General features: G+C 74.2%; 105 protein-coding genes, 5 pseudogenes and 1 riboswitch (2 of these 111 cut by a window edge). Of the genes and pseudogenes, 66 read left to right on the top strand and 44 right to left on the bottom strand.

The genetic code is table 11. The features are described from left to right. On the top strand, nt 1-489 hold the 3' end of the coding sequence (locus tag CXR04_RS01470) for a sensor histidine kinase (RefSeq protein ID WP_101420094.1). 999 nt of this gene lie to the left of the window's left edge; only the last 489 of its 1488 coding nucleotides appear in the window; its start codon lies off the left edge, out of view; its stop codon occupies nt 487-489. A 126-nt stretch (nt 490-615) separates the two neighbouring features. On the opposite strand, the gene CXR04_RS01465 is transcribed toward CXR04_RS01470, so the two are convergent. From CXR04_RS01465 to CXR04_RS01450, 4 genes and pseudogenes are all read right to left on the bottom strand, one after another. Then, entirely contained in the window at nt 616-1785 is a 1170-nt protein-coding gene (locus CXR04_RS01465) for an NAD-dependent formate dehydrogenase (protein ID WP_101420093.1), read from the bottom strand. A gap of 108 nt (nt 1786-1893) precedes the next feature. Continuing rightward, a complete protein-coding gene (locus CXR04_RS01460) occupies nt 1894-2817 on the bottom strand; it encodes a LysR family transcriptional regulator (protein WP_234379980.1) in 924 nt (307 codons plus the stop codon). 108 nt (nt 2818-2925) lie between these two features. After that, a pseudogene (locus CXR04_RS01455) lies at nt 2926-3092 on the bottom strand (VOC family protein); the annotation flags it as partial. Between the two features lie 66 nt (nt 3093-3158). After that, the gene (locus tag CXR04_RS01450; protein WP_159072243.1) at nt 3159-3596 is read right to left on the bottom strand and encodes a hypothetical protein; all 438 of its coding nucleotides are present in this window, start codon (nt 3594-3596) and stop codon (nt 3159-3161) included. A gap of 33 nt (nt 3597-3629) precedes the next feature. Here CXR04_RS01450 and CXR04_RS34695 point away from each other — a divergent pair, with 33 nt between their 5' ends. From CXR04_RS34695 to CXR04_RS01420, 7 genes are all read left to right on the top strand, one after another. Beyond that, the gene (locus CXR04_RS34695) at nt 3630-3788 is read left to right on the top strand and encodes a hypothetical protein (protein ID WP_159072242.1); all 159 of its coding nucleotides are present in this window, start codon (nt 3630-3632) and stop codon (nt 3786-3788) included. A 193-nt stretch (nt 3789-3981) separates the two neighbouring features. Then, the gene (locus CXR04_RS01445; protein ID WP_101420091.1) at nt 3982-5805 is read left to right on the top strand and encodes a serine/threonine-protein kinase; all 1824 of its coding nucleotides are present in this window, start codon (nt 3982-3984) and stop codon (nt 5803-5805) included. 269 nt (nt 5806-6074) lie between these two features. After that, complete coding sequence (locus tag CXR04_RS01440) at nt 6075-7664, top strand: AMP-binding protein (protein WP_101420090.1); 1590 nt, start codon at nt 6075-6077, stop codon at nt 7662-7664. Then, a complete protein-coding gene (locus CXR04_RS01435; protein ID WP_101420089.1) occupies nt 7661-8914 on the top strand; it encodes an acyl-CoA dehydrogenase family protein in 1254 nt (417 codons plus the stop codon). The genes CXR04_RS01440 and CXR04_RS01435 overlap by 4 nt, the downstream gene beginning before the upstream one ends. Nucleotides 8915-8936: 22 nt before the next feature. Continuing rightward, on the top strand, nt 8937-9680 hold the full coding sequence (locus tag CXR04_RS01430; protein ID WP_101420088.1) for an enoyl-CoA hydratase/isomerase family protein: 744 nt from the start codon (nt 8937-8939) through the stop codon (nt 9678-9680). A gap of 41 nt (nt 9681-9721) precedes the next feature. Further along, on the top strand, nt 9722-10657 hold the full coding sequence (locus CXR04_RS01425; protein ID WP_101420087.1) for a VOC family protein: 936 nt from the start codon (nt 9722-9724) through the stop codon (nt 10655-10657). Continuing rightward, entirely contained in the window at nt 10657-11745 is a 1089-nt protein-coding gene (locus CXR04_RS01420; RefSeq protein WP_101420086.1) for an acyl-CoA dehydrogenase family protein, read from the top strand. Before CXR04_RS01425 ends, CXR04_RS01420 begins: the two co-directional genes overlap by 1 nt. A gap of 72 nt (nt 11746-11817) precedes the next feature. Here the strand turns inward: CXR04_RS01420 and CXR04_RS01415 are convergent, their stop codons facing one another. After that, nucleotides 11818-12309 carry an NAD(P)/FAD-dependent oxidoreductase gene (locus CXR04_RS01415; RefSeq protein WP_101420085.1) on the bottom strand — a complete coding sequence of 164 codons (492 nt, stop codon included), beginning with the start codon at nt 12307-12309 and terminating at the stop codon, nt 11818-11820. On the opposite strand from CXR04_RS01415, the pseudogene CXR04_RS36810 reads away from it, so the two are divergent. Next, a pseudogene (locus CXR04_RS36810) lies at nt 12287-12430 on the top strand (helix-turn-helix domain-containing protein); the annotation flags it as partial. The gene CXR04_RS01415 and the pseudogene CXR04_RS36810 sit on opposite strands and share 23 nt — an antisense overlap. 345 nt (nt 12431-12775) lie before the next feature. After that, nucleotides 12776-12958 (top strand): endo alpha-1,4 polygalactosaminidase, encoded by a 183-nt coding sequence (locus tag CXR04_RS36805; RefSeq protein ID WP_107497120.1) that lies wholly within the window; start codon nt 12776-12778, stop codon nt 12956-12958. A gap of 233 nt (nt 12959-13191) precedes the next feature. Here CXR04_RS36805 and CXR04_RS01405 read toward each other — a convergent pair whose 3' ends face one another. The 7 genes from CXR04_RS01405 to CXR04_RS01370 all read right to left on the bottom strand — a co-directional run bounded on the left by CXR04_RS01405 (nt 13192) and on the right by CXR04_RS01370 (nt 18270). Further along, nucleotides 13192-13581, bottom strand: a complete 390-nt coding sequence (locus CXR04_RS01405) for a VOC family protein (protein WP_101420084.1) — start codon at nt 13579-13581, stop codon at nt 13192-13194. 11 nt (nt 13582-13592) lie between these two features. Next, nucleotides 13593-13985: a VOC family protein gene (locus tag CXR04_RS01400; RefSeq protein ID WP_101420083.1), complete on the bottom strand. Its 393-nt coding sequence runs from the start codon at nt 13983-13985 to the stop codon at nt 13593-13595. After that, nucleotides 13982-14275 (bottom strand): ArsR/SmtB family transcription factor, encoded by a 294-nt coding sequence (locus CXR04_RS01395; protein WP_101420082.1) that lies wholly within the window; start codon nt 14273-14275, stop codon nt 13982-13984. The genes CXR04_RS01400 and CXR04_RS01395 overlap by 4 nt, the downstream gene beginning before the upstream one ends. Nucleotides 14276-14639: 364 nt before the next feature. Then, nucleotides 14640-14861, bottom strand: coding sequence for a winged helix-turn-helix transcriptional regulator (locus tag CXR04_RS01390; RefSeq protein WP_234379979.1), 222 nt, complete (start codon nt 14859-14861; stop codon nt 14640-14642). 193 nt (nt 14862-15054) lie between these two features. Further along, nucleotides 15055-16068 carry an IPT/TIG domain-containing protein gene (locus CXR04_RS01380; protein WP_101420080.1) on the bottom strand — a complete coding sequence of 338 codons (1014 nt, stop codon included), beginning with the start codon at nt 16066-16068 and terminating at the stop codon, nt 15055-15057. 151 nt (nt 16069-16219) lie between these two features. After that, on the bottom strand, nt 16220-16966 hold the full coding sequence (locus tag CXR04_RS01375) for an IPT/TIG domain-containing protein (protein WP_101420079.1): 747 nt from the start codon (nt 16964-16966) through the stop codon (nt 16220-16222). 791 nt (nt 16967-17757) lie between these two features. Further along, nucleotides 17758-18270 (bottom strand): ABC transporter permease, encoded by a 513-nt coding sequence (locus CXR04_RS01370; protein WP_442802442.1) that lies wholly within the window; start codon nt 18268-18270, stop codon nt 17758-17760. Between the two features lie 20 nt (nt 18271-18290). On the opposite strand from CXR04_RS01370, the pseudogene CXR04_RS35455 reads away from it, so the two are divergent. The 7 genes and pseudogenes from CXR04_RS35455 to CXR04_RS35050 all read left to right on the top strand — a co-directional run. Continuing rightward, nucleotides 18291-18652 (top strand): annotated as a pseudogene (locus CXR04_RS35455) (IS3-like element ISAar24 family transposase); the annotation flags it as partial. A gap of 474 nt (nt 18653-19126) precedes the next feature. Continuing rightward, nucleotides 19127-19780, top strand: a complete 654-nt coding sequence (locus CXR04_RS01360) for a class I SAM-dependent methyltransferase (protein ID WP_101420078.1) — start codon at nt 19127-19129, stop codon at nt 19778-19780. 232 nt (nt 19781-20012) lie between these two features. Continuing rightward, nucleotides 20013-20207 (top strand): hypothetical protein, encoded by a 195-nt coding sequence (locus CXR04_RS01355; RefSeq protein ID WP_101420077.1) that lies wholly within the window; start codon nt 20013-20015, stop codon nt 20205-20207. A 63-nt stretch (nt 20208-20270) separates the two neighbouring features. After that, the gene (locus tag CXR04_RS01350; protein WP_234379978.1) at nt 20271-21032 is read left to right on the top strand and encodes a hypothetical protein; all 762 of its coding nucleotides are present in this window, start codon (nt 20271-20273) and stop codon (nt 21030-21032) included. Continuing rightward, entirely contained in the window at nt 21029-21949 is a 921-nt protein-coding gene (locus tag CXR04_RS01345; protein WP_101420075.1) for a DUF6895 family protein, read from the top strand. The genes CXR04_RS01350 and CXR04_RS01345 overlap by 4 nt, the downstream gene beginning before the upstream one ends. Before the next feature lie 15 nt (nt 21950-21964). Next, nucleotides 21965-23008 carry a serine hydrolase domain-containing protein gene (locus tag CXR04_RS01340; protein WP_101420074.1) on the top strand — a complete coding sequence of 348 codons (1044 nt, stop codon included), beginning with the start codon at nt 21965-21967 and terminating at the stop codon, nt 23006-23008. A gap of 42 nt (nt 23009-23050) precedes the next feature. After that, nucleotides 23051-23215: a hypothetical protein gene (locus CXR04_RS35050; protein ID WP_199850363.1), complete on the top strand. Its 165-nt coding sequence runs from the start codon at nt 23051-23053 to the stop codon at nt 23213-23215. A 6-nt stretch (nt 23216-23221) separates the two neighbouring features. On the opposite strand, the gene CXR04_RS01335 is transcribed toward CXR04_RS35050, so the two are convergent. Continuing rightward, nucleotides 23222-24169, bottom strand: a complete 948-nt coding sequence (locus CXR04_RS01335; RefSeq protein WP_101420073.1) for a helix-turn-helix transcriptional regulator — start codon at nt 24167-24169, stop codon at nt 23222-23224. A 100-nt stretch (nt 24170-24269) separates the two neighbouring features. Between CXR04_RS01335 and CXR04_RS01330 the strand changes: the two genes are divergently transcribed. Next, nucleotides 24270-25529, top strand: a complete 1260-nt coding sequence (locus CXR04_RS01330) for an ATP-grasp domain-containing protein (protein ID WP_101420072.1) — start codon at nt 24270-24272, stop codon at nt 25527-25529. Nucleotides 25530-25736: 207 nt separating this feature from the next. Further along, the gene (locus CXR04_RS01325) at nt 25737-26288 is read left to right on the top strand and encodes an MFS transporter (RefSeq protein ID WP_234379977.1); all 552 of its coding nucleotides are present in this window, start codon (nt 25737-25739) and stop codon (nt 26286-26288) included. Here CXR04_RS01325 and CXR04_RS01320 read toward each other — a convergent pair. Beyond that, a complete protein-coding gene (locus CXR04_RS01320) occupies nt 26269-27726 on the bottom strand; it encodes an FG-GAP repeat domain-containing protein (RefSeq protein WP_101420071.1) in 1458 nt (485 codons plus the stop codon). The genes CXR04_RS01325 and CXR04_RS01320 overlap by 20 nt on opposite strands. Nucleotides 27727-27824: 98 nt before the next feature. Then, on the bottom strand, nt 27825-28313 hold the full coding sequence (locus CXR04_RS01315; protein ID WP_101420070.1) for a glutathione peroxidase: 489 nt from the start codon (nt 28311-28313) through the stop codon (nt 27825-27827). 143 nt (nt 28314-28456) lie between these two features. On the opposite strand from CXR04_RS01315, the pseudogene CXR04_RS36800 reads away from it, so the two are divergent. The 4 genes and pseudogenes from CXR04_RS36800 to CXR04_RS01305 form a co-directional block, all read left to right on the top strand. Further along, a pseudogene (locus CXR04_RS36800) lies at nt 28457-29257 on the top strand (serine/threonine-protein kinase); the annotation flags it as partial. A gap of 563 nt (nt 29258-29820) precedes the next feature. Further along, on the top strand, nt 29821-30684 hold the full coding sequence (locus CXR04_RS36795) for an outer membrane protein assembly factor BamB family protein (RefSeq protein WP_442802441.1): 864 nt from the start codon (nt 29821-29823) through the stop codon (nt 30682-30684). Continuing rightward, nucleotides 30671-32035 (top strand): serine/threonine-protein kinase, encoded by a 1365-nt coding sequence (locus tag CXR04_RS36790; protein ID WP_442802440.1) that lies wholly within the window; start codon nt 30671-30673, stop codon nt 32033-32035. The genes CXR04_RS36795 and CXR04_RS36790 overlap by 14 nt, the downstream gene beginning before the upstream one ends. A gap of 120 nt (nt 32036-32155) precedes the next feature. Next, the gene (locus CXR04_RS01305; protein ID WP_101420068.1) at nt 32156-32944 is read left to right on the top strand and encodes a hypothetical protein; all 789 of its coding nucleotides are present in this window, start codon (nt 32156-32158) and stop codon (nt 32942-32944) included. A 22-nt stretch (nt 32945-32966) separates the two neighbouring features. Here the strand turns inward: CXR04_RS01305 and CXR04_RS01300 are convergent, their stop codons facing one another. The 3 genes from CXR04_RS01300 to CXR04_RS01290 all read right to left on the bottom strand — a co-directional run bounded on the left by CXR04_RS01300 (nt 32967) and on the right by CXR04_RS01290 (nt 36778). Further along, nucleotides 32967-33746 (bottom strand): NPP1 family protein, encoded by a 780-nt coding sequence (locus tag CXR04_RS01300; RefSeq protein WP_101420067.1) that lies wholly within the window; start codon nt 33744-33746, stop codon nt 32967-32969. 226 nt (nt 33747-33972) lie between these two features. Continuing rightward, nucleotides 33973-34374 carry a GNAT family N-acetyltransferase gene (locus CXR04_RS01295; protein ID WP_101420066.1) on the bottom strand — a complete coding sequence of 134 codons (402 nt, stop codon included), beginning with the start codon at nt 34372-34374 and terminating at the stop codon, nt 33973-33975. Nucleotides 34375-34477: 103 nt separating this feature from the next. Next, nucleotides 34478-36778: an ATP-binding protein gene (locus CXR04_RS01290; protein WP_101420065.1), complete on the bottom strand. Its 2301-nt coding sequence runs from the start codon at nt 36776-36778 to the stop codon at nt 34478-34480. A gap of 187 nt (nt 36779-36965) precedes the next feature. Between CXR04_RS01290 and murA the strand changes: the two genes are divergently transcribed. Both murA and CXR04_RS01280 read left to right on the top strand, forming a co-directional pair. Next, nucleotides 36966-38273, top strand: a complete 1308-nt coding sequence (murA, locus tag CXR04_RS01285; protein WP_101420064.1) for a UDP-N-acetylglucosamine 1-carboxyvinyltransferase — start codon at nt 36966-36968, stop codon at nt 38271-38273. Between the two features lie 117 nt (nt 38274-38390). Further along, on the top strand, nt 38391-38642 hold the full coding sequence (locus tag CXR04_RS01280) for a hypothetical protein (protein ID WP_234379976.1): 252 nt from the start codon (nt 38391-38393) through the stop codon (nt 38640-38642). On the opposite strand, the gene CXR04_RS01275 is transcribed toward CXR04_RS01280, so the two are convergent. After that, nucleotides 38617-39903, bottom strand: a complete 1287-nt coding sequence (locus CXR04_RS01275; protein ID WP_101420063.1) for a low temperature requirement protein A — start codon at nt 39901-39903, stop codon at nt 38617-38619. The two genes, CXR04_RS01280 and CXR04_RS01275, sit on opposite strands and share 26 nt — an antisense overlap. Nucleotides 39904-40157: 254 nt before the next feature. Between CXR04_RS01275 and CXR04_RS01270 the strand changes: the two genes are divergently transcribed. After that, on the top strand, nt 40158-41621 hold the full coding sequence (locus CXR04_RS01270) for a glycoside hydrolase family 47 protein (protein WP_101420062.1): 1464 nt from the start codon (nt 40158-40160) through the stop codon (nt 41619-41621). A gap of 55 nt (nt 41622-41676) precedes the next feature. Here CXR04_RS01270 and CXR04_RS01265 read toward each other — a convergent pair whose 3' ends face one another. Both CXR04_RS01265 and CXR04_RS01260 read right to left on the bottom strand, forming a co-directional pair. Further along, complete coding sequence (locus tag CXR04_RS01265; protein ID WP_101420061.1) at nt 41677-42432, bottom strand: C39 family peptidase; 756 nt, start codon at nt 42430-42432, stop codon at nt 41677-41679. 69 nt (nt 42433-42501) lie between these two features. Beyond that, nucleotides 42502-43494: an alpha/beta hydrolase gene (locus tag CXR04_RS01260; RefSeq protein WP_101420060.1), complete on the bottom strand. Its 993-nt coding sequence runs from the start codon at nt 43492-43494 to the stop codon at nt 42502-42504. A 178-nt stretch (nt 43495-43672) separates the two neighbouring features. Here CXR04_RS01260 and CXR04_RS01255 point away from each other — a divergent pair, with 178 nt between their 5' ends. Then, the gene (locus CXR04_RS01255; protein ID WP_101420059.1) at nt 43673-44656 is read left to right on the top strand and encodes an ArsR/SmtB family transcription factor; all 984 of its coding nucleotides are present in this window, start codon (nt 43673-43675) and stop codon (nt 44654-44656) included. A 4-nt stretch (nt 44657-44660) separates the two neighbouring features. Here CXR04_RS01255 and CXR04_RS01250 read toward each other — a convergent pair whose 3' ends face one another. From CXR04_RS01250 to CXR04_RS01235, 4 genes are read right to left on the bottom strand one after another with little or no spacing between them, the layout of a single operon-like run. Then, nucleotides 44661-45881 carry a type III PLP-dependent enzyme gene (locus CXR04_RS01250; protein ID WP_101420058.1) on the bottom strand — a complete coding sequence of 407 codons (1221 nt, stop codon included), beginning with the start codon at nt 45879-45881 and terminating at the stop codon, nt 44661-44663. Further along, entirely contained in the window at nt 45878-47623 is a 1746-nt protein-coding gene (locus tag CXR04_RS01245) for an IucA/IucC family protein (RefSeq protein WP_101420057.1), read from the bottom strand. Before CXR04_RS01245 ends, CXR04_RS01250 begins: the two co-directional genes overlap by 4 nt. Then, nucleotides 47623-49488, bottom strand: a complete 1866-nt coding sequence (locus CXR04_RS01240) for an IucA/IucC family protein (protein ID WP_101420056.1) — start codon at nt 49486-49488, stop codon at nt 47623-47625. The genes CXR04_RS01245 and CXR04_RS01240 overlap by 1 nt, the downstream gene beginning before the upstream one ends. Next, nucleotides 49485-50666: an ATP-grasp domain-containing protein gene (locus CXR04_RS01235; protein WP_101420055.1), complete on the bottom strand. Its 1182-nt coding sequence runs from the start codon at nt 50664-50666 to the stop codon at nt 49485-49487. Before CXR04_RS01235 ends, CXR04_RS01240 begins: the two co-directional genes overlap by 4 nt. 302 nt (nt 50667-50968) lie before the next feature. On the opposite strand from CXR04_RS01235, the gene CXR04_RS01230 reads away from it, so the two are divergent. Beyond that, nucleotides 50969-52249 (top strand): MFS transporter, encoded by a 1281-nt coding sequence (locus tag CXR04_RS01230; RefSeq protein ID WP_199850362.1) that lies wholly within the window; start codon nt 50969-50971, stop codon nt 52247-52249. Nucleotides 52250-52273: 24 nt separating this feature from the next. Here the strand turns inward: CXR04_RS01230 and CXR04_RS01225 are convergent, their stop codons facing one another. From CXR04_RS01225 to CXR04_RS01215, 3 genes are all read right to left on the bottom strand, one after another. Further along, nucleotides 52274-53308, bottom strand: a complete 1035-nt coding sequence (locus CXR04_RS01225; RefSeq protein WP_101426129.1) for a P1 family peptidase — start codon at nt 53306-53308, stop codon at nt 52274-52276. An 11-nt stretch (nt 53309-53319) separates the two neighbouring features. Further along, the gene (locus tag CXR04_RS01220; RefSeq protein ID WP_234379975.1) at nt 53320-53763 is read right to left on the bottom strand and encodes a WD40 repeat domain-containing protein; all 444 of its coding nucleotides are present in this window, start codon (nt 53761-53763) and stop codon (nt 53320-53322) included. Between the two features lie 398 nt (nt 53764-54161). After that, entirely contained in the window at nt 54162-54779 is a 618-nt protein-coding gene (locus CXR04_RS01215) for a hypothetical protein (protein WP_101420054.1), read from the bottom strand. Nucleotides 54780-54991: 212 nt separating this feature from the next. On the opposite strand from CXR04_RS01215, the gene CXR04_RS01210 reads away from it, so the two are divergent. Beyond that, the gene (locus tag CXR04_RS01210; RefSeq protein WP_101420053.1) at nt 54992-56194 is read left to right on the top strand and encodes an IS110 family transposase; all 1203 of its coding nucleotides are present in this window, start codon (nt 54992-54994) and stop codon (nt 56192-56194) included. Nucleotides 56195-56239: 45 nt separating this feature from the next. Here CXR04_RS01210 and CXR04_RS01205 read toward each other — a convergent pair whose 3' ends face one another. Next, the gene (locus CXR04_RS01205) at nt 56240-56671 is read right to left on the bottom strand and encodes a hypothetical protein (protein WP_199850361.1); all 432 of its coding nucleotides are present in this window, start codon (nt 56669-56671) and stop codon (nt 56240-56242) included. A gap of 120 nt (nt 56672-56791) precedes the next feature. Between CXR04_RS01205 and CXR04_RS01200 the strand changes: the two genes are divergently transcribed. From CXR04_RS01200 to CXR04_RS01190, 3 genes are all read left to right on the top strand, one after another. After that, on the top strand, nt 56792-58087 hold the full coding sequence (locus CXR04_RS01200) for a sensor histidine kinase (protein ID WP_234379974.1): 1296 nt from the start codon (nt 56792-56794) through the stop codon (nt 58085-58087). After that, nucleotides 58084-58686 carry a response regulator transcription factor gene (locus CXR04_RS01195; RefSeq protein WP_101420051.1) on the top strand — a complete coding sequence of 201 codons (603 nt, stop codon included), beginning with the start codon at nt 58084-58086 and terminating at the stop codon, nt 58684-58686. Before CXR04_RS01200 ends, CXR04_RS01195 begins: the two co-directional genes overlap by 4 nt. A gap of 283 nt (nt 58687-58969) precedes the next feature. Next, nucleotides 58970-61285 carry a glycosyl hydrolase family 18 protein gene (locus tag CXR04_RS01190; RefSeq protein WP_101420050.1) on the top strand — a complete coding sequence of 772 codons (2316 nt, stop codon included), beginning with the start codon at nt 58970-58972 and terminating at the stop codon, nt 61283-61285. A 177-nt stretch (nt 61286-61462) separates the two neighbouring features. Here the strand turns inward: CXR04_RS01190 and CXR04_RS01185 are convergent, their stop codons facing one another. Both CXR04_RS01185 and CXR04_RS01180 read right to left on the bottom strand, forming a co-directional pair. Beyond that, nucleotides 61463-62167 (bottom strand): permease prefix domain 1-containing protein, encoded by a 705-nt coding sequence (locus CXR04_RS01185; RefSeq protein WP_101420049.1) that lies wholly within the window; start codon nt 62165-62167, stop codon nt 61463-61465. Further along, nucleotides 62164-62505 carry a PadR family transcriptional regulator gene (locus CXR04_RS01180; protein WP_027742643.1) on the bottom strand — a complete coding sequence of 114 codons (342 nt, stop codon included), beginning with the start codon at nt 62503-62505 and terminating at the stop codon, nt 62164-62166. Before CXR04_RS01180 ends, CXR04_RS01185 begins: the two co-directional genes overlap by 4 nt. 74 nt (nt 62506-62579) lie before the next feature. Between CXR04_RS01180 and CXR04_RS01175 the strand changes: the two genes are divergently transcribed. After that, nucleotides 62580-63056, top strand: a complete 477-nt coding sequence (locus CXR04_RS01175; protein ID WP_101420048.1) for a DUF2269 family protein — start codon at nt 62580-62582, stop codon at nt 63054-63056. 3 nt (nt 63057-63059) lie between these two features. Continuing rightward, nucleotides 63060-63332, top strand: a complete 273-nt coding sequence (locus CXR04_RS01170) for a hypothetical protein (RefSeq protein ID WP_101420047.1) — start codon at nt 63060-63062, stop codon at nt 63330-63332. Here the strand turns inward: CXR04_RS01170 and CXR04_RS01165 are convergent. Next, entirely contained in the window at nt 63325-64398 is a 1074-nt protein-coding gene (locus CXR04_RS01165) for a DUF4037 domain-containing protein (RefSeq protein WP_101420046.1), read from the bottom strand. The two genes, CXR04_RS01170 and CXR04_RS01165, sit on opposite strands and share 8 nt — an antisense overlap. Nucleotides 64399-64584: 186 nt before the next feature. On the opposite strand from CXR04_RS01165, the gene CXR04_RS01160 reads away from it, so the two are divergent. From CXR04_RS01160 to CXR04_RS01145, 4 genes are all read left to right on the top strand, one after another. Continuing rightward, the gene (locus CXR04_RS01160; RefSeq protein WP_101420045.1) at nt 64585-65538 is read left to right on the top strand and encodes an IS481 family transposase; all 954 of its coding nucleotides are present in this window, start codon (nt 64585-64587) and stop codon (nt 65536-65538) included. A 9-nt stretch (nt 65539-65547) separates the two neighbouring features. Next, nucleotides 65548-66366, top strand: coding sequence for a GNAT family N-acetyltransferase (locus tag CXR04_RS01155; protein WP_101420044.1), 819 nt, complete (start codon nt 65548-65550; stop codon nt 66364-66366). 110 nt (nt 66367-66476) lie between these two features. Further along, complete coding sequence (locus tag CXR04_RS01150) at nt 66477-67511, top strand: glutathione S-transferase family protein (RefSeq protein ID WP_101420043.1); 1035 nt, start codon at nt 66477-66479, stop codon at nt 67509-67511. 24 nt (nt 67512-67535) lie between these two features. After that, a complete protein-coding gene (locus tag CXR04_RS01145; protein ID WP_234379973.1) occupies nt 67536-68399 on the top strand; it encodes a hypothetical protein in 864 nt (287 codons plus the stop codon). Nucleotides 68400-68435: 36 nt separating this feature from the next. On the opposite strand, the gene CXR04_RS01140 is transcribed toward CXR04_RS01145, so the two are convergent. The 4 genes from CXR04_RS01140 to CXR04_RS01125 all read right to left on the bottom strand — a co-directional run bounded on the left by CXR04_RS01140 (nt 68436) and on the right by CXR04_RS01125 (nt 73135). Continuing rightward, the gene (locus CXR04_RS01140; RefSeq protein ID WP_173534908.1) at nt 68436-68975 is read right to left on the bottom strand and encodes an NUDIX hydrolase family protein; all 540 of its coding nucleotides are present in this window, start codon (nt 68973-68975) and stop codon (nt 68436-68438) included. 22 nt (nt 68976-68997) lie between these two features. Next, the gene (locus tag CXR04_RS01135) at nt 68998-71061 is read right to left on the bottom strand and encodes a discoidin domain-containing protein (RefSeq protein WP_101420042.1); all 2064 of its coding nucleotides are present in this window, start codon (nt 71059-71061) and stop codon (nt 68998-69000) included. A 227-nt stretch (nt 71062-71288) separates the two neighbouring features. Further along, the gene (locus tag CXR04_RS01130) at nt 71289-72131 is read right to left on the bottom strand and encodes a dioxygenase family protein (RefSeq protein ID WP_101420041.1); all 843 of its coding nucleotides are present in this window, start codon (nt 72129-72131) and stop codon (nt 71289-71291) included. Between the two features lie 92 nt (nt 72132-72223). Beyond that, complete coding sequence (locus CXR04_RS01125) at nt 72224-73135, bottom strand: helix-turn-helix domain-containing protein (RefSeq protein ID WP_101420040.1); 912 nt, start codon at nt 73133-73135, stop codon at nt 72224-72226. A gap of 96 nt (nt 73136-73231) precedes the next feature. On the opposite strand from CXR04_RS01125, the gene CXR04_RS01120 reads away from it, so the two are divergent. The 3 genes from CXR04_RS01120 to CXR04_RS01110 all read left to right on the top strand — a co-directional run bounded on the left by CXR04_RS01120 (nt 73232) and on the right by CXR04_RS01110 (nt 77514). Continuing rightward, nucleotides 73232-74206 (top strand): LysR family transcriptional regulator, encoded by a 975-nt coding sequence (locus tag CXR04_RS01120; protein WP_101420039.1) that lies wholly within the window; start codon nt 73232-73234, stop codon nt 74204-74206. A gap of 137 nt (nt 74207-74343) precedes the next feature. Beyond that, on the top strand, nt 74344-75690 hold the full coding sequence (locus CXR04_RS01115) for a carbohydrate-binding protein (RefSeq protein WP_101420038.1): 1347 nt from the start codon (nt 74344-74346) through the stop codon (nt 75688-75690). A gap of 282 nt (nt 75691-75972) precedes the next feature. Further along, nucleotides 75973-77514, top strand: coding sequence for an outer membrane protein assembly factor BamB family protein (locus CXR04_RS01110; protein WP_234379972.1), 1542 nt, complete (start codon nt 75973-75975; stop codon nt 77512-77514). A 7-nt stretch (nt 77515-77521) separates the two neighbouring features. Here the strand turns inward: CXR04_RS01110 and CXR04_RS01105 are convergent, their stop codons facing one another. The 5 genes from CXR04_RS01105 to CXR04_RS01085 all read right to left on the bottom strand — a co-directional run bounded on the left by CXR04_RS01105 (nt 77522) and on the right by CXR04_RS01085 (nt 82182). Then, entirely contained in the window at nt 77522-77698 is a 177-nt protein-coding gene (locus CXR04_RS01105; protein WP_234379971.1) for a discoidin domain-containing protein, read from the bottom strand. Continuing rightward, complete coding sequence (locus CXR04_RS01100; protein ID WP_234379970.1) at nt 77626-78321, bottom strand: alkaline phosphatase D family protein; 696 nt, start codon at nt 78319-78321, stop codon at nt 77626-77628. Before CXR04_RS01100 ends, CXR04_RS01105 begins: the two co-directional genes overlap by 73 nt. Nucleotides 78322-78627: 306 nt before the next feature. Continuing rightward, a complete protein-coding gene (locus tag CXR04_RS01095; RefSeq protein ID WP_101420036.1) occupies nt 78628-79965 on the bottom strand; it encodes an amidohydrolase/deacetylase family metallohydrolase in 1338 nt (445 codons plus the stop codon). Nucleotides 79966-80022: 57 nt separating this feature from the next. Continuing rightward, nucleotides 80023-80523: a RidA family protein gene (locus tag CXR04_RS01090; protein ID WP_101420035.1), complete on the bottom strand. Its 501-nt coding sequence runs from the start codon at nt 80521-80523 to the stop codon at nt 80023-80025. A gap of 93 nt (nt 80524-80616) precedes the next feature. Further along, nucleotides 80617-82182 carry an aminotransferase class V-fold PLP-dependent enzyme gene (locus CXR04_RS01085; RefSeq protein ID WP_101420034.1) on the bottom strand — a complete coding sequence of 522 codons (1566 nt, stop codon included), beginning with the start codon at nt 82180-82182 and terminating at the stop codon, nt 80617-80619. Nucleotides 82183-82543: 361 nt separating this feature from the next. On the opposite strand from CXR04_RS01085, the gene CXR04_RS01080 reads away from it, so the two are divergent. The 11 genes and pseudogenes from CXR04_RS01080 (at nt 82544) to CXR04_RS01030 (ending at nt 95411) form a co-directional block, all read left to right on the top strand. Further along, entirely contained in the window at nt 82544-83608 is a 1065-nt protein-coding gene (locus tag CXR04_RS01080) for a LacI family DNA-binding transcriptional regulator (protein ID WP_101420033.1), read from the top strand. Further along, a complete protein-coding gene (locus tag CXR04_RS01075) occupies nt 83605-84561 on the top strand; it encodes a carbohydrate ABC transporter permease (RefSeq protein WP_101420032.1) in 957 nt (318 codons plus the stop codon). The genes CXR04_RS01080 and CXR04_RS01075 overlap by 4 nt, the downstream gene beginning before the upstream one ends. Further along, on the top strand, nt 84561-85415 hold the full coding sequence (locus CXR04_RS01070) for a carbohydrate ABC transporter permease (protein WP_101420031.1): 855 nt from the start codon (nt 84561-84563) through the stop codon (nt 85413-85415). Before CXR04_RS01075 ends, CXR04_RS01070 begins: the two co-directional genes overlap by 1 nt. Then, nucleotides 85412-86755, top strand: a complete 1344-nt coding sequence (locus CXR04_RS01065) for an ABC transporter substrate-binding protein (RefSeq protein WP_101420030.1) — start codon at nt 85412-85414, stop codon at nt 86753-86755. Before CXR04_RS01070 ends, CXR04_RS01065 begins: the two co-directional genes overlap by 4 nt. A 94-nt stretch (nt 86756-86849) precedes the next feature. After that, the gene (locus tag CXR04_RS01060; RefSeq protein WP_101420029.1) at nt 86850-87950 is read left to right on the top strand and encodes an ADP-ribosylglycohydrolase family protein; all 1101 of its coding nucleotides are present in this window, start codon (nt 86850-86852) and stop codon (nt 87948-87950) included. Further along, nucleotides 87947-89350, top strand: a complete 1404-nt coding sequence (locus CXR04_RS01055) for an ADP-ribosylglycohydrolase family protein (RefSeq protein WP_101420028.1) — start codon at nt 87947-87949, stop codon at nt 89348-89350. The genes CXR04_RS01060 and CXR04_RS01055 overlap by 4 nt, the downstream gene beginning before the upstream one ends. Next, on the top strand, nt 89347-90552 hold the full coding sequence (locus tag CXR04_RS01050; protein WP_101420027.1) for an ADP-ribosylglycohydrolase family protein: 1206 nt from the start codon (nt 89347-89349) through the stop codon (nt 90550-90552). Before CXR04_RS01055 ends, CXR04_RS01050 begins: the two co-directional genes overlap by 4 nt. After that, nucleotides 90549-91958, top strand: a pseudogene (locus CXR04_RS01045) (ADP-ribosylglycohydrolase family protein); the annotation flags it as partial. The gene CXR04_RS01050 and the pseudogene CXR04_RS01045, both read left to right, overlap by 4 nt. A gap of 87 nt (nt 91959-92045) precedes the next feature. Further along, nucleotides 92046-92960, top strand: coding sequence for a ribokinase (locus CXR04_RS01040; RefSeq protein ID WP_101420026.1), 915 nt, complete (start codon nt 92046-92048; stop codon nt 92958-92960). 88 nt (nt 92961-93048) lie between these two features. Then, a complete protein-coding gene (locus tag CXR04_RS01035) occupies nt 93049-94302 on the top strand; it encodes a CaiB/BaiF CoA transferase family protein (protein ID WP_101420025.1) in 1254 nt (417 codons plus the stop codon). Further along, nucleotides 94299-95411: an HpcH/HpaI aldolase/citrate lyase family protein gene (locus tag CXR04_RS01030; RefSeq protein WP_101420024.1), complete on the top strand. Its 1113-nt coding sequence runs from the start codon at nt 94299-94301 to the stop codon at nt 95409-95411. The genes CXR04_RS01035 and CXR04_RS01030 overlap by 4 nt, the downstream gene beginning before the upstream one ends. An 86-nt stretch (nt 95412-95497) precedes the next feature. On the opposite strand, the gene CXR04_RS01025 is transcribed toward CXR04_RS01030, so the two are convergent. Further along, a complete protein-coding gene (locus CXR04_RS01025) occupies nt 95498-97723 on the bottom strand; it encodes an NADP-dependent isocitrate dehydrogenase (protein ID WP_101420023.1) in 2226 nt (741 codons plus the stop codon). Between the two features lie 193 nt (nt 97724-97916). Between CXR04_RS01025 and CXR04_RS01020 the strand changes: the two genes are divergently transcribed. Continuing rightward, nucleotides 97917-98621 carry an LmeA family phospholipid-binding protein gene (locus CXR04_RS01020; protein WP_101420022.1) on the top strand — a complete coding sequence of 235 codons (705 nt, stop codon included), beginning with the start codon at nt 97917-97919 and terminating at the stop codon, nt 98619-98621. A gap of 20 nt (nt 98622-98641) precedes the next feature. Here CXR04_RS01020 and CXR04_RS01015 read toward each other — a convergent pair whose 3' ends face one another. After that, the gene (locus tag CXR04_RS01015; protein ID WP_234379969.1) at nt 98642-99019 is read right to left on the bottom strand and encodes a hypothetical protein; all 378 of its coding nucleotides are present in this window, start codon (nt 99017-99019) and stop codon (nt 98642-98644) included. A gap of 702 nt (nt 99020-99721) precedes the next feature. Here CXR04_RS01015 and CXR04_RS01010 point away from each other — a divergent pair. From CXR04_RS01010 to CXR04_RS00995, 4 genes are all read left to right on the top strand, one after another. Beyond that, nucleotides 99722-101161, top strand: a complete 1440-nt coding sequence (locus CXR04_RS01010; RefSeq protein WP_101420020.1) for a GuaB1 family IMP dehydrogenase-related protein — start codon at nt 99722-99724, stop codon at nt 101159-101161. A 71-nt stretch (nt 101162-101232) separates the two neighbouring features. Then, a complete protein-coding gene (locus CXR04_RS01005) occupies nt 101233-101688 on the top strand; it encodes an Lrp/AsnC family transcriptional regulator (protein WP_101420019.1) in 456 nt (151 codons plus the stop codon). A gap of 154 nt (nt 101689-101842) precedes the next feature. Then, nucleotides 101843-102631: a carbon-nitrogen hydrolase family protein gene (locus CXR04_RS01000; protein WP_101420018.1), complete on the top strand. Its 789-nt coding sequence runs from the start codon at nt 101843-101845 to the stop codon at nt 102629-102631. Nucleotides 102632-102757: 126 nt separating this feature from the next. Further along, nucleotides 102758-104476, top strand: coding sequence for a flavin monoamine oxidase family protein (locus CXR04_RS00995; protein ID WP_101420017.1), 1719 nt, complete (start codon nt 102758-102760; stop codon nt 104474-104476). A 71-nt stretch (nt 104477-104547) separates the two neighbouring features. Here CXR04_RS00995 and CXR04_RS00990 read toward each other — a convergent pair whose 3' ends face one another. Next, nucleotides 104548-105252 carry a DUF5995 family protein gene (locus CXR04_RS00990; protein ID WP_234379968.1) on the bottom strand — a complete coding sequence of 235 codons (705 nt, stop codon included), beginning with the start codon at nt 105250-105252 and terminating at the stop codon, nt 104548-104550. A 192-nt stretch (nt 105253-105444) separates the two neighbouring features. Beyond that, a riboswitch (FMN riboswitch) is annotated at nt 105445-105575 on the top strand. 173 nt (nt 105576-105748) lie between these two features. Between CXR04_RS00990 and ribD the strand changes: the two genes are divergently transcribed. The 9 genes from ribD to CXR04_RS00945 all read left to right on the top strand — a co-directional run. Then, a complete protein-coding gene (gene ribD / locus CXR04_RS00985; RefSeq protein ID WP_101420016.1) occupies nt 105749-106891 on the top strand; it encodes a bifunctional diaminohydroxyphosphoribosylaminopyrimidine deaminase/5-amino-6-(5-phosphoribosylamino)uracil reductase RibD in 1143 nt (380 codons plus the stop codon). 2 nt (nt 106892-106893) lie between these two features. Next, entirely contained in the window at nt 106894-107511 is a 618-nt protein-coding gene (locus tag CXR04_RS00980; protein ID WP_101420015.1) for a riboflavin synthase, read from the top strand. Next, nucleotides 107508-108173, top strand: a complete 666-nt coding sequence (locus tag CXR04_RS00975; RefSeq protein ID WP_101420014.1) for a nicotinamide mononucleotide transporter family protein — start codon at nt 107508-107510, stop codon at nt 108171-108173. The genes CXR04_RS00980 and CXR04_RS00975 overlap by 4 nt, the downstream gene beginning before the upstream one ends. Continuing rightward, a complete protein-coding gene (locus tag CXR04_RS00970; RefSeq protein ID WP_101420013.1) occupies nt 108170-109537 on the top strand; it encodes a bifunctional 3,4-dihydroxy-2-butanone-4-phosphate synthase/GTP cyclohydrolase II in 1368 nt (455 codons plus the stop codon). Before CXR04_RS00975 ends, CXR04_RS00970 begins: the two co-directional genes overlap by 4 nt. 64 nt (nt 109538-109601) lie before the next feature. Continuing rightward, on the top strand, nt 109602-110087 hold the full coding sequence (gene ribH / locus CXR04_RS00965; RefSeq protein ID WP_101420012.1) for a 6,7-dimethyl-8-ribityllumazine synthase: 486 nt from the start codon (nt 109602-109604) through the stop codon (nt 110085-110087). A 34-nt stretch (nt 110088-110121) separates the two neighbouring features. Then, entirely contained in the window at nt 110122-110394 is a 273-nt protein-coding gene (locus CXR04_RS00960; RefSeq protein ID WP_101420011.1) for a phosphoribosyl-ATP diphosphatase, read from the top strand. A gap of 51 nt (nt 110395-110445) precedes the next feature. Next, a complete protein-coding gene (hisG, locus tag CXR04_RS00955; protein WP_101420010.1) occupies nt 110446-111294 on the top strand; it encodes an ATP phosphoribosyltransferase in 849 nt (282 codons plus the stop codon). Continuing rightward, nucleotides 111291-111725: a PH domain-containing protein gene (locus CXR04_RS00950; RefSeq protein ID WP_101420009.1), complete on the top strand. Its 435-nt coding sequence runs from the start codon at nt 111291-111293 to the stop codon at nt 111723-111725. The genes hisG and CXR04_RS00950 overlap by 4 nt, the downstream gene beginning before the upstream one ends. 168 nt (nt 111726-111893) lie before the next feature. Next, a protein-coding gene (locus CXR04_RS00945) for a hemolysin family protein (protein WP_101420008.1) crosses the window boundary here: on the top strand, nt 111894-112612 show its 5' portion. It continues 652 nt past the right edge of the window; only the first 719 of its 1371 coding nucleotides appear in the window; it begins with the start codon at nt 111894-111896; the stop codon falls past the right edge of the window.

Below are 112612 nucleotides of genomic sequence, written 5' to 3'. Positions count from 1 at the left end.
CCCCGCGAGCCCGTCAACCTCACCGACCTCGCCCACGACCTGGTCGAGGAGCACCGCCATCTGCGCCGTTCCCACCCGCTGGAGATCCGCCTCGGCGCGTCCGGGCCGCCGGCGTGGGTGACGGGCAGCGGCATCCAACTGGAGCGCATGCTGCGGAACGTGCTGAGCAACGCCTGCCGCTACGCCGGCAAGGAGATCGAGGTGGCCGTCGGCACCGAGCGGCACGAGGGCGCCGAGACGGTACGGATCGACGTACGCGACGACGGCCCCGGGATACCGGCCGCCGACCGGGAGCGGGTCTTCGAGCGGTTCAGCCGGCTGGAGGACGCGCGGGCCCGCAAGTCCGGCGGAGCCGGCCTCGGGCTGGCCATCGCCAGGGAGATCGCGGACCACCACGGCGGCACCCTGCACTTCGCCGACGCGCCGCGGGGCGCGCACGCCGTAGGGCGGCTCCCCGCCGCCGGGCCGGGGACGGCCGCGGGGCGCTGAACGGGGCTGCGGCACACCGGCGGTGACGTGCCGTACGGCCGGGGGAGGGGACGTACGGCGCGGCCGGCCCGGGACCTCGTCGTCCGGGCCGGCCCACGCGCGGTGACTGCCGGGGAGGCAGGAGGCTCAGACCGTGGTCTCGTTGACCGCGTACGAGTGGGCGCCGGCCCCGGCGAGGGCGCCGCCGGAGACGATGAGGTACTCGTCACGGATGGGCTTGCCGTCGAGCCAGCATTCGAGGATCTCGCGGGTGCCGGCGGCGTAGCGGGCCTGGGCGGACAGGGACGAGCCGGAGATGTGCGGGGTCATGCCGTGGTGGGGCATGGTCCGCCACGGGTGGTCCGCCGGCGCCGGCTGCGGGTACCAGACGTCGCCCGCGTAGCCCGCCAGCCGGCCGCTCTCCAGGGCCTCCCGGACGGCGTCGCGGTCGGCGATGCGGGCGCGGGCCGTGTTGATGAGGTACGCCCCGCGCCGCATCGTGGACAGCAGCTCGGCGTCGAACAGGCCCTCGGTCTCGGGGTGCAGGGGCGCGTTGATGGTGACGACGTCGCAGTGCGGCACCATGGCCGCGGTCGACTCGTGGAAGACCAGCCCCAGTTCCTCCTCGACGTCCGACGGCAGGCGGTGCCGGTCGGTGTAGTGGAGCCTGACGTCGAAGGGCGCCAGCCGGCGGAGCACGGCCAGCCCGATGCGGCCCGCGGCGACCGTGCCGACGTGCATCCCTTCCAGGTCGTACGAGCGCTCGACGCAGTCCGCGATGTTCCAGCCGCCCTCGCCGGCCACCCGGTTCGACGGCAGGTAGTTGCGGACCAGCGCCAGGATCGACATCACGACGTGCTCGGCGACGCTGATGCTGTTCGAGAAGGTGACCTCGGCGACGGCCACGTCGTGGGCGATGGCGGCGTCCAGGTCGACATGGTCGGAGCCGATGCCCGCGGTGATGGCGAGCTGGAGGTTCCGGGCGGCGGCGATGCGCTCGGCCGTGAGGTAGGCGGGCCAGAACGGCTGGGAGATGACCACGTCGGCGTCGGGCAGCTCGCGGTCGAAGACGCTCGCGTCACCGTCCTTGTCGGAGGTGACGACCAGGGTGTGGCCGCGGCTCTCCAGGAAGGCGCGCAGGCCCAGTTCGCCGGAGACGCTGCCGAGCAGGTGACCGGGGGTGAAGTCGGTGCCCTGGGGCGTGGGCGCCGACTGGCCGTCCGGGTAGGACTCGATGGGGGGCAGGTCGTCGCGGGCGTAGCCGGCCGGGTATCCGCCGGTGGGGTCGTCGTAGAGCACGCACAGGACCTTGGCCATGGCCGGACTCCTCGATCGGGTGAGGCGAGTTGTGCGGGATGGCCTTCACGGTGGCGGCGGGGAGTCCGCGTGGTCAAAGCGAAGTGTTCTATGGGCGTGAGGAGTCGGCTATGAGCGCAGGTGGCGGTGGAGGAGGGCGTCCAGGGACCCGCGTACGCCCGCTTCACGTGCCACCGCCAGCAGGGCCCGGACCATGGGCGGCTGGGGCCGCTGTTCGGCGACGACCAGACCGACGCGGGCGCCGTGGGCCGGGCCGCTCAGACGTACGACGTGTTTGCCCTCGGGGACGCCGAACATGTGCAGCCAGGCGTGCGAGACGACGCTGGACCACGGGCCGGCGGCAAGGTGCGCGTACAGGCCGGCGACCGTGTCGGACTCGACGGCGGGGGAGGCGGTGGCACCTTCCGCGGCGAAGTTCTCGTCGAGGATGCGGCGGTTGCGCATGCGCGGGCCGAGCAGGCACAGCGGCAGGGCGGCGGCCTGCGCCCAGCTCGCCTCGGCGGCGCCGGCCAGCGGGCCGTCGGCCGGGGTCAGCAGCACGTACCGCTCCTCGTACAGCGGAATGCGCTGGACGTCGCGCAGCGTGGGGTCGTCGAGGTAGGTCAGCGCGGCGTCGATCTCCAGGCCGGTGAGGCGGCGGGTGATGTCCCTGGAGGACAGCGACTCCAGGCTGACCTTCGCGCCCGGGTGCCGGGCGCAGAAGGGGGTGGTGATCAGGGAGGCGACGGTGAGTGCGGTGGGGATGGCGCCCAGCCGCAGGGTGCCGGTCAGCTCGCCCTGCAGCGAGGCGAGTTCCTGGCGCAGGGCGGTGTGCTCGGCGAGCATGCGGTGCGCCCAGGTCAGCACGTGCTCGCCCTCGGGCGTCAGCCCCTCGTAGCGGGCGCCGCGGCGGATGAGGGGAACGCCGAGGTCGCTTTCGAGCTTGCGGATGCCGGCGGAGAGCGAGGGCTGGGAGACGAAGCACGCGGCGGCGGCCCGGCCGAAGTGCTGCTCCCGGGCGAGGGCGACCAGGTACTCCAACTGCCGCAGCACGCATCCCCCCAGAAACGACGGTCACGAGGCGTGGCTGCACTCTACTTGTGCACGGGCGACGATCCCGCCCGTGCGTCTCCCAGCCCCTCGGACCCGCGAGCGGCTGGTTCAGCCCTGGTACGGGGCCGCGGCGTCCAGGACCCAGGTGACGCCGAAGCGGTCGGTGAGCATGCCGAACAGCGGCGCCCACGGCGCGGGTGCCAGCGGGCGCCGTACGACCGACCTTCGGCGAGCCCGGCCCACAGGGCGCCGATCTCCTCGGCGTCGTCGCCGCGCGCCGCGGGCACCTGACCCGGCACGCGCGGGAGACCCGCCGCAACGACTCCGGCCGCCGCCGGGGTTCAGCTCCGGCGCCTGCGCGCCTGCCGTACCAGCAGAATGCTCCGCACCAGCGCCCAGACGAGCGTCGCGAACAGCGTCGGCACCCCGAAGAGCATCACGGCCCCGGCGCCGATGTTGGCGCCGATGCCGCCGGCGGTGAGGATCCGCCAGCCGTACCCGGTGCCGATCCCCGCGAGGACCAGCGGCCCGATCACCTGCCACCACCGGAGGTCGAACCACTCCAGCCAGGTGCCGACCACCAGCACCACCGCGCATACGACGGCGACGGCCATCCCGCTGATCCCGAGCGCGGGCTCCAGCCCCGGGGGCAGCTCCGGCGGCCGCATGTAGTAGTCCAGGTCGTCGAAGTCCGCGTCCAACTGACCGACTGCCCACCACACCCAGACCGGGCAGGCCAGCACGAGACCCACGGCCGCGACGGCTGAGAGCTGTCTCATGGAGCCATGGTCCGCCGCGCGCGGGATACGGGCATGAGTACGCGTACTCATCCCGGCAGACCGGCAAGCAGGTCCGCCGCCGTGGCCGTGCCCGACCTCGACCCCGAGGGCGACGGGCCGCGGCCCACGGGACAGGACGCGCAGACGCAGCCCATGCCGGCCCGCGAACCGGAGCCGACGGCCAGCCACTGACGAACCCCGGCCCGGCCCCCCCGGGGGCCGGGTGCGGGGGTCCGCGATGCCCTCCTCGGGGACCTTCGTGGGTCCGGACGGAATCTGTTGTTGCAGGGTTGTTGCCCTACGTGGTGAGGACAGCGAAGGAAAGTCGGTACGCTCCCCGTTGACTTCGGGGTGTCGGCAGGAGTTCGACTGCCGTGAACAGGGGATGATCACCATGACCAGTGGACCTTCGGCGAACCTTTTCCGGCCGCTTGAGCAGAGCGATCCGGCCGTCGTCGGCGGTTACCGGCTCGCCGCCGTGCTCGGCACGGGCGGGATGGGCAAGGTGTACCTCTCCTACACACCCGGCGGCAGGCCCATCGCGATCAAGGTGATCCGGCCCGAGTTCAGCGAGGATCCCGAGTTCCGGCGGCGCTTCCAGCGGGAGGTCCAGGCCGCGCAGCGGGTGCAGGGCCTGTACACCGCGCCGGTCATCGACTCCGACACCGAGGGTCCCCAGCCCTGGCTGGCCACGGCGTACGTACCGGGTCCGTCGCTCGCGCACGCCGTGGCGCAGCACGGCGCGCTGCCGCTGCGCAGCGTGCTGCTGCTGTCCGTCGGCGTCGCCGAGGCGCTGCACGTCATCCACGGCGCCGGCATCGTGCACCGCGATCTCAAGCCCGCCAACGTGCTGCTCGCCTCCGACGGCCCGCGCGTGATCGACTTCGGCATCGCGCGCGCCGCGGAGACCACCGCGCTGACCGGCACCGGGGTCAGCGTGGGCACCCCGTCGTTCATGGCGCCGGAGCAGGCGGCGGCGGGGACGATCAGCAACGCGACCGACGTCTTCGCCCTCGGCCAGATCGCGGCCTACGCGGCCATCGGATCACCCGCGTACGGTGAGGGGCCCTCGCACGCGGTGCTCTACCGGATCGTGCACGAGGACCCCGACCTCAGCCGGGTGCCCGCGGAGCTGCTGCCCCTGGTGACCCGCTGTCTGACGCGGGACCCGGACGAGCGGCCGAGCCTGACGGAGATCATCGAGCAGTGCCACGAGATCTCGCCGGAGCCGCTGCGCCAGGGCGAGGACTGGCTGCCCCAGTCGGTCGTCGGCTCGATCACCGAGCGGCTGCAGTTGCCGGAACCGGCGAAGACCCCGCCGCCCCAGCCGACCGTCGCGCCGCCCCCCACCCAGGCCGCGCCGCAGCACCCGCCGACCCAGTTCGCACCGCAGCACCCGGCGCCGGGCCAGATGCACCCGCAGGCCGCGTTCTCGCCGACCGCCGCCGCGCCGACGCAGAGCGCCCCGGGGGTTCCCGGCGCGCCGCCGCCGCCCGGGCACCCGATGCAGCCGCCGCCCGGCGGCTACCGCACGCCCCCTCCCGGCTACCGCACCCCGCCGCCGGGCGCCCGCCCGCCCTACGCGGCTCCTCAGCCGCCCAAGAAGAAGCGGACCGGGCTGATCGTCGCTGCGTCGGTGGTGGGGTCGCTCGTGGTCCTCGGGGTCATCGGCTCGCTGCTGCCGGACGACTCCGACAAGGGCAACGAGAGCAAGGCGCCCGCGAGCAACAGCACCGGCGGCGGCTCGCACAGTTCGGGTGAGGGAGCGGACTCGGGTACGGAGAAGAAGCCGGTCGACCCGAAGCCGGTCACGTACGAGGGCGTCGACGTGACGCAGAACTACGCCCTGAACCTCGCCGACAACCCTCCGCGGCCGGAGGAAGGGGACGTGGCCTACGGCGGTCAGGACTTGTACTACTACGTCGACACCCTCTTCTCGGACTCCTGGATCGGCAGCGACAACGGGAAGTTCATCCTGCTGAACAACTCGGAGAAGGGCTCCCTGGAGACCTGCCGGACGGAGACCCGCTACACCGAGAAGATCACCCTCGACCAGGTCGGCGACGGCTCGCAGTTCTGCGTGCTCAGCGACGCGGGCCATATCGCCGTGGCGACGTACCGCGGCAAGCGGGAGTCGGGTGACGCGTCGTACGTCACCTTCGACCTCACGATCTGGCGCAACGCGGAGGAGCCCAAGGCGGACGACTAGCACGCAGTCCGCCGCCAGCGGCGCCCGGCGCATACCCCGCGCCGGGCGCCGCTGTCTGCCGCAAGGAGCCGACACCCGGCAACGGCCCCAACACACCGCGCTACAGCCCGAGTTGGCCACCGGGCCGGTCCGGGCGGCGGCGGAGCGGCGCCAAGCACCCTTGCGAGGCGCATTCTTTCGTGGTCCGATATCAACGACCTTGGTAGTCAATATCAGTTCGACCGTCGCAAGCGAATCAGTGCCGCCCAAAAGCGAAGCAAGAGGTTCGAATGCGGAACGAAGCGCTGGCGAGCCTGGTTCTCGGTGACGTACTCCGAGAACGGGCCGAAACCCATCGGACAGAGACCTTCCTCAAATTCCGCGAGGGCGAGGTCACCTACGGCGAGGTCGACTCGATGGCCGACCGCGTGGCGCAGGGGCTGGCCACCGCGGGCATCGACCGGGGCGACCACGTCGGCGTGATGCTCCCCAACTGCGCCGACTTCATCCACGTGATCTTCGCGCTGGCCCGGCTGGGGGCCGTCGCCGTGCCGATCAACGTCGGCTACCGCGGCGAACTGCTCCGGCACGTCCTGCACTCCTCCGACGCCTCGGCGCTGATCATCGACGCGCCGTACGCCGACAGACTCCCGGAGGTGGCCCGGCACCTGCCCGACCTTGGCCGCCTCATCGTACGGACGGAAGGCGCGTCCGGCGTCCGGCTCGGCGCGCTCGGCAAGCCCGCCGCGACGCTGTCCAGCCTGCTGTCCAACGGCGTGGAGGCACCCCGCGTCGACGTCGGCTTCGGCGACCTCCAGGCGATCATGTACACCTCGGGCACCACGGGCCCATCCAAGGGCGCGATGGTCCCGCACGCCCTGGCGCTGACCTGTGCGCTGGACTCGCTCGACTTCCTCGACCGGTGGGGCAAGACGACGTACTGCCCGCTGCCCCTCTTCCACGCCGCCGGGCTCTGGGACGGCGTGATGTCGGCGCTCCTCGCCGGCGGGGCCATCGCCATCGTCGAGCGCTTCAGCGCCTCGCGGTTCTGGGACGACGTGCGCATGTTCGACGCGCAGGTCGCGATGAGCGTCTTCTCGATGATCCCGATCCTGCTCAACCAGCCGCGCACCGAGCGCGACAAGGAACACCCGCTGGAGACCTTCTACATGGGCAAGTCGAGCCTCGACGAGCCGCTGTGGGAACGTTTCGGCGTCCGCTCGGTGGAGACGTACACCAGCACGGAGGTCGGGATCGCCACCGCCAGCCCGTACGGCGAGTGGCGGCTCGGGTCGTGCGGGCAGGCCCACGAGGAGCGGTTCGAGGTGGCGGTGGTCGATGAGTGGGACCGCGAGGTCGGGGCGGACGAGCCCGGCGAGCTGGTCGTACGGCCCAGGCAGCCGTTCGTGATCACCACCGGGTACTACGGCGCCCCCGAGGCCACCGCCGACTGCTTCCGCAACATGTGGTTCCACACCGGGGACCGCGTGTGGCGCGACGCCGACGGCTACTTCTACTTCCTCGACCGGATGAAGGACGCCATCCGGCGCCGCGGCGAGAACATCTCGGCCTTCGACCTGGAGTGCGAGGTCAACCTGCACCCGTCGATCCTGGAGTCCGCAGCCATCGGCGTGCCCTCCGACCTGGGCGACGAGGACGTCAAGCTGGCGGTCGTGCTGCAGCCGGGAGCGGCGCTGGAGCCCGCCGAGCTGGTGGCGTTCTGCGCGGAGCGGCTGCCCCGCTCGATGGTCCCGCGCTACATCGAGTTCATCGACGCCCTGCCGCGTACGCCCACCGACAAAGTCGCCAAGTACCGGCTGCGGGCCGAAGGCGACCACGGCCTCACCCCCGGCACCTGGGACCGGGAGGAGACACCGTGAACTGGGCGGACACCCCGGAGCAGGCGGCTTTCCGGGAAGAGGTGCGCGCCTTCGTACGCGACCGCTTCCCACCGGCCTACGTGCCCGACCGCGAGGCCGAGCAGAGCCTCGAACCCGAGGACGTCCGGGGCTACAACTGGCCGGTCGACCGGCTCTCCGACGACCCGGCGCGCCGCGACGGGGCCCGCGCGTGGGCGGCGGTCCTCGCCGAGCGTGGCTGGATAACCCCGCACTGGCCGGCCGAGTACGGCGGGGCGGGACTGTCGGCGCTGGAGGAGTTCGTCCTCCAGGAGGAGATGATGCGCGCCCGCGTCCCCACCGTGAACGGGATCGGCGCCTTCCTGCTCGGCCCGACGCTCCTGGAGCACGGCACCGCCGAGCAGCGCGCCGCGCACCTGCCGCCGATCGCCCGCGGCGAGGTCACCTGGGCGCAGGGCTTCTCGGAGCCGGGCTCCGGCTCCGACCTCGCCTCGCTGCGCACCCGCGCGGTCCGCGAGGGCGACGAGGCCACCGGCACGTACACGGTCAACGGGCAGAAGGTGTGGACCTCGCTCGGGCAGTACGCGGACTGGCTGTTCGTGCTCGTACGCACCGATCCGGAGGCGTCGCGGCCGCACCGCGGCATCACGTTCCTGCTCGTCGACGCGACCGCTCCCGGGGTGACCATCCGCCCGATCACCGACATCCGCGGGGCGACGCCGTTCTGCGAGATCTTCTTCGAGGACGTCCGGGTGCCGGCGGCCAACCGGGTCGGCGAGGAGAACCGCGGCTGGTACGTCGCGATGACCGCGCTGAGCTTCGAACGGGCCGGCATCGGCGCCACGATCAAGTACGAGCAGGCGCTGTCGGAACTCGTCGGCTACGTCGGCTCCGACGAGGGCCGCGTGTTCCTCAGGGACGACACCAGGGCCGCGCTGCGCCGGGAGATCGCCCGCCGCCACACCGAGATCCGGGTGCAGTACAACCTCGCCCGCTACACCGTGTCCAAGCAGGCGGCCGGCGGCGTGCCCGGCTACGAGGCGTCGGTCAACCAGCTCTTCGGCGCGGAGCTGCACCAGCGCCTGGCCCGTACCGGCGCCTCGGCCTTCGGCCGGTCCGCCCAGCTCTGGCAGCGCCGCGACGCCCCGCTCGGCGGCGTCTTCACCCACATGTCGCGCGACTGTGTCGCCTCCACCTTCCTCGGCGGCGCGTCGGAGATCCAGCGCGACGTCATCGCCACCCGGGGCCTGAACCTGCCTCGCAGCCGATAACGACCAAGGAGGAATCCTCTCCATGTACGAGACCCTCGACCTGAAGATCGAGGAGCGGGTCGCCTGGCTGACCCTGAACCGGCCCGAGAAGCTCAACGCGCTCACCCCGACGACGATGCGCGAACTCCGCCGGTTCTTCACCGAGGTGGACGACGACGAGGACGTCTGCGTGGTGGTGCTGCGGGGGGCCGGCGAGCGGGCGTTCTGCGCCGGCATGGACCTCGGCTGGTCGGAGCAGCTCACCAAGCAGGAGCGGGTGGAGCAGGGGCGGCTCGGCGAGAAGACGTTCGCGATGATGGAGCGGCTGTCCGTCCCGGTCGTCGCGGCCGTGCACGGCTACGCCGTCGGCGGCGGGCTGGAGCTGGCGCTGGCCGCCGACTTCATCGTCGCCTCGGACGACGCGAAGATGGGCCTGGTCGAGATCACGCTGTCCGCCCGGCCGCCGTACCGGCCGAAGATGACCGAGGACGGCGACCCCGACCAGCCGGAGTTCGGCGGGTCCGCGCCCGGCTGGGGCGGCGTCAAGCGGCTCCCGCGCCGGGTCGGCAAGGCGATGGCCAAGGAGCTGCTCTTCACCGGCATCCGGCTCGACGCCGCGCGGGCGCAGCGGATCGGCCTGGTCAACGACGTGTATCCGGCGGACGAGTTCGACAAGCGGGTCGGCGAACTGGCCGAGCGGATCGCGGCGATGAACCGGTACAACCTGCGCCTGGTGAAGGAACTGGTCACCAACGAGTACGACTGGATCGAACCGCACCCGAGCTGAGCGGTGCCCGGCCCTTGAGTGGAAACGAGCGAGGAGGATCTGTGCGGATTTACCGGATCGACCACATCGGCCAGGTCGCACCGGAGCTGGAGCCGCAGGTGGCGCTGCTGGAGGGGCTGTTCGGGTTCCGCCGCACGCGGAGCTGGGACAACCCCGCCGAGGGCTGCCGCGGCGTACGGCTGGAGCTGCCCGGGAACCCGGGGCACACCTGGGAGGTGCTGGCGCCGGCCGGCGAGGGGTCCGCGATCCAGGAGTTCCTCGACGGCCAGGGCGGCCGCCCGGGACTGCACCATGTCGCCGCGGAGGTCCCCGACCTCGGGGCCGTCCGCGCCGAGCTGGAGGCGCTCGGCGTCAAGCCGGCGGCCCGCGGGGGCGGCGGCTGGCTGGAGGCGTCGCTGTCGCCGCCCGAGCGCGGTCCCGGGGTGCTCTTCCGGCTGCGCGGTCCCGGCGACCTCGCGCTGTGCGGTGACGGTCCCGCCGTACCGGTGACCGCGGAGCCCCCGGTCGCGCCGTCACTCGGCATCGTCGCCCTCGACCACGTGTGCCAGGCGTTCCCCGACCGCGACGAGCTGGCCCGCTGGTACCAGCGGCTCGCCGGCTTCGTGCAGGTCTGGCGGACGCCCGAGGACGAGCACCTGGACATGGCGGACCTCGTGCTGAACATCCCCGGATCGACGATCTGCTGGGAGGTCATCATGCCGCGCGGCGAGGACTCGTTCATCGAGCGGTTCTGGGACAGGAACGGCGCCGCCGCGCACCACGTGACGTTCCAGGTCGCCGACTGGGACCGGGCGGCGGCGGCCTGCGCGCACCACGGCGTGCCGGCGTTCGGCGAGAACGAGGGCAGCACCGACGGCGCCGCCTGGCGCGACGCGTTCATCCACCCCAAGCACACCGGAGGCGTGCTCGTGCAGCTCTTCTGGGAGGAGCGGCCCGGCGTGTGGGTGCGGTCCGACAAGATCCCGCCGGTGGACTGATGGACCTGACACTCACCGAGGACCAGGAGCTGATCAAGGACACCGCCCGCGGGCTGCTGGAGTCGCGGGGCGCGAGCGCCGGAGCCCGGGCGGTGGCCGGCGAGCCCGCCGGCTACTCCGCCGCGCTGTGGAAGGAGCTGGTCGAGCTCGGCTGGACCGGGCTGGCGCTGCCGGAGGCCCACGGCGGAGTCGGCACCGGGTTCCTGGAGCTGTGCCTGGTCGTGGAGGAGATGGGGCACGCCCTGGTGCCGAGCCCGTTCCTGGCCACGGTGGCGTGCTGCGGGCTGCCTCTCGCCCGGTACGGCACACAGGCGCAGCAGGCGCGGTGGCTCGGGGAGATCGCCCGCGGCCGGGTGATGAGCGCCGTGCCGGGCCGCTGGGACGGCACCGGCGCCGAGATCGCAGCGGTTCCGGCGGACGACGGGTTCGTGCTCGACGGCACGGCGCAGTTCGTGCCCTACGCGCACGCCGCGGAGGACCTGCTCGTCGTGCCCGCCGAGGGCCCCGCCCTGCTGGTGGACGCCTCGGCGCCCGGCGTCGTACGCGAGCGGCTCGACGCCATCGGCGCCGACCGGCCGTGCCGCGTCCGCTTCGACAGGGTGAGGGTGCCCCGTGACCGCGCGCTGACCGCCGGCCGCGAGGTCGCCGAGGCGATCGACGCGTACGGCGCCACCGCCACCTGCGCCGCGATGGTCGGCGCGGCGCAGCGGGTCCTCGACCTGACGGTCACGTACGCCGCGGAGCGCGAGCAGTTCGGCCGGCCCATCGGCTCCTTCCAGGCCGTCCAGCACCACTGCGCGAACATGGCCATCGACGTGCTGAGTTCGCGCTTCATGGCGTACGAGGCGAGCTGGCGGCTGTCGGAGGGGCTGGACGCCGCGGCGGAGGTGTCGATGGCCAAGGCGTGGGTGAGCGAGGCGTGCCTGCGGGTCTGCGACACCGGTCACCAGGTGCACGGCGCGATCGGCTTCACCCACGAGCACGACCTGCACTTCTTCTCCGGCCAGATGGCGGCGTGGGCGCTGGCCTTCGGCGACGCGGACCACCACTGGGACCGTGTCGCGGACCGACTGGGCTGGCCCGGCTGAGCCGTGCCGGCGCCCGTCGCCCGCCCGGCGCGGGCGACGGGGTCAGCGGCTTTCCCTCTGCGAAACGCGGCGTCAGCGCGCGGTGGCGCGGACCCGCCGGGCGGCGCGGGAAGGGGCGAAGAGGGCCGCGCGGGCCGGGGGATCGGGGCGGGTGGCGAGGTCCGCGACAAGGCGGCCCGTCGCGGGCGCGAGCATCAGGCCCAGCATGTTGTGCCCGGTGGCCAGCAGCACGCCGGGGTGCCCGGGCAGCGCGCCGATGAGCGGCAGCCCGTCCGGGGTCATCGGCCGCGGGCCCACCCACTCCTGCTCCCGCCGGTCCCAGTCCGCGGCGGGCAGATACGGCCGCGCGGCCGCCACGATCGCCTCCACCCGGTGCTGCCTGAACCGGTCCGCGTCGAGGTCGAACTCCATCGTGCCCGCCACCCGCACCTGTTGCCCCAGTGGCGTCAGCACCGACTTCGCCGAACCCAGGTGGATCAGCCGGCGCGGTAGCACCTCGGCGGGCACCGCGAAGCTGTAGCCCTTCCTCCGCGCCGCCGACCGCCTCGCCGTCCACCGCAACACCCTGCTCTACCACCTCGCGAAGGCCGCGGAACTCTCCGGGCGCAACCCCCGCGACCCCGGTACGGCGATGGCCCTCTACCTCGCCTGCGTCGCGGATCTCCTGGGGCCGGCGGAGGGGTGAGAAGTCCGCGGCCGCGCCATCCGATTGACGATACGACTGGTCGTATTCGAGAGTGAGGAGGAGGCCGGTCCGGCCGCCGCCGGACGAGCCGCACAGACCCGGGCCGTACCGGCAGGGGCAGAGCGCGGCGGTGTGCTCCAGCGTTATCAGGTCGTCGTCCTCCAAGGCGGCCTGACCTGCGATTTCCGTGATGCGCATGATGTGCGTCGTGTGCGGTATGGGCAATATCCTGACCCTGAAATGACGCTCTCCGAGGTATCTTGACGCTCATTTGACGCTCGTTGGTCTTGCTTCGGATGCCCTGCTGACGTCGGCGTTCGTGCGCCGGACCGAGGCAGAGATCGTCTGCTGGCCCGAAAGTCACGCGATCACGGGAACACCGGATGGGAGGGCGAGCGCTCGCTCGACCTCCGCGGGGAGCGGTGCGGCGCGTTCGGCGAGATCGTCTGGGCCCGCCTCGGCCTCGCCGCCCGCATGGGCTGCGACGGTGTCGAGTACGACCGGAACGGCCCCGGACAAGCGCCTTGACCCGGGGCTCACGATGCCCCGCCCCCGTACGTCCGCGGACACCGCCGACCGATCAAGCACGGAGACACGATGAAGGACTTCGCCGGTGGGTGATATGCCGGAGTCTGACGGAGTCAGAGGCTTGACGAAGGGACATGGCACGAGGTTTTCGCCACGCCCCTTCGCCGTAGGGTGGGCTTGTCCGCGGGGAAGCGAGGCCCCGGGGAGTGCGGCTCGAAGCCGGGCACGCGGTGTTATGGCAGGTTCAGCTGCCAGGAGACGCCGTAGCGGTCGTTCACCCAGCCGAACTTCGTGCTGAAGCCGTAGTTGTTCAGCGGCATCAGCACTCCGCCGCCTTCGCCGAGTGTCGTGAACAAGCGGTCCAGTTCCGCCTGGTCGTCGCACGTGACGAACAGTGAGAGGGAAGGGGTAAACGTGAACCCGTGCTTCACGTGGCTGTCGATGCACATGTACTGCTGGCTGCCGAGGGTGAACGTCGCCTGCAGCACGGATCCCTCGGGACCCGGGCCTTCCGGTCCATAGCGGGTGACGCTGTCGACCGTGCCGTTGAAGGTGGCAACGTAGAAGTTCATCGCCTCCTCGGCATGTCCTTCGAACATGAGGAAGGTGTTGATCTTTTGCACGAGCCGACGCCTTAGCTGTTGTGGTGGATGATCTGGATCAGGTTCCCGCAGGTGTCATCGAAGACGGCCATGGTGACCGGGCCCGCGTTCATCGGCTCCTGCGTGAAGACGACGCCCTTCTCCCTCAGCCGAGCGGTCTCCTCGTGGACGTCCTTGACCTCGAAGGAGGTCGCCGGGATACCGTCCTTGACCAGCGCCTCCTTGTACGGCGGGACGGCGGGGTGGCCGGACGGCTCCAGAAGCAGCTCTGCGCCGTCGGGGTTCTCGGGCGAGACGACCGTCAGCCAGCGGGCGCCGCCTCCGACGGGGATGTCGTTCTTTTTCACGAAGCCGAGTACGTCGGTGTAGAAAGCCTCGGCCTTGTTCTGGTCGTCGACGAATACGTGGGCGACGTAGATCTTCATGGTCCGGTCTCCGGTTGTTGCGGCTTGAGCCAGCGCGAGACGATCTGCTCAAGCGGTTGGGCGTTGAGGTCGTGGAACTTGTAGCGGCCCTCGCGCCGCGTGTTTATCAGTCCCGCGGCTTCCAGTACGGCGAGGTGCTGACTGATCGCCTGTCGTGACGATCCCAGCCCATGCTTGCTGGACAGCCGCGTGCAGATTTCGAAGAGGGTCTGGCCGTTCCGCTCCGTCAACTCGTCGAGGATCGCGCGACGGGTCGGGTCGGACAGCGCCTTGAACACATCATCAGGCACACCTCCACCATAGGCAAGTATTCACTTGCCTATCAAGTCGGGCGACGCGGCTTGCCCGCGGCCAGACCCGCGCGCCTACCTGGCCCCGGACTCCTCCGGGATCCCGGGGCTGAGCACTGTCCCGATCACGTCGCCGGCCTCGGTCCGGCACATCGGGGTCGCCGCAATCAGCGGCCGTGACCACCCCACGTCACGATGCTCATCCACGCCCTTCGCGAGCAGGCTGTGCAGTACCGGGTGCAATGCCGACGACCGGCCGGAACGCGCCGCGCACGGCCCTCTGGCTCCTCGGCGACGGCCATGCCCGTCCTGTCGCCCGTGGCCGACGGCGGGTCGGCGAGTGGTCTGCCGCCGGCCGGGGACTTCAGGTCGTGGTGTCGGCCGGCGTCACGGGGGTGTCCCGTGCGGCGGCATGGCGGGACCGGGCCTCGTTGATCTCCTCCTCGTGCCGTACGGCCCAGTCGGCCAGCGCCGAGACCGGCTCCAGCAGGCTTCGCCCCAGCGGGGTCAGGCTGTACTCCACGCCGGGCGGCACGGTGGGGTGGACCCGGCGGCGTACGGGACGGCCTCCCGGCTCGAAGAACAAGCACCGAGCCAGCCATCACGACGTCGGCAAGACAGTCAAACGCGCCGAATCGATCAACCGGCGCCAGGCTGCCACCCCGGAGCAGCCCACGGTCTCGGCGGGGACGTCGCGCCAGGCGACACCGGTCCGCAGCCGAGGGAATCGAACGGGTGGTCGCGCGGGATGTGAGGCGGCTTTCCCTCCGGTCGCTGGGTCAGATACCGGGCATGGCGGTTCGTGTGTAGGGAAGCCCGGGACTGATACCGCCTGCGGTGGTGACGGATACCGTGACCGGGCCTGGGGCGCCTGCAGGTGCGACCGCGATGACCTGCGTGTCAGACACTACGGTGAATGAGGCGACCGTAGTGCCGAAGGTGACAGCCGACGTAGTGGCCAGGTTCGCGCCGGTGAGAGTGACCACGGTGCCCGCTGACGCCGGACCGGTGTCGGGTACCAAAGTCGACAGTGTGGGCGGGGCGACATAGGCGAAGGCGACGGGATTGCTCGTGCCGCCCGGCGTGACCACTGTGATCGGCGCGCTGCCCGTCCCTGGAGGAGTGGAAGCCGTGATCTGTGTTGCCGACACCACGGTGAAGGAGGCGGCGTTGGTGGAGCCGAAGAGCACGGCGCTGGTGTCGAGCAGGTTGCTTCCGCTGAGTGTGATCACGGTGCCACCCGCCGTCGGGCCCTGGGCGGGGCTGCTGTTGTGGAGAGCGGGCGGCGCGGCGTAGAAGAAGAACGCGTCCGGGGCGCTGGTGCCTCCTGGTGCCGTCACGGTCACCACGGCGGCTCCGGCGGCGCCGGCGGGGGTGACGGCGGTGATTTGGGTGGCTGAGTTCACCAGGAACGACGTGGCCGGTGCTCCGGCGAAGCCAACCGCCGTGGCCCCGGTGAACCCTGTTCCCGTAAGGATGACGGTGGTGCCGCCGGCCGTTGGGCCGCTGGCAGGCGTCACCCCCGTGACCTGGGGAACCTGCGTCACAACGTAGGTGAACGTCACCGAGTTGCTGTTCCCGGTCGGATGGATGAGCGTCACCGCCGCCGCACCCGCGGCGCGGGGAGGGCTCACAGCCGTGATCTGGGTCGCCGAATTGACGGTGAAGGTGGCGTTGGTACTGCCGAACCGTACGGCGGTGGTTCCCGTCATCGCGGTGCCGGTGAGGGTGACGATGGTGCCCCCGGTAGTGGGCCCCTGCGTGGGGTTGATGGTACTGATCGTGGGCGGCATGAAGGATGCTCCAATGGCAGCTTGGGTGAAGCCCGGGCCTGGGAGTCACCGCACGGGAGAAGCCGGAGGCTGTCCGCCCGGCGCAGGGTGCCCGGTCGAACGGTGGGCACGGCTGCCGCCCGGTGCGAGCCGGGCGGCGGCGGGGTGCGGGTCAGATACCGGGACCGGCGACGTAGGTGAACGCGCCGGTGGCCGTGTCGGAACCGGCCGGGTTGGTCACCACCACGTCGACTGCACCGGCGGTGCCGGGCGGGGTCACGGCCGAGACCGTGGTGGCGTTCACCACGGAGAACGGCGCCGGGGTGCCGGCGAAGGTGACCGACTCGGTGGTGTCGAGGTTGGTGCCGGTGATGGTGACACCGGTGCCGCCCGACGTCGGCCCGGAGGCAGGCGCGACGGTCGTCACGGTGGGGACGTCCAGGTAGGTGTAGGACAGGCCGTTGTTCGTCCCGCCTGCGGTGGTCACGCTCACCCCTACGGGTCCGGCTGCCGCGCCTGCCGGCACGGTGACGGTGAGCTGGGTGTCGGAGACGACCGTTGGCGTGGCGGTGTTGGCGCCGAAGGCGACACTGCTGGCGGTCGCCAGCCCGACACCGTTAAGGGTGACCGTGTTGCCGCCCGCCAGCGGGCCGGAAGCCGGGCCGACCGAGGACTTGAACGGGGCTCCGACGTAGAAGAACGGGATGGGGTTGCTGGTTCCGCCTGCGGTCGTCACGGTGACTCCGACGGTGCCGGTGCCCGACGGGGACACGGCCGTGACCTGGGTCGGAGAGACGTTGGTGATGCTGGTGGCCGGCCTGGTGCCGAAGGTGACGGCGGTCGTGCCGGACAGATTCGTACCTGTGATCGTCACCAACGTACCGCCGCCGGTGGATCCCTGGTTCGGAGAGATAGGCATGGAGAGACTCCTCGCTGGCAGGAACAGATAGAGAACGCAGCGGAACCATGAGAGCTTTCAGGGCCGACCTTCGCGGAGGAATTGCACGAAAGAGCAGACGACTGAAGAGTGCCGCCGTGCCAAGGGAATTCCCTCGACGCCGCACAGGAGAAAAACCGGCACACGCCGCCCTCTGTCGTGATCCCCGGTCATGGGATGGGCGGCCCACCGGTTCGCTTTTTCAAGTACTCCACAGATGCGCCACTTTGACAAGGCGGCAATCACATGATTAGGGCGGCGGAGAGAGCACCAGTGGGCCTGTGCGCCACCGGCGTGCGCCATGGGCTCCTTCCTTGCAAACAAAGGTCCAGCCGGCACCGCACGCGGTGCCGGCTGGCCATCCAACCCCTCCGGGGTGCCCATCGCGGTTCCAGCGGAGCCACGCACCTCCCCACGTGTGAAGGGCGACAACTCACACCGTTGCCACGCTCCCCGAACGGAACGGGCTGCCCTGGTTGGATATGCCCAGTAAGGCAGGATCACGGCATATGCCTCAAGTTCCGGAGCTCCGTGTCACCTGATCGGAGTACTCTCCGGCTGGTCATCGAGTACCTGGACCCCTGACCTCAGAACGTTCGCAAGCAGGCCGGACACACGTTTTCAGCGCAGCCGTGCAGCGCAGCGCACCGGAATGCCAGGGACGACGCCCATGGTCAGCCCGCGCAGGGGTGGGCGTTGCATGGGAGCCACTGTTGAGATCAGGATTCCGGTCCGGTGAGGCAACCGGGAGCCGTCACCCGGGACGGCCCGGGTTAGTCAGTCCCACCGGGGGCGCTCGTCGATGAGCAAAGGTTTCGGTTTGGGGACGCCCACCCGCCGGTTGGACGGGGGTGACTATGTAAGCCGCTCACTGCGTGGGCTCGCGGTTGTAGACATTCTTGGCCCACAGATAGCCGCCCAGGGCGATCAGGGCGTACCAGCCGATGGCGAGAATCGGGTTGTTGCCGATCGGGGGTGCCCACCATCAGCCCGCGCGGGGTCTCGATGAACGGGGTGAACGGCTGGTAGTCGGCGAACCATTGAAGCCCGGCGGGCATCGAGTCGGGGACGAATCCGCTGCCCATCATCGGGAGGATCATGAGTGGCGTTAGCATGTTGCTCGCGGCTGCAACGCTCTTGGCCTTGATGGCCAGCGCGACCGACAGACTGGTGAGCGCGAAGATGATCAGCACGAGCACGCCGATCACGCCGAGCCATTCACCGAAGCCCGCGGCGGGCTCGAAGCCCACCAGCAGTGCGACGCCGGTGACGATGGTCATGCTCAGCAGAGTCTGCGTCAGGCTGGCAAACGGCGGTGGAGCTCGGCATCCATCCCGTCACGTTGTCGAAGTGGTTGCGGCAAGACGACATCGACAACGGGCGGCGGCCGGGAACGCCGTCGAGCGAGTTTGCTGAGTTGCGAGCCGCTCGCCGGCGGATCCATGAGCTGGAAACCGAGCTGGCGATCGTCCGGCAGACGGCGAAGTTCCTTGGCGAGGACAAGCCGGCCCCAAAAGCCTCTACCCGGTGATCGACCGACTCGTCGATGCCGGGGCACCGGTCAACAGGTGCTGCCGGATCCTTGGTGTCGCCCGGCAGAGCTACTGCAAGCACAAGCGCACACCGACCGCTCCACGGCAGCTGCGGCGGGACTGGCTGACCGGGATGTCCATGATCTGAGCTTTCTGGTTCGGTGGGTGGGGAGCGGTGCCTTCCGGGGGCGTCGCCGGGGCCCGTCTGCGGGCGAGGGGGGCGGCTCAGCGGGCCGTGGCCCGGCGCTCACCTCAATGGTCCGCGCGTGAGCGCGCTCGGCCATGAACGCCTGTCGCCGACACGATGGCGTGCTCGTGAGTGGCTATAACGGCCCAGGTGGGGATCTTGTTCCAGGCGGCGCGGGTCGACCTCGACGTAGAACTCGGTGCCGGGGGCCGAGCAGGCTGCCCCGGCTCGACGCGTCGACGGAGGCGCCGTGGCCGGGTCCCGCCGCCGGCCGACCCCCGGGGGACCCGTCCGGCTTCCCGCCCGCCAGCGGACGGGAAGCGAGGGCCAATCCGGGGTGCGGGTGCGCCGTCGGGTGAGCCTGTCGTGCGCCGGTGTGCGCAGTCCGGCGGCGATGTCAATGGCGGGTGCGACGATCCGGGTATGACGGACTCCGCCGCCATCGGCGCTTACTGGGACGGTCAGGCAGGCAGTTTCGACGACGAGCCCGATCACGGGCTGCGGGACGGGGCCACGCGGGCTGCCTGGGCGGCCCGGCTGGACGCGTGGATCGCGCGGCCCGCCGCCGACGTGCTCGACGCCGGCTGCGGGACCGGCTCCCTGACCTGTCTGCTGGCCGCCGCCGGGCACCGGGTCACCGGTGTGGACCTGGCGCCGCGGATGGTCGAGCAGGCGCGGGCCAAGGTGGCGGCGGCGGGGCTGCGGGCCCGGCTGCTCGTGGCGGACGCCTCGGTTCCGCCTACGGGGGACGCGAAGTTCGACGCCGTGCTCTCCCGGCATCTGGTGTGGACCCTGCCGGATCCCGAGGCCGCGCTGCGGGAATGGGTGGCGCGGCTCCGCCCCGGCGGGGTGCTCGTGCTCGTCGAGGGGCGCTGGGGCGGCGCCGGTCCGGCCGCCGAGCCGTACGGGACGGGCACGGGAGTGCTGCCGTGGAGCGGTGGCGTCGGGGCGGAAGCGCTGGCCGGAGCGGTGCGGCCGCTGGTGGCCGACGTACGGGTCGAAGACCTCGGCGGCGACGAGCAGTTGTGGGGCCGGCCGGTCTCCGACGAGCGCTTCATCCTGATAGGCAGGGTGTGAACGGGCCGCCGGGGGCGGCCCGTCCGGCCTGCTAAACCTCAGTGCTTCCGGGGGCACCCATCGTGTGGTCTCCATCCTTGTGGGATCTAAGTGGCGGGCGGGGAGGGGACACCGACGTTGGTGCAGTGAGCCGGATGGGTGACCACCGGCCGCACCCGTCGCGCTCGTCACTGGCGCGGCGCAGTCACTCCCTCCCGTCGCATTCCGCGAGGGGACGACTCTTGGAGGCAAGATGTCCGTACAGACGACCCCGGCTCTCTCCCCCGTCCGGGCCGGCGTGGCCGAGAGGGCCGCGTTCACGGCACTGGTCGACGAGCCGGAGGCCCCGTTCAGCGACGCGCCCGTGTACTCCCCGCCGGGCGGCGCCGTCCTGCTGCTGCTGGCGCTCGCGTCCCCGAAGCTCCCGAAGGAGCCGCGCCCCACCTAAACGGTCCGCGGACCAGAACCCGCACCATCACGTCCGTGACCGACAGCAGAAGGTGAGCGCCCGATGTCGAATGCCGCACTGGGGGCCGGCTACGCCCAAGCGGTGGAGCAATTGGCCGGGCGCGTCCTGGGTGCCCTTCGGGGCACCCAGGTTCCGCTGCCGGCCGTGTCCGACGCGGACCGGCCGGCAGACACCACCGCCCTGGCGGCCGTGCGGGTCCTGGGGCCCGACCTGTTCGCGCCGGCGCTCTTCTGCCGCCAGCCGCTGCCGCAGCCCGACCGGGAGACCCTGGGATCGGCCCTGCGGGTCTTCCCGCCCCGCCCGGGGGACAGCACCGAGGCCCGCTGGCGCGACCGGACCACCGCCGCGCTGCTCGCCCGCGGTGCGGCCGGGACCCGGACGGCCGTCCCGTACCCGGGGGAGGACTCCGAGCGCGCCGCGATCGCCGAGGTGGTCGAGATCGCCGGGATCGTCGAGGACGCGGAGGACACCGAACTGACGTGGAAGGAGCGGTCGCAGCGCATGGCGCGGCTCGCCCCGCTGGCGCTTCCGGAGGTGGACGGGCCCTACCAGCAGCGGGCCTGTCTGCACGTCCGTGCGCTCAGCCAGGGCGCCGTCCGTTCCCTGATGCGCCGCGACTACCCCACCGCGGCCCGGCTCGTCCGCTGGCTGGCCCTGGCCCGGAGCCGAGGCGCGTCGCCCGCCCTCGACGTCCCGACGGCGCTGGAGCACCTGCGCCTGTGGGGCGCCCCCAGCGCCCGTACGGCGCTCGACCTCGCCATCGCCGGAAGACTCCTGGCCGCGGCAGAAGGGGGCCCGCGATGACCGCTCCCGGGCCGGCGGATCCGGTGCGTACCGCGGCACTGCGCCTGGGCACCGGGGCGCTGGGCTGGCTGCACCGCAACCGCGCGCAGAGCACGTTCGCCGACGGCGCGACGGCCGAACTGGCCGAGCCCGACAGCGTCTACAAGCCGCTGGCCGAACTGGCGCTCGCCGGATCTCTGGTGGTGCGCGACGCCTCGCTCCCCGCCCCCGAGCACGACGCGGCCGGCGCACTCCTCGACTTCGCCTGGGACCAGCTCCGCGGCGGCGACCTGCTCTACGAGCGGCAGTTGCGGTTCCCCGCCATGACCGACCCGCTGGAGACGTACGTCCACTTCCACCGCGCCGGCTACCGGCACGAGCCGCTGCAGGCGCTGCTCGCCCACCTGACGTCCCTCACCTCGTACCGCGAGTACGAGCACGTGCCCAACCGCCGCATGGCGGTGGCCAACGCGACCCGGATCATCGGCGTCGCCGACCGCACCGACTGGCCCGCGCGCACCGCGGCCACCTGGCTCGGAACGGTGCCAGAGCCGTGGACCATGGACTGGATGACGGCGTACCACATGACCCACACCGTCTTCCATCTCACCGACTGGGGCGCGCAACCGGAGGCCCTGCCGCCCCGCCTGCGGGACTATCTGGCGACCTGGCTGCCGGTGTGGACGGACGTGTGGCTGGAGATCGAGGAGTGGGATCTCGTCGCCGAACTCCTCATCGTCGACGCCTGCATGCCGGATCCGTCCTTCGAACCGGCCGCCTGGCGGCGGCTGGCCGCCGCGCAGCACGACGACGGGATGCTCCCGCGCGACGGGCGGACCGATGTGGGCGACGAGGACGGGCGGTTCGACGACCACTACCACACCGCCGTGGTCGCCACGGCCGCCGCGTCTCTCGTGCTCTCGCGCCTGGGCGCCTAGCCGGGCGGCGGCGACGTGAACCTCCGCGACCAACCCCTCAAAGCGGTGGCCGCCGCCGCGGAACCGCGGGCGGCGGTCGTCGTCGCGGTCTTCGCGACCGGCACGTACCGCGCGCTGTGCCGCGGCGGCATCGACCGTACGGGCACCGCCTCGGTCACCGACCGCACGCGCTTCGAAGTCGGCTCGGTGACCAAGACCTTCACCGCGCTGCTGCTCGCCGACACCGCCGCGCGCGGCGAGGTCAGCCTGACGGGCCGGATCGCGGAACGCCTCCCGTACGCCGCCCTCCCGCGCGGCCACGGCCGGGCCATCACCTACGAGCACCTGGCGACCCACACTTCCGGCCTGCCCCGGCTCCCGCCTGGACTGCTGCTCAACGGGCTGCCGTCCTGGTTCGCCAACCCGTACCGGTCGTTCACCCCCGACATGCTGCTGCCCGCGCTCGGCCGCGCCATCGTGCACCACCCGCCCGGCACGCTCATGCGCTACTCCAACCTCGGCGTCGGCCTGCTCGGCCGGCTGCTGGCCGACGGTGCGGGCACGGACTACGGATCGATGCTCCGCGAGCGCGTCCTCGACCCGCTGGACCTCGCCGACACCGGCACCGCGGCCCCGGCCGCCCCGGACCCCGCGTACGCCGTCGGCTACTGGCACGGCCGCCGCCGCCCGCCCTGGGTCATCCCGGCCCTCCCCGGCGCGGGCGCGGTGCGCTCCAGCGCCCACGACCTGATCCGCTTCCTCCGCGCGCACCTCGACCCGGAGGACTCGGGGGTGGTGCGGTCGCTGCGGATTCCGCTGGCGGAGGTCGTGCGGATCCGTGAACTGCCGGCGGAGGACGAGGAGAAGTCGGGCCTGGCGTGGAGCGTCCGCACCCTGTCGGGGGCGACGCTGTACTTCCACAGCGGCGCGACCCGCGGCTGCACGGCGTTCGTGGGCCTGAGCCCGGAGCGGGAGGTGTGCGTGGTGGCACTGACCAACTCGGGGGTCACGCTGCGAAGCCGGTTCGTGCAGTCGGCGTACCTGCTGCTGCGGGCGCTGGCGCTGGGGGAGGCTAGGTGACGTCCCGGGGGCGGGGGTACGGGTGACGGTGCCTTCGGGGAAGTGCTCGACACCTTTGACGGTGGTGGCTTTGTCGCCACCGGGCTGCCGGCCCGCTGGGACGGTGCCTCGGCTCCCGCCGCCCTGCTGCGTGCCGGGGCTGCCTTCGGCGCGACCCTCACCGCGGCGACTGCACTGCTCGCCCTCGCCGCCGGCGTGCTGACGTGACTCCCGCTACGCCTCCGACGCCTCCGACGCCGCCGTCAGCCGCGCCGCCAGCGCCGCGACCGCCGCGCGCAGCTCCGGGCCGCCCTCGACGCGGAACGCGAAGGGCATCCGGGCCAGCCAGTCCCGCGCGTACATCGTCGGCGCGCTCGTGCTGCCGACCAGCACGCAGCCCTCACCTGCGGCCTCCAGGCGGCCCATCGGCGGCCGCACCCAGCGCGCGACCTCCGCCACCGGGGCGTCGAACGCCACCCGGGCCGGGTACTCCCAGCCCGTGCCGAGGTTCTCCTCCAGCACCGCGACCGGGTCGAGGCCGTCGGGCGGGGTGAAGGCGCGGGTCGTCCAGTGGACCTCGCCGATGCGGTCCACGCGGTACGTGCGGATGGCGTCCGCGCGGTGGGAGCGGCACAGCAGATACCAGCGCCCGTGGCGTACGACCACCGCCCACGGGTCGACCAGCCCCTCCGACTCCCGCCCCGACTCGCTGCGGTACGTGACCCGCACGCTCGTCCGCTCCGCGCACGCGGCGACCAGCGCGCCGGTGGTCGCCGGGTCGGGGCGGGCCGAGTTCGGGTCGGGGGCGGCCGCGGCGTGCTCCCGCAGCGTCGCCGCCTGCCGGCCGACGCTCTCCGGCAGCACCCGGATCACCTTGTCCAGCGCCTTGCCCACCAGCTCGTCCGCGTCGTCCAGCGCCGCCATGACCAGCGCCAGGGCCTCGGCCTCGGTGAAGACCACCGGCGGCAGCCGCGCGCCGCGCCCCAGCCGGTAGCCGCCGTACGGGCCGCGGGTCGACTCCACCGGGACGCCGGCCTCCCGGAGGATCCCGACGTACCGGCGCGCCGCCCGCTCGGTGACGCCCAGCTCCGCGGCGAGTTCGTCCGCCGTCGCGCCGGGGCGGGCCCGGAGGATCTCCATCGTGCGCAGGGCCCGGGCGGTGGGGCTGAGGTCGGTCGGCATCCGGGCAGGTTAGGCGGCTCTTGCATATTCCGGAAGTGGATTGTCCGGAACCGGTCGTAGCGTGTCGGACGTCCCACCCCAGGAAGCAGGGAAACCGATCATGGACATCCCCCGGTCCGCCGCCGCACGCCCCCGCGTGCTCGTCGTCGGCGGCAGGCTCGCGCAGGTGCGCAAGGCGCGGGCGCTCGGCCTGGACGTCGTGCACGTCCAGTACCCCGACGCGTACGGCAGCGGCCACTGGCCGTACGTCGACCAGGCGCTGCTGCTCGACTACGCCGACACCCATCGGCTCCTGCCGCTCGTGCGGGCGCTGCACGCCGCGTATCCGGTACGGGCGGCGGTGTCGCTGTTCGAACTGGGCCTGCTGCCCGCGGCGCGGATCAACGAGGCGCTCGGGCTGGGCGGCGAGTCCGTCGAGACCGCGGAGCTGCTGCTCGACAAGGGGCGGATGCGCCGGCGCCTCGCCGAGCGCGGCGTCAGCCCGGTGGCCGCGGCGGTCGGCCGGTCGGCGGCGGACGTCCGGGAGTTCACCGCGGCCCACGGGCTGCCGGTCATCGTCAAGCCGGTCCGCGAGTCCGGCAGCCTGGGCGTGTTCCACGTACGGGACCGGACCGCGGCCGACACCGTCGCCGACCGCTTCCGGGCGCTCGACGGCGAGTGGACCGCGCGCGACCTCTCCGACGCCGGCTCCTTCGAGGAGTTCCTGATGGAGGAGTACCTCGAAGGGCCGGAGATCAGCGTGGAGACCCTGAGCTTCGACGGCCGGCACGTGGTGGTCGCGGTGACCGACAAGGAGACCGGCGGCGCCGGCTTCGTGGAGATCGGCCACGCGCAGCCCAGTGCGGTCGCGCCCGGCACGCTGCGCGACGTCACGCGGCTGGTCACGGACTTCCTCGACGCGGTCGGGCTGCGAAACGGCCCCGGGCACACCGAGGTCAAGCTGACCGCCCGCGGCCCGCGGATCGTCGAGTCCCACAACCGCGTCGGCGGCGACCGCATCAACGAGCTGACCGAGATCGCCTACGGCGTCGACATGGAGAGCCACGCCCTGGCCGCCGGGCTCGGCGTCCTGCCGCCGCTGACCGCGGCGCCCGAGCCGCGGGCCGGTGCGGCCGTACGGTTCCTCACCCCGGAACCCGGCCGCGTGGTGGCGGTGACCGGCGCCGACGAGGCGCGTGCCGACCCCGCCTGCGTCGAACTCCGGCTCGGCGTGCGGCCCGGCACCGTGGTGTCCCCGCTGACCTGGAACGAGGACAAGGCCGGCCACGTCCTCACCCGCGGCGCCACCGCCGCCGAGGCCGTCGCCCACGCCCGCCGGCTCGCCGCCGCGGTCCGGATACGCACCGAGCCCGCCCCGTGACCGCCGCCCCGCAGGGCCGGCCGGACGCCGCCGAGCAGCGGTTCCGCGACGCCCTGCGCGGCCTGCCCGGCCGGGTGTGGATCGTGAGCCTCGGCATCCTGGTCAACCGGGTCGGCAACTTCCTGCCCGTGTTCATCGTGCTCTACCTCACCGAGCGCGGTCACTCCGCCGGCGCCGCGGGCCTCGTTCCTGCTGCGCTTCCTGCTGATGACCGCGGTCGCCGAGTTCGTCTACATCCAGTCCACCGTCGGCCTGCCCCTGCACGTCACCGACGCGGGGCTCGGCGCCCGCGACTACGGCCTCCTCATCGGGCTCAACGGCCTGCTGGTGCTGGCCCTGGAACTGCCCGCGACCGGCGCGGTCGCCCGCTGCCGGCCGGAGTACGTCCTCGCCGCCGGGAACCTCCTCGTCGGCGCCGGGCTCGCGCTCACCGGGCTGATGACGGACATGACCCTGCTGGCGGCGACGGTCGTGGTGTGGACGTGCGGGGAGATGATCACCAGCTCCGTCGCGTACGCGTACCTCGGCGGCCTGACCCCGCCGCACATGACCGGCCACTACCAGGGCCTGCACGGTGCCGCGTACACCGTGGGCACCGGTGCCGGGCCGCTTCTCGGGGGCGCCGCGTACGCCGCCGGGCCCTGGGCGCTGTGGAGCCTGGTCGCCGCCGCCGGGGTGCTGTCCGCGTACCTCTGCCTGCCGCCCCGCCGCGAGCGGTCGGCTGACGGCGCCGCGGGTCTCAGGAGCGGCGCGGCGTGAACTCCGTCGTGGCGAACGTCACCGCGTCGCGGTCCGTCGCGCCCTCGGTGATCCACCAGTACGCGGGCTTCTCGCCGTACAGCGCGAAGAGCGGGTCGGGCGCCCAGTTGAGGATCAGTTCGTCCCTGCCGTCCGCGTCGAAGTCCCCGGCGCCCACCGGCCGGGCGTTGCGGTCCTTCGCCTTCGTCCGCTTGCCGTCCGCGGTCCGCGCCGGGCCCTCGCGCAGCACGGGCGTGCGCTCGTCGCCGTCGAGGAGGACGGCGCCGTCGTACGTCGCGACGAGCAGCCCGTCGCGGCCGTCGCCGTCCGGGTCGGCGGCGGCGAAGCCGCCGGGGCCGTAGTACGGGTCCTCGCCGGCCGGCCGTTCCGGCAGACCGAGGACGACGGGCTCGTCCCCGCTGCCGGGGTAGAGCGTGGCCTTGCCGTCGACCTCCGGCGCCTCCGTCTCGTAGCCGGGCTCGTTGTTGCGGCCGCCGTCGTCGCCCACGGCGACGTCCCGCTGCCCGTCGCCGTCGAAGTCCCCGAAGGCGTGGCCGCTGCCGGCGGTCAACTCGCGGGCCTCGCCCGTCAGTCCGGTGCCGGGGCGCGCCGGGTAGAGGGTGTTCGGGTCCTGCCCGCCGTCGCTGAGCCCCTGCCGCAGCAGCGCGGTCGCGCGTGGCTCGCCGGTGGGGTCGATCCCGTCCGCGGAGAGCGTGCCTTCTTCGTACGGCAGGCTCGTGTCGGTGCGCGCGGGCTCGCCCTCGCGGCTGAACGGGCCGTACATCACCACCAGTCTCGCGCCCGGGGCGGCCCGCTCCGGCACCGCCAGGTCGTGGTGGCCGTCGGCGTCGAAGTCCCCGCGCACCGGTGAGCCCGGCTCCACGCCGGCCACGCCCGGCAGCCGCAGCGGGACCGCCTCGGGCTTCGCGGCGGGCTCTTCCGGGCCGCCGAAGCTCACGTACGGCATCTCCGGCTTCCCCATCAGGTCCTCCTGCCGCTCGGCGGTCCCGGTGGAGGTCGTCACGAAGTCGGGGAAGCCGTCGCCGTCCAGGTCGGCGGTGGTCACGTCCGCCGCGCGGAGGAGGTCCGGCGCGGGGAAGCCGGCGGGCAGGGCGGGCAGGCCGAGGTCGCGGCGTCCGTAGACGGTACGGGTCGCGGGGTCCAGGCCGTCCGCCGAGCCGTAGACGACGGCGACGCGCTCCTCGGCGACTTGCGGGTCGCCGCCGAGGAACACCGGTACGAGGAGGTCTCGGTGCCCGTCGCCGTTGATGTCGTCGGGGTCCTGCGAGCCGTCGCCGGGCCTCGGGGCCCGGCTCGCGGCCGGGGGCGCGGGCACGCCGGGGTCCGGCCTGCCGTCGGCCGCGGGGGACGGCCCGCCGCCCGCGTCGTCCTCACCGCAGGCGGTGAGGACGAGCAGGGGGCACAGGACGAGCGCGGCGAGCGTGGGGCGACGGATCATGTGCGTCACTGTCGCAGCGCGCGAACGGCGGTCGGCCCGTCGAACGGGTGATCGTTGCACGTTCGTTGGCATCCGCCGCCCGCGTAGGGGAGGCTCCGTCAGCGCGGCAGGACGGCCTCGACGGCCGCGATCAGCGCGGCGTCGTCCGGCGTGGTCTGCGGGCGGAACCGGGCGACCGGCCTGCCCTCCGGGTCGAGCAGGAACTTCTCGAAGTTCCACTGGACGTCGCCCGCCGCGCCGTCCGCGTCCGGCGTCTGCACCAGCTCCCGGTAGAGCGGGTGCCGGTCCGGGCCGTTGACCTCGATCTTCTCGAACATCGGGAAGGTCACGCCGTACGTCGCCGAGCAGAAGGCCGCGATCTCCTGGGCCGTGCCCGGCTCCTGGCCGCCGAAGTGGTTGCACGGGAACCCGGCGACCGCGAACCCGCGGGCCGCGTACTGCGCGTGCAGCTTCTCCAGGCCCGCGTACTGGGGCGTAAGACCGCACTTCGACGCCACGTTGACGGCGAGCACCGCGGTGCCCCGGAATTGCCCCAGCGAGGCGGGTTCGCCGGCCAGGGTGTGCAGCTCGACGTCGTAGACGCTCATGGGCAAGCAGGTCCTCTCCGCGTGCGGTCATCGCCTCGGGTACGGCATCACCCGCACCCGCCGCAAGTCTGCCATCTGCGGATGAACGGAGGGGCAACCGGTGGGCCTACGCTTCGGCTCGTCGGCACGGTACGGCGGTCCCGGTGCGGAGGGGAGCGGAGGGGAGGGGCGCGTTGGCGGAGCTGGAGCGGGGGGACCCCCGGGAGATCGGCGGGTACCGCGTGCTGGAGCGGCTCGGCGCCGGCGGGATGGGCGTCGTCTATCTCGGCCGCTCGCCCGCCGGGACGCTCGTCGCGGTCAAGGTCGTACGCCCCCGGCTGGTCGGCGACGGCCGCTACCGCGCCCGCTTCCGCCGCGAGGTCGCCGCCGCCCGCAGGGTCACGGGCGCGTACACCGCGCCGCTCGTGGACGCCGACCCGGACGCGGACCCGCCGTGGCTGGCGACCGCGTATCTGCCGGGGCTCTCGCTGGACGAGGCCGTCGGGACCTTCGGCGCGCTGCCCGCCGCCGTGGTGCGGCTGCTCGCCGCGGCGCTCGCGGAGGCGCTGGCCGGGATCCACGGGGCCGGTCTCGTGCACCGCGACTTCAAGCCGGGCAACATCATGCTCACGCCCGGCGGCCCGCGCGTCATCGACTTCGGCATTGCCCGCCCCGAGGACTCCGCGACCCTCACCCAGGACGGCGCGCTGATCGGCACGCCCGGGTTCATGTCGCCGGAGCAGGCCGCCGGGGGCCGGGCCGGGCCGCCGGCCGACGTGTTCGCCCTCGGCTCGGTGCTCGCGTACGCGACGGCCGGCAGGGCGCCGTTCGACGCGGGCAACCGGGTCGACACGCTGCAGCGCATCCAGCGCGGGCAGGCCGACCTCGCGGGCGTGACGGACCGCAGGCTGCGGAGCGTCGTCGGGGCCTGCCTGCGCGCGGAGCCGCGCCGCCGGCCGGCCGCGGCCGCGGTGCTCGACCTGCTGGGGGAGCCCGCGGCGAGCGTGCACGGCACGCGCTGGCTGCCCGCCGCGCTCGCCGAGGAGATCGACGCCCGCAGCGCCCGTGCGCCGTGGCCGGGGGGAGGGGCGGTGCGGCCCGGGGAGGCGACCGCGGACCCGTTCGCCGAGACGGCCGCGACCGGCACGGGCGAGGCGGGGGAGGCCGGGGGCGCCCGCGGGGCGGGGCGGGGCGAACCCCGCGGCGCTCCCGGTGGCGGCGCGCCCCGGCCCCGCCGCCGCGCCCTGCTCGTCGCCCTGACCGCCGCCGGTGTCGCCGGAGCGGGTGCCCTCGCCCGCCCGCTGCTGGACGCGTCCGGCGGCACCCCGCCCCCCGACGACCGCCGCCGGCGCACGGACTCCGGCGCCCGGGCCGCGCCGCCCGCCGAGGCGGCGGAGGTCTGGCGGGTACGGGCCCGCTACCGCGGTGAGAGCACCACCGGCCTCCACGCCGCCGGCGGCGCGGTGTTCGCCCACGGCGGCGGGAAGGGCGGCGTGCAGGCCCTCGATCCCCGTACCGGCGACGAGCTGTGGCGGCGCCGCTGGGGCTCCGGCGACGACGGGGAGTTCGCCACCGGCGACGGCACCGCCTACCTCGTCGGTCCGCAGGGGGCCGAGACCCAGCGCGTCCTCGCCCTCGACCCCGCCTCGGGGCCGAACGCTGGACGTACGGGGAGGAGTTCGGCATCGTCCACGCCGTGGCCGCCGCCGGCGGCCTCACCTACGTCGGCGCCGGAGGCGTCGTCGCGCTGGACAGCCGCAGCGGCGACGAGCGCTGGTCCGACGGGACCACCGCCTTCTCCTTCACCACCGGCGCCGGGTTCGTGGTCGCCGACGACGGCGAGGAGGTCCACGTGCTCGACGCCGCCGGCGGCGGGAAGCGGTGGAGCCTCCCCGCCGAGAACTCCACCGCCGTACTCGCCGCGGACGGCCTCGTCTTCGTCTGCGACGCCTACCTCCGCCTCGCCGTCCTCGCCGCGGCGGACAAGGCCGTCGCCTGGGAGAGGGAGCTGGAGTACCCGAGCACCGTCCACGCCGCCGGCGACGGCATGCTCTACCTCACGGAGGACCGCCTGCTCCACGCATGGCGCGCGGACACCGGAGACTCCGTCTGGCGGTTGCCGGACGCGGAGTTCGCGGGCCTCGCCGGCGGTGCAGTGCACGTCTGGGGAAGTGTTGCCGAAGACGGCACCACGGGCGGCCGCCCGCGGCTGTACGCTCTGGACCCGTCCGACGGAGACGTCCTGTGGACGTACGGCGGCGCCGAGTACGTCCACGCCGTCACGGCCGGCCCCGCCGGGCTGGTCTTCGCCGGCCTCCCGGACGGGTACGTACACGCACTCAGACCCCCCACCGCACGCCGGCCGAACGGAGGCACGAGTGGAGCCCCTTGAGCACGACGACCCCCGCTCCCTGGGCGGACACCGCATCCTGGCGCGCGTGGGCGCGGGCGCCACGGCCGTCGTCTACCTCGGCCGCTCCCGCGGCGGGCGGCTGGTGGCCGTGAAGGTCGTGCACGCCGAACGGGCCGGACGTCCCGAGGCGCGGGACCACTTCGTGCGGGAGGTCGCGGCCACCGCCGCCGCGGGCGGCGTGCACAGCCCGCCGGTCGTCGCCGCCGACCCCGGGGGCCGGGTGCCGTGGATGGCGACGGAGTTCGTGCCGTCCGTCTCGCTGCACGAGGCGGTGGAGCGGTTCGGGCCGCTGCCCGTCCACTCGGTACGCCGGCTGGCCGCCGGGCTCGCGGAGGCGCTGGCCGCGGTGCACCGCGCCGGGGTCGTCCACCGCGACGTCAAGCCCGCCAACGTGCTGCTCACCGCCGACGGGCCCAAGCTCGTCGACTTCGGCATCGCCGCCGCGGCCGAGCCCGCGGAACCCGCCGGCACCCCCGGCTTCATGTCGCCCGAGCAGGTCGCCGGCGCCGTGGCCGGACCGCCCACCGACGTGTACTCGCTCGGCTCCACCCTCGCCTACGCCTACGCCCGCGGCACCGACTCCGGCGACCCGCCAGGACCCGGGGACGACGCCGCCCTGCGCGAACTGATCGCCGACTGCCGCCGCCTGGAGCCGGCGGAACGCCCCACGCCCGCCGCGCTCGGCGCCCGCCTCGCCGCGGCCGAGGACCCCGGCACCCCGCCGCCCGGCGCCGCCTGGCTGCCCGCGCCGGTCCTCGCGGCGATCGACGCCCACGCCGGCGAGGCCGCCAACCCGCCGCTCGCACCGGCCGGTTCCCCGCGCCGCCGGCTGCTCCTCGGCGGCGTCGCGGCCCTCGCGGCAGGCGCCGGGGCCGTCGCCCTGCTCAGCCTGCGCGAGGACGACCCGGAGCCCGGGACGCGGGACAACGCCCGCCCCGCGGCGGAGGACTCCGCCCCGCCCGCCCGGAAACCCGAGCCCGCCCCGCCGCCGCCCGAGCCGGTCCCGGTCGCGATCGCCCTGACCGGCGACGGACCCGTCGAGGAGATGACGTACGCCGTCAACCGCGAGCCCGTGACGCTGAAAGACGTCGCGCTGCCCTGGCGCAAGACCGTCGAGGTCCCCCGGGAGAAGGGCAAGGCGGCCTGGAGCGTCGAACTGTCCCACTACGGCGAGGTCACCTACGAGATCCACGTCGACGGCGTCAAGAGGATGTCCCAGCGCTCGCCGAACCCCGGCATACCCGCCGCCGTGCGCGGTGCGGGACCGTACAGCGTCGAGGCCGGCGGCGAGATCGCCTGGGGCGCCCCGCCCGCCGACTCGAACGCCTAGGGTCCGTCGCGAGCCCGGCGAAGATCCGGGCGACAGGCCGTAGTCTCCCGGGCTCGGGACCCCTCCGGGGCGGGCATGGTTACGGTGAGGCGCAGTTATCCGGAGAAGGGGGTACCCGTCATGGCGAGCAAGATCGTTCTGCTGCCGAAGGAAGTCGGCAGCCTCAGCCGCGGGCTGCCGCCCGCCGACGTGCCGCCGCAGCCGGAGACGCTGTTCGTGCTCGGCGCGAACGGCGGGATGAGCGTGGCGCCGGACGCGGGCTTCACGGTGGTGTTCGGGCGCAACGAGCCCGAGGTGCACGTCTGCGTCGGCGGCGGCGACCAGCACGTCAGCCGCCGGCAGGGGATCCTGACCCGCCAGTACGCGCGCTGGGTCCTGACCAACACCGGGAAGCGGCCCATCCGTTTCCCCGACTCCCGGCTGGTGCACCGCGGCGACCAGGCGTTCCTGCCCGCCGGCTACACCCCGCTGTTCGTCGTCTCGCCCCGCCAGGACCACCTGCTGGAGGTGCGGATCTCCGCGGCCAGGTCCGGCGGTGCGGCCGGCGGCCCGACCGTGCAGGAGGAGTCGACCCTCAGTGACGAGCGGGAACTTGAGGACGACGAGCGGCTCGTGATCGTCTGCCTCGCCCAGCGCTATCTGCAGGGCGACCCGCAGCCGCAGCCGCTGACCTGGGCCCAGGTCGCGGACGAGCTGAAACGGCGGGAACCGCACCGCAACTGGACGGAGAAGACGGCCGCGCACGTCGTCTCGGGCGTGCGGCGGGAGCTCAGCCGCAAGGGGGTGCACGGGCTGCTGGCGAAGGAGGTGCCGCCGCCGGTGGGCAACGCGCTCAACCACAACCTCATCACCGACCTGCTGGAGACCGCGACGATCACGAAGAAGGACCTGTCGCTGCTGGGGTCGTGAACCGGCCGGGCCGGCGCGCGGGTTACGGCGCGCCGGGGTCGAACGGGATGCCCGCGGGCAGGGCCTTCTCCAGGTGGGAGACGAAGGAGGAGTCCTTGAGGCCGAAGTTGGCGCTGCCGAAGTCCGTCGTGGAGAGCTTGTCGCGCAGCCCCGCGGGATAGCCGTTCCAGCCCACCAGGTCGGGGAACTGCCAGCCGCCCTGGTGGTTCTCCGGCGGCTCGTCGTTGCCGGTGGCGGGGCGGAAGGCGTGGGTGCCGACGCCGTCCTTGTGGTAGACGACCTTGGGGTGGGTGCCGTCCCACCGGATCTGGTCGCGGGGGTACGTGTCGAAGTCGCCGTGGGCGGAGGTCGAGACGTACTGCGCCTGGTCGTTCCGGATCCAGACCACGACGTGCTCCCAGTCGTGCCGGTGGCCGAAGAGACCGGTGCCTGGCAGGGCCTGGTCCTTCTCGAAGTAGAGGCCGTAGACGACGGCGCACCAGCCGTTGTTGCACTTCGCGCGCGAGTAGCCGTTGGTGTTGTCCAGGTCCGCGGCGTCGCGGCAGCCGCCGTCGAGCGCACCGCCGGGCTCCAGCCCCGGGTTGACCGTGCCGTCGGGGCCGATGGCCGGGGTGGGATAGCAGCCGTCGGTGTCGTAGTCGTACGCGGGCTGGAAGGTCTGCTCCAGGCCGTCCGCGTTGGCCGGCAGCGCCTGCGGCGGTGCGGCGGCAGCCGCGGAGGCGGCGTGCGGTACGGCGACGACGAGCGCGAACGCGCCGCCCAGGACGGCGGTGACGCGGCGGATCCGGCTGCTCGACCTCATGCGGCCTCCCCAGGCGGCTTCGTGGAGCCCCGACGACCGTTATCCTCCGGCCACGGCCGCCGGCCGGGCAACGGCGCAAAGCCGCCCATGGGCGACATGTGACGCGGCGATCGGGCGACGAGCCGGTGGCCGCGCGGTGGCGCCGCGCCGTCGCCGCGGTGCGCGCAGGTCAGCCGGTCGGCCGCTCAGCCAGTCGGCCGGTCGGCCGCTCAGTCGGGTCAGCGGGTCAGCCGGTCAGCGGGATGAGGCCCGCGGCCGTCGGCTCGAAGCCGCAGCCGTCGAAGTAGAACGGGCGCAACTCGTCGTCGAAGTCGACGTGCAGCCACTCGCACCCGGCCGCGCGGGCACCTGCCACCGCCGCCGCGACCAGGGCGGCGCCGATGCCCTCGCGCCGCCGTGCCGCGGGCACCACCGTGTCCAGGACGAAGGCGTGCACGCCGCCGTCCCAGGCGACGTTGACGAAGCCGACGAGCGCATCGCCGTCCCGGGCGCACACCCAGCCGAGGCTGTGCCGGTCCAGTTGCGCGCGCCAGTCGATGTCCAGGACCCGGTGGTGGAAGCCCTCGGCATGCAGGACGTTGACGTCGGCGTTGCCGAACTCGCCGCGCCACTCGTACGTGATCGTCATGGGCCGAGCGTACGGGCACGGGGCGCCGCCGGGCGCGGGGCAGCGGCCGTACCCCCGCCGGCCGGGGCCGCGCACCGGCCGCGGTGCCGCCCGGGAGCGGCACCTACTCCAGGACGGCGGGGATCTCGCGGCGCGAGGTGATCCCCAGCTTGGCGAAGATGTGCTCCACGTGTGCGTCCGCCGTCCGCTTGGAGATCACCAGGTGCTCCGCGACCTCCCGGTTGGACAGCCCCTGGGCGACCAGCGCGGCCACTTCGCGCTCCCGCCGCGTCAGGGCGGGCGCCGCGGTCCTGCCGTCCGCCTCCGGCAGCGCCCTCGCCGCGGGGTCCGTCGCCGCCGCGCCGGGGGGCTCGTCCGCGTCGGCCCGTACCGCCGCGAGGACCGCCGCCCCCGGCAGCCGCGCCCCGCGCCCGCGCCACCGTACGAACTCCTCGGCGCCCAGCGCCTCGGCCACCGCCTTCTCCACCGACTCCTGCTCCTCCAGCAGCGACGGCAGCATGCTCACCGGGTCGCCGCTGAGGCGCCGGGTGTTCTCCGCGTAGCCGAGCAGCCAGGCGGCCTTGACGTACCGCTCCTCGCGGGCGGCGTGCCAGGACAGCGCGAGGCACGCCAGCGCCACGATCAGCGCCTCGCCGATCTCGCCCGCGGCCTCCAGCCCCCGGTGCAGCGGCTCCAGGCTCGTCTCGTACTCCCCGGCGAGCCACTGGATGGCGCCCTGGATCACCAGCGTGGAGGCGAACAACTGCCGGTCGCCCGTGCCCTCCAGATACCCGAGGCCCGCCTCGCAGAGCCGCAGCGCCTGGCCGGTGTCGCCCAGCACTGCGCGCAGCAGCGCCTCCTCGTAGTGCACGACCCCCATCCCCAGGCCGTCCCGGGCCGCCACGATCCGCTGCCGCGCCTCCGCCAGTGCCGCCAGGCCCTCGTCGACCTCGCCGCCCAGCGCCGTCAGCGCCCCCAGATACGCGTCGGCGAACCGGCCGACGCGCTCCGACCCCGCCCGGTCCGCGGCGTCCCGCGCCAGCGGGAAGCGCTCCGCCGCCGTCGGCAGGTCGGCCGTCCAGATCCCGAAGATCCCGGTCATCAGCAGGCCCCAGGCCCGCTCCTCGCAGACCGCGGGGGCCAGGTCGAGCCCCTTGTCGATCCAGTGCCTGCCCTCGGACAGGGTGCCGGCGGCGCGCCAGTACGGCGCGAGCTGCGCCGCCAGCCACAGGCCGTCGCGGGCCCGCTCGGGGGTGTCGTACGCGTAGGCCATGGCCACCCGGAGGTCGGCGATCCGGTCCCGTACGGCCGCGTGCAGTCCGAGCTGCGCGGGGGTCAGCAGCTCGTCCCAGAAGCGCTGCCCCAGCTCCCGCATGGATGCCAGATGCCGCTCGCGTACGGCCTCGACGTCGCCGGCGCGGGCCAGCCAGTCGGCGCCGTACTCGCGGATGGAGTCCAGCAGCCGGTAGCGGTCGCCGTCCTCGCCGGTGCGCTGGACCACGGACTTGTCGACGAGCCCGATCAGCGCGGGCAGCACGTCCTCGCGCGCCAGCTTGCCGCCCGCGCACACCCGCTCCGCGGCCGAGACGTCGAAGGAGCCGGCGAAGACCGACAGCCGGGCCCACAGCAGCCGCTCGTGCGCGGTGCACAGCTCGTGGGACCAGCCGATGGCGGTACGGAGCGTCTGGTGCCGGGTGTGGGCGGTGCGCCGGCCGCCGGTCAGCACCTCGAAGCGGCGGTCGAGCCGGCTGGCCAGCTCCGCGAGCGGCACCGCCCGCAGCCGTACCGCGGCCAGCTCCAGCGCCAGCGGCATCCCGTCGAGCCGGCCGACGAGCGCGAGCAACTGCTCGCGGTTGGCGTCGGTGACCGCGAAGCCCGGCACCACGGACGCCGCGCGCTGCACGAACAGCTCCAGCGAGTCGGCGGGATCCAGCGGCGCTATCGTCAGGCAGCGCTCGCCCGGCACGTCGAGCGGCTGCCGGCTGGTGGCGAGCACGCTCACGCCCGGGGCCTCGCGCAGCAGCACGTCGGAGAGCATCGCGCAGGCGTCCAGCAGGTGCTCGCAGGTGTCGAGGACGATCAGCAGCCGGCGCTCGCGCAGATGCGCCACCATCGCGTCCAGCGTGCCCATGCCCGGCTGCTCCGGCAGCTCCAGCACCGCGGCGAGGGAGGTGAGCAGCAGCTCGGGATCCCGCAGCCCCGACAGCTCCGCCAGCCATACGCCGTCGGGGAAGCGGGCGGTGAGCCCGGTGGCGGCGCGCATCGCCGTACGGCTCTTGCCGACCCCGCCGGGGCCGGCCAGCGTGACGAGCCGGGACCGCGCCAACTCGGCGCGGATCAGGGCGATCTCCTCCGTCCTGCCGACGAAGCCGGTGAGCTCCACGGGGAGTTCTCCGCCGCGCCGCTGGCCGAAGCCGAATCCCATGGCACCCCCGGGGCAGTCCGTCCACGCCGTGATCGTGAGACCACCACAGCGTACGCAGACAGCTGCGCAGCGTGTGGGCCGCACGGCCTCCCTCACCCGTTCGGGACGACCGCGTGACCGGGAGCTGGTAAGGAGCCGGCGCGGGGCCGGGGGAGGGGGCCCGGGTGCGCGGTCGTAGGCTGCACGGGTGACTGGGAAGCTGTGGCAGATCGAGCCGTCCGGACCGCTCCGCGGTGACGTCACCGTGCGCGGGGCGAAGAACGCGGTGAGCAAGCACATGGTGGCCGCGATGCTCGGCTCCGGGCCGAGCACCATACGCAACGCGCCCGACGTCGGCGAGGTCGGCATCACCGCCCGGATCCTGGAGCACGTGGGCATGAAGGTCGAGCGCGCCGAGGGCGAGGTCACCGTCGTGCCGGCGCCGGTGACCGACCCGAGCGTCGACAAGGCGTTCACCGGGCTCAACCGGATCCCGATCCTGCTGCTCGGGCCGCTGCTGCATCTGACCGGCGAGGCGTTCGTGCCGATGGTCGGCGGCGATCCCATCGGCCGCCGGCCCGTCGACTTCCACCTGGACGCGCTGCGCCGCTTCGGCGCCGAGGTGGAGCTGGCCGAGGACGGCATCCACGCCCGGGCCGCCCGGCTGCGCGGCACCCGCGTCGACCTGCCGTACCCCAGCGTCGGCGCCACCGAGACGGTGCTGCTCACCGCCGTACGGGCCGAGGGCCGCACCGTCATCCGCAACGCCGCGACCGAGCCGGAGATCGTCGAGCTGGCGCTGTTCCTGCAGCGCATGGGCGCGCGGATCTCGCTCTACCCGGACCGCCGGATCGTCGTCGAGGGCGTCGACGCGCTCGGCGGCGCCACCACCCGGCTCGGCGGCGACCGGATCGAGGCGTTCTCCTACCTGGTCGCCGGGCTGGTCACCGGGGGAGAGGTGCGGGTGCACGGCTGCCCGCAGGACCGGCTGGTGACGCCGATCACCACGCTGGCGCGGATGGGTGCCCAATTCGAGATCACCGACGAGTGGATCACGGCCTCGGCCCCGCGGACGCTGCGCGCCGCGGCCGTGCAGACCGACACCCACCCGGGCTTCGCCACCGACTGGCAGACGCCGCTGATGGTGCTCTTCACGCAGGCCGAGGGGATGTCGGTGCTGCACGAGACGGTGTACGAGAACCGGCTGGCGTACGTCTCCGCGCTGCAGGGCATGGGCGCCGAGATCGAGGTGTACGACACCTGCCTGGGCGGCCCCGCCTGCCGCTACCACGACACGGGCGCGCTGCACTCCGCCGTCGTGCGCGGCGTCAGCGGGCTGCGCGGCGGTGACGTCACCATGCCCGACATCCGCGCCGGGTTCTCCGCCGTGCTGGCGGCGGCGGTCGCCACCGGCGGCTCGACGCTGCGCGGGGTCCACCACATCGAGCGCGGCTACCACCGGCCCGTCGAGCAGTTCCGCGCGCTCGGCCTGGAACTGCGCAGCATCGAGGAGTAGCAGCCGCGAGGGAGCAGGTGCGGCCGCGGAGGCGGCGCACCGGGAGGTGCGCGGTCCCGGCGTACGGGAATCGCGCTCGCGGGGCTGGACACCGGGAGCGGATGCCGGGTGCGGGGCGTGTGCGGGGACGGGAACCGGGAGGGGACGTACGTGGAGTGGTGGTGGGTGGCGGCCGCCGTGCTGCTGGGCGGCGCCGGGGTGGTGGCCGCGGGCTTCCGGCAGGCCGACGACTCGCCGCGGCGGCTGTCGGGGCGCTCGCAGCGCGCGGCGCGCGGCGTGTCCGTGGTGCTGATCGGCGTCGCGGTGTTCTTCGGGCTGCTGGTGGCGGTGGGCAAGTTCCTGCTCACGACGGGGAACGGCGGGCTCTGAGCGCCGCCAGCATCCGCTGCTGGTGCCGGTGGCCGACCGTCTCGTAGCCGACGACGGTGACGAACGGGGCGAGTATCACGACGAGCAGGCACACCGCGACCGGCGTCCCGGCGGCGGAGAGCAGCACCGCCGTGCCCAGCACGGCGAGCGTGAGCGAGATCAGCAGCACGTGGAAGCGGTCCCTGGCGGACAGCAGCAGGGTGTGCAGCGCGTAGATGACGAACAGGTACAGGCCGACGGGCAGCGCGAGGGAGAGCACCACGGCCGTCTCGCCGATCACGGCATGGTGCTCCAGGTACAGCCCGGCCACGTGCAGCCCGGCGCCGGCGCCCGCGATGCCGGCGAAGACGGGGATGTGCCCGTAGCCGAAGAGGTACCCGCGGGCGCGCCGGTGCACCAGGATGTCACCGAAGGGCGTGGTGAAGTACACCCACCACATGCCGAAGGTCAGCCCGACGCCGGCGACGACGACGGCCACGGCGTTCGCCGTCCACTCGGTGCCGTCCGGGCCGCCGAGGAGGCCGCCGGAGGAGGCGACGGTGCCGACGACGCCCTCGCCGAGCGTGATGATCGCGAAGAGGCTGTACCGCTCGGCGACGTGGTGCGGGTGCCACGGCGTCCCGCCCGCGCCGCCCTGGGTGAACACCGGCAGCAGCAGCTCCAGCGCGGTGAACACCACGTAGGCGACGATCACCAGCGCGAACGAGAGCCTGGTGAACCCCACCACGAGCCAGCCGGCCTGGGCGATCACGGTCCAGCGGATGTTGGCCATGCACACGTCGCGGTACTCGGGTGACTCCCGGGCGGCCCGCCACCACTGCGCCACCATCGCGATCCGTATCACGACGTAGCCGATGACCATCGCGCGGATCTCCAGGTGGTGGCCCTTCTCGACGGAGTGGAACATCGCCGGCAGGCCGAGGGCGAAGATGACGACGCCGATCATCTGCAGCATCGTCAGTGACCGGAACAGCCAGTCGTCGGTGCCGAACGCGGACGCGAACCAACTGAAGCTGATCCACGCGATGCTGATGGCGAACATCGCCAGCGTGAACGCCACCACCGCCCGCCAGGCGTGGTCGCCGGCGGACATCTCGGCGAGGAACGACGCGGCGGTGCCGACGGCGACCACGAACGTCAGGTCGAACAGCAGCTCCAGCGGGGTGACGCCCCGGCCGCGCTCCCCGGGGTCGCGGCCCGTCATCGGCACCCGGCCGTGCGCCACCCGCCCGCCGCCCGCGGCGGCTGCGGAGTCGGTCATGGCGCGATGATGCCCCATCGGACGGCGCTCGCCGCGGGGGCTCGCGCGGGGTGCCGTGGGCGCGTACGCCCACTGCCCTGCGGACCGCGCGGCGCACCGGCCGCGCGCGGCGGAACCCGTCCCGCGCGCAACGCGACACTCCGCGGGCACCATTGACACCGCCCCCAGCCCCGCTAGCCTCGATTCACGACCGCACGTGACAACGATGTCAGACGCGTCGGGGGGCGCGTCCACACCGCGAAGGGGCAGCATCGATGGGCACCGCCGCACACCACCGCACCCCTCTCTCCCGCCGCCGGCTGCTGGCAGCCGCCGCCGCGACGTCCGCCGCGGGCACCGGCGCGCTGGCGCACGCCGCGCCCGCGCGGGCCGTGCCGGGACCCGCCGTGCACCCGGCGGCCGCCGTACGCGTACCCGCGGGGCCGTACGCCGCGCGCGAGATCCGCGCCGAGTTCCTGCACGCCTGGAACGGCTACCGCGCGGCCGCCTGGGGCCACGACGAGGTACGGCCCGTCTCCGGCACCTCGAACGAGTTCTTCGCCGCGGGCCACCCCGTGGGCCTGTCCGTGATCGAGGCGCTGGACACGCTGTACGTGATGGAGCTGGACGACGACCTGACGGAGGCCGCCGACTGGCTGGAGCAGAACCTCGACTTCGACATCGACGCCGACTTCCACGTCTTCGAGGCCATCATCCGTGTCGTCGGCGGGCTGCTCGCCGGCCATCTCGTCACCGGCCGGCAGTCGCTGCTCGACCTGTGCGTCGACTTCACCGACCGGCTGCTGCCGGCGTTCACCAAGTCGCCCACCGGCATGCCGTACACCCGCGCCAACCTGCGCACCGGCGAGGTGCACGGCACCACCCCGCCGCTCGCCGAGATCGGCACGAACATCCTGGAGTTCGGGATGCTCTCGAAGCTCACCGGCGACGGCAAGTACTACGAGGCGGCCAAGCGCGCCTACCGCGCCGTGCTCGACCGGCGCTCCTCGCTCGACCTCCTCGGCACCCGGCTCGACGTCGAGACCGGCCGCTGGACCGACCCGACCGACCAGGGCCCCAACCCGCCCGTCGACTCCTTCTACGAGTATCTGTGGGGCGCCTGGGAGCTGTTCGGCGACCGCGACTGCCTGCGCTGGTGGCGGCTGCTCAACGGCGCCATGACCGAGCACCTGGTGGAGGAGTGGGACGGCCATGTCTGGTACCGCCAGGTCGACTTCGCCACCGGCGAGACCACCGGGCGCCGCCAGTCCGAGCTGGCGTCGTTCTGGGGCGGCCTGGTCGCCAAGGGCGGCGACCGGCGCCTGGGCGAGCGCTACCACCGCTCGTGGGAGTCTGTCCTGCAGCGCTGGCCCGTGCTGCCCGAGGAGATCGACTACGGCACCATGACCCCGACCTCGCGGGGCAACCAGTTCCGGCCCGAGTACGTCAACGGCGCCTTCGACCTGTACTGGCTGACGAAGGACGACTTCTACCGCCGCACGGCGTGGCAGTACTTCGAGGGCATGAAGGCCCACGCCCGGGTCCCCGGCGGCTACACGATCCTGGAGGACGTGACGACCTCCCCGATGCGCCAGGGCGACCTGTTCCCCGCGTACGCCTTCGCGGAGAACTTCAAGTACCTGTACCTGATGTTCGCGCGCACCCGCCGCTTCGACGGCGGCGACTACGTGCTGTCGACCGAGGGCAAGATCCTGCGCGGCCTGCCCCGCCGCCTGTGAGAGCCGCCGGGGCCCGCCCTCCCGCGGACGGGCCCCGGCGCACCCGGCGGGGGCGTCAGGCGGCGTAGCCCTTCGGCGGGATGAGCGTGGCGAGCTGGTCGAAGGAGAGCCAGTAGATCTGGTTGCCGCCGAAGGACGCCGGGTCGGCGATGAGGACGGTGCGCTGGGCGTCGTCGTAGCCGATCACCGTGAAGTAGTGGTAGATCGTCTGGTCCGGCGGGTAGCCGGGCGGCTGGTTGCCGGGCGGGGCGACGATGTTCGCGACGACGGGGTAGCCGTTGTCGACGTCGAGCACGATGTCCCGCCACAGCAGGTCGCGCTGCGCCTGCGTGGGCGGGTCGTTCGGCATCTCCTTGGTCTCGTACCAGCCGGTGCCGAGGTTGGCGTTGAGCACGCCGGTGACCTGGCCGATGTGGTCGGTGCCGGCCTCGGTGGTGCCGAGCTGGGCCGCCAGTGCGCCCTGGCTGGGCGGGGCGATGCGCGCGGACAGCGCGATGCGGGTGGCGGCCGGGCCGCACCAGTAACCGGTCTCCTGGACCTGGTAGTCGACGTCCAGGGTACGGGCGGCCGCGGTCCGTTCGCCGTCGACGTGCAGCCGGGTGCCGGGGCGGTTCTGGCCGCTGACGACGGCGGTGCCGGAGGCGGTGCCGCGCTCCAGCACGGAGGCCACGGTGGGGCCGGGGCCCTCGACAGGTGCGGCGGTCGCCGGGGCGGCGAGCACGGCGCAGGCGGCGGTGGCCGCGAGCGCGGTGGCGATGGCGGTCGGGACGAGGCGGGAGCGGGGAGCGCGTGGAGTGCGGTGCTGACGCATCGGGTCTCCTGGAGTGGGGGGTCGTGGGGGTGGTGGGGGACGTGGGGGTGTACGTACCGGATCCGGCTGCTACGCCTTGCGCAGCCGGGCGAGGATGCCGTCGAGGTCCTGGCGGAACATCTCCGGGCGGAACACGTGCCCGCCGGGCTCCTCGCGCCACTCGTGCGGGATGCCGGCGCCGGCGAGGGCGCCGCGGAACTCCCGCTGGCCGGCCAGGACCTGGGTCTCGTTGGCGGTGTCGAACCAGTTCACCGGGTCGGGGCTGGTGCCGGCGACCAGGAACACCCGCTTGTTGCGGTAACTGCCGAGGCGCTCCATCGGGTTGTCGGCGCTGACCCGCGCCTCGTTCCACAGCGGCGCGCCGTAGACCGTGCCGCCCGCCAGCTCCACGGCGGCCGACGACACGTTCGCCCAGTGCACCACGAGCCCGGCGTCCCGGCGCAGGCTCGCCGGGCCCGAGTGGGAGCTGACCGAGGCGAAGTGCCCGTAGTACTTGGCCGCGTACTTCAGCGCGCCGAAGCCGCCCATCGAGAACCCGCCGACCGCGCGCCCGTCGTACTCCGCGTACGTACGGAAGTTGGCGTCGATCCAGGGCAGCAACTGGGCGATGTGGAACGTCTCCCAGTTGCGCGGCCCGGCGTTGGACGAGACGGGGTTGGAGTACCAGCCGGCGTGGCCGCCGTCCGGCATCACGACGATGACGCGCCTGCCGGCGGTCAGGGCGCGGATGCCGAGCCGGTCGAACTGGATGAAGTCCGCGTCGGTGCCGCCGCCGTGCAGCAGGTAGAGCACCGGGTAGCGGAGCCCGCTGCCGTGGTAGCCGTCGGGGAGCAGGACGTTGACGCCCGGGTCCCAGCCGATCGCGTCGGTCGCGAAGCGGTAGTACCACATGCGCGGGTCGGACTCGTTGCGGTCGGTGATCCGCAGGCCGAAGCCGTCGTTCGCGGCGCCGGCGGGTGCCGCCGCGGCGAGGACGCCGGCGCCGCCGGCGGCCACCGCCGCCGTGAGGCCGCCCGCGGCCCTGAGTACGCGCCGGCGGGTGGGACGGGTCTCGCTCACCATGACCTCCTGGGCCGTGTCGATTCGTGGCGCCGGGCCGGGGTCCGCCGGCCCGGTCTCGTGCGCTCCCGTGTCAGGCCACGGATCGTAGGCGGCGGCCCGCGGCGCGGCGGGCGGGGCTTTTCCGGCTCGGTCGAAAAGCCCACGGCCGCCGCGGCGTTCGGGGGCCTAGCGTGCCGGGATGGCCGGCACGCTCCGCATCCACTTCGGCGACCGGGACTTCCGGCACGTGCAGTTGACCGGGACCGCCGATCCCATGTGGGAGGCGATCCTGGGGCTGCACGTGCTCAGCACGCCCCCGGCCCGGCTGCCCGCCCGGCTGCGCCCGTGGCGGCGGCGCGCGGCCGCGCGGCTGCACGGCGGCGAACTGCGCGCCGCCTGCCGGCTGCTGCGCGACCTGGCGCCCGCCGACGCCGCGTACTTCCCCGACTTCCTCACCCCGGTCGAGTCCGAGGAGGGCCTGTCCGCGGCGCTGGAGACGCTGCTCGCCACGCCCGGCCGGCGGCTGGCGCGCGAGCTGCGCGAGGCCGCCCGGCACCGGCCGCTGCCCGCGTGGACCCGGCGGCTCGCGGCGGGGGACCGGGCGCAGCTCGGCCGGGTCGCGGACGCCGTACGGCAGTTCCACGCGCGGCTCATCGTGCCGGAGTGGAGCGAGGTGGAGGCCACCATCGCCGCCGACCGCGAGTGGCGGATGGCCGCACTGGACGGCGGGATGCCCGCGGTGCTGGGCACGCTGCGGCCGTTCCGGTGGCGCGGCGGGGTGCTGACCGCGCCGTACCCGGTCGACTACGACCTGCGGCTGCGCGGCCGGGGCGTCCGGCTCATCCCGTCCTTCTTCTGCCACACCGCGCCGATCGCGATCGCCGACCCCAGCCTGCCGCCGGTCGTGGTCTATCCGGTACGCCGCCACCCGGCGGGCCCTGGCCCGGGACGGCCGCCGCCCGCGCTCGCCGCGCTGCTCGGCACCGCCCGCGCCCGGGTGCTCGACGCGCTGGCCGCCACCGCCACCACCGGGTCGGTCGCTGCCCGCCTCGGCATGCCGGCGTCGACCGTCAGCGGCCATCTGACGGTGCTGCGCGGCGCCGGGCTGGTGCGCAGCGAGCGCGCGGGCGCGCACGTGGTGCACCGGCTGACCGGCCGCGGCCGGCACCTCCTCGGCCGCTGACCCCTCACCCCGGTCCGTCGAGGAAGTGGAAGCCGGGGTGCGGGTGCATGAGGAAGCCGTGGTGCGAGATGTTCCAGGCGTACGCGCCCGCCAGCGAGAACACCACCAGGTCCCCGGCACGCAGCCCCGCTGCCGGAACGCCCCGCGCCAGCACGTCCTTCGGCGTGCACAACTGGCCGGCGACCGTGACCTCCGCCCCGTGCGCCGCCGGCCGCGGCCAGGGGTGCGGCCACGGGCGGGGCGAGGGGTGGACGGTGCAGGGCTGGTCGTGGCCCTTCGTCGCCGGGGTGCGCAGATGGTGGGTGCCGCCGCGGACCACGGCGAACTCCTCGCCGTGGCTGCGCTTGACGTCCAGCACCTCGGTCGCGTACCAGCCGCAGTACGCGGTCAGCGCCCGCCCCGGCTCGACGCGCAGCGTCAGCCCGGGGTGCGTCGCGGCCAGCTCCGCGAGGCCGTCGCCGTACGTCCGCCAGTCGAACCGCCCCTCGGGCTCTGCGTAGTCGACGGCCATGCCGCCGCCGACGTCGACCTCCAGGGCGTGCGCGCCGAGCCCGGCCCGCCCGGCGAGCCGCAGCGCCCCGGTCACCACCGAGCGCGCCACGCCGAGCAGCCGCGGCGCGTCCAGCCCGCTGGCCAGGTGCGCGTGCACGCCGCGCAGCCGCAGCCGCGGGTACGCGCCCCCGGCGAGCAGCCGCGCGGCCTCGTCGGCGTCGGCGGGATCCAGGCCGAAGGGGGAGGGGCGGCCGCCCATGGCCAGCGCGCCGCCCGCCAGCGAGCCGTCGGCGACGGGCAGGTTGACGCGCAGCAGGACGTCCACGCCCGCGTCCGGCGGGGCGTCCGCGGTCTGCGCGCCGAGCACGCGCAGCTCGTGCAGGCTCTCGACGTGCACGCGGTGCACTCCCGCCGCGCGGGCGGCGGCCAGCTCTTCCGGCGTCTTGCCGGGCGCGCCGAAGGCGAGGCGGCGGCCGGGCACGGCGGCGGCGACGTGGGCGAGTTCGCCGCCGGAGGAGACCTCGTAGCCGTCGACGTACGGCGCGAGGGCGGCCAGGACCGTGGGTTCCGGGTTGGCCTTGGCGGCGTAGTACAGCTCGACGGGCGCCGGGAGGGCGGTGCGTACGGCGGCCGCGTGGGTGCGCAGCGCCGCCAGGTCGTAGACGTACGCGGGCAGCTCGTCGGGCGCGAGGGTGCCGAGGCGGGCCAGCACGCCGGGGGTCGGGGCGGTCAACGGTGGCTCCGGCGGGGCGAGTCGGGGGGAGGGGCGGCGAGCGGGTTCGGCAGGTCGACGTAGCCCGCCTCGCGGTCCGCGCGGCGGCCCCAGCGGGTCAGCAGGTTGGCCTTGGCGGGCAGCGGCGCCCCGCCGATCAGGGCGCGCAGCCGCGGCGGGTCGCCGAGGTCGCGGGCGCAGTCCAGCAGCACGGCGCGGACCCGCGCCCACAGCGCGGCCTCGTACCGCGGGTGCAGGTCGGCGAGCGCGGCGAGCATGTCCGCGACGTGGTTGACCAGCAGGCAGTACACCACCCGGTGCCAGCCGCGGCTCTCGTCGTACGTCATCGGCCCCGCCACCTCCGCGGGCAGCCCGGCGAGGGCGCCGGCGTGCCGGCCGGGCAGCAGTTTGGTGCCCTCCAGGTCGCGGAAGACCACCTGCGCCGGCATCCCCTCGGCGTCGACGCACAGCAGCACGTTCTGCAAGTGCGGCTCCAGCACCACGCCGTGGTCGAAGTAGGCGGCGAGGACGGGCGGGACGAGCAGTTCCAGGTACGCGGACCACCAGTCGAGGGCGGTCTGCGCGGCGGTGGCGGGCGGCAGCCGGGAGAGGTGCGCGGGGCCGGTCGGATACTCGTCGGCGACGGCGGCGGCGAGCAGCGGGGTGACGCCGGGGCGCAGCACGCCGGCCAGCCCGTCGCGGACGATCACCCCGAAGCCTTCGAGCAGCTTCTGGTCCGGCGCGCCGCCGGGCCCCGGCAGCGCCAGGCTGCGGTAGGCCGGTTCGCGGAGCAGGGCGGCGGCGGGGTGGCGGGCGGCGAGGGCGTCGAGCACGGGGTGCAGCAGCCGGGTCAGGGCGACTGCGCCGGACAGCTCGTAACGGGAGTTCTTCCGCACGCAGTTGGTGATGCGCACGTTGAGGCTGAACTTCAGGAAGCCGTCGCCGGTGTGCAGCGTGCGCACGGAGGCGGTCGGGGTGCACGGCGGGCCGCCGGTGCCGAGGTCGAGCACGTCGCCGCGGTCCAGGGCGGCGCGCAGCGCCGGGTGGCCGGCGAGGAGTTCGTGCTGCCAGGGGTGGACGGGCAGCAGCCGGTAGCCGTCCGGGACCGGGCGGAGCCGGTCGAGCGGGGCGGCGGCGCCGGGCCGAGCGGTCTCCTCGGCGGTCAGACGGGCCCGTACCGCGAGGTGGCGCAGCGGGAAGGCGGCACCGGCCTCGGGGGCGTACGCGGACCAGGCGGCCGTGCCGCCGCCGCGGGCCTTGGGCGTGGGGTGGAAGCGGTGGCCGAGCGGCAGACACTGCTCGGAGTCCAGATACACGGCGAGCGGCCCGGCGCCTGCCGCGGCCGCGGGCCGTTCGCGTACCGCCGCCAGCGCGTCGGCCGTACCCCGGTGGCTGGCCGCGACCTGCTCCAGGAACTCGTCGTTGCGCACGCCCGTACGCGCCGACAGCTCGTCCTGCACCAGCTCCGCCAGCCGCCGCCAGCCCGCCTCCGCCCAGTCGCCGTCCCGCCGTTCGGCGACCGGCCCGCGGAAGCGGTGCGCGCCCAGCAGCGAGGTGCGGCGCACCGCCACGCGCAGCAGCACGCCCCGGCGGGACAGCCGCAGCAGCAGCCGGCCGCCGTCGACGGTGGCCTGCCGCTCGGGTCCGCAGACCTCCCGCAGCAGGCAGTTGAGCAGGGTGTGCGCCACGGCCTCGTCGGCTGTCGGCAGGTCGGCGGGGGAGGCCGTCGCGGGCACGGTGGCGGGTGAGGCGGTAAGGGGCATCAACGGTTCCAGCCGGTGGACGGGTACGGGACGGTGCCGGGCCGTGGCCCGGAGGCGGCGGCGCGGAGGTAGTTCGGTCCAGTGGTGTAGTGCTTGTTGATGTCGGCCGCCCCCGAGCGCTCCTTGGACAAAAGCGTCCCGGCGGTGACCATCGCCTTCACCGGCAGGTGCCCGGCGGTCAGCACGTGCGCGCGCAGCACGGCGCCCGGCTCGCCGGGTCCGGTGCCGAGCCGGCCGACGGCCTCGGCGAGGCGGTCGCGTACGAGGGCGAGCAGCGCCGCGAGCGGGGCGCGGCCGTGCCGGGCGAGGCCGAACGCGTAGGCCCCGGCGCACAGATGGACGGTGATCGTGGCGAAGACGTCGGCCACGGGACCGTCGCCGTCGCACAGCGTGCGGGCGTCGGCGAAGTCGCCGGGGGCAGGCGCGTCGGGCCCGAGGGCGGCGCGCAGCCGGGCGTGGTGGATACGCGGGCCGTCGTCGTCCTTGAACAGCAGCCGTACGCGCGGGCGTCCGGTCGCGGTCCGGCCGGGCGGGTCGAGGACGAGCGAGACGTTCTGCTGGTGCGACTCCAGCGCGACGCCGTAGCCGAAGAGCGTGGTCTGGAAGTCGAAGAGGAGGGTGAGGAGGTCGTCGAGCAGGGCGAGGGGGTCGCCGCCGTGGCAGCGCTCCGCGAGGTGGTCGATGACGAGCCGGCCGCCGGGGGCGGGGGCCAGTAGGGCGGCGAGCGGGACGACGAGGGATCCGTCGAGCCCGGCGGGCTGGCGGCGGCAGAGCGCGGCGAGCAGGTCGTGTCCCGCGTGCGCGTAGGCGGTCTCGTCGGCGTGCAGCACGGTGCCGCGGAAGCGCGGCTCGCGCCGGACGACGGCCTCCAGCAGCCGCTGGACGGTCGCCCCGTCGGCGAGGGTGGCGGGCTTGACGGTGCGCCGGTTGCGCAGGCCCAGGGTGGCGGTGGCCAGCGGCAGCTTGAGGTGCAGCCGGGGGTCGGCGGCCGAGGCGACGGTACGCATCGAGAGCGTCGGCACCACGTCGAGGTACGGAACGGGGGCGAGCGCCGCCCGTTCGGCCAGGCCGGTGGCGCGCAGCGCGCCCTCCAGCGGGCCGCCGGGGGTCAGCGGGTGGACGGGCAGGGCGAGATGGGTGCCGTCGAGCGCGGCCGGCAGGCCGAGGGCGGAGGGAGCGGGCCAGCCGGCGGGCGGGTCCTGCGCGGCGGGGTCGAGGGTGCCGCGCAGGGTGAGGGCGTCGTACGGCAGGGCGAGCCAGCGCAGGGCGAAGCGGGGGTGGAACTCGGGGGCGTAGGCGCGCAGTTCGGACTCGCCGAGACCGGCGCGCCCGCGCGAGGCGGGGTACACGGGGTGGTCGAGGCGGGCGGCGAGCGCGTCGTACGCGAGGGTGCCCGCGTGCCCGGTCCAGCGCGCCGGTTCTGCCCCGTACCGCGCGGTGAGCGCCGCGGCCGTCGCGTCCCGGGTGGCGCTGTGCAGCCGCGCCGCGGCCAGCGCCTGCCGGCACTCCGCGGCGAAGCCGGCGAAGCCGTCGCGGTCTTCGGGCTCGGCGCGGCCCGCCAGGGCGGCGAGGACGGCGTCGAGCCCGGTGACCTCGGCGGTCGCGCCGCCGCTCTCGCGGAGCAGCAGCGGCAGGCGGGCGCCGTACGTGCCCTGGAAGCCGTCCGGCGCCACGGGCAGCAGCAGCGCGCCGCTACCGGCGGGGTCCGCGAGGCGCAGCCAGCGCCCGTCCGCCCGCTCCTGCGCCGTCGTACGGGTGCGCAGCCCGGCGGCGTCCTCGCGCAGCAGCGTGCTCAGCACCCGCAGCGTCAGCTCCGCCTCCTCGGCGTCCATCTCGCCCGCGGAGTCCGGCGCGGCCCCGGTCACGGCGTGATCTCCCAGCGCTGCGCGGCCAGGAAGTCCGCCACCGCCCGGTCCACCCGCCGCTGGTCGGTGCCGATGCCGCGGGCCACGCCGAGGAAGTCGCGGTTGGTGCGGTGCAGTTCGTGCCGCTCGCCCACCGCGCGCAGCGGCCGGTACGTCAGCTCCACCCCGTCCACCACCAGGTCCGCAGGACCCGGCGCGGCCGTCAGCGTCCCGGCGGCGTCCGCGCACGGGTAGGACAGCCGGGCCCGGCCGTCGGTCCGCACCCCCAGGTCCGCGGGCAGCGGCTCGCCCAGGTGCGTACGGAGGATGTGCGCGAAGAGCGGGATGCCGAGCAGCCGGGCGAGCAGCAGGTCGCACTGGTCGCCGATGGCGCGGTAGTTGACCTCCACGAGCCGCGCCCGGCCCCCGCTCACCACGAACTCGGTGTGGCAGGCGCCGAACCCGACGCCCAGCGCGTCGAGCTGCCCGAGCACCTGGGCCGTGACGTCGCCGGGGTGCGCGGGCACGTAGGACATGCGCTCCTCGGCGAAGTACGGCGGCGGCGACAGCTCGGTGTGGAAGCCGCCGAGGAGGTGGCGTACGCGGCCGTCGCCCAGCGTCTCCAGCGTGTACAGCTCGCCGGCCAGGAACTCCTCCACCACCAGCGCTTCGCCCGGCCGCCGCGCCCGGATCTCCGCGCACCGCCGCACCAGCTCCCCTGCGTCGGCCGCCAGCACCACGTCCTCGCTGGCGACACCCTCGCGCGGCTTGACCACGCACGGGTACGGCATGTCCAGCGCCGCCGGGTCCGCCCCGGCCGGCAGCTCCGCCGCCCGTACAGGATCGGTGCCCGCGGCGGCGAGCCGGCGGCGCATCTCGGCCTTGTCCTTGGTGGCGTGGGCGGCCCGCCAGCTCTTGGCGGGCAGCCCGAAGTAATCGGCGGCGAGCGCGGCCTGCGTCTGCAGGTGGTCGCTGTTGGTGAAGACCGCGTCCGGGCGGTGGTGGGCGGAGATGCGGGCGATCACGGCGCGGAAGTCGCGTACGTCGCAGCCGAGGGTCTCCGGCTCCGGTGCGCGCAGCCGGTGGGCGGCGGGCTGGTCGGTGAGCACCGTGACGTCGAGGCCGAGGCGGCGTGCGGCGGGGAGGAAGCCGTCCGTGACCGAGTCGGTGGGGTTGCGCGCCAGCAGATATAACCGCACGGAATCCTGACCTGACACCTTCCTGGAAGTACCCGCCACCTGCGGCAGAGGTAAGGCTTACCTTACTCTGTCGATCACCCGCCGGTGCACGGGGCGGGAAAACCGGCCGGGGGTCCGCGCCGCCCCGGCGCCGTACGGCCGCGCGGCGCCCGCCGGAGTCCACCTACCGAAATGGGTTTGAGCCCGCGGCGGGGTCGGAACGACACTGCGGGAGGAGCCGTGCCGCGACACGGTTCCCCTGCTATGCCCGCACGGCCGTCGCCCCGGCGCTGACGAGTCACCGTTTCGAAAGAGAGCCCCCGATGGCCACCGCCTCGCGCCGCCGGCGCCTGTCGCTGTCCCTGATGTTCCTCATACCAGGGCTGTCACTCTCGTCGTGGGTCACGCGCACCCCGGACGTCCGCGACGAGTTGGGGGCGTCCACGGCGGAGATGGGCCTGATCCTCTTCGGCCTGTCCGTGGGCTCCACCATCGGCATCGCCAGCTCGGGGGCGCTGGTGGCCCGGATGGGCACCCGGCCGGTGATCGGCGGCGGCACGGTGCTGATCGCGCTCGGGGTCGCGGGGGTGGGGACGGGGGCGCTCGCCTCGTCGGCGGCCCTCGTCACCGCCGGGCTCTTCGTCTTCGGCCTCGGCGGCGGCTCCGGCGAGGTGGCGCTGAACGTGGAGGGGGCGGAGGTCGAGCGGCTGCTCGGCAGGTCCGTGATGACGGCGCTGCACGGGTTCTTCAGCCTCGGCACCGTGCTCGGCGCGAGCCTCGGCATGCTGGCCACGGCCGCCGGCTTCCCCGTGCAGTGGCACCTGATCATCATGTCCGGCGTCGCGCTCGCCGTCTTCCTCGCCTCCTTCGGTGACGTACCGGGCGGCGTCGGCAAGCGGACGGCCACAGCCGCGGAGGCGGACGCCGCCGAGGGGAGCGAGGGGGCGGCCGGCGGGCGGCCGCTGTGGAAGGACACCCGGCTGCTGCTGATCGGCGCGGTCGTCCTGGCCATGGCGCTCGCCGAGGGCGCGGCCACCGACTGGCTGCCGCTGCTGATGGTCGACGGCCACGACCTCGACGCCGCGCTGGGCTCGCTGGTGTACGTGGGCTTCGCCACCGCCATGACCGTCGGCCGCTTCTGCGGCGGCTTCTTCATCGACCGGTTCGGGCGCTATCTCGTGATCCGCACCAGCGCGATCTCGGCGGCCCTCGGGCTGGTCGTGGTGATCTTCGTCGACCATCCGGTGGCCGCCGGCGCCGCGGTCCTCTTCTGGGGTCTCGGCGCCTCGCTGGGCTTCCCGGTCGCCATCTCGGCCGCCGGCGACTCCGGCCCGAACCCGACGGCCCGGGTGAGCATGGTGGCGATGATCGCGTACGCGGCCTTCCTGGTCGGCCCGCCGGGACTCGGCTTCCTGGGCGACCACTACGGGCTGCGCTCCGCGATGATCGCCGTCCTCGCGCTGGTCGCCACGGCGATCTTCCTCGCCCCCGCGGTGGGGGAGCGCCGCCGCGCGGTGGCGGACGTCAGGAACGATCCCGGGACCGCCCCGCGGCCCGCCCCGGAACCGGCGGACGACGCGGCGTGCGCGGACCGCGACCGCTGAGACTCCGGCGGCCCGGCCCGGCGTTCAGCGCCGGCCGAGCAGCCGGAGCAGCCGGCCGGCCGGCAGGGCGTACCGGGTGCGGCCCGCCGGGCCCGTCGTCGTGGTGGCGGCGAGCAGGGAGTTGAGCACCGCCTCCTCGACGGCGTCCATGACCCCCTCGAAGAGCGGGTCGAGACCGGCGTCCGCCGGCGGCGGGCCGCCGGGCCGCACGCCGAAGGCGATCGCGTAGTCGCCGCTCCCGTGCCCGTACGCCGCGCCCGTCCTGGCCAGTGCGAAGACCGCCCGCCGCGCCACCCGGGTCAACTGCCGGGCGTCCAGCGGCGCGTCGGTGGCCGCGACGACCATGCACGAGCCCGCCCCGGGCGTGGCCCCGGGGCCGGGCACGCCGAGGTCCGCGGGGGTGACGGTGCGGCCGAGGACGCGCAGCGTGCCGCCGAAGTTCGCCTGGACGAGGACGCCGACGCACGTGCCCTGCCCGCCGATGTCCACCAGCCGCGACGCCGTGCCCACCCCCGACTTGAAGCCCAGCGCCGCGACTCCCGTACCCGCGCCCGCGCACCCCTCCGCGACCGGGCCGCCGGCCGCCGTGTCGAGCGCGGCGCGCACGTGCTCGTCCCGTACCGGCCGGGCGCGGATGTCCGACAGCACGCCGTCGTTGCACTCGCCGACGACCGGGTTGAGGCTCGTCACGTCCGCGCAGGCGGGCTGCTCCAGCATCCAGCCGACGAGCGCGTCGGCGGACCGGAAGGCCGACAGCGTCGAGGTGAGCAGTACGGGTGTCTCCAGCGCGCCCAGCTCGGCGAGCTGCGTGCTGCCGATCAGCTTGCCGTACCCGTTCCCGGCGAACACCCCGGCGGGCAGCGGCGCCCCCGGGTGTACGTCCTCGGGCACGATCGCCGTGACGCCGCTGTGCAGCAGCGGGGGTTCGCGCAGCGTCACGTGGCCCACGCGCACGCCCGGCACGTCGGTGATCGCTCCGTAAGGACCGGCCGGGAGCCGGCCCGCCACCAGCCCCAGGTCCCGGGCCCGGCGCCCGGCGGGCGCGGCGAGTTCGTCCATGAAGCCGCAGGCTACGCCCCCTTCGCCGGCGGCGGCATGTTCCACACCTGGCGCACGCCGGTGTTGCGGGACGCCGTGACGAAGCGCCGGTGCGCCGTCACCGGGCCGCCGACCGGGCTGCCGTCGGCCAGGTCCCAGATCCGCAGGACGCCGTCCTTGCCGTCCTCGTGCCCGGTGCTGACGATCTTCCTGCCGTCCGGGGTGACCGCCACCGCGGCGACCGGCTTGTGCGCCTGGATCGACCGCCCGGCCGGGACGCCGCTCTCCAGGGCGAGCACGTGCACCTTCCCCTCGCCGCCGCCGGTGACGATCCGCCCGCCGTCGGGCGTGAGCGCGGCGTGCACGGACAGCGTGATGCCCCATTCGCCCATGTACCGGTGCACGTCCAGCGGTCCGGTGACCGGCTCGCCGGTCCTGAGGTTCCACACCCCGACCGTGCCGTGGCCGCTGGCCACGACGTGCGCGCCGTCCGGTGTGACCGCGACCGACCTGACGATGTTCGCGTACGTGTCGATCGCCGAGCAGCTTCCACGGCGCCAGGCGCCAGATGCGCAGCACCCCGTCGCCGCCTCCGGTGATCACGTGGCGCCCGTCCGGCGTCATCGCCAGCGACTGGATCCCGCCGCGCTGCTGCGCGCGGGCACCCGGCCTCGACAACAGCCGTTCCCGCCGCCCTGCCACGCCGTACTCCCCTCCGCGGGCACCGCCGGATCACCGAAGGCCGCGACGGACCACCGCGGTCCGCTCGCCGGCGCCCCAGCCTCACACGCGGGCCCGGGGACCCCTCCCGTGGCCGTACGCGGACATGCCGGACCCGGCGGCGGGGGCGCCGCGCACCACCGGGCCCGTACCGTCAGTGAGCGAAGAGCAGTTCGGCGGCGATCACCACGTCGACGACCCCGCACCACTCGGCGAACGTCGGCGACACGATTCCGTCGAGCCTGCGCATCCGCAGGTGGACGAAGTCCCACACGCCGTGGAAGAGCCAGCCCGCCGCCACCAGATACCGCCCCAGGTCCGGGTCCACCGCGAGTCCCGCCACCGCGAGCCCGCAGCACAGCACCGCGCCCGCGCTCTGCAGCCGGAAGACGGCCCCGCCGTGCGGCGTGCCGCGGACGGCGCCCCACAGCAGCAGGCCCGCCGCGGCCGCCACCAGCACGGTCGACGGCGCCACCAGCCCTGTCGTGCGCAGCGCGACCATCGCCGCGACGCCCGCGCCGAGGGCCGGCCAGGTCCAGCGCGGCCGGCCCGCCTGGGTGACGATCAGGTAGAGCAGCGGCAGCAGGGGCAGCGCCTCGCCGAAGGCGTCGGCCGCGCCGCCCGGGTCGCCGTCGCCGCCGGAGAACAGGCCGGGCACGGTCAGCGCGAGCGCCAGCGCCGTCGGCCAGCGGCGCAGCAGCGCCCGCGCGGGGCCATTCCCGGCGGGGGCGCTCTCGCCGGCGGGGGTCTTCGGGTACGTCGTCACGGACATGGGAACTCCGTAAGTTGTTGGGCGGCCCGGGAGGGCCGGATGTGGCTTATGGGTTCTTGCCTTCAGTGGCTTCCAAGGAGTGGCCGTCCGGTTCTCCGGGGCGCCCTGGCTGCTGATTGAGATGTGCGCGCTGTGTGCGGTCGCTGATTACGGAGATGACAGCGGGGTGTTCCTCGGGCCGGCGGCATGCTGTACGGAACGAGGAGGGGCGAGTGAGTGAGCGACAGGCCCGGGTCTGGGCCGGTATCGACGCGGGCAAGGGCCACCACTGGGCCGCGGTGGTCGACGACACCGGCGCCACGCTGTGGTCGAAGAAGATCGACAACGACGAGTCGGCGATCCTGACCGCGCTGGGGGAGATCCTCGCCCTGGCGGACCAGGTGCACTGGGCGGTGGACATCTCCGGCACGTCCTCCGCGCTGCTGCTGGCGCTGCTCGCGGCGCACGGCCAGCAGGCCGTCTACGTGCCCGGCCGCACGGTCAACCGCATGGCGGGCGCCTACCGGGGCGAGGCGAAGACCGACGCCCGCGACGCCTACGTCATCGCCGAGACGGCCCGCCACCGCCGGGACTTCACCACGATCGACGTGCCCGCGCAGCTCGCGGCCGACCTTGCGCTGCTTACCGCCCACCGCACCGACCTGGTCGCCGACCGGGTACGGATGATCAACCGGCTCCGCGACGTGCTGACCGGCGTCTTCCCCGCCCTGGAACATGCCTTCGACTACTCCGCCCACAAAGGCGCGCTGGTCCTGCTGACGGGCTACCAGACACCGGCCGCGATCCGCCGCCGCGGCCGGGCAAGGCTGACGGCCTGGCTGGCCAACCGCAGCGTGCGCGGCGCCGACGCGATCGCCGGGACCGCCCTGGAGGCGGCCCAGGCCCAGCAGACCGCGCCGCCCGGCGAGGATGTGGCCGCGCAGATCGTGGCCGACCTGGCCGGGCAGATCCTGGCCCTGGACGACCGGCTCAAGCGGATCGACAAGCAGATCCGCGAGACGTTCCGCAGCCATCCGCAGGCCGAGATCATCGAGTCCCTGCCCGGCATGGGCCCGATACTCGGCGCCGAGTTCATCGTCGCGGCCGGCGACCTGTCGGCCTACGCCGATGCCGGCCACCTCGCTTCGGCGGCCGGGCTGGTGCCCGTCCCGCGTGACTCCGGACGCCGCACCGGCAATCTGCACCGGCCCAACCGCTACAGCCGCCGCCTGCGGCGCGTCTTCTACATGTCCGCGCAGACCAGCATCATCCGTGAAGGCCCGAACCGGGACTTCTACCTCAAGAAGCGCGGCGAGGGCTGCAAGCACGTCCAAGCTGTCATCGCCCTGGCCCGCCGACGAGCAAGCGTGCTCTGGGCGCTGCTGCGTGACGGACGAACGTTCACCTCCGCCCCACCGGTCACGCAAGCAGCTTGACTTCATCATTGAGACTCCTCGGTACGCAAGGGGGATCGGGCGGGGTCAGGCGCCGTACTCGGCGCGGCGGCGCAGCATGACCAGCAGCATCAGCGGCAGCATCGCCAGGTGCTCCAGCACCGTCAGCGAGTCCGGCTGCACCGCGCCCAGCCACAGCAGCGGGAACAGCACCGCCGCGGGCACGAACATCGCGCCGCACATCTCGGCCGTGGCCCGCGCGCCGTGGCCGCGGTGGCGCATCCACAGCGTCATGCCCGCCGACATGCCGAACGCCATCTCCAGGCTCGCCAGTTCGGGGTGGCGCTCCGCGGACAGTTCGAAGCCGGCGAGCGCCAGCCCGCCGCGGACCAGCGCGCCGAGCACGAGCATGCCGGCGGCCATCGCCACCACCATCTCCACGTAGTGGCGCGCGAAGTGCCACCAGCCGTGGCCCTGTTGCGCCGCGGGCCGGGCCGCGGTCTCGACGGGTGTCTGCACTGCGATCTCCTCGGGGGTACGGGGCCGGGGTATCCCGGCGCCGTTCCAGACTGGCGCCGCCGCGGGCCCGCCAGTAGTGCCGAAGCCGCACGTCCGGGCGTGCCGCCGTCACCTCCGCGCATGACATCTGTCATGCGGGTACGGGCCGTACGGCACGGGCCGCCGGCGCGCCGCTGCTGCCACAATGTCGGCGTGCGCGACGGGGAGAGCGAACGCGGGACCGGGCTGGCCGGCTTCCGCCGCTACACGTGGTGGGCGGTGCCCGGCACCGCCGTGCTGTGCCTGCTGCCGCTGTACGGCGGCTGGCTGCTGGACGGCGACGTGCCTGCGTGGGCCCGCGCCCCTGCCGTGGCGGCGCTCGCCGTCGCGGCGGTGGCCAGTGCGGTGCTGCTCAGCGCGCGGCTGGCACCGCAGGACCCGGACGGCGCGGGCCCCGTACGCCCGCCGCGCGGCTGGCTGTCCGCCGACCTCGCCGCCACCGCCGTGCTCGCCGTCCTGCCGCTGGTGCGGCAGAACTACGGCCTGTGGGGCCTCGCCCCCGCGATCGCAGTGGCGATCGGCGCCACGTATCTGACCGGCCGCCGCCGGCTGGCGTTCGCCGGCGGGGCGATCGCGCTGGCGACGCTGCCGGGGGGCAGCGTCGCCCTCGCCGCCGGAGACGGGGAGTTCGTGTACGCCGCGCTCTTCCCCGCGGGGCTGGTCGCGTTCAGCGTCTGGATGCTGCTCGGGCCGCTGTGGGCCTGGGACGTCGCCGGGCGGCTGGACCGGGCGCGGCGCCTGGAGGCGGAGGTCGCGGTCAAGGACGAGCGGCTGCGGTTCGCCGCCGACCTGCACGACATCCAGGGGCACCACCTCCAGGTCATCGCGCTCAAGAGCGAACTGGCCGCCCGGCTCGCGGAGCGCGACCCGGCGCGCGCCGCCGCCGAGATGTGCGACGTACGGCAGTTGGCCGCCGACGCGCTGCGCGACACCCGCGCGGTGGTGCACGGCTACCGCAGCACGACGCTCGACGACGAGATCGCCAACGCCACCCGGGTGCTCGCCGCGGCCGACATCGACGCCCGGATGACGCTCGACCCCGCGGCGGTCGCCGCCGGCCGCGCCGCGCCCGCGCGCCATCTGCTGGGCCTGGTCGTACGGGAGGCCACCACCAACGTGCTCCGGCACAGCAGCGCCCGGTGCGCCGAGGTCGACTACCGGCTGGCCGGCGGGCTCGCGCGGCTGCGGTTCAGCAACGACGGCGCCGGCGCACCGGAACCGTCCGCTGCCGCCCGGCCGGCCGACGGCGGCTCCGGCCTGCCCGGCCTCGCCGAGCGGCTGCGCGCTGCCGGCGGCGAGCTGACCTGGGCCCGCGACGGCGACCGCTTCGAGGTCGTCGCCTCGCTGCCGGGCCGGGCGAACGGCGCCGCCCGGTGATCCGGCTGCTCCTCGCCGACGACGAGGACCTCCTCAGAAGCGCGCTCGCCGCGCTGCTCGCGCTGGAGGACGACCTCGACGTGGTCGCCGAGGCGGCCACCGCCACCGACGCGGTGCTGCGCGCCCGCGAGCACCGCCCCGACATCGCCGTGCTCGACCTGGAGATGCCGCCCACCGACGGGCTCACGGCCGCCGAGGAGATCCGCGCGGAACTGCCCACCCAGGTCGTCATCGTCACCCGGCACGCCCGGCCCGCCGTGCTGCGCCGCGCGCTGGCCGCGGGGGTCCGCGGCTTCGTGCCCAAGACGACCCCCGCGGCGCGGCTCGCCGAGATCGTCCGGGACGTCGCCGCCGGCCGCCGCTACGTCGACCCGGACATCGCCGCCGCCGCACTGACCGAGGACGACTGCCCGCTCAGCGACCGGGAGCTGGAGGTGCTGCGCGCGGCCCGTACCGGCGCGTCGGTGGCGGAGATCGCCGCCGAGGTGCACCTGGCGCCCGGGACCGTACGCAACTACCTCTCCGCCGCGATGGCCAAGCTCGGCGCCAACTCGCGGCACGCGGCCGCGCACCGGGCCTGGCAGCAGGGCTGGATCTGAGCGGTGCGCCGACGGCCCCCGTCCGGGGGTGAATCGGGCCGTGCGCGGGTCAAGGGACGGTAAAATTTAGAGGGATTGGTCCAGTCCTTTTCGGTGCACCGGAGCGTGGCGGAGTCGTCCGGCCGCCCGGATTGGTACGGTCCGGCGCTCCCGCCGCTCGCATTGACATGTTCGCGACCTGGGGCTGTCTTAGAGGTCTATACCGCACGATTCGCGTCCGACCACCCGAGCACGCGAACTCCCCGCCGCGCGGGTGGACGCCGTCTTCCCCACAAGGAGAGCCGTGTCCGTGCAGAGAGCCGCACCCTTACGCCTCAGATCGTTCCCCGTGTCCCGGCGCCTGCTCGCCGTCCTCGCCGTGCTGGCGCTGGCGCTCACCGGGCTCACCACGCTCGCCCCGCCGGCCAGCGCCCAGGCCGGGCTGACCGCGACGTTCAGCAGCTCCGGCAGCGGCTCGTCGTGGACGGGCAAGTTCGTGGTGGCCAACGCCGGCACCGCCGCGGTGGAGAACTGGTCGCTGGAGTTCGACCTCCCGGCCGGGGTGTCGATCAGCAACCACACCCACGGCACCGCGCAGGTCGACGGCCGCCACGTCACCGTCACGCCCGCGTACTACAACGCCCGCGTCCCGGCCGGCCGCAACACCGAGCCGTACAGCTACACCTTCACCGGCAGCGGCCCGATGACCGCGCCCACCGGCTGCCTGATCAACGGCGACAAGTGCGACGGCAGCCCCGCCGTGCCCCCGCAGGCACCGGGCGGCGTCGGCGTCGCCGACACCACCGCCCGTACCGTGACGCTGAAGTGGAACGCGGCGACGCAGGGCGACTTCCCCGTGACCTCGTACGAGGTCCTGCGCGGCGGTGCCGTCGTGGCGGCGAGCGCCACCACCCAGGCCACCGTCCGCGACCTGACCCCCGCCACCTCCTACCAGTTCACCGTCCGGGCCAAGGACTCCCGCGGCAACGAGGGCCCGCCCAGCGCCCCCGTGACCGCGACGACCGTGGACCCGGCGACCGACACCGTGCCGCCCACGGCGCCGCCCAACCTGCGCTCCACGGCCGTGACGTCCAGCACCGTGGCGCTCCGGTGGGACGCGGCGACCGACGACAAGCGCGTCGCCGCGTACGACGTCCACCGCGGCTCCGCGCTGGTCGCCAGCGTGCCCGCGGACACCCTGACCACCACGCTGACCGGGCTGACGCCCGCGACGCAGTACGCCTTCACGGTCAGGGCCCGCGACGCCGCCGACAACCCCTCGCCCGCAAGCAACACCCTGACCGTCACCACCGACGAGGCCGTCGGCCAGGGCGGCTACGCCAAGGTCGGCTACTTCGTGCAGTGGGGCATCTACGGCCGCCAGTACTTCGTGAAGGACCTCGACACCTCCGGCGCCGCCGCCAGGATGGACGTCATCAACTACGCCTTCGCCAACATCGACCCGCAGAACCTCACCTGCCTCAACGGCGTCACCAAGGGCACCACGCCGAACCCGCAGGACCCCAACCAGGGCGACGGCGCCGGCGACGCCGAGGCCGACTACGGCCGGGCCTTCCCCGCCGGCCAGTCGGTCGACGGCGTCGCCGACGACGGCTGGGGCAAGCTGCGCGGCAACTTCAACCAGCTCAAGAAGCTCAAGGCCAAGCACCCGCACCTGAAGATCCTCATCTCGCTGGGCGGCTGGACCTACTCCAAGTACTTCTCCGACGTCGCCAAGACGCCCGCCTCCCGGGAGAAGTTCGTCAAGTCCTGCATCGACATGTACATCAAGGGCGACCTGCCCGCGTACAACGGCGCCGGCGGCCCCGGCGTGGCCGCCGGCATCTTCGACGGCATCGACCTGGACTGGGAGTGGCCGGGATCGCCCGACGGCCACCCGGGCAACCACTGGTCCACCGACGACAAGGCCAACAACACCGCGCTGATCGCCGAGTTCCGGCGGCAGCTCGACGCGCTGGGCGGCGACCACAAGCTGCTGACCGCCTTCACCCCCGCCGACCCCAAGAAGATCGACGCCGGCTGGGACCTGAAGGAGATCTTCACGTACATGGACTTCGCCAACGTCCAGGGCTACGACTTCCACGGCTCCGGCAGCGACAACTCCTGGGAGCCCAACCGCACCGGCCACCAGGCCAACCTGTACCCGGACGCGCAGTCGCCGTACCCGAACGACTTCAGCATCGACGGCGCCGTGCAGCACTACCTGGACGCGGGCGTGAAGCCGCGCAAGCTGACCATCGGCTTCCCGTTCTACGGGCGCGGCTGGCAGCAGGTGGCCGACGGCGGCGCCAACGGCGAGTGGCAGAGCGCCAACGGGGCCGCGCCCGGCCAGTTCCAGGAGGAGGCCGGCAACCGCGGCTACGACAACCTGGTCGCCATGGTGCCCAACATGACCGTGCACCACGACACCCAGTCCGTGGCCACGTACGGGTACACCGGGGCGAACGGCCAGTGGTGGTCCTTCGACGACACCTGGGCGATCGACCAGAAGACCGCGTACATCAGACAGAAGGGGCTGCTCGGCGGGATGGTCTGGGAGATGTCCGGAGACCTGCCGAACGGCACCTTGTTCAACGCGCTGGACCGCGGACTCCCGTAGGCCGGGGAGGGGCCGTACGGTACGCCACCCGCCGTACGGACCGGGCCCGGCCGCAGCCCTGCGGCCGGGCCTGCCGTCCCGCCCGCGGCGCGCCGTCCGGGCGCCGCGGGCGCCGGCGCGCCCCGGGCCGCCGGGCGGTCGCGGCCGTACGGCCGCGATCGGGCGCGTACGGGACCGTCAGCGCGCGAGCAGCGCGCAGTGCCGGCAGGCGCGGGCGGAGGCCGCGAGCCGGGTGTGCGCGACGAGGGTGACCGCGCCGGCCAGCGCTCCCGCCGGCCAGTCCTGCGCCAGCACGGCGCCGGCGGTGAGCGTGAGCGCGCTGACCGCCAGTGCCACGGCCGCGGTGGTGCCGGTCCAGGCCACCACGAGCGGCAGTTGCCGCGGGGTGGCCGCCCGGCGGGCGATGGCGCCGGTGGCGGCCAGCGACCCGGCGGCGAGCAGCGCGGCCAGCGCGGCGAGGCCGCCCAGGTTGGCCGCGAGCACGTGTACGGCCGCGGGCAGTTGCCCGCCGGCGTCCTCCGCGGTGGCCCCGACCAGATACCAGCAGGCCATCAGGAACGGGACGACGAGCGCGACGATCCGCGCGGTCTGCCGGGCCTGCGCGACGGTCAGCTCGCGCTGGAACGCGGGGCCGACCTCCGCCACGGTGCCGAACTCGCGCACCGCGCGGGCCGCCGCGGCGGCGGGGGAGGGCGCACCCGCCTCGGCGTGCGCGTCGGCGGCGTCGGTGAGCCCGTCGCGTACCTCCGCCAGCATCCGGGATTTGACGCGGGCGGGGCCGTGCAGCGCGGCGTCCAGGGCGGCGAGGTGGTCCTCGACGGCGCCGCGTCCGGGAGCGGCGGCGGCGCCGGCGCCCGCGCCGCGGTGCTCCGCGGCCGTCACGTCGCCGGCCTCGGCGCGCGGCCCGGGTCCAGGACCGAGCCGATGGCGCTGGTGAACTCCCGCCAGGCGGTGCGCTCGTCGGCCAGCGCGCGGCGGCCCGCGTCGGTCAGCTCGTAGCAGCGCCGCCGGCGCTCGCCCACCGACTCCCAGGTGCTGCGCAGCAGTCCCGTGCGCTCCAGCCGGTTCAGCGCCGGATAGACCGTGCCCGTACGCAGCTCAAGCGCGCCCGCGCTGCGCTGCTGCACGGCGGTGATGATCGCGTAGCCGTGCAGCGGGCCGCCTTCGAGCGCGGCGAGCAGCAGTCCGTCCAAGTGTCCGCGTACCGGATCGCCTCTCATGGCCGACCACCCTACCTCCTGTTGTTGGTGTGCTATGTATTGGTAGCCAACATATAAACCACCGGGAGGCTGCGGTGACGAAGGTCCTGCTGTCCATACATGTGCTCGCGGCGATCCTGGCTATCGGGCCGATCGCCGTGGCGGCGTCGGTGTTCCCCCGGATCGCCCGCGAGTCGGCCGCCGCCGACCCCGCGCACCGCGACCGGACACCCGCGTTCCTGCACCGCGTCTGCCGCGCGTACGCCGTCGTGGGCCTGGCCGTGCCCGCCTTCGGCGTGGCCACCGGAGCGCAGCTCGGGGTGCTGACCGACGCCTGGCTGCTCGCCTCGATCGCGCTGACGACCGGCGCCGCGGCCCTGCTGGTGCTCGCGATCCTGCCGGGACAGCAGCGCATGCTCACCGGGGTGAGCGGCGACGCCCCGGCCGTGGCGGATGAAGGACTGCGCCCCGCGGCGGGCCGGCTGGCCATGCTCACCGGGGTCTTCAACCTGCTGTGGGCGGTCGTCGTCGTGCTGATGATCGTCCGCCCCGGCTCCACCACGGGGGCCTGAGCCGTGCGCGCGCTGCGGATCGCCGCCACCGTCGAACTGGTCACCCTCGCGGCCCTGCTGGTCAACCTGGCCACCGTGCACACCGGCGCCGTCACCGCCCTCGGCGGCCCGCTGCACGGCACCGCCTACCTCGCGGTCATCGCCCTCACCTGGGCGACGACCCCGGCGCACACCGCGCCCGGCACCCGGCCGCGGGCGGTCGTCCCGGGCGTCGGCGGCCTGCTGGTGCTGCGCCGGCTGCGCGGCGGGCGGCCGCCGGCCCCGCCCGTCAGTTGACGGGTCCGCCGGGCCGGGCGAGATAGCGGCGGCGGCGGTCGGCGAAGCCGTGTGCCGTGAGGTCGGTGCTGTCGGCGTACTGGTCCACGGACCCCACCGGCGGCAGCGCCGCCAGCTCCGGGTCGCCGACCGTGGCCAGCAGCGCGGCGCAGAAGCGCTCGGCGCCCAGCACGAGGAACGGCCGCTCGTAGAAGGGGTGCACCTCCGGCGCCAGCGGCTCGGTTAGCTCCAGCTCGTTGTGCAGCCGCGCCACCCGCTCGTACGCGGGCGACAACTGCCGCTCGCGCTCCCGCCAGCCGCGCGCCGCCAGCGCCCCGGACAGCAGCGGCGCCAGCTCCGCCGCCTCCGGGAGCGCGGCGAAGGCGGAGCCGAGCCACTTGCCGTACGGCGGGTAGACCCGGCGCATCAGCAGGCACAGCCGCATCAGCTCCCGCGCCTGCCGGGCGGCGGTCACCGCGGACCCCAGGTCGTCCCCGACCTCCCCGCAGCGCCCGACGAACGGCTCCTCCTGGTGCAGCCGCTGCCACTGGCACGCCAGTACGTAGCGCCACACCGGGTCCGGATACCAGCGGAGGTGCTCCCGGTACGAGGTGAGCACCCCGGCGCCGTCATGGAACACCGCGCCGCCCGTCAGCTCCCGCAGCACCTGCCACGGCGCGGCCAGCCAACCGCCCACCGGCAGCCCGCCGTCCGGCACCTCGCCGAGCTGCGCCGCGAAGTGCGCGCCGGTGTCGAGCACGTCGACCCAGTGCCGCGGCGCCGTGCCGCCGGGGAACGCGAAGCGCACCGGGTAGCCGCCGAACCGCTCGGGCAGCTCCCGGTCGAGCAGCGCGGTCAGCGCCGCGGCGTGCGCCCGGTGGTCGGCCGGGGCGAGGAACACCTGCAGCCGCGGGCCCCAGGCGTGGTCCGTCGAGCGCGGGGTGTCGAAGCCCTGCACCTCCGAACCCCAGCCCAGCAGCGCGGCCGCGTACGGCGTCCCGGCGAGCACCCGGTCCAGGAGCGGGGCGACGGCCTCGGCGTGGAAGTCCCGGGCCAGCGCGAGACCGGGGCGGAATGCGGTGTTCATCGCCGTCACCCTCGCAGACCGCGGCGGCCGGGTGCCACCGTGTTTCCCGGCCGCCACGGCGGCCTAGATGTTCTGTCCGGGGAGGTTGTGGACGGGTGGGCGAGGTCTCGGCTGTGGGATCTTGAAGAGGTGAGGGCCTTCCTGTTCGGTGTGGATTGCGACATCTACACCAACAGAAAGACCCTCATGCCACACCGTAATGCACCCCTGACCGAGACTGGCCGGCTGCGTCTGGCCCGCTGCGTGGTCGAGGACGGCTGGCCCCTGCGCCGTGCTGCCGAGCGCTTCCAGGTATCGCCGACCACCGCACAGCGGTGGGCCGACCGCTACCGCGCGTGTGGTGAGGCGGGCATGGCCGACCGCTCCAGCCGCCCCCGCCGCTGCCCGCGCCGGACCCCGACCCGCACCGAGCGCCGGATCATCAAGGTCCGCGTCCTGCGCCGCTGGGGACCAGCCCGCATCGCCCACCTGCTCGGTCTGATCCCCTCGACCGTGCACCGCGTGCTGACCCGCTACCGCCTGGCCCGCCTGACCCACCTGGACCGGGCCACGGGCCGCGTCATCCGCCGCTACGAACGCGACCGCCCCGGCGAACTGGTGCACGTCGACATCAAGAAGCTCGGCAACATCCCCGACGGCGGCGGCCACAAGGTCCTGGGCCGGCAAGCCGGCCGCAAGACCCGCAAGAACGCCGGCTACAGCTACCTCCACACCGCCGTCGACGACCACTCCCGCCTCGCCTACAGCGAAATCCACACCGACGAGAAGAAGGAGACCGCCACCGCCTTCTGGACCCGCGCCCACGCCTTCTTCACCGACTGCGGCATCACCGTCGAGCGCGTACTGACCGACAACGGCGCCTGCTACAAGTCGCACACCTGGCGCGATGCACTCGCCGACGCAGGGATCACTCACAAGCGAACCCGGCCCTACCGGCCACAGACCAACGGCAAGGTCGAACGCCTCAACCGCACCCTGCTCGACGAGTGGGCCTACGCAAAGCCCTACCGATCAGAACAGGAACGACGCGACGCCTTCCCCACATGGCTGCACACCTACAATCACCACCGCGGACACACCGCGCTGAAGGGCCAACCACCCGCCACCCGCGTCCCCAACCTCTCCGGGCAATACACCTAGAGTGCCCGGATGATCCCCTCGGAGTCCCCCGGCGCGGGTGGCGCCCTGGCCGAGACCGTGCGCGGGCTGCAGGAGCGGGCGGCACGGGCACTGCCCGCGGAACAGGTCGAGCACGCGGACGGCTGGTGGCTGCGGCACGACTCGGGCAGCTCGTGGTGGGTGGCCTCGGTGCTGCCGCACGGTCCCGACGGGCTCGACGGTCCTGACACCTCCACCGCGGCGGAGCTGGCGCGCCGGGTGGCGCGCGCCGAGGAGTTCTACGCCCGGCACGGGGGCACGGCGCGGTTCCAGATCACCCCGGCCGCCTGCCCCGCCGGGCTCGACGGCCTGCTCGCCGGGCGCGGCTACGACCGCGCGCACCCCGTCTCCCTCCAGGCCGCCGCGGTCGCCGACGTGCCGGGGCAGCGGGGCGGGGGCCCGCTCCGGGTACGTATCGAAGACCGCCCGGGCGACGCGTGGTTCGCCGTCTGGCACGCCGTCCACGGCGGGGGCGCGGGGCCCGCCGCGCGGGGGCTGCTCGACCGGGTCGCGGGACCGTCCGCGTACGCCCGCGTCCTGGACGGCGACGAGACGGTGGCCGTGGGCCGCGCGGTCGCCGACTCCGGCTGGGCCGGCGTCTTCGCCATGGCCACCGTGCCCGCCGCGCGGGGGAGGGGCGCCGGCGCGCGGGTGCTCGGCGCGCTGGCGGACTGGGCCGGGGCGCACGGCGCGGCGCGTCTGTACCTCCAGGTGGAGCGCGACAACCCGGCGGCCCTGCGGCTCTACGCACGCGCGGGGTTCCGCGAGCTGTGCACATACCACTACCGCACCGCCGGAGCAAAGCCCTGATCCGGCCGTGTGGCGACGCGCCCGGTGGGCACCGCATCGCCTGACAGCGAGCGGGGCCGCACTGGACAATGGGGCAGGTGGTGTCAGGCAGGTCGACGAAGGAGCCGGCGATGGGCAGCAGCGCGAGCGACGGGGCGGGCCAGGGGAACACGGAGTACGGCAGGAAGCGCTTCAAGCGGTCCCGCAGCCACTTCGCCGACCGGATCACCGCGGCCGGCGAGGACGGCTGGCCCGTCGAGGCCGGGCGCTACCGGCTCGTCGTCAACCGCGCCTGCCCCTGGGCCAACCGCACGCTGATCTCGCGGCGGCTGCTCGGCCTGGAGCCCGCGATCTCCATCGGCGTCACCGACCCGATCCAGGACGACCGGAGCTGGCGCTTCACCCTCGACCCCGGCGACCGCGACCCGGTGCTGGGCATCCGCTTCCTCAGCGAGGCGTACGACGCGCGCGAGACCGGCTACCCGGGCGGCGTCAGCGTCCCCGCGATCGTCGACGTGCCCAGCGGCAAGCTCGTCACCAACGACTTCCAGCAGATCACCCTGGACTTCGCCACCGAGTGGACCGCCCTGCACCGCGACGGCGCGCCCGACCTCTACCCCGAGGCGCTGCGCGACGAGATCGACGAGGTGATGGACGGCGTCTACCGGAACGTCAACAACGGCGTCTACCGGGCCGGCTTCGCCACCACGCAGGACGAGTACGAGGTCGCGTACCACGACGTGTTCCGGCAGTTGGACGAGCTGTCCGCGCGGCTGTCCGGCCGTCGCTACCTCGTCGGCGACACCATCACGGAAGCCGACATCCGGCTGTTCACCACCCTGGTCCGCTTCGACCCCGTCTACCAGGGCCACTTCAAGTGCAACCGCAACAAGATCGCGGAGGACCCGGTGCTGTGGGCGTACGCCCGCGACCTCTACCAGACCCCGGGCTTCGGCGACACGGTCGACTTCGACCACATCAAGCGCCACTACTACGAGGTCCACACGGGCATCAACCCCACCGGCGTCGTCCCCGCCGGGCCCGACCTCTCCGGCTGGCTGACCCCGCACCACCGCGAGCACCTGGGCGGGCACCCCTTCGGCGACGGCACCCCGCCGGCCCCGCCGCCCGAGGCGGAGCACGTCCCCGACGCCGGCCGCCCCTGACCCGGCGGCCGCAGCGGTGCGCTCGTGCTCCGCGGCGAGGCCGGGATCGGCAAGTCCGCGCTGCTGGAGTGGACCGCGGGGGAGGCGGCCGGGCTCGGCCTGCCGGTGCTGCGCGTGACCGGCGCCGAGCGGGAGGCGGAGCTGGGCTTCGCGGGGCTGGCGGAGCTGCCGCTGCCGCGGCTCGGCGCCCGGGACGCCGCGGACCTGCTCGCGGACCGCGGGTTCGCGCCGGAGCTGCGCGACCGGATCGTCGGAGAGTCGGCGGGGAACCCGCTGGCGCTGCTGGAGTTCGCCACCGCGGCCGGCACCGAGCCGGGCGCCGCCCCCGGGGCGCGGGAACCGCTGCCGGCCGCCGACCGGGTGCTCGCCGCGTTCCGGGCCCGGCTCGACGGCCTGCCCGAGCGGGCCCGGCTGATGGCCGTGCTCGCCGCCGCCGAGGCCCGCGGCGACCTGCCGCTGCTGCTGCGCGCCGCTGACGCGCTCGGCACCGGACTCGACGAACTCGACCGCTCCGGGCTGCTGCACACCACCGGCAGCGCGGTCGCCTTCCGGCACCCGCTGATCGCCACCGCCGCGTACCGGGGTGCGCCGCTGTCCGCCCGGATCGCCGCCCATCGCGCGCTGGCCGGGGCCACCGGCGACCCCGACTGCCGTGCCCACCACCTCGCGGCCGCCACCACGGCCCGGGACGCGGGCGCCGCCGCCGAGATCGCGGCGGCGGCCGAACGCGCCCGGCGCCGTACCGCCTACGCCGCCGCGGCCGGCCAGTTCCGGCGCGCGGCGCAGCTCGCCCCGGACCGCGGCGACCAGGCGGCGTGGCCGGTCGCCGCGGTGAGCGCCGCGGCGTCGGCAGGACGGCTGGAGTGGGCCGGCCCGGCGGACGGCTGAGGCGGCGGCGGCCCGGGGGCCGGGGAGGAGGGGCGCTCAGGAAGAGACGTATCCGACGTGCGCGAGCGCCTGCTTGAGCAGGTGGCCCTGGCCGCCGGGCATCTCCTGCTGGACGACCGGAGAGGCCGCCTCCTGGGGCGTGAACCAGACGAAGTCCAGCGCGTCCTGCCGCGGCCGGCAGTCGCCCGCCACCGGCACGATGTACGCCAGCGACACCGCGTGCTGCCGCGGATCGTGGTACGGCGTGAGGCCCTGCGTCGGGAAGTACTCGGCGATCGTGAACGGCTGCGGCGACGACGGCACCCGCGGCAGCGCCACCGGGCCGAGGTCCTTCTCCAGATGCCGCAGCAGCGCGTCCCTGACCCGCTCGTGGTGCAGCACCCGGCCGGAGACCAGGGCGCGGCTCACCGCGCCGTCCGGGCCGATCCGCAGCAGCAGGCCGACGTGTGTGACCTCGCCCCGGTCATCGACGCGCACGGGCACCGCGTCGACGTAGAGGACCGGCATCCGTGCGCGCGCCGACTCCAGCTCCTCGGGAGCCAGCCAGCCGGGTGTGGTTTCGGTCAAGTCAGCCATTGGCCGATCTTACGCCGAACCGTCAGCGGGCGTGGACGCCGACCTCGTAGAGCGAATAGCCGTGCCCGGTGCCCCGCTGCACGCCGACCACCCGGACATAGCGGGCGTCGGTGGCGTCGAACACCGCGGTGTCGAGTCCGCCGTCGCCGCTCTCCGTGGCCCACACCGTGCGCCAGGCGTTCGCGTCCGCGGAGACCTCGACGCGGTACGACTTGGCGTAGGCCCGCTCCCAGTCGAGCGTGACCCGGCCGATCCGGCGGCTCTCGCCGAGGTCGAGCCGCAGCCACTGGTCGTCGTTCCAGTGGCTGGCCCAGCGGGTGCCGCGGTCGCCGTCGACGGCGCGGCCGGGGGCGTAGCTCGTCAGCAGGCTGAACTCGGTGGAGCTGGCGGTCGCCGCGGCGCCCGCGGCGAGGTTCGCCGGCCGCTCGTGGCTCTGGGTGGCGCCCCAGGTCGTCAGATACGACTCGGCGCCCGCCATCAGGTCCTCGACCACGTCGCCGCCGCCGTGCAGCCGCATCTGCTCGATCCAGTCGGGTACGAGGCCCGCGTGCGCGCCGCCGTCGGTGTTGAAGTCCCAGGTGCGCTCGCCGGTGACCTGCCGGTCGAGGACTGAGCCGCCGTCGGCGCTCCTGAAGGGGTACGCGACCTTGTCCGGGGCGTCCGCTCCGCGGGGCGCGGGCCAGCCGCCGACGCCGTTCATGTCGGTGCCGTACCCGTATCCGGCGCCGTACTTGTCGCGCAGCTCGGCGCCGCGCCGGCCCTGCTCGACGAAGTCCTCGGCCGCGTTCATGTACTGGGCGGAGAAGCCGCCGAGGCGGTAGAGCCGCTCGGTCCAGTCCAGGTCCATCCAACTGTGGCTGGACAGGACGCCCGGATACGACCCCGACTCCAGGATGTCCAGCGCCCGGCCGGCGGCCTTGACGCTCATGTGGTCCAGCTCCAGCATCATGTTGCGGTCCATCATCCCGAGCACCGCGTACTCGCCGAGCCCGCTCAGCCCGCGGGTGTTGCACCGGGCCTCCTGGTCGTACGACGGCACGGACACCCCAGCGGGCAGCAGCTTCGCCGCCTCGGCGGGCGGGTCCGCCAGGCCGATGGGGTTGTCCTGCTGCCGGCCGGTGCACTTCTCCGTGGTCCAGAACGTGCCGGTGGAGAGGAACTGCCCGATGTTGACCGCCGCGCCGATCGTGCCGGAGTCGAAGCGCACGCCGCACAGCGCGTTGTCGAACTTGTGGCAGAGGAACATGCTGCGCACGCCCATGCCGTACAACTCGTCCAGACCGCGGTCGATGTCCCCCTTGTCGCACTGCGCGACGCCCAGCACCTGCTTGCAGCCGAACGGCTCGGAGGTCTCCACGCCCAGCACGACGGCGAGCTTGCCCTGTTCGACCACCGCGCGCGCCTGCTGGGCGTCGGTGACGATACGGAACCAGCCGCGGCCGGCGCCGCCGTACATGGCGTCGACGTAGTCCTGCATCTCGTAGGTCTTCTCGGCCTGCAGCCTGATCGAGTCCATCTCGTCGCAGCCGCGGTCCTTGGCCGGATAGACCGAGCAGAGCAGGCCGTTGGTGACCAGGTCCTGCACCAGGACCCGCTGCCCGCCGCGCCAGGCACGCTCCAGCCAGGCGTAGTAGTTCTGCTGGTGGCTGAGCGAGTCGTTGGCCGGCCAGTGCTCGAACGTCGGCCAGCCGACCGGGTCGTGGTGGCCGTCGGCGCCGCCGGTGACGTTCTCGAAGAGGGCGAGCGCGCCGTCCGGGTAGTGCTCGGGGCAGTCCTTCAGCGCCTCGGTGACGCCCCGCTGGTCGAACGGCTTGCCGCAGATGATCCGGCCGCCGAAGCCCTCGTTGGACATCACGTGGTTGTGCGCGTCGACGAAGCCGCGCACGTCGCCCTGGGCGTCGGTGCCGCGGAACGGCTCGCCGGTGACGTTCACCCCGGAGTCGGGGGCGGGCCGCGCGACGGGGTCCCACCAGTCGTTCGCCGCGGCGGCGGTGCCCGGCCCGGTGCCGAGCGCCGTCAGGGCGGCGAAGAGGACCGTGACGAGGGTGATCAGGCCGGCCTTGCGCAGGTACGGCTGTCGGGTCATGGGGGTCCCGCCTCCGGTGGCGCGAAAAGGTGAGGATCTTTTCTACGATTGAGTAACCAGAGGATCGCGGCGGATTGACGCCCCGTCAAGACGCGGGGGAGCGCTTTCCCGCACCGGCCGGAAACGCGTGGAGCCGCGCCGCCGCGGGCCGGGGAGGTGGGCCCCGGGTGCCGCGGCGGCGCGGGTCTGGGTGCGGCCCGGCCCGGATCGCGGACGGGCCGCGGCTCTCAGGCGGCCTGCCAGAGGGCGGGCACGTTCGGCGGCTCCCAGCCGGAGGAGGCCGTGTGCGCCTGGAGGCAGCGGTAGGTGACGCCGCCGTACGTGACGGTGTCGCCGGGCCGGTACGGGGTGCCGGCCGCCCAGGTGCCGCCGGGCGGGTCCGGCGGGTCCGGGTTCTGCCGCACGTTGAGCACGAAGTCGAACGTGCCCTCCCGGCCGCCTCCCACGTCCCGCACCGTCATGACCAGCGACGGGTGGAAGATCGTGTCGGTGTTGTTCCGCGGCTCGTTCGGGAAGTAGAGCTGCGTCGTCAGGATCGGGTTGTTCGGCGCCTGCACCTTGACGTGGATGTGGCGGGTGCGGCCCGGGTACAGGCCGGGCACGATCGTCTGCAGGCTGAACCGGCCCTGCGCGTCGCTGTACTGGTGGCCGCGGAAGCGGTAACCGGTGTTGTCGTACGCGCCGTTCACGTCCGCCTGCCAGAAGTCCAGCAGCGCGTTGGCGATCGGCTGGCAGGTGAGCCCGAAGACGTACCCGCTCACGGTCAGCCGGGTGCCCGGGGTGCCCGGGTCCACCAGCGAGGTGCGCTGCGGGGAGTTGGGCTTGAAGTACGGGCCCTCGGTCTGCTGCCGCGTCGGCGGGTCCCCGGGGTCGCACGCCTCCGGCGTCGGGGTCAGCTCGCCGCCGGTCTCCGCCCGGTCGCGGGCGAGGACGGGGGCGGCGGCGCCGCCGACGAGCAGCGGCAGCGGCGCGGCGACGAGCGCGGCCTTGAGCAGGTCCTTGCGGCGGATCCCGGACTTCTCCTGCGGCTGCGCGCCCTCGTCCGGTGCGGGCTTGTCCTGGTCTGTCACGGCGTCACGGCTCCTCGGTCGGGGGAGTGGGGTCGTGAACCCCGCGTCCGGACCGGCGCGGTGGCGCCGCATCCGGCGGGGCGCCAGTGACGCTATTCGGCCCCGCCGGGGCAGTCGATGGACAGAATCCGGCGATCGTGGTGATCCGCACGGGTGCCGCGGCGGTAGTCGCCGGGGCTGCTGCCGGTCTCCCGGCGGAAGAACCGGCTGAAGTACGCGGGGTCGGAGAACCCGGCCAGCCGGGCCACCTGACGTACGGTCAGATCGGTAGCGGCCAGCAGCCGCTTGGCCTCACGGGCCTGCGCCTGCCTGATCAGATGGCCCGGGGTGAACCCGGTGACCCGCTTGACCGCCTCGTTGAGATATCCCACGGAGACACCCACGCTCGCCGCACAGCCGCGTACGGACAACTCGGCCACCGCGGCGCCCGGTTCGGTCAGCAGCCGGTCGAACCGCCGGGCGATCTCCGCCGCCCGGCCCGCCGCGGGCCCGGCGTCGCCGCGGCCCTCCGGTTCCGTACGGGCCGTCCGGGACAGCCGGTCCGCACGGATCAGCAGCACGTGCAGATACGACTGGAGCACGCTGATGAAGCCGGGCGCCCGGCCGGCGTACTCCCGCGCCATCTCGGCGAAGAGCGCCGCGAGGATCCCCGCCGAGCGCGGGTCCGGGCTCAGCCACGAGACCCGGGACAGCTCGCGCAGCCGGTCCCGGTCCTCGGGCGTGGGCAGCAGGAAGTCCTCGGTGAAGATCATCACCCAGCCGTCGAGGCCGGCCGCCTCCTCCCAGTGGTGCACCTGCCCCGGGGTGACGATGCCCAGGTGGGGCGGGGCGATCGGCCATCTGCGCTGGTCGACCACGTGGTGCCCTTGGCCGGCGCGGACGTAGACGATCTCGTGGAAGGTGTGCCGGTGCGGGAAGCCGGCGCGGGACAGCGGGCCGATCGAGTCGAACGACCCGAGGGCGAAGGGGAGGACCTCCGGGGCGGGGACCTCCAGCCGGTGCATGGGGACGGGGTCTGCGGACACCTCGTGTTCACCCTCCTCGACATTGGTCCGGACCAAAAGGTTGCCGGGGCTGCCGCAGGACCGCAAGCTGACCGCATGGACCTGGAGTTGCGGCACCTGAAGACCATTCGGGCCATCGCCGAGGAGGGCAGCCTCACCCGGGCCGCCACCGCGCTCGGGCTCGCCCAGCCCGCGCTGAGCGCACAGTTGAAGCGCATCGAGCGCGCACTCGGCGGCCCGCTCTTCGACCGGGGCAGACACGGCGTGCGCCCGACGGCGCTCGGCGAACTCGTCCTCGACCGCGCCCGGGTGCTGCTGCCCGGCGTGCTCGAACTGCAGCAGGACGCCGTGCGGTTCGCGCGCGCGTGGGGCGGCATGCCGCGGTTCCGGCTCGGCGGCACCCACGGCCCGCTGCTCGGCGGCCTCATCGACCGGGTCGCCACCGCGCACCCGGCGACCCCCGTGACGACGTACACCCGCTGGTCGGTACGCGAGCTGGCCGGCATGCTCGCCGAAGGGCGGCTGGACTTCGCCCTGATCGGCGTCTGCGGCGACAGCCGCCCGCCGCTCACCGACCGGCTCGTGTGGCAGAACGTCGGCACCGACCCCGTCTTCGTCATGCTCACCGCGGAACACCCGCTCGCCGGGCGCCGCCAGATCGAGCTGCGCGACCTGGCAGGGGAGAACTGGACCGACGTGCCCGGCGACGGCTGCTTCGGCGACTGCTTCGCCGCGGCCTGCATCCGCGCCGGGTTCACGCCCGCCTCCGTGTACGAGACCGACAGCGCCTCCTGCGTCCATCTGGCCCAGGTGGGGCGGGCGGTGGGGCTGTGCCGGGCGACGTTCCCGCCGACCCCGGGGCTGGCCACCCGGCCGCTGGTGGGGCACCCGCTGAGCTGGCGGCACCTCATCGGCTGGCACCCCCAGACGCCCGCCGCCGGCACCGCCGCGGCGGTCACCGGCTACGCCCGCGCCGCGCACGCCGAGGCCGCGCGGCGCAGCCGCAGCTACCGCGAATGGCTGCAGGCGCACCCGGACTTCGGCACGGCGCCCGCCCCGGTCGCCGTCTGACGGGGGACAGGGCCTGCGGCTCCCACGCCCCCGCCGCCGCGGTTCCATAACGCGATGGCGGGGGCGGACTGGTATCTGCCGACCTGACGTGCCCATGGCTACGGTTTCGCGGTAATCACGAAACCAAGGAGACTTCCATGCTCCACAAACGGGTCATGGGCGCGGCCGGCGCCACCGTCGCCATCGGCGCGCTCGTCCTCGCCGGGCTCCAGGGAGCGGCCTTCGGGTCCGACTCCCCTGGCACGCCCGACTCGGCCTCGGGGCAGTACTCCCCGGGCCTGCTCAAGGCGATGCAGCGGGATCTCGGCCTCACCGCGCATCAGGCCGAGAGACGGCTGGCCAACGAGAGCGCGGCCGGCGCCGTCGCCGGCACGCTGCGGCTGTCGCTGGGCCGCAGTTACGGGGGAGCGTGGGTGTCGGGCAAGACCTCCGCCGACGTCGTGGTGGCGACGACCGACGCCACCGAAGCGCGGCGGATCGCCGACGAGGGCGCCCGGGCGAAGATCGTCGACCACAGCCTCGCCGAACTGGCCGCGGCCAAGGCCGGTCTGGACCGGATCGCCGAGCGCTCCTCGCCCGCCCACGTGCCCGTCTGGTACGTGGACACCACCGCCAACCGCGTCGTCCTGCACACCTCCAGGCCCGCCGCGGCCGAGCGCTTCGCCGCCGCCGCCGGGGTCGACGCGAGCCTGCTGAAGGTCCAGCGGTCCGACGAGAAGCCCCGTACCTACGCGGACATCGTCGGCGGCGACGCCTACTACATCGGCAGCGGCAGCCGCTGTTCCGTCGGCTTCTCCGTCAACCGCGGCGGCCAGAGCGGCTTCGTCACCGCCGGCCACTGCGGCACCGCGGGCGCCACCACCAGGGGAGTCAACCAGCAGGCCCAGGGCAGCTTCCAGGGTTCGACCTTCCCCGGCCGCGACTACGCCTGGGTCGGCGCCAGCAGCCAGTGGACCTCCACCCCGACGGTCAACGGCTACGGCACCGGCACCAAGCAGGTCCAGGGCTCCACCGAGGCCGTCGAACGCGCCTCCGTGTGCCGCTCCGGCTCCACCACCGGCTGGCACTGCGGCACCATCCAGCAGCGCAACTCCAGCGTCACCTACCCGCAGGGCACCGTCAGCCCGGTGACCAGGACCGACGTCTGCGCCGAACCCGGCGACTCCGGCGGCTCGTTCATCTCCGGCACCCAGGCCCAGGGCATGACCTCCGGCGGCTCCGGCAACTGCAGCGGCGGCGGCACCACCTACTTCCAGCCCGTCAACGCCGCGCTGCAGGTCTACGGGCTGACCCTGACCACCAAGGACGGCGGGCCGACCGACCCGCCCACCGACCCGCCCGGCGGCACCTGGGCGGCGGGCACCGTCTACAAGGCCGGTGACACCGTCACGTACGGCACCACCGCCTACCGGTGCCTCCAGGGCCATCAGGCCATGCCGGGATGGGAGCCGCCGAACGTGCCGGCGCTGTGGCAGGCCGTCTGACTTCAGGGCAGGACGGAACCACCGCGGCACCGCGCGGACCGGCAGAGAAGGGGATGAAGACGCCGCGGCGGCAGGCGGCCGGAGGGACCCTGGGGGTGTGCCCTCCGGCCGTGCCGCGTCCCGCGGCCCGGCCCCGGGCCGGTGTGAACTCCCGTGTCTGCCCCGGCCGTTGACGCCGGGCCTGGCTTCCGGGGTCCCGGCGCGTACGCCGCCGGGCGGGCCCCTACGATGGGGCGCCGATCGGCGGAGTACGCCGGCGGAGCACGGCCGGGGGGATGCAGCGTGGCTGACGAGTACGGGCAGAACGGGCAAGCGGGCGGCTTCGGACCACCACCGCCGCCGAACGGCCCCGGCGTGCCGCCCGGCACGCCTGCGCCGCCGCCGGGACCCCCGTCCGCGGGACCGCCGCCCGTCCCGCCGCAGCAGCCGGCCGGCGGACCGTACGGACCGCCGCAGCAGGCCCAGCCGATGGCCGCGCCCGGCATGCCGGCGTACCCCGGGCCGGCCGCCGCGCCCCCGTACGCGTACCCCGCGCCGCCCCCGCCCGGCTCCGGCGGCGGCAAGAAGGCCGTCGGCATCGTGCTGTCGCTGCTCGTCGTCCTCGCGGTGCTCGGCGGCGGCGCCGCGGTCGTCCTCCTCTCCGACGACGACGGCGGTGGCGGCGGAAGCAGCGCGCAGGACGAACTGCCCGCGAACGCGCTGGAAGAGCTGTGGTCCACACCGCTGGAGGGCAGCCACCTCGCCGGCGGCGACTCCAGCAGCCTGCCCGGCATGTGGCCGGCCGGCGACCACGTCGTCTACGGCGACGAGGACGGCGGCATGCGCGCGTACGACGTACGCTCCGGCAAGGAGAAGTGGCGGGTGAAGCCGCCCAAGCGCGCCGGCGAGCTGTGCGCCATGTCCCGCCGCATCAGCCCCGGCGGCATCGGCGCCGTCGCCTTCGACGCCGGCGGCGACGACTGCGCGTACCTCGCGGCCGTCGAGGTCGACACCGGCACCCTGCTGTGGTCGGAGAACCTCGCCGAGGAGTACGGCACCACCAACCCCGTGCTCGCCGTCAACGACTCCACCATCAGCACCAACATCGGCACCTACGTCAACAACTGGAACGCCAAGGGCGGCGGCCCCGGACTGGACTTCACCTCCCGCGGCCGGGACTGCGACTCCTCCCTCGTCCTCGGCGACGAGCACGCCGTCGGCAGCAGCGAGTGCACCGACGTCTCCCCGCGCCACCAGCTCACCGTCCTCGACACCCGCGGCGGGGACGATCCGTGGCGGTTCCCCGGCGTGGACCTAGACGTCCAGCGCGTCCTGGGCGAGAACCCGCTGACCGTGCTGCTCCAGGACGACGACGAGAACAGGTTCGTGCAGTCCTTCACCGACGACGGCGGGCAGGGCAAGCTGGTGCCGCTCACCGGCGACCTCGCCGAGCTGCAGTTCGAGGAGCACACCACCTTCGTCACCGAGGACGGGGTGCTCGTCGCCGAGTACGGGGACAACGTCCACTTCGCCGCCGTGGACCTGAAGTCCGGCGAACTGCTGTGGAAGACGCCGAAGAGCGGCTGGCTCCAGATGATCGGCTACGACGCCACCGACGGCCGGCTCATCGCCAGCGCGCAGCCCGAGGAGGGCTTCCACCTGGAGCTCACGGAGTACGACGTGCGCAGCGGCAAGCCGAAGGTCATCGGCGCGCTGGCGGTCAAGGGCCAGTCGATGGGCTCGCCGGCCACGGCCACGTACGCCTGGGACGGCAGCACGGTCTACGTGGTCGCGGACAACGCCAAGGGCCAGGCGGTGCTGCGCGCCTTCCGCGGCACCGCCTGACCCCCGTTCACCAGGCGGTGACCTCGGCGGCGGAGGCGTGGCTTCCGCCGCTGGCCGTGTGCGCTTCCAGGCGTACGTACCGGGCGTCGGCCGCCGCGAAGGAGGCCGTCTTCAGCCGCGCGTCCCGGTCCCAGGTGCCGGCCGCGACCTCGGTGAACTCCCGGCCGTCGGCGGAGACGTACACCTTGTACTGCAGGATCGTGCCGTTGAGGTCGCCGTCGACCCGCGGCTGCCGCGGGAGCCGCTGGTGCGGCTCACCGGGTACTCGCAGATGTAGTCCCCGAGGTGCGCGACCAGGTCGACGTCCTGGGCCGCGAGGTGGCGGTAGGCGGTGTAGAAGCCGTCCGACCAGCTCTGGCAGGTGGCGAACGCCAGCGTCATCGGCGTCAGCGAGCCGGCTTCCGGTGCGGTCTTCGTCCGGCCCACCCGGCTCAGCTCGCCGCCCGCACGGAACCGGTACCAGTACGCGCGGCCGGGCCGCAGCCCCGTCACCTCGACGTGGACGGAGTGGGCGAAGTCCCGCTTGGCGGCGGCCGTACCGCGGCGTACCACGCGGCGCATCCCGGGGTCCTCCGCGACCTCCCAGCGCACCGCCACGTCGCGCGGCGGCATCCCGCCGAGGCCGTCCTCGGCCAGCGGCACCGGCGCCGGCCGGGTCCACAGCACGACGCCGTGCGGCAGCGGTTCGCCGGAGGCGACGCCGAGGCTGAAGGGGTTGTCGTGGTACCGGGGCGCGGCGGTCGCGGGCGCCGGCGTGAACTGCGCGGCCGCGGCCATCCCGGCGAGGGCGCCGGTGAGCCGGAGCACATGCCGTCTGCCGGGGCGGGTGGGCCGCACGGGTCTGCCCGGGCGCCCGTGACGGGGGTGCAGGGGAGAGGCGGAAGACATCCGTGCAGTGTTGGCGCGGCCTGGATCAAGGTCAAGACCCGCCCGGCGAACGGGCGTTGAACCCGCGGCGGGCACGGGCCCGGGCCCTGTCCGGCACATAGCGCCGTCGGCCTTCTTGGCGGCACAGGCGGGATTTGCCAGCCGGGGCCTGGCAGCGCGGAGCCCCGGAGGGCGTCCCGGCTTGGGCCGGCCGGGACGCGCTCCGGGGCGGGGAGGGGTGGTTCCTTACTGGTGCTCGTGGTCCTCGGCCGCGCTGGCCTTCGGGGGGTTCGCCCCCGGGTACCACTCGTTCGCGGCCTTGCCGTTGAGGTCCCAGACGGCCTGGCCGGCGCGGAAGGTGGTCTCGGCGACCAGCTTCTGCTTGCCGTCGATCCGCCAGCCGAAGCTGTCGACGTAGCCGAAATTGCCCTTCTCCAGCGCGAAGACGGAGATGTCCGCGGGCGCCCCGACCGACAGGTTGCCGAGGTCGGGCCGCTGGATGGTCTGGGCCGGGGTCCAGGTGGACGCCTCGATGACGTCCTCCAGCGGCATGCCGAGCGTCAGGAACTTCGACATGACGTTCGACATGTCCTTCATGCCGCTGTTCATGCTGGAGATGTGCAGGTCGGTGGAGATGACGTCGGGCGTGAAGCCCTCCTTCATCCCGGGTACCGCCACGTCCCAGGAGAAGCTGCCGCCGCCGTGGCCGACCTCGAAGACGATGCCGCGGTCGCGGCCCTGCTTCATGGCCGGGTTGAGCTTGCCGTCCTTGCCCAGCTCGCCGCGGAGCCCGGAGAACATGTGCGAGTAGACGTCGCCGGGCCGCAGCTTCTCGTTGAGCAGTTGCGACAGCGGGCGCTCCGGCGTGTTCGCGCCGAAGTCGACCATGACCGGGACGCCGGCTTCCTCGCCCGCCGCGATGGAGTTCTCCACCGGGTCCCACTCGGGGCCGTTGTAGTGCGCCGTCTTGATGCCGACGATGGTCCCCGGGTTGGCCTTGGCCACCTCGGCCGCGGGCCCGGGCTTCATGTCCGCGAGGTCCTGCTCGTACGGGTGGCCCGCCATGCCCTTGCCCACGATGTTCAGGAAGGACAGCACCCGGGTCTTGGACTTGTCGATGACCTCGGTCTTGAACTGGTCGAAGTTGCTCGCGCCCGCCGAGCCGGTGTCCACGGCCGTGGTGACGCCCGCCCGGAGCGTGAAGCCGTCGGGGGCCACGCCGTTCCAGCCGTTGGCGTAGTCCTGCTTCGGCCCCGGGAACATGTGCGCGTGCATGTCGATCAGGCCGGGGGTGACGTAGTTGCCCTTGGCGTCGACCGTCTTCTTCGCACCGGAGGCGTCGATGCTCTGCGCCACCTTGGCGATCTTGCCGTCCTTGACGGCGACGTCACGCACGCCGTCGATGTCGTTCTTCGGGTCGATGACGTGGCCCCGCCTGATGACGAGGTCGTACGCGGCACCCTTGTCGTCGTTCCCCTCGGCCTGGGCGCCCGACGGCGCCGTGGCGCCGACGGTGGAGGCGCCCAGTACGAGGGTCAGCGCCGCGGGAAGTACCGTCCAGGAAACTCGCGATCTCACGTGCATGCCGGCTCGATTCCCCATCTCTGTGTCAGGTGGTGGTGGCGCGTGCGCTACGGATCGTCAGATGACGGCGATGCAGTCGATCTCGACCAGGGAGTCGCCGGGGATGCCGGCGGCGGCGGCGATGGTGGTGCGGACGCCCGGCTCCTTGCCCCAGCGGCCGAGGAAGACCTCGTTCATCCCGGCGTAGTCGTCCAGGGTGTTGAGGTAGACGTTGACCTTGAGGACCTTCTCCATGGACGAGCCGACCGACTCCAGGTAGCGCTCGATCTCGTTGAGCACGTGGTCGGTGTGGGCGCGGATGTCGCCCTCGAAGTGGGCGCCGATACCCGAGATGAAGACCATGTTGCCGTAGGTCACGATCGGGCTGAACAGCGGGTTCTCCGGCGGCTGGCCGCCACCGGGGTAGTGGACCTCCTTGCGCGGCGGCCGGCCGTGGCCCTTGCCGCTGCCCTGGTCGTTGTCGTTGGCCATCGCCTGGCCGCCCGCGACCACCGGCACGGCGGCCACCGCGGCCACCGGGGCCGCCTTGCGGATGAAGTCCCTGCGGTTGGAGGACATGCGTTACTCCCTGGTGAATGTTCGGTGCATGACACGTGGGGATACGGAGCCGCGCGCGCCGGCCGCGGCTGGCCGGCCGGCGCGCGCCGGCCGTCAGGACCGGGTCGCGGTCCAGGAGCCCTTCAGGTACTCGCCCATGTCGAGTTCGCCGCTGATCTTGTCGCCGTCGACGGTGCCGGTGAAGGTGTAGCTCAGCGAGTCGCCGTGCTCCTCGCCGTAGTTGCTGCGCACCGTGACCTTGTCGGCGCTGACGCTGCCGGAGGCCGGGCGGGTGACGAACTCGCCCGCGTGCCGGCCGCTGACCTTCGCGCCGTCCTGGGTCAGTTCCAGCTTGTGCGCGCTCGACGTGCCCGCGGCGTACTTGATCTCCACGGACCAGGTGCCGGCCACGTCCACGGTCGGCGGCTTGGGCGACTCCGGCGCGGGCGGCGGGTCGCGCAGCAGCCGGACGAGTTCGTCGGAGATGGTCCGCCAGTCGCTGGGCTCCATCATGTACGGGGTGATGGAGACGCCGGTCTGGTCCGGGTCCGAGCCGCTGGCGGCGTTGAGCGCGATGCGCGGCTCGCCGTTCCACATCGCGTTCATGATGGTGGTGCCGGTGACCTCCTTGCGCTTGGCGCTCCACAGGATGCGCAGCGAAGGCGTCCGGTTCGAGAGCCCCACGGGCTGGGTGATCTCGGTGGTCACGCCGCTCACCGACGACACCCGGCGGGAGATCTGCTTGAGCCAGCTCGTCCACTCGGCGTACTCGGCGTCGTGGTCGCGCTGGACCCACATCTCGACGGCCGCGAGCATGCCCATGGCCTCTTCCTTGCCGACCTTGAAGCCGCGCGCGTAGCCGTGGTGCGGTGCGCTGTGCACCCACGCGGCCCGTACGAGGTCCTCGCGGCCCAGGATCAGACCGGCCGACTGCGGGCCCCGCATGCACTTGCCGCCGCTGTAGCCGACGAGGTCGGCGCCGCGCTCGATGTGCACGTTGGGGATGGTGAGGATCTCCGCGGCCGCGTCGACCAGCAGCGGGACCCCGGCGGGCTTGGTCACCGACGCGATCGTCTCGGTGTCCAGCTCGCTGTCGTCCACCCGCGGCCCGGCCATGATGTAGACCAGCGCGGTCTGCGGGCCGATGGCGGCCTCCAGTTCCTCCTTCGTCTCGACCTGGACGACCTTGAGGCCCACCGCGCTGATCGCGGCCTCGTAGACGTTCCGCGAGTGCCGCGGGATGATCGCCTCGGTCTTCTGGAACCCGGTCAGGTCCGGGATGTTGACGTGCAGGTCCGGGTTGCCGCCGGCGGTACACGCCGCCGCGGCGTGCGTGAGACCCGCCGAACAGCCGGCGCTGACCAGCCCGAACTCCGTCTTGGTGAGCTCGCCGATGCGGCGGCCGACGGCGTCGGCCAGCTCGTCGAGCTGTACGTACTGCCGCGCCGCCGCATCGATCGCGTCGCGCACCTCGGGCAGCATGAGCGAGCCGCTGAGCACGGTGTACGTTCCCCGTGCGTTGATCAGCGGACGGACCCCGATGCGGCCGTAGATGTCCTTGGGACGGCCCTGGCCCGGGTTCGCCGCGGACGGCGCCCCGGACGTGGCCGCGAACGCCTCACCCGCCAGCAGCGGACCCAGCGCGAGTGCTCCCCCGGCCGCCGCGCCTCTTCCGAGCATGGTGCGACGAGAAAGTGCCTCAGCAGGCATACCGGCCCCCTGTCACCTCGTAAGTTGTGGTGCCGTAGACGTTAGAAAGATCGTGAGGCGGCGTTAAGGCCCTCTTTCCGATGCCGCTATTCGGAACCCGGATCCTGCCCAGTCAGCCCGCGGCTTGGGCTTCTCCGCCGCCACCGCCCGCGGGGCGCACCGCACGCCGCCTGCCGTGTTCCGGCCCGGCGAGACGCAGATCACATGTGTCCGGCCATTGACGGCCGGGTTACGCGAGAGCAACATACGTAAACGTTTCCAGCGGCTGTAAACCTTTACAGGAGCGCCCAGTCGGGGCCGGCCGCGTATACGACGCGAAGGGGCGAGTGCGATGTCCTCCGGGGGGCCACCCACGATCGTGTCGATCGCCGAGCGCGCCGGGGTGTCCATCGCCTCCGTCTCCCGCGTCCTCAACGGCCTGGGCGCCCGCCCCGAGACCGAGGCCCGGGTCCGCCGCGCCGCCGCCGAGCTGGGCTACGTGCCCAACGCCGTGGCCCGCTCCCTGAAGGACGGCCACACCCGCCAGTTGACCTTCGCCGTCCCGGACATCGGCAACCCCGTCTACGTCGCCATGGTCCGCGAGATCCAGGCCGTCGCGAAGGCCGCCGGCTACCGGCTGCTGCTGCACTCCACCGACGCCGACGTCACCGAGGAACTGGGCGTCGTCCGCAGCCTCGCGGACCGCACCAGCGACGGCCTCGTCCTCGTGCCCATCCGCATCACCCCCGAGCACGTCGAGGCGCTGACCGCCGCCCCCGGCCCCGTCGTCGTCATCGGCTCGCTGCCCGACGGCGTCCCCGTCGACGCCGTCCAGGCCGACTCCGTCACCGGTGCGGAACTGGCCGTACGCCACCTCGTCGAGACCGGCCGCCGCCGGATCGCCTTCGTCAACGGCCCCGTCGACACCGTCCCCGGCGGCAACCGCGGCCGCGGCTACCGCGCCGCGCTCGCCGCCTGCGGCATCCCCTACGACCCGGGCCTGGTCGCCACCACCGAGTTCGGCGTCGCCGCAGGCGCCCGCGCCACGGCCCGGCTGCTCGACGCCCGCCCCGGCCTGGACGCCGTGTTCTGCGCCAACGACCAGCTCGCCATCGGCGCCGCCCAGGCGCTGCACGCCCGCGGCCGGCGGATACCCGAGGACACCGCCGTCGCCGGCATGGACGACAGCGAACTGGCCGTCGCCGCCTGGCCGCCGCTGACCAGCGTCGACCTCGGCGCCGGCGAACGCGGGCGGCGCGCCGCCCGGATGCTTCTCGAACGGCTCGGTCCGAAGGACGGCGAGCCCATTCCCGCCCGCCGCACGACCGCCGCGCCGCGGCTCGTCGTGCGCGGCTCCACCTCCCCGGGCGCCTCGCCCGCGGGCTCCGACGAGCAGGAAGGCGCGAAGTCCGCATGAGCGTTGCCGCACCACCTCCACCGAAGGCCGCGGGCCGCGGCACCCCGCCACCGCGCACGCCACGCGCCCGCAAGGCCGCCCTCGGCCTCGACGGCGGCACCTGGTTCCTACTGCTGCCCGCGCTCATACCCATACTGGTGCTGAGCGTCGGCCCCCTTCTCTACGGCGCCTCCCTCGCGTTCACCGACGCGCAGGCCGGCCGCACCGAGCCCACCGAGTTCATCGGCCTCACGAACCTCGCCGACCTGCGGCACGACACCCTCTTCTGGGACTCGTTCCGCATCGGGCTCATATGGGCGTTCTGCGTCACCGCCCTGCAGTTCGTGCTCGCGCTGGGCCTGGCCCTGCTGCTCAACCAGAACCTGCGCTTCCGCTGGTTCGCCCGCACCCTCGCGCTCGTCCCCTGGGCGATGCCCGAGGTCGTCGTCGGCATCATGTGGCGGCTCGTCTACCACCAGGACGCCGGCATCCTCAACGAGACGCTGAGCCGGCTCCACCTCATCGACGAGAACGTCGACTGGCTCACCAGCCTCTCCCTGGCCCTGCCCGCCGTCATCGCCGTCGGCGTCTGGGCCGGCATGCCGCAGACCACCGTCGTCCTCCTTGCCGGGCTGCAGAACGTCCCGTACGAGCTGAAGGAGGCCGCGGCCCTCGACGGCGCCGGAGTCTGGCGCCGCTTCACGGCCGTCACCTGGCCCGCGATCAAGCCGGTGGTCATCGCCATCACGGCGCTCAACTTCATCTGGAACTTCAACTCCTTCAGCCTGGTCTTCGTGCTCACCCAGGGCGGACCCGGCGGCGAGACCCGGCTGCCGATGCTCTTCGCGTACGAAGAGGCGTTCGCCTACGGCCAGTACGGCTACGCGGCCGCCATGGGGCTGGCGATGATCGCGGTCATCGCGGTGTTCCTCACCCTGTTCCTGCGCAAGCGACTGAAGGAGGAGGCAAGCTGATGAGCAGCCTCACGGGTCTGCGCACCAAGCGCGCCGCCGGCCGCACCGGGCAGTACCTCGCCCTGCTGGCCTACCTGGTCTTCCTCGCCTTCCCGCTGGTCTGGCTGGTCTCCACGGCCTTCAAGTCGCCGCAGGAGCTGGGGAGGATCGACCCCACCTGGATCCCCCGGGAACCCACCCTGGAGAACTTCCGCGCCGCCTTCGACGCCCAGCCGCTGCTGCGGTCCGCCGCCAACAGCCTGCTCGTCGCCGGCAGCGCCGCCCTCATCGCCGTGGCCATCGCCGTGCCCGCCGCGTACGCCATGGTCCGCTACCGCTCGAAGGTCACCACGGCCGCCACCGGCTGGATCCTGGTCAGCCAGATGTTCCCGTTCGTGCTCATCATCATCCCGCTGTTCATGCTGCTCAAGGAAGCGCGGATGATCGACTCGCTGCCCGGGCTGATCCTCGTCTACGTCGTGTGGAACCTGCCCTTCTCGCTCTGGATGCTCCAGGGCTACGTCAAGGCGGTGCCCGTCTCCCTGGAGGAGGCCGCCGCCGTGGACGGCGCGGGCCGGCTGCGCACCATCGTCAGCGTCGTGCTCCCGCTGCTCACCCCCGGCCTGGTGGCGACGCTGATGTTCTCCTTCGTCACCGCCTGGAACGAGTTCTTCTTCGCCCTCGTGCTGCTCAAGTCCCCGGAGAATCAGACGATGTCGGTCATCCTCACCCAGTTCCTGGGGGCCGAGGGCGTCGTGGACCTCGGCCCGCTCGCCGCGGCCGCGACCCTCGCCACCATCCCCAGCCTGCTGTTCTTCGCGCTCCTCCAGCGCCGTCTGGTCAGCGGGATGCTCGCCGGGGCGGTGAAGGGATGAGGCCCGCGGCACGTATCCGCCACGCCGCCGCCCGGGCCGGCGCCGCCGCCCTGAGCCTGGCGCTGCTCGCGGGATGCAGCGGCGACGGCGGCTCCGACGACGGCACGGTGACCCTCGACTACCTCAGCCTCGCCTGGCAGGAGGAGTCCGTCGCGGCCAACAAGCGGCTCGTCGAGAAGTGGAACGAGGAGCACCCGAAGGTTCAGGTCCGCTACGTACAGGGCATCTGGGACACCGTGCACGACCAGTTGCTGACCTCCTTCGAGGGCGGTGAGGCGCCGGACGTCATCCACGACGCCGCCGACGACCTCACCGACTTCGCCTACGGCGGTTATCTCGCCGACCTCACCGACCTGCTGCCCGAGTCGCTGCGCACGGACATCCCGGAGCAGTCGTGGCGGACCACCACCATGAACGGCGGCATCTACGGCGTCCCCTTCCTCCAGGAGCCGCGGATGATGTTCGCCAACACCGCGCTGCTGGAGGAGTCGGGGGTGCGGGTGCCGACCGCGGCCGACCCGTGGAGCTGGCAGGAGTTCGAGGACGCGGCCAAGGAGCTGACCGCCGACACCGACGGCGACGGCAAGACCGACCAGTACGGCGTCGCCTGGGGCATGAAGGAACCCGTCAGCCAGTCGGTCAACCTCTCCCTGTCCACCGGCGGCGGGCTTTTCTCCCGGGAGCAGACCGACGACGGCCCCAAGAACCGCGTCGGCTACGGACCCGAGGACTCCGCCGTCGCCGAGACCATCGACCGCCAGGTCAACGAGGACCGCACCGCCCCGCGCAGCAGCCTGGGCATGTCCGGCTCCGACACCCTGCCCGGCTTCTTCGCCGGGCGGTACGCGATGGTGCCGCTGAACTTCTCGTACCGCCAGCTCGTCACCCAGCAGGCGCCCGACGACTTCGGCTGGTCGGTGCTGCCGATGCCCGCGGGCGAGGGCCCCGCGGGCGGGCTCGCGCAGGGCGTCAGCCCGCAGACGCTGTCGGTGGCCGAGGACAGCGGCCACCAGCAGGCGGCGGCCGACTTCATCGCCTTCATGACCCGGCCGGAGCACATGGCCGAGCTGGCCGCGGGCGACTGGATGCTGCCCACCGGGGCGGAGGCGCTCAAGGATCCGGCGCTGAACACCGAGAAGTACGGGTGGCGTACGGGCGTGGAAGTGGCCCGCTCGCTGCGGCCCGCCCCGGTGCTCGGCGTCCGCGGGTACCGCGAGTGGTCGGACAAGATCGCCACCCCCGCCTTCCAGCGGTACTTCAACGGCGACACCGACCTGGACGAGCTGCGCGAGTCGCTGGTCGAGGACGGCAACCTCGTCCTCGACCGGTACCAGAGATGACGGTGGCGGCCGGCCGGAACGTAGGAGCAGGCATCAGAAGCACCCGAGCAGGCGCACGAGGAAAGAGCACGAACAGCACCATGAGCACCGCACGATGAGCGCAGCAGCCGGCCCCGAACCGCCCGTCCGTCCCACCCCCGCCCACTCCGCTCCGGTCCGCCTGCGCCCCGTCGCCCGCGGCGCCGGGCAGGCCGCCCCGACCGCCCGCGACCGGGCTCGCGGCGCCATGCTCGGCCTCGCGGTCGGCGACGCCCTCGGCGCACCCGTCGAGAACATGAAGCCCTCGCAGATCCGGGAGCGCTGGGGCCGCATCGAGGACTTCGTGGCCGCCGCCCCGGCGGGCACGGACGACACCGAGTACGCCATCTTCTCCGGGCTGCTGCTCGCTGAGCACGGCGCGCGCCTCAGCCTCGCGCACGTGGAGTCCGCCTGGCACGAGCGCATCGCCGACCTCGACGAAGGCCCGTTCCGCGGCGCCGGGTTCAGCGAGCGCGGCACCCTGGAGAACCTGCGCCGCGGACTGGCCGCCCCGATCACCGCGCAGCACCGGCACGCCTGGAGCGACGGACTCGCCATGCGCGCCGCGCCGTTCGGCGTCTTCGCCGCGGGCCGCCCGGCGGAGGCGGCGCGGCTCGTCGCCATCGACGGCACCGTCAGCCACGAGGGCGAGGGCATCTACGGCGGCCAGGCCGTCGCCGCCGGGGTGGCCGCCGCCATGGCCGGCGACTCCCCGGACGTCGTCGTGCAGGCCGCCCTGTCCGTCATCCCCGAGGACTCCTGGACCTCGCGCTCCCTGCAGCGCGCGGTCTCCGCGGGCCGCCGCGCGCGCCGCGCCCCCGGCGCCACGCCGCTGAGCGTCGAACGCGCCGTCCGTTCCTCGGTCGTCATCGGCGGCTATCCCTGGTCGGACCTGGCGCCGGAGGCGGTCGGGCTCGCGCTCGGCGCCTTCGCCGCCGCCCGCGGCGACTTCGCGGACTCCGTCCTCGCCGCCGTCAACATGGGCCGCGACGCCGACACCACCGCCGCCGTCGCCGGCGCGCTGGCGGGCGCGCTGCGCGGCGAGTCCGCCATTCCCGATGCCTGGGCCGCGGCCATCAAGCCGGTACGCGGCACGTGTCTGCCGTCCATGGCAGGACACCACGTGCTCGACATCGCGGACCGGCTCGCCCCCGCAGACGAGGAGGTCGCCTCATGAGCGCACCGCTGCCCAGGTCCCGCCGCGCCCCGGAGTCCGGGGCGGCGCGCGACGCGTCGGGTGCGCCGGACGGCGCCGCCGGGGGCGCGGCCCGTACGGGCGCGGCCGCGGATGCACCCGTACGCCCCGCCGAGAACACGGAGCGTCCCGCCGTCGCCGCGCCGCGCGCGGAGCGGCCCGCCGCCGAACCGGGTGCGCCCGCCGCCGGACGTCCCGTCGCCGCCGCCGGCTTCGCCGAAGCGGGTGGGGACCTGCGGCGCGTGGAGGGGCTGCTGCTGGGCATCGCCGCCGGCGACGCCGCGGGCTGGCCCGCCGGCCGGCACCGCGCGGCGCGGATGCCCGAGTGGACCCGCCGGCTCACCCGCGAGCTGGACACCTTCGCCGAGCAGAACGCGACGACCACCCTGCCGGTGCCCATCGCGCTCAACCAGCCGCCCGAGCCGCTGCGCCTGGGCCCGTCCGACGATGCGGAGTGGGCCGCGTTCACCGCGTACGCCGTGCTCTCCGCCGGCAGCGGGCTGCACACCGACCTGACCTCGGACCGGCGCGTGCGATCCGCGCTCACCCTCGCCTGGAGCGCGCTGGCCGACGAGGTCGCGGTGGCCGCCGAGCGCGCGGACGAGATCGAGTCGGCGGAGATCCCGCTGCGCGCCCGTATCTCCGTACGGGCCGGCCTCGGCAACCTCGCAGCCGGCCTGCGCCCGCCCGCCACCGGCCACGACAACCCGCACTACTTCGACGACGCCGCCTGCGTACGGGCCGCCGTGCTCGCCGCCGTCCACCCCGGCGACCCGGAACGGGCCGCCGACCTCGCCGAGTTCGACGCCCGCTACACCCAGGACGGCGACGGCGTGCACGGGGCCCGCGCCACCGCCGCCGCGATCGCCGCGGCGCTCGGCGGCCGGCCCGTCGACGCCTGCGTGGACGCCGCCCTCGCCCAGTTGCCCCGGGGCACCGAGATCCTGCGCAACGCCGAACGCGCGGTGCAACTCGGCCGCACGGCCGTCGCCACCCGCCCCGGACTGCCCGGCAACGCCTTCGCCCTCGTGCCCGTGCTGGAGCACGAGATCGTCGACCACGTCTACAGCTACGGCATCGCCGCCGCCGAGACCGTGCCCGTCGCGCTCGCCGTCGCCACCGCCGCGGCCGGCGCCATCTCCGAGGCCGTACCCGCAGCCGCGTGCCTCTCGCGCGTCGCCGACTCCGCGCCGGCCCTGGCCGGCGCGCTCACCGGGGCGCTCGGCGGCGCCGCCGGACTCCCCGCCACCTGGCGGGACGCCTGCCGGATCCTCTCCGGCTGCGCCCTGCCCCAGCTCGCCGGCGCCGACCTCGTCGACCTCGCCAGGCAGTTGGCAGACAAGCAGTTCAGCACTCCCGCGGAAGGACCCCTCGCCTCATGACCCCCACGACCGCTTCCGCCACGCCCGGCGACCCCGCAGCCACTGCACCCACCGCGGGTCCCGGCCTCGCCGACCGCACCGCGGGCTGCCTCGTCGGCGCCGCCGTCGGCGACGCCCTCGGCGGGCCCGTCGAGGGCTGGACCCCCGAGGCCATCGCCGAGCGCTACGGCGGCCGGGTGCGCGGCATCGTCGAGCCGTTCCACCGCGACGAGTGGCGCACCGCCCGGCCCATCGCCCCGTACCACAAGGGCGACGGGCACGTCACCGACGACACCCTCATGACCCACGCCCTCATCCGGGTCTACGACAAGGTCCGCGACCACCTCGACGCCTACGCCGTCGCCGCCCACCTCGTGCCCGACCTCATGGGCACGCCGCGCTGGATCCCCGAGCTGGAGGCCGAGGCGCTGCCGCTGCAGCGGATCTTCCTCGCCGAGAAGTGGATCGTCGCACGGCTGCACTACGGCCACGTCGACCCGCGCGAGGCGGGCGTCGGCAACATCGTCAACTGCGGCGCCGCGATGTACATGGCGCCCGTCGGCGCCGTCAACGCCGGCCACCCCGAGGCGGCCTACGCCGAGGCGCTGGACGTCGCCGGTGCGCACCAGTCGTCGTACGGGCGCGAGGCCGCCGGGGTCTTCGCCGCCTGCGTCGCGGCGGCCTTCGCGCCGGGCGCCACGCCGGAGTCCGTGGTCGAGGCGGCGCTCGCGCTGGCCAAGGACGGCACCCGCGCGGCCATCGAGGCGGTCTGCGAAGCGGCCGCCGGCTGCAAGGACTTCGACGAGGCGCTGGCGCCGCTGCGCGCGGCGGTCGAGCCGTACGACACGGTAGGACCCGAGTACCGCAACCCCTCGCTCGGCGCCCGGCGGCCCTCGCGGCTGCACGCGATAGAGGAGCTGCCGGTGGCCCTGGGCATGCTGCTCGTCGGCCGCGGCGACTACCGGCACACGGTCCTCGGCGCGGTCAACTACGGCCGCGACTGCGACTCGATCGCCACCATGAGCGGCGCCATCGCCGGTGCGCTCGGCGGCACCGCGGCGGTGCCGGGGGAGTGGGCCGAGGAGGTCGCGCGGGCCAGCCGGCTGGACCTGCTCGCCCCCGCCGCCACGCTCACGGAGGTCGCGCGCGAGGTGTTCGTACGGGACGTGGCGCGCCGCCGCGCCCACGAGGCCGTGTTCGGCGCGCTGGCGGAGGCGTCGTGACGGCCCCGGCGGACGCGCACGGGGCGTCGCTCCGGCTGACCTGGGTGCAGCCGGAAGACCTCGTCGGCCACGAGCTGCGGCAGGCGGCGGAGGACGGCCGCGCCGCGGGGCCGCTGCTCCGCCGCTGGCTCGGCGCCGGCGGCCACCAGGCGCCGGAGCGCGCGGGCGCCTCGCCGGGTCCGCCGAAGCCGCGGCTGCGGGCGCTCGCGCTGGAGCTGCTGGACGAACTGGCCGCGCTGGAGACCCCGCTGGCGGACGTCGAGCCGACCGACCTGGACGAGATCAGGGCGGCCTGTCCGCGCTGGCCCGCACCCGCACCCGGGCCGTCCACGGACGGCGCGTACGGGGACGCGCTGCGCACCCGGCTGCACGCCGCGTGGCTCGGCCGCGCCGCCGGATGCGTCCTGGGCAAGCCGGTGGAGAAGGTGACCCTGGAGGGCATCCGGGCCATCGCCCGCTCCACCGGCAACTGGCCGGTCCACACCTGGTTCACCGCCGAAGGGCTCGACCCCGCCGTCGCCGCGGCGCACCCCTGGAACCGGCGCAGCGCCGCGACCTCCCTGGCCGAGACCATCGACGGCGCCCCCGAGGACGACGACCTCAACTACCCGCTGCTCGCCCTGCTCCTCCTCGACCGTCACGGCCACGCCTTCACCACCGCGGACGTCGGGCAGCTCTGGCTCGACGAGCTGCCCGCGGGCCGTACGTTCACCGCCGAGCGGGTCGCGTACCGCAACCTGCTCGACGGGGTGGAACCCCCGCACACCGGCGCGTACCGCAACCCGTTCCGGGAGTGGATCGGCGCCCAGATCCGCGCCGACGTGCACGGCTGGACCCACCCCGGCGACCCGGCGGGCGCCGCCGCCGCCGCGCACCGCGACGCCTTGCTCACCCACACCGGGAACGGCGTCTACGGCGCCATGTTCGCCGCCGCCGCCCTCGCCGCCGCGGCGGGCGGCGGCACCGACGTGGACGAGGTGCTGCGCACCGGCCTCGCGGTCGTGCCGCCGCGGTCCCGGCTGGCCCGCGCCGTACGGCACGGCATCGAGCTGGCCCGCAGCGAACCCACCGGCACCCCGGAGGGCTTCGCCGCCGTCGTCGACGACCTGCACGCCGCGCACGAGGGACGGCACTGGGTGCACGTCGTCCCCAACGCCGCGCTGCTCGCCGCCGCGCTCACCCACGCGGGCGGCGACTTCACGGGCGCCGTCTGCCGCGTCGTCTCCGGCGGCTGGGACACCGACTCCAACGGCGCCACCGCCGGATCCGTCGCCGGGCTGCTCGCCGGTTCTCCGGGGGCGCTGCCCGAGCGGTGGACGGCGCCGCTGCGCAACCGGCTGGCGACCACCGTCGGCGGCATGGACGGCATCGGCTTCGACGAACTCGCCGCCCGCACCGCCGCCCACGCCCTCCCCCCACCCGTTCCCGGCCGGTGCCCTCGCGGCCGCCGGCACCGGACCCGTACCACCGCACGAACCCCGGAGGCCCTCCCCATGACGACCACTCCCCAAGCGACGCTCGCCGTCTTCGGCAGCGTCAACATGGACCTCGTGGCGTACGCCGCCACCGCCCCGCTGCGCGGCGAGACCGTCTCGGGACGGGAGTTCCGCACCGTGCCCGGCGGCAAGGGCGCCAACCAGGCCGTCGCCGCCGCCCGCGCGGGCGGGGCGGTGACGATGATCGGCGCGGTCGGCGCCGACGCCTTCGGCGGCGAGCTGCGCGCCGCGCTCGACGGCGCCGGCGTGGACACCGCGGGGCTGCGCACCGCCCCGGGCGCCAGCGGCACCGCGCACATCGTCGTCGACGACGACGGCGGCAACTCCATCGTCGTCGTCCCCGGCGCCAACGGCACCGTCACCGGGCTCGCCCCCGGCGACGACGAGCGCATCGCCGCCGCCGGGACCCTCCTGCTCCAACTGGAGCTGCCGATGGACGGCGTGGTGGCCGCCGCCGAGGCGGCCCGCGGGCACGGCGTACGCACCGTGCTCACCCCCGCACCCGCCCGGCCGCTGCCCGGCCGGCTGCTCGCCGCCACCGACCTGCTCGTCCCCAACGAGCACGAGGCCGCCGCGCTGACCGGCAGATCCGACCCCCACCAGGCAGCGGCTGCACTGCTGGAGCAGGTGCCGGAGGTCGTCGTCACCCTCGGCGGCGCGGGCAGCCTGTACGCGGCGCGCGGTCAGGAGCCCGTCGTCGTGCCGGCGCTCGCGGTCCGGGCCGTCGACACCACGGCCGCGGGCGACACCTTCGTCGGCGCGCTGTGCGTGGCGTACGCCGAGGGCCGGCCGATGCCGGCGGCGCTGGCGTGGGCGGCGGCCGCCGCCGCGCTCGCCGTCCAGCGGCCGGGCGCGTCGTCGTCCATGCCGGAGCGCGCGGAGATCGACCGGCTGGCGGCCGAGGGCCCGTGACCCGCGTACCGCCGCACCACCCCGCGGGGCCACGGGCGTACGGCCCGCGCACGGCTCCGCAACGCACCACCGAGGAAGGCGCGACACCATGACCCACACCCCCTCCTCCGCCGCTTCCAGCGCTCCCGCTTCCGGCGACCCCGCCTCCCCGGCGCCGCCGGCCCCGCTCGCCGGGCTGCGCGTCCTGGACCTCGCGACGCTCTTCGCCGGGCCGCTGGCCGCGACCATGCTCGGCGACTTCGGCGCCGAGGTCGTCAAGGTCGAGCACCCCGCCAAACCCGACCCCTCGCGCGGCCACGGCCCCGCCAAGGACGGCGTCGGCCTGTGGTGGAAGCTGCTCGGCCGCAACAAGAAGAACGTCACCCTCGACCTGTCCACGCCCGGCGGGCGCGACGTGCTGCTGCGGCTGGCGGCCGGATCCGACGTGATCGTCGAGAACTTCCGCCCCGGCACGCTGGAGAAGTGGGGCCTCGGCTGGGCGGAGCTGTCCGCTGCCAACCCCCGGCTGGTGCTCGCCCGGGTCACCGGCTTCGGCCAGTTCGGCCCGTACGCCCGCCGCCCCGGGTTCGGCACCCTCGCCGAGGCGATGAGCGGCTTCGCCGCCGTCACCGGCGAGCCGGACGGGCCGCCGACGCTGCCGCCGTTCGGCCTCGCGGACTCCGTCGCCGCGCTCTCCACCGCCTACGCCGTGATGACCGCGCTCGCCGGGCGGGACCGCACCGGGCGCGGGCAGGTGGTCGACATGGCCATCATCGAGCCGATGCTGACGGTGCTCGGCCCGCAGCCGCTCTGGTACGACCAGCTCGGCTACGTCCAGCCGCGTACCGGCAACCGCTCCACCAACAACGCGCCGCGCAACACCTACCGCACCGCCGACGGCCGCTGGCTCGCCGTCTCCACCTCCGCGCAGTCGATCGCCGAGCGCGTGATGCGGCTCGTCGGGCGGCCCGAGCTGATCGAGGAGCCGTGGTTCGGCACCGGCGCCGGCCGGGCGGCGCACGCCGGGGAGCTGGACGAGGCGGTCGGCGGGTGGATCGCGCGGCACGACGCGGCGACGGTCGTCGCGGCCTTCGAGAAGGCGCAGGCGGCGGTGGCGCCGGTGTACGACATACGCGACGTGATGGCCGACGAGCAGTACCGGGCGCTGGGCTCGATCACCGAGGTCGAGGACGAGGAACTGGGCACGCTGAAGATGCAGAACGTGCTCTTCCGGCTCTCCGAGACCCCGGGCGCGATCCGCTGGGCCGGCCGGCCGCACGGCGCGGACACCGACGCGGTGCTGGCCGGGCTGGGGCTGACCGGCGCGGAGATAGCCGGGCTGCGCGACGAGGGGGCGGTGTGAGCACGCCGCGCGCGTCCGCGGTCGCGGCGGATCCGGCGGGCGCCGGCGGGCCGGGGGACACCGGGGAGGCGTATCTCACCTGGCTGTACGTGCCCGGGGACCGGCCCGCGGTGGTGGCCAAGGCGCTGCGCAGCGGCGCGGACGTGGTGCTGGTCGACCTGGAGGACGCGGTGGCGCCCGAGCGCAAGGCGTACGCGCTGGCGGCCACCGCGGAGCTGCTGGCCGAACCGCGTCCCGGCCAGGTGCCGGTGCACGTCCGCGTCAACGCGCTCGCCGGCCCGCTGGCGGACGGCGAACTGCGCACGCTGGCCCCGCTCCCGGGCCTGGCAGGACTCCGGCTGCCGAAGACCGGCGGCCGGGAGGAGGTCCTGCGCGTGGCAGCGGCCGCCCTGGCGGCCCGCGCCGGTGCCCCCGCACCCGTACCGGCGCCCGGGGACCGCACGCGCTACGGCACACCCGGCTCCGGCGCCGCGGGCCCGGACGACGCATCCGGCACGGCGGGCCCGTATCCCGGCGGCGCCCCCGCCCACACCCCCGCGCCCGGCGAACGGCCCGGTCCCGCCGGGGCGGACGGCCTTCCCGCGCCGTCCCTCGGCCACCCCGCCACCGGCGGTGTCCCGCCCCTCTACCCGCTCCTCGAATCCGCCCTCGGCATCGAGCGCGCCTACGAGATCGCCGCCGCCCACCCCGCCGTGCGCGGCATCGCCCTCGGCGAGGCCGACCTGCGGGCCGAGCTGGGCGTCGCAGACGACGCGGGGCTGGCCTGGCCGCGCAGCCGCGCCGTCGTCGCCGCCCGCGCCGCGGGGCTCGCCCCGCCGGCCCAGTCGGTCTACCCCGACGTCGCCGACCTCGACGGCCTCGCCCGCTCCTGCGCCGCCGGACGGGCCCTGGGCTTCCTGGGCCGTACGGCGATACACCCCCGCCAACTGCCCGTGATCGAGCGCGCGTTCCTGCCCACCCCGGGGGAGGTCGAACGGGCCGGGGAGATCGTCGCCGCCGCGGCCGCGGACGCCGGCGCCCTCGCACTGCCTGACGGCCGCTTCGTCGACGCCGCCGTCGTCGCCGAGGCCCGCCGCACCCTCCGGCTGGCCCGCCGCCGTACCGCCTGACACGCCACCGCCCCGGCCGGGGTCCCGGCCGGGGCGGTGGCGGCGGTACGGGCGCGGCGCCCCCGCGCGGGGGCGGGCGCGAGCGCTCAGCTCAGCGCCGACAGCGCCTCGTTGAGCGTCTGCGACGGACGCATGACCGCCGCGGCCTTCTCCGGGTCCGGCTGGTAGTAGCCGCCGATGTCGGCCGGCTTGCCCTGCACCGCCAGCAGCTCCTCGACGATCTTCTCCTCCCGCTCCGCCAGCGTCGCCGCCAGCGGCGCGAACGCCTCCGCGAGCTTCGCGTCCGCGGTCTGGCCGGCCAGCTCCTGCGCCCAGTACAGCGCCAGGTAGAAGTGGCTGCCGCGGTTGTCGATGCCGCCGACGCGGCGGGTGGGCGACTTGTTCTCGTTGAGGAACGTCGCCGTCGCCCGGTCCAGGGTGTCGGCGAGGACCTGGGCGCGGGCGTTGTCCGTCGTCTGCGCCAGGTGCTCGAAGGAGACGGCCAGCGCCAGGAACTCGCCGAGGCTGTCCCAGCGCAGGTAGTCCTCCTTGACGAGCTGCTGCACGTGCTTGGGCGCCGAGCCGCCGGCGCCGGTCTCGAAGAGGCCGCCGCCGTTCATCAGCGGGACGACGGAGAGCATCTTGGCGCTGGTGCCCAGCTCCAGGATGGGGAAGAGGTCGGTGAGGTAGTCGCGCAGCACGTTGCCGGTGACCGAGATGGTGTCCTCGCCGCGGCGGATCCGCGCCAGCGACAGGGCCATCGCGTCGGCCGGGGCGAGGATACGGATGTCCAGGCCCTCGGTGTCGTGCTCCGGCAGGTACTCCCGCACCTTGGCGATCAGCCGGGCGTCGTGCGCCCGGTCCTCGTCCAGCCAGAAGACGGCCGGGTCGCCGGTGGCGCGGGCGCGGGTGACGGCGAGCTTGACCCAGTCGCGGATCGGCGCGTCCTTGGTCTGGCACATGCGGAAGATGTCGCCCTCGGCGACCGGCTGCTCCAGCACGACGGCGCCGGCCGCGTCGACGACCCGTACGGTGCCGGCCGCGGCGGCCTCGAAGGTCTTGTCGTGGCTGCCGTACTCCTCGGCCTTCTGCGCCATCAGGCCGACGTTGGGCACCGAGCCCATCGTCGCCGGGTCGAAGGCGCCGTGGGCACGGCAGTCGTCGAGGACGACCTGGTAGATGCCCGCGTAGCTGCTGTCCGGGATGACGGCGAGGGTGTCGGCCTCGGCGCCGTCGGGGCCCCACATGTGGCCGGAGGTACGGATCATCGCGGGCATCGAGGCGTCCACGATGACGTCGCTGGGGACGTGCAGGTTGGTGATGCCCCGGTCGGAGTCGACCATCGCCAGCGCCGGGCCCTCGGCCAGCTCGGCGTCGAACGACGCCTTGATCTCGGCGCCCTCGGGCAGCGCGTCGAGGCCGGCGAGGATGCCGCCGAGCCCGTCGTTCGGGGTCAGGCCCGCGGCGGCCAGCGTCGCGCCGTACCGCGCGAACGTCCGGGGGAAGAAGGCCCGTACCGCGTGGCCGAAGACGATGGGGTCGGAGACCTTCATCATCGTGGCCTTCAGGTGCAGCGAGAACAGCACGTCGTCGGTCTTCGCGCGGGCGACCTGCTCGCCGAGGAACGCGCGCAGCGCCTCGACGTGCATCACGGAGGCGTCGACCACCTCGCCGGCGAGCACCGGCACCGCCTCGCGCAGCACCTCGGTGGTGCCGTCGGCGCGGGCCAGCTCGATGCGCAGGCTGCCGTCGCGCTCGACGACCGCGGACTTCTCGGTGGAGCGGAAGTCGTCGGCGATCATGTGCGCGACGTTCGTCTTCGACTCCGGGGTCCACGCGCCCATGCGGTGCGGGTGGTTGCGGGCGTAGTTCTTCACCGAGGCGGGGGCGCGGCGGTCGGAGTTGCCCTCGCGCAGCACGGGGTTGACGGCGCTGCCCTTGACCTTGTCGTAGCGGGCGCGGATGTCGCGCTCCTCGTCCGTCTTGGGCTCGTCCGGGTAGTCCGGCAGGTCGTAGCCGTGCGCCCGCAGCTCGGCGATGGCGGCCTTGAGCTGCGGGATGGACGCCGAGATGTTCGGCAGCTTGATGATGTTCGCCTGCGGCGTCTGCGCCAGCGCGCCCAGCTCGGCGAGCGCGTCGGGCACCTGCCGGCCGGCCGGCAGCCGCTCGGGGAAGTGGGCGAGGATCCGCCCGGACAGGGAGATGTCGCGGGTCTCCACCTCGACCCCGGCGGTCGCGGCGTACGCCTGGACCACCGGCAGGAACGAGTACGTGGCCAGGGCCGGGGCCTCGTCGGTGTGGGTGTAGATGATCGTCGATGCTGATTCGGTCACCGGGTGCTCCAGTCCGCGTCGCTGCTCTGCCGGATTGCTTGATATCAAGATATCCCCTGGGTGCCGGGCGCCGGACAGCGCCCTGGGCCGCGGGGCGGGTAGAGATGCGTCACACCAGGCCCGGGGCGCGGAAGGCGCCCGTGGGGGACCGGATAGGCTCCCGGAACCGACACTCCCGGGGGGGACCTGTCTCATGCGCGGACTGCGAATCTTGCTGGTGGTGTGCCTCGTGCTCGGGGTGCTCTTCGTCGCCGCCGACCGGCTGACCGTCTACATAGCGGAGGGGAAGGTCGCGGAGAAGATCCAGGCAAGGCAGGGCCTGGAAGGCAGCACCGACGTGTCCATCAACGGCTTCCCGTTCCTCACCCAGGTCTACGGCAAGCACCTCGACGACGTCGACGTCACCATGACCGGCATCCGCGCGGACCCGGCCGCCGCCGGCACCGGCGAGCGGCTGATGATCTCCGAGTTCAGCGTGGACCTGAGCGGTGTCGAGCTGGACGGCGACTACGGCGGCGCGACCGCCGAGAGCGCCGAGGGCTCCGCCGTCATCGCGTACGAGGCGCTGTCGCTCGCGGCCGGGCAGAAGGGCGTCAGGTTCGCCTACGGCGGCGAAGGCAAGGTGAAGGTCACCGCGAGCGCGGCGACGCTGAACGCACCGGAGCCGGCCGAGGTGCTCTCCACCGTCAGCACCGAGGGCGGCGACACCATCCGGCTGGAGGCGGACGAGGTCCCGGTGGCCGGCGTGCCCGGCGCCGAGGAGACGGTGCGCGGTGCCGTCGACCTCGAACAGCGGGTCGGCGGGCTGCCGGACGGCGTACGGCTGGAGATGGTCACGGCGACCGCGGACGGCATCGTGGTCGACGTGACGGGCGAGGGGATCCGGGTCGCGGGCTGACCGCGGGCGGCGCCCGGGGCTCAGGTGAGGTTCACCAGGAAGTCGTGGCACGCCTGCTCGCAGCGGCGGCACGCCGCCGCCCGCTCGGCCGCCCCCGGCGCCTCGGCCGCCAGCCGCTCGTAGTCCTCGGCACACGCCGCGCACGTCGCCGCGCACAGCTCCACCTGGGCCCGCAGCCCCGGTGTGTCGTGCCGGCCGTGCTGCGAGAGCATCCGGGCGGTCTGCTCGCACACGTCCGCGCACCGCAGGTCCAGCCGCTGCACCGCGCCGGGCTCGGCCGCGCCCGCGGGCTGCAGGCAGGCCGTCGCGCACTCCGCGCACGCCTGCGCGCAGACGAAGCCGTCCTCGATGTAGCGGACGAGGGCTTCACGATCGAGTTCGTCGGCCGAAACGGCCACCTGGATCGCCTCCTTCACCGTGACCTGCCGCCCTTCTGTTCTCAGCCCACGGGACCGGGCTGCGGATTCGGCTCCGGCACCGGGTCGGGGCCGGGCGGCCGGGGGATCGGATCCGGCTCCGGCGGCGGCTGCGGCACGGGTCCGGGCCCAGGCCCAGGTCCAGGTCCAGGTCCAGGCCCAGGTCCGGGTCCAGGTCCAGGCCCAGGTCCGGGTCCAGGCCCAGGTCCGGGTCCAGGCCCAGGTCCGGGTCCAGGTCCGGGACCGGGTCCAGGTCCAGGCCCGGGACCCGGCCCCGGCCCGGGGCGCGGATCCGGACCTGGGCCGGGCGGTGCGGGGGGCGTCGGCGGCGGCAACGGCGGTACGGGGTCGGGCTCCCGGTCCGCCGCCGGGGCCCGGCGGGTCCCGGTGGTCGCTGCCGGCACCCGGGTCGGCTGCGTCGACATGTCGTCCTCCCGTGACGGGGCGTGCACGTGTGTCCGTAGCGGTCAAGGGGGCGGGTGCCCCGCCGCACCCTGCTTCACGCCCCCGCGCCGCCAGATCCGCCCGATTGCCGCCACGGCGGAGCCCTCCGCCCGGCCGCGTGCCCCCCCCCGCCGCGCGGGTCCGCCCGCCGGTTCCTCGTACGATCGCACCGGCCCGCCGCCGCCGGCCCGGAGGACCCGTCCGGGGGCGATCCCGCGGCCACGTGGGACACTCAAGTACGTGCGTTTCCTGAATGACTCTCCCGCCCCGTACGACCTGACGTACGACGACGTCTTCATGGTCCCCCGCCGCTCCGGCGTGGGCTCCCGCCAGGCCGTGGACCTGTCCTCCGCCGACGGCACCGGCACCACCATCCCGCTCGTCGTCGCCAACATGACGGCCATCGCCGGCCGCCGGATGGCCGAGACCGTGGCCCGCCGCGGCGGGCTCGTCGTCATCCCGCAGGACATCCCCATCGACGTGGTCACCGAGGTCGTCTCCTGGGTCAAGCAGCGCGACCTGGTACTCGACACGCCCATCGTGCTCGGCCCCCACTCCACCGTCGCCGACGCGCTGGCGCTGCTGCCCAAGCGGGCGCACGGCGCCGCCGTCGTCGTCGAGGACGGCCGCCCCGTGGGCGTCGTCACCGAGGCCGACCTGAACGGCGTGGACCGCTTCACCCAGCTCTCCGAGGTCATGTCCCGCGAGCTGCTGACCCTCGACGCGGACATCGACCCGCGCGAGGCGTTCAACCGGCTGGACGCCGCCCACCGCAGGCTCGCCCCCGCCGTCGGGCCCGACGGTCGGCTCGTCGGCCTGCTCACCCGCAAGGGCGCCCTGCGGGCCACCCTCTACACCCCCGCCACCGACGCCCGCGGCCGGCTGCGCGTCGCCGCCGCCGCGGGCATCAACGGCGACGTCGCCGGCCGTGCCAGGCAGCTCCTCGACGCGGGCATCGACACCCTCGTCGTGGACACCGCGCACGGCCACCAGGAGCAGATGATCCACGCGCTGCGCGCCGTCCGCGCCCTGGACCCCGAGGTGCCCGTGGTGGCGGGCAACATCGTCGCCGCCGACGGCGTACGCGACCTCGTCGAGGCGGGCGCCGACATCGTCAAGGTCGGCGTCGGGCCCGGCGCGATGTGCACCACCCGCATGATGACCGGCGTGGGCCGCCCGCAGTTCTCCGCCGTCCTGGAGTGCGCCGCCGAGGCGCGCCGGCTCGGCAAGCACGTGTGGGCCGACGGCGGCGTGCGGCACCCCCGCGACGTTGCCATGGCGCTGGCCGCTGGCGCGTCCAACGTCATGATCGGCTCCTGGTTCGCCGGCACCTACGAGTCCCCGGGCGACCTCCAGCAGACCGCGGACGGCCGGCTGTACAAGGAGAGCTTCGGCATGGCCTCCGCGCGCGCCGTACGCGGCCGCACGGTCGAGGAGTCCGCGTACGACCGCGCCCGCAAGGGGCTCTTCGAGGAGGGCATCTCCACCTCGCGGATGTTCCTGGACCCGGCGCGTCCCGGCGTCGAGGACGTCATCGACGCCGTCGTCGCGGGCGTGCGCAGCGCGTGCACCTACGCCGGGGCGGCGACGCTGGAGGAGTTCCACGAGCGGGCCGTCGTCGGCGTGCAGAGCGCCGCGGGGTACGCCGAGGGCAAGCCGCTGCACGCGAGCTGGCAGTAGCCGCCCTGCGGTCGGATGCACTACGCCGGCCGCGCCGGGAGCGGCCCGGCCGGCCGTGGTGTACTGCGGACATGCGACTCGACGAGCTGGACGAGCGGATCGTGCGCGCCCTCGCCGAGGACGCCCGCCGCACCTACGCCGACATCGGCGCCGAGGTCGGCCTGTCCGCGCCCGCGGTCAAGCGGCGCGTGGACAGGCTGCGCGCCGCCGGCGCCATCACCGGCTTCACCGTACGGGTCGACCCCGCCGCGCTCGGCTGGGCCACCGAGGGCTACGTCGAGCTGTACTGCCGCTCCAACACCGGCCCCGGCGACATCCGCCGCGCGCTCTCGCGCTACGCGGAGGTGGCCGCCGCCTCCACGGTCACCGGCGACGCCGACGCCATCGTGCAGATCTTCGCCACCGACATGCGCCACTTCGAGGACGTGCTGGAACGGATCGCGGGCGAGCCCTTCGTCGAGCGCACCAGATCGGTCCTCGTCCTCTCCCCGCTCGTCCGCCGCTACGCCCCCGACCCGCCCCGCTGAGCCGCACCGCCGCGGCACGCAACGGATCACCGCCGGGGCCCGCACAGACGCAACGAATCGCCTGGTCGGACGCAATCGACCGGCCTTGTTCCGGGCCTGGCGCAGGACGTACCGTCGGGGGAAACGCACCCACCACCCGCCTGCGAGGTTGCCCATGGCGCCGCTGCGCACCGCCCTGCTCCAGGGGCCGGCCGGGGTGCCCCCGAGCAGACGGGAGGCCCTCGCCGCACTGGAGGCAGCCGCCCGGACCGCCGCCGCCGGGGGCGCGCGGCTGCTCGTCGCCTCCGAGCTGTTCCTCAGCGGGTACGCCACCGACCCCGCGGGCCGCGCCGAGCCGGCCGACGGCCCCGGCGCCCGCGCCGTCGCCGGCATCGCCGCCGACCACGGCCTGTCCATCGCCTACGGCTACCCGGAGCGGGACGGCTCGGACGTGTACAACGCCGTCCAGCTCGTCTCCCCGTACGGCTATCCGTCGGCCAACTACCGCAAGACGCACCTCTTCGGCGACTTCGAGCGCAAGTTCTTCACCCCCGGCGACACCCCCGTGGTCCAGGCCGACGTCGACGGCATCCGCGTCGGCATCCTGATCTGCTACGACGTGGAGTTCCCCGAGCCGGTGCGGGCGCACGCCCTGGCCGGCACGGAGCTGCTGCTCGTGCCCACCGCGCTGATGCGCCCGTACGAGATCGTGCCCCGCACCCTCGTCCCGGCACGCGCCTACGAGAGCCAGTTGTACGTCGCGTACGTCAACCGCGTCGGCGCCGAGGGCGAGCACCACTTCGCCGGGCTGAGCTGCCTGGCCGCACCCGACGGCACGGTGCGCGCCCGCGCCGGGCACGACGGCGAGGACCTGCTGCTCGCCGACGTCGACCCGGCCCGGATCGCCGCCGCCCGCCGGGACAACACCTATCTCGCGGACCTGAGGCCCGAGTTGTACGCCTGACGCCCCGCGCCGAAGTCCCGCACCCGCAGCCCGTACCCCGTACCCCGTACCCGCAGACCCGTACCCAGCCACGCCCCGGCGGCGGCCGCGCGCCGCCCTGCCCGCACGCCCGAGGAGCCCCGCCCGATGACGTCCACCGTGCCCACCGCCGTCCACCCCGCGGGGGAGGAGACCGCCCGGCGGCCGATCACGATGTTCGGCCCCGACTTCCCCTTCGCGTACGACGACTTCCTCGCCCACCCCGCCGGGCTCGGCCAGATACCGGCGACGGAGCACGGCACCGAGGTCGCCGTGATCGGCGGCGGGCTCTCCGGCCTCGTCGCCGCGTACGAGCTGATGAAGATGGGCCTGAAGCCGGTCGTCTACGAGGCGGACCGGATCGGCGGCCGGCTGCGTACCGAGACGTTCCCCGGCTGCGACCCCGCGCTCACCGCCGAGATGGGCGCGATGCGCTTCCCGCCGTCGTCCACGGCACTGCGGCACTACATCGACCTCGCGGGCCTTACGACCCGCCCGTTCCCCAACCCGCTCGCCCCCGGCACCCCTTCGACCGTCGTCGACCTCAAGGGCGAGTCGCACTACGCCCGCACCATCGACGACCTGCCGCAGGTCTACCGCAACGTCGCCGCCGCCTGGGCCGACTGCCTGGAGGAGGGCGCGGACTTCAGCGTCATGAACCGCGCCATCCGCGAGCGCGACGTGCCGCGGATCCGCGAGCTGTGGGCGGCTCTGGTCGAACGGCTCGACAACCAGACGTTCTACGGCTTCCTCTGCGACTCCGACGCCTTCCGTTCCTTCCGGCACCGGGAGATCTTCGGCCAGGTCGGCTTCGGCACCGGCGGCTGGGACACCGACTTCCCCAACTCCATCCTGGAGATCCTGCGCGTCGTCTACACCGAGGCCGACGACGACCACCACGGCATCGTCGGCGGCAGCCGGCAGTTGCCGCTGCGGCTCTGGGACCGCGCACCCGGCAAGCTCGTGCACTGGCCGCACGGCACCTCGCTGGCCGCCCTGCACGCCGGCGGCACCCCCCGCCCTGCGGTCACCCGGCTCGCCCGCGCCGCCGGCGAGCGGATCACCGTCACCGACTCCGCCGGCGACGTACGCACCTACCGGGCCGCCGTCTTCACCGCCCAGTCGTGGATGCTGCTTTCGAAGATCGACTGCGCCGACGAACTGCTGCCCATCGACCACTGGACCGCCGTCGAACGCACCCACTACATGGCCTCGTCCAAGCTCTTCGTGCCCGTGGACCGGCCGTTCTGGCTGGACCGGGCCGTCGACGACAAGGGTGAGCCGACCGGGCGCGACGTGATGTCCATGACGCTCACCGACCGCATGACCCGCGGCACCTACCTCCTCGACGAGGGACCGGACCGCCCGGCGGCGATCTGCCTGTCGTACACCTGGTGCGACGACAGCCTGAAGTGGCTGCCGCTGCCGGCCGAGGAGCGGATGGAGGTCATGCTGAAGTCGCTCGGCGAGATCTACCCGGGCGTCGACATCAGGAAGCACGTCATCGGCCCGCCCGTGACGGTCTCCTGGGAGGACGAGCCGTACTTCATGGGCGCGTTCAAGGCCAACCTGCCCGGCCACTACCGCTACCAGCGGCGGCTGTTCACCCACTTCATGCAGGAGGCGCTGCCCGAGGGCAAGCGCGGGCTGTTCCTGGCCGGCGACGACATCTCCTGGACGGCGGGCTGGGCCGAGGGCGCGGTGCAGACCGCGCTGAACGCGGTGTGGGGCGTGATGCGGCACTTCGGCGGCGCCACCGACCCGGCCAACCCCGGGCCGGGCGACGTCTTCGACGCCATCGCCCCGGTGGAGCTGCCGGAGGACTGACCCCGGCGGCGGCCGGGCGCCCGGTCCGTACGGCGTGAGCGAGCTGCCGCGCTACGGACCGGCCGCCCGGCTCAGTCGTCCGGCCGGCCGCCCAGCGGCACCAGCAGGCAGCGCGAGACCAGCCCCACCGACTGGTCCAGCCGCTCGCCGAACTCCTCGCCCACCTCCGGCAGCCCGCGCAGCCGCCACAGCACCCGGGCCGCCGCCCACGCCGCGTCCCGCGCGCGCTCCAGGCTCCAGGCACCCGCGAGGTGGGTGAGCGGATCCGCGACGTCCAGCAGGTCGGGCCCCGGCATGAGCTGCTCGCGGATCCGCTCCTCCAGCCGTACGAGCAGCTCGCCCACCCGCTCGTAGTCGCCCTCCACGTCCTCGGGGTCGCGCCCCAGCGCGCGGCAGGTGGCGACGACGGCGAGCGGGAGGTCGTAGCCGATATGGGCGTTGATCCCGGCGAGCGCGAACTGCAGGGTGTGCACGCCGCGATGGCGGCGGGCCTCGAACAGCGGGCGCCAGCACGCCGGCGGGCGGCGGCCCGCCGCATCGTCCTGCACCGCGGCCAGGAACCGGCCGGCGAAGTCCGCGGCGAGCCCGGCGGCCGCGGTCCTGTCGGCGAAGCCGCCGGCCGCCAGATGCAGTCGTACCTCGTCGGTCACCGCGAGATAGACCGAGGTGAAGACCGCCACCCCGTCGCGCCTGGGCAGCTCGCACGTCAGCGCGCGCATCCGTTCCGCGGCGGCGTCGAGGGCGCCGGAGGCCGCCGTGTCCTGCACAGACGTCATGGCGGTCACCCTGGCAGCCGGGGGACCGCGCGGCCATCACCCGCCAGGGCGAGGCCCGGAGCACCCCTCGTACGAGTGGTGCCCGCCGTCCCGCCGGGACCCCGCAAGGCCGCGCGCAGGTGATCCAGCCCACAGGATCCGGCGGATTGACCGCCGCCGGGGCGTGGCAGACTGGAGGCGTACCAGTGACGTACGCGCACTCCGGGGTCGGTGAAAATCCGAACCGGCGGTTAAAGTCCGCGACCCGGCCGCTGCCAGCGGCCGGTTGACCAGGTGAAATTCCTGGACCGACGGTGAAAGTCCGGATGGGAGGCAGTGCGCGGCGGGATGCCACAGGTGCGCCGCCGGCGGCGGCCCGCCCCTTTCCGGGCGGTCCACCCGTTTCCCGGCCGGCGCTCCGGTGATCGCGTTCCGTGACTGTCGTGAAGACAGGCCCCGGAGTCCGTGCCCGACGAGGCAGGAGGACCCGGTGGCCACCCCAGCCGAAGCGCAGGCCATGCGCCGCGCCATCGCGCTCGCCTCCCGGGCGCTCGGCGACACCAGCCCCAACCCCGTCGTCGGCTGCGTGATCCTCGACGCCGCAGGACACCCGGCGGGCGAGGGCCACCACGCCCGCGCCGGCGGCCCGCACGCCGAGGTCGCCGCGCTGGCCGACGCGGGGGAGCGGGCCCGCGGCGGCACCGCCGTCGTGACCCTCGAACCCTGCAGCCACACCGGCCGCACGGGTCCCTGCGTCCGCGCGCTCGCCGCAGCCGGCGTCGCCCGCGTCGTCTACGCCGTCGCCGACCCCACCCCTGCGGCCGGCGGCGGGGCCGCCGCGCTCGCGGCCGCCGGCATCGAGGCGGAGGGCGGCCTGCTCGCCGACGAAGCCGCCGCCGGGAACGAGCCGTGGCTGACCTCCGTGCTCCGCGGCCGCCCCTACGTGCTCTGGAAGTACGCCGCCACCCTCGACGGCCGCAGCGCCGCCGCCGACGGCACCAGCCGCTGGATCACCTCGCCGGCCGCCCGCGCCGACGTCCACCGGCTGCGGGCCGAGGCCGACGCCGTCGTCGTCGGCTCCGGCACCCTGCGCGCCGACGACCCGCAACTCGCCGTCCGCGGCCCCCGGGCCGAGGCCGGCGTCACTCAGCCGCTGCGCGTCGTCGCCGACACCGAGGGCACCGCGCTCACCCCCGGCGCCCGGATCCTCGACGGCGCCGCCCCCACCCTCGTCGCCGTGGCCGCCGATGCCGCGGACTCCGCCGTCGACGGCCTCACCGCCGTCCTCGACGCCGCCGCGGCCCGCGCCGGCCGCCGCGCCGACGTGGTGCGGCTGCCGCGCGCCGCCGGCGGCCGCGGGCTCGACGTCGCCGCGCTGCTCGCCGCGCTGTACGGGCGGGACGTGCGCTCCGTACTGCTGGAGGGCGGCCCGGCCCTGGCCGGGGCGTTCCTCGCCGCAGGAGTCGTCGACCGGGTCGTCTGCTACCTCGCCCCCGTCCTGCTGGGCGCCGGGCCCGCCGCGCTCGCCGACGCCGGAATCGGGACGATCGGCGAGGCGTTGCGCCTCGATGTGACCGCCGTCGATCACCTCGGCCCCGACCTCCGGCTGACCGCCGTGCCGGGTCCCGTGCCCGAGCCGCCCGCCACCAAGGAGAGCTGACGTTGTTCACCGGAATCGTTGAAGAGCTCGGCGAGGTCGTCGCCGTCGAGGAACTGCCCGACGCCGCCCGCTTCCGGCTCCGCGGCCCCGTCGTCACCGAGGGCGCCCGGCACGGCGACTCCATCGCCGTCAACGGCGTGTGCCTGACCGTCGTCGGCCACGAGGGCGCGGAGTTCACCGCCGACGTGATGGCAGAGACGCTGGACCGCTCCAGCCTCGGCGGCCTCGGCCCCGGCGACCGGGTCAACCTGGAGCGCCCCACGGCCGTCGGCGGGCGCCTCGGCGGGCACCTGGTGCAGGGCCACGTGGACGGCACCGGCGAGATCACGGCGCGCAGGACCTCCGACAACTGGGAGGTCGTCACCGTCTCGCTGCCGGCCGATCTCGCCCGCTACGTCGTGGAGAAGGGCTCCATCACCGTCGACGGCGTCAGCCTCACCGTCGTGGAGGCGGGCCCCGACTTCTTCACGATCAGCCTCATCCCCACGACGCTCGCGCTGACCACCCTCGGCTTCACACAGCCGGGGGACAGGGTCAACCTGGAGGTCGACATCGTCGCCAAGTACGTCGAGCGGCTCGTCGCCCCGCACGCGGCCCGCGCGGGCGGAGCACGGGAGTGAGCGCCCTGGACTCCCTGAACGGCGTGGCCTTCTCGGTGTTCGGCGAGGACATCAAGTGGGCCGACATGACCGGCAACGTGCTGGGTCTTGGGGCCCTCGCGCTCGGCTGGCGCCGCTCCGTGGCGGTCTGGCCGGCCCAGTTGCTCTCCGGCGCGGTGCTCGTCGTCGCGTACGCCTCCGCCGGCCTCACCGGCGGCGTCGGCAAGCAACTGCTCGTCGTCGGCGTCTCGGTGTGGGGCTGGACGCAGTGGACGCGCGGCCGGCGCGAGAGCGGCGCGATACAGGTGCGCTTCGCCACCTGGGCAGAGCGCGCCTGGCTCGTCGCCGCCACCGCGGCCGGCACCACCGCAGTCGCCCTGCTCTTCCTCGCCGTCCCGTCGCTGTCCTGGAACCCCTGGCCGGACGCCTACCTGTTCACCGGCTCCGTTGCCGCCATGGTCGCCATGGCCCGCGGCTGGGTCGAGTTCTGGTTCGCCTGGCTCGCCGTCGACGCGGTCGGTGTCCCCCTCGCGTACTCCGGCGACCTGAAGTTCTCCGCCCTCGTGTACGTCGTCTACGGCGTCGTCGTCCTCCTCGGCCTGCGTGCCTGGTGGACCGCGAGCCGCCGCACCGCCCCGCCCGCCGCCGGGCGGCCGGAGGCACTGGAAGGAGCCGCCGCATGACCGCTCTTACGACCTGGCAGCCCGCCGGGGACGTGGAGGATCTCCGCCTCGACCCGGTCGAGCGCGCCATAGAGGAGATCGCCGCCGGCCGGCCCGTGGTCGTCGTGGACGACGAGGACCGCGAGAACGAGGGCGACCTCGTCGTCGCCGCCGAGCTGATCACGCCCGCCACCGTGGCGTTCATGATGCGCGAGTGCAGCGGCATGATCTGCATGCCGATGACGGGCGGGGAGCTGGACCGGCTCGGCATCCCGCAGATGGTCGAGCGGAACACCGAGTCCCTGCGCACCGCCTTCACCGTCACCGTGGACGCCTCCGCCGCCCACGGCGTCACCACCGGCATCTCCGCCTCGGACCGGGCGGCCACGATCCGGCTGCTCGCCGACCCCGCCGCCGTCGCCGCGGACTTCGTCCGCCCCGGGCACATCTTCCCGCTGCGTGCCCGCGAGGGCGGCGTGCTCGTCCGCAACGGGCACACCGAGGCGAGCGTGGACCTGGCCCGGCTCGCGGGGCTGCGGCCGGCCGCCGCGATCGTGGAGATCGCCGGCGAGGACGGCGAGATGCTGCGGCTGCCCCAGCTCGTGCCGTTCGCCCGCAGGCACGGCTTCGCGATCATCTCCATCGCCGACCTCGTCGAGTACCGCAGGACCGCCGAGCCCGCCCCGGCCGACCACGAGCCCCCCGCGGGCCCGGCCGCCGCCGAGCCCCCCGCCGCGGACGCCCCCGCCGTACGCCGCGAGGCCGAGACCCGGCTGCCCACCGCGTACGGCGACTTCACCGCCTACGGCTACCGCTCGGCGGCCGACGGCGTCGAGCACATCGCCCTGGTCATGGGCGACGTCGGCGGGGACGACGACCTCGACGAGGGGGTGCTGGTACGCCTCCACTCCGAGTGCCTGACCGGCGACGTCTTCGGCTCCCAGCGCTGCGACTGCGGCCCGCAGCTCCACGCCTCGCTGCGCCGCGTGGCCGCCGAGGGCCGCGGCGTCGTGATCTACCTGCGCGGCCACGAGGGCCGCGGCATCGGCCTGCTGTCCAAGCTGCGCGCCTACGAGCTCCAGGAGCGCGGCCGCGACACCCTCGACGCCAACCTGGAGCTGGGCCTGCCCGCCGACGCCCGCGACTACGCCGCCGGCGCCCGCATGCTCGCCGACCTCGGCGTCACCTCCGTGCGTCTCATGACCAACAACCCGGAGAAGGTCGACGCCCTGCTCCGCCACGGCCTGGCCGTCACCGGCCGCGAGCCCACCCCCGTCGAGGCCGGCGAGCACAACCTGCGCTACCTGCGCACCAAGCGCGACCGCATGGGCCACCACCTGCCGTGGCTGGACGGTGCGCCCGTCGCGGTGTGCAGCAACCAGTGACCCCGTAGCGGCACCGTTTCCCGACCACCCGCACATCCGTACAGCACAGCGAACGAGGAGAGCCGTGAGCGGCAAGGGCGCACCAGAACTGACCGTGAAGAACTGCGAGGACCTGCGGGTCGCCGTCGTCGCCGCGCTCTGGCACGAGCAGGTGATGGACGGGCTCGTCGACGGCGCCCTGCGCGCCCTCGGCGAGCTGGGCATCGCCGAGCCCACCCTGCTGCGCGTGCCCGGCAGCTTCGAGCTGCCGGTGGCCGTCAAGGCGATGGCCGGCCGCGGCTACGACGCCGTCGTCGCCCTCGGCGTCGTCATCCGCGGCGGCACCCCGCACTTCGACTACGTGTGCCAGGGCGTCACCCAGGGCCTGACCGGCGTCGGCGTGGAGACCGGCGTGCCCGTCGGCTTCGGCGTGCTCACCTGCGACACCGAGGAGCAGGCGCTTGCCCGTGCCGGGCTCGCGGACTCCGTGGAGGACAAGGGCCACGAGGCGGCCACCGCCGCCGTGGCCACCGCCACGGCGCTGCGCAGCGTCGCGGAACCCTGGCGCTGAGCGCCCCCGCGGACCCCGTAGACTTGGGCCCACCATGGCCAGCAAGACATTCGAGGAGCTCTTCGCCGAGCTCCGCCAGAAGGCCGCCACCGGCGACCCCGCCACCTCCCGCACCGCCCAGCTCGTCGAGCAGGGCGTGCACGCCATCGGCAAGAAGGTCGTCGAGGAGGCGGCGGAGGTCTGGATGGCCGCGGAGCACGAGGGCGAGGAGCGCACCGCGGAGGAGATCTCCCAACTCCTCTACCACCTCCAGGTGATGATGGTCGCCCGGGGCATCTCCCTGGACGACGTCTACGCCCACCTCTGACGCCCGTACGCCCCCGTCAGCCGACCCGGCAGAACAGGAAGAGTCACGACCATGCTGCGCATCGCCGTCCCCAACAAGGGTTCCCTCGCCGAGCCTGCGTCGGCGATGCTCCATGAGGCCGGCTACCGGCAGCGCACGGACCGCCACGAACTGGTGCTCACCGACGCCGGCAACGACGTCGAGTTCTTCTTCCTGCGCCCCCGCGACATCGCCGTCTACGTCGGCTCCGGCCGCCTGGACATCGGCATCACCGGCCGCGACCTGCTGCTCGACTCCGGCGCGAGCGCCGAGGAGATCATGCAGCTCGGCTTCGGCGCCTCCACCTTCCGCTACGCCACCCGCCCCGGCACCGCCGCGGGCGTCGCCGACTTCGGGGGGAAGACGGTCGCCACGTCCTTCTCCGGGCTGGTCGCCAAGCACCTGGCGGACAACGGCGTGGACGCCGACGTCGTCCACCTCGACGGCGCCGTGGAGACGGCGATCAAGCTCGGCGTCGCCGAGATCATCGCCGACGTCGTGGAGACCGGCACCACGCTGCGGCAGGCCGGCCTGGAGATCATCGGCGAGCCGATCCTCAGCTCCGAGGCGATCGTCATCCGCGGCACCGGCTCGCCCCGGGAGGAGCCGAAGGTACGGCAGTTCCTGCGCCGGATGCAGGGCGTCCTCGTCGCCCGCAGGTACGTGATGATGGACTACGACATCCGCGCCGAGCACCTGGAGAAGGCCGTGGCCCTCACCCCCGGCCTGGAGTCGCCCACCGTCTCGCCGCTGCACCACGAGGGATGGGTCGCCGTCCGCTCGATGGTGCCCACCGCGGACGCCCAGCGGATCATGGACGAGCTGTACGACCTGGGGGCGCGGGCGATCCTCACCACCACGATCCACGCCTGCCGCCTGTGAGCGCCGCCGAGCTGCCGGTCACCTTCCGGCCCCGTCGCACCCGGGTCGTGCTCGTCGGCGCCGGCCTGGTCATCTTCGCCACGCTCACCGCGATCGGCCTGACGCTGAGCCTGAACGTGGGGGAGCGGATCAGCTTCATCGTCGTCGGGCTGTTCTTCCTCGGCGGCCTGCTGCTGCTCGGCCGGCCCCACGTGGTCGCGGACGACGACGGCGTCACCGTCACCAACCTCACCCACCGCCGGCACCTGGCCTGGGCCGAGATCCTCCGCGTCAACCTGGGGCCCGGCGACCCCTGGGTCTCCCTGGACCTCGCCGACGGCACGAGCCTGCCGGTGATGGGCATCCAGCCGGGCATCGCCAGGGAGCAGGCCGAGCAGGACGCGCGGGCGCTCGCCGGGATGGCCGCGGAGCGCGGCACGGCCGGCGCCTGACTCTGCCCTGCGCCCCCGAGTCGTGTTTACTCTGGTGCGCAGGGCCCCCGAGGGGCCCTCCCGGAGCCCGCGCACCGGGTCACCCGGCGACCCGAGGAGTGAGCCCCCCAGGGCGATGGACGGATCCTCCTGTAGTACCGGCGCCGCCTCCCGCGCGGAGGCGGCGCGATGATCACCTCACTGGCCCTGCTGGGCCTCGCGTTCCTGCTGATCCTGGCCAACGGCTTCTTCGTGGCGGCCGAGTTCGGGCTCGTCGCGGTGGAGCGCCCGCAGGCGGAGCGGGCCGCCGCGGCCGGCGACCGGCGGGCCGCCCGCGTCGTGGCCGCGCTGCGGCAGTTGTCGTTCCAGCTCTCCGGCACCCAGCTCGGCATCACCCTCACCTCGCTGGTTGTCGGCATGCTCGCCGAGCCCGCGCTCGGCCGGCTGCTGCGCGGCCCGCTGACCGCCGCCGGGCTGCCCGCGGGCGCGGTGCCGGGCACCGCGCTGGCCGCGGGGGTGCTGCTCGCCTCGGCGGCGCAGATGGTCCTCGGCGAGCTGGTGCCGAAGAACTGGGCGGTGTCCCGGCCGCTGGCCGTCGCCCGCTTCGTCGCCGGGCCGCAGACCGCGTTCTCGCGCTTCTTCCGCCCGCTCATCGCGCTGCTCAACACCGCGGCCAACCGGCTGGTGCGGCTGCTGGGCGTCGAGCCGGCCGAGGAGCTGGCGTCGGCCCGTACGCCCACCGAGCTGGGGTCGCTGGCGCGCAGTTCCGCGCAGGCCGGGATGATCGAGCCGGACGCCGCCGACCTGTTCGTACGCACCCTCTCGCTCGGCGGGCTGACCGCGCAGCACGTGATGACCCCGCGGGTACGGGTGGTCGCGCTGCAGTCCTCCGCCACCGCCGCGGACGT

It is taken from the genome of Streptomyces sp. CMB-StM0423 (genome assembly GCF_002847285.1).
GTDB lineage: Bacteria > Actinomycetota > Actinomycetes > Streptomycetales > Streptomycetaceae > Streptomyces.
This window is presented reverse-complemented; position numbering and strand designations above follow the sequence as displayed.

What these genes read in the sequence shown, in the direction of transcription:
- CXR04_RS01305 (WP_101420068.1), top strand. Translation starts at nt 32,156, where the DNA reads ATGGCGAGCAAGATCGTTCTGCTGCCGAAGGAAGTCGGCAGCCTCAGC.
- CXR04_RS01200 (WP_234379974.1), top strand. Translation starts at nt 56,792, where the DNA reads ATGACATCTGTCATGCGGGTACGGGCCGTACGGCACGGGCCGCCGGCG.
- CXR04_RS01065 (WP_101420030.1), top strand. Translation starts at nt 85,412, where the DNA reads ATGAGGCCCGCGGCACGTATCCGCCACGCCGCCGCCCGGGCCGGCGCC.
- CXR04_RS01430 (WP_101420088.1), top strand. Translation starts at nt 8,937, where the DNA reads ATGTACGAGACCCTCGACCTGAAGATCGAGGAGCGGGTCGCCTGGCTG.
- CXR04_RS01090 (WP_101420035.1), bottom strand. Translation starts at nt 80,523, where the DNA reads ATGTCCTCCAACCGCAGGGACTTCATCCGCAAGGCGGCCCCGGTGGCC.
- CXR04_RS01420 (WP_101420086.1), top strand. Translation starts at nt 10,657, where the DNA reads ATGGACCTGACACTCACCGAGGACCAGGAGCTGATCAAGGACACCGCC.
- CXR04_RS01335 (WP_101420073.1), bottom strand. Translation starts at nt 24,169, where the DNA reads ATGCCGACCGACCTCAGCCCCACCGCCCGGGCCCTGCGCACGATGGAG.
- CXR04_RS01135 (WP_101420042.1), bottom strand. Translation starts at nt 71,061, where the DNA reads ATGACCCGACAGCCGTACCTGCGCAAGGCCGGCCTGATCACCCTCGTC.
- CXR04_RS01270 (WP_101420062.1), top strand. Translation starts at nt 40,158, where the DNA reads ATGGGCACCGCCGCACACCACCGCACCCCTCTCTCCCGCCGCCGGCTG.
- ribD (WP_101420016.1), top strand. Translation starts at nt 105,749, where the DNA reads ATGCGCCGCGCCATCGCGCTCGCCTCCCGGGCGCTCGGCGACACCAGC.
- CXR04_RS01035 (WP_101420025.1), top strand. Translation starts at nt 93,049, where the DNA reads ATGACCCACACCCCCTCCTCCGCCGCTTCCAGCGCTCCCGCTTCCGGC.
- hisG (WP_101420010.1), top strand. Translation starts at nt 110,446, where the DNA reads ATGCTGCGCATCGCCGTCCCCAACAAGGGTTCCCTCGCCGAGCCTGCG.
- CXR04_RS34695 (WP_159072242.1), top strand. Translation starts at nt 3,630, where the DNA reads ATGAGTACGCGTACTCATCCCGGCAGACCGGCAAGCAGGTCCGCCGCC.
- CXR04_RS01230 (WP_199850362.1), top strand. Translation starts at nt 50,969, where the DNA reads ATGGCCACCGCCTCGCGCCGCCGGCGCCTGTCGCTGTCCCTGATGTTC.
- CXR04_RS01330 (WP_101420072.1), top strand. Translation starts at nt 24,270, where the DNA reads ATGGACATCCCCCGGTCCGCCGCCGCACGCCCCCGCGTGCTCGTCGTC.
- CXR04_RS01215 (WP_101420054.1), bottom strand. Translation starts at nt 54,779, where the DNA reads ATGTCCGTGACGACGTACCCGAAGACCCCCGCCGGCGAGAGCGCCCCC.
- CXR04_RS01020 (WP_101420022.1), top strand. Translation starts at nt 97,917, where the DNA reads ATGCGCGGACTGCGAATCTTGCTGGTGGTGTGCCTCGTGCTCGGGGTG.
- CXR04_RS01465 (WP_101420093.1), bottom strand. Translation starts at nt 1,785, where the DNA reads ATGGCCAAGGTCCTGTGCGTGCTCTACGACGACCCCACCGGCGGATAC.
- CXR04_RS01360 (WP_101420078.1), top strand. Translation starts at nt 19,127, where the DNA reads ATGACGGACTCCGCCGCCATCGGCGCTTACTGGGACGGTCAGGCAGGC.
- CXR04_RS01265 (WP_101420061.1), bottom strand. Translation starts at nt 42,432, where the DNA reads ATGCGTCAGCACCGCACTCCACGCGCTCCCCGCTCCCGCCTCGTCCCG.
- CXR04_RS01125 (WP_101420040.1), bottom strand. Translation starts at nt 73,135, where the DNA reads ATGCACCGGCTGGAGGTCCCCGCCCCGGAGGTCCTCCCCTTCGCCCTC.
- CXR04_RS01300 (WP_101420067.1), bottom strand. Translation starts at nt 33,746, where the DNA reads ATGAGGTCGAGCAGCCGGATCCGCCGCGTCACCGCCGTCCTGGGCGGC.
- CXR04_RS01380 (WP_101420080.1), bottom strand. Translation starts at nt 16,068, where the DNA reads ATGCCGCCCACGATCAGTACCATCAACCCCACGCAGGGGCCCACTACC.
- CXR04_RS01355 (WP_101420077.1), top strand. Translation starts at nt 20,013, where the DNA reads ATGTCCGTACAGACGACCCCGGCTCTCTCCCCCGTCCGGGCCGGCGTG.
- CXR04_RS01320 (WP_101420071.1), bottom strand. Translation starts at nt 27,726, where the DNA reads ATGATCCGTCGCCCCACGCTCGCCGCGCTCGTCCTGTGCCCCCTGCTC.
- CXR04_RS01155 (WP_101420044.1), top strand. Translation starts at nt 65,548, where the DNA reads ATGATCCCCTCGGAGTCCCCCGGCGCGGGTGGCGCCCTGGCCGAGACC.
- CXR04_RS01290 (WP_101420065.1), bottom strand. Translation starts at nt 36,778, where the DNA reads ATGGGATTCGGCTTCGGCCAGCGGCGCGGCGGAGAACTCCCCGTGGAG.
- CXR04_RS01350 (WP_234379978.1), top strand. Translation starts at nt 20,271, where the DNA reads ATGTCGAATGCCGCACTGGGGGCCGGCTACGCCCAAGCGGTGGAGCAA.
- CXR04_RS01160 (WP_101420045.1), top strand. Translation starts at nt 64,585, where the DNA reads ATGCCACACCGTAATGCACCCCTGACCGAGACTGGCCGGCTGCGTCTG.
- CXR04_RS00960 (WP_101420011.1), top strand. Translation starts at nt 110,122, where the DNA reads ATGGCCAGCAAGACATTCGAGGAGCTCTTCGCCGAGCTCCGCCAGAAG.
- CXR04_RS01255 (WP_101420059.1), top strand. Translation starts at nt 43,673, where the DNA reads ATGGCCGGCACGCTCCGCATCCACTTCGGCGACCGGGACTTCCGGCAC.
- CXR04_RS01085 (WP_101420034.1), bottom strand. Translation starts at nt 82,182, where the DNA reads ATGCTCGGAAGAGGCGCGGCGGCCGGGGGAGCACTCGCGCTGGGTCCG.
- CXR04_RS01075 (WP_101420032.1), top strand. Translation starts at nt 83,605, where the DNA reads ATGAGCGTTGCCGCACCACCTCCACCGAAGGCCGCGGGCCGCGGCACC.
- CXR04_RS00970 (WP_101420013.1), top strand. Translation starts at nt 108,170, where the DNA reads ATGACCGCTCTTACGACCTGGCAGCCCGCCGGGGACGTGGAGGATCTC.
- CXR04_RS01165 (WP_101420046.1), bottom strand. Translation starts at nt 64,398, where the DNA reads ATGAACACCGCATTCCGCCCCGGTCTCGCGCTGGCCCGGGACTTCCAC.
- CXR04_RS01400 (WP_101420083.1), bottom strand. Translation starts at nt 13,985, where the DNA reads ATGAAGATCTACGTCGCCCACGTATTCGTCGACGACCAGAACAAGGCC.
- CXR04_RS01095 (WP_101420036.1), bottom strand. Translation starts at nt 79,965, where the DNA reads ATGCACGTGAGATCGCGAGTTTCCTGGACGGTACTTCCCGCGGCGCTG.
- CXR04_RS01040 (WP_101420026.1), top strand. Translation starts at nt 92,046, where the DNA reads ATGACGACCACTCCCCAAGCGACGCTCGCCGTCTTCGGCAGCGTCAAC.
- CXR04_RS01150 (WP_101420043.1), top strand. Translation starts at nt 66,477, where the DNA reads ATGGGCAGCAGCGCGAGCGACGGGGCGGGCCAGGGGAACACGGAGTAC.
- CXR04_RS01070 (WP_101420031.1), top strand. Translation starts at nt 84,561, where the DNA reads ATGAGCAGCCTCACGGGTCTGCGCACCAAGCGCGCCGCCGGCCGCACC.
- CXR04_RS01225 (WP_101426129.1), bottom strand. Translation starts at nt 53,308, where the DNA reads ATGGACGAACTCGCCGCGCCCGCCGGGCGCCGGGCCCGGGACCTGGGG.
- CXR04_RS01315 (WP_101420070.1), bottom strand. Translation starts at nt 28,313, where the DNA reads ATGAGCGTCTACGACGTCGAGCTGCACACCCTGGCCGGCGAACCCGCC.
- CXR04_RS01060 (WP_101420029.1), top strand. Translation starts at nt 86,850, where the DNA reads ATGAGCGCAGCAGCCGGCCCCGAACCGCCCGTCCGTCCCACCCCCGCC.
- CXR04_RS01005 (WP_101420019.1), top strand. Translation starts at nt 101,233, where the DNA reads ATGCGACTCGACGAGCTGGACGAGCGGATCGTGCGCGCCCTCGCCGAG.
- CXR04_RS01140 (WP_173534908.1), bottom strand. Translation starts at nt 68,975, where the DNA reads ATGGCTGACTTGACCGAAACCACACCCGGCTGGCTGGCTCCCGAGGAG.
- CXR04_RS01080 (WP_101420033.1), top strand. Translation starts at nt 82,544, where the DNA reads ATGTCCTCCGGGGGGCCACCCACGATCGTGTCGATCGCCGAGCGCGCC.
- CXR04_RS01000 (WP_101420018.1), top strand. Translation starts at nt 101,843, where the DNA reads ATGGCGCCGCTGCGCACCGCCCTGCTCCAGGGGCCGGCCGGGGTGCCC.
- CXR04_RS01260 (WP_101420060.1), bottom strand. Translation starts at nt 43,494, where the DNA reads ATGGTGAGCGAGACCCGTCCCACCCGCCGGCGCGTACTCAGGGCCGCG.
- CXR04_RS01050 (WP_101420027.1), top strand. Translation starts at nt 89,347, where the DNA reads ATGACCCCCACGACCGCTTCCGCCACGCCCGGCGACCCCGCAGCCACT.
- CXR04_RS01055 (WP_101420028.1), top strand. Translation starts at nt 87,947, where the DNA reads ATGAGCGCACCGCTGCCCAGGTCCCGCCGCGCCCCGGAGTCCGGGGCG.
- CXR04_RS01115 (WP_101420038.1), top strand. Translation starts at nt 74,344, where the DNA reads ATGCTCCACAAACGGGTCATGGGCGCGGCCGGCGCCACCGTCGCCATC.
- CXR04_RS01450 (WP_159072243.1), bottom strand. Translation starts at nt 3,596, where the DNA reads ATGAGACAGCTCTCAGCCGTCGCGGCCGTGGGTCTCGTGCTGGCCTGC.
- CXR04_RS01375 (WP_101420079.1), bottom strand. Translation starts at nt 16,966, where the DNA reads ATGCCTATCTCTCCGAACCAGGGATCCACCGGCGGCGGTACGTTGGTG.
- CXR04_RS01245 (WP_101420057.1), bottom strand. Translation starts at nt 47,623, where the DNA reads ATGCCCCTTACCGCCTCACCCGCCACCGTGCCCGCGACGGCCTCCCCC.
- CXR04_RS01440 (WP_101420090.1), top strand. Translation starts at nt 6,075, where the DNA reads ATGCGGAACGAAGCGCTGGCGAGCCTGGTTCTCGGTGACGTACTCCGA.
- CXR04_RS01445 (WP_101420091.1), top strand. Translation starts at nt 3,982, where the DNA reads ATGATCACCATGACCAGTGGACCTTCGGCGAACCTTTTCCGGCCGCTT.
- CXR04_RS01180 (WP_027742643.1), bottom strand. Translation starts at nt 62,505, where the DNA reads ATGAGAGGCGATCCGGTACGCGGACACTTGGACGGACTGCTGCTCGCC.
- CXR04_RS01295 (WP_101420066.1), bottom strand. Translation starts at nt 34,374, where the DNA reads ATGACGATCACGTACGAGTGGCGCGGCGAGTTCGGCAACGCCGACGTC.
- CXR04_RS01345 (WP_101420075.1), top strand. Translation starts at nt 21,029, where the DNA reads ATGACCGCTCCCGGGCCGGCGGATCCGGTGCGTACCGCGGCACTGCGC.
- CXR04_RS00995 (WP_101420017.1), top strand. Translation starts at nt 102,758, where the DNA reads ATGACGTCCACCGTGCCCACCGCCGTCCACCCCGCGGGGGAGGAGACC.
- CXR04_RS01275 (WP_101420063.1), bottom strand. Translation starts at nt 39,903, where the DNA reads ATGACCGACTCCGCAGCCGCCGCGGGCGGCGGGCGGGTGGCGCACGGC.
- CXR04_RS01325 (WP_234379977.1), top strand. Translation starts at nt 25,737, where the DNA reads ATGACCGCGGTCGCCGAGTTCGTCTACATCCAGTCCACCGTCGGCCTG.
- CXR04_RS00990 (WP_234379968.1), bottom strand. Translation starts at nt 105,252, where the DNA reads ATGACGTCTGTGCAGGACACGGCGGCCTCCGGCGCCCTCGACGCCGCC.
- CXR04_RS01120 (WP_101420039.1), top strand. Translation starts at nt 73,232, where the DNA reads ATGGACCTGGAGTTGCGGCACCTGAAGACCATTCGGGCCATCGCCGAG.